Source organism: Streptomyces sp. NPDC098101, assembly GCF_044760185.1.
GTDB lineage: Bacteria > Actinomycetota > Actinomycetes > Streptomycetales > Streptomycetaceae > Streptomyces.
Map to the genome: position 1 here is coordinate 283,679 of NZ_JBIWAS010000007.1, position 85,334 is coordinate 369,012.

The 85,334-nt window shown below is 72.4% G+C and carries 89 protein-coding genes and 1 pseudogene (1 of these 90 cut by a window edge); 39 read left to right on the forward strand and 51 right to left on the reverse strand.

The features are described from left to right. Together ACIQVI_RS28795 and ACIQVI_RS28800 are read left to right on the forward strand one after the other, a co-directional pair. Positions 1 to 441: the end of an AfsR/SARP family transcriptional regulator gene (locus tag ACIQVI_RS28795; protein ID WP_403601046.1), read on the forward strand. It extends 2,559 nt beyond the left edge of the window; the window shows 441 of its 3,000 coding nt (coding positions 2,560-3,000); its start codon lies beyond the left edge, outside the window; its stop codon occupies positions 439 to 441. Positions 442 to 644: 203 nt separating this feature from the next. Further along, complete coding sequence (locus ACIQVI_RS28800; protein WP_403601049.1) at positions 645 to 863, forward strand: hypothetical protein; 219 nt, start codon at positions 645 to 647, stop codon at positions 861 to 863. A gap of 254 nt (positions 864 to 1,117) precedes the next feature. Here the strand turns inward: ACIQVI_RS28800 and ACIQVI_RS28805 are convergent, their stop codons facing one another. Next, on the reverse strand, positions 1,118 to 1,687 hold the full coding sequence (locus ACIQVI_RS28805; RefSeq protein WP_403601052.1) for a hypothetical protein: 570 nt from the start codon (positions 1,685 to 1,687) through the stop codon (positions 1,118 to 1,120). 124 nt (positions 1,688 to 1,811) lie between these two features. Between ACIQVI_RS28805 and ACIQVI_RS28810 the strand changes: the two genes are divergently transcribed. Next, complete coding sequence (locus tag ACIQVI_RS28810; RefSeq protein ID WP_403601055.1) at positions 1,812 to 2,546, forward strand: hypothetical protein; 735 nt, start codon at positions 1,812 to 1,814, stop codon at positions 2,544 to 2,546. A 13-nt stretch (positions 2,547 to 2,559) separates the two neighbouring features. Here ACIQVI_RS28810 and ACIQVI_RS28815 read toward each other — a convergent pair whose 3' ends face one another. Together ACIQVI_RS28815 and ACIQVI_RS28820 are read right to left on the reverse strand one after the other, a co-directional pair. After that, complete coding sequence (locus tag ACIQVI_RS28815; protein WP_351971955.1) at positions 2,560 to 4,998, reverse strand: PQQ-binding-like beta-propeller repeat protein; 2,439 nt, start codon at positions 4,996 to 4,998, stop codon at positions 2,560 to 2,562. 158 nt (positions 4,999 to 5,156) lie between these two features. Continuing rightward, positions 5,157 to 5,975: a VOC family protein gene (locus ACIQVI_RS28820; RefSeq protein WP_403601059.1), complete on the reverse strand. Its 819-nt coding sequence runs from the start codon at positions 5,973 to 5,975 to the stop codon at positions 5,157 to 5,159. 372 nt (positions 5,976 to 6,347) lie between these two features. Between ACIQVI_RS28820 and ACIQVI_RS28825 the strand changes: the two genes are divergently transcribed. Continuing rightward, positions 6,348 to 6,995 (forward strand): TetR family transcriptional regulator, encoded by a 648-nt coding sequence (locus ACIQVI_RS28825; RefSeq protein WP_403601062.1) that lies wholly within the window; start codon positions 6,348 to 6,350, stop codon positions 6,993 to 6,995. Positions 6,996 to 7,116: 121 nt separating this feature from the next. After that, positions 7,117 to 7,782, forward strand: a complete 666-nt coding sequence (locus ACIQVI_RS28830; protein WP_403601065.1) for a pyridoxal 5'-phosphate synthase — start codon at positions 7,117 to 7,119, stop codon at positions 7,780 to 7,782. A 17-nt stretch (positions 7,783 to 7,799) separates the two neighbouring features. Here ACIQVI_RS28830 and ACIQVI_RS28835 read toward each other — a convergent pair whose 3' ends face one another. From ACIQVI_RS28835 to ACIQVI_RS28845, 3 genes are all read right to left on the reverse strand, one after another. Beyond that, a complete protein-coding gene (locus tag ACIQVI_RS28835) occupies positions 7,800 to 9,680 on the reverse strand; it encodes an AMP-dependent synthetase/ligase (RefSeq protein WP_403601068.1) in 1,881 nt (626 codons plus the stop codon). Between the two features lie 210 nt (positions 9,681 to 9,890). Further along, the gene (locus tag ACIQVI_RS28840; RefSeq protein WP_351972548.1) at positions 9,891 to 10,535 is read right to left on the reverse strand and encodes a TetR/AcrR family transcriptional regulator; all 645 of its coding nucleotides are present in this window, start codon (positions 10,533 to 10,535) and stop codon (positions 9,891 to 9,893) included. 207 nt (positions 10,536 to 10,742) lie between these two features. Further along, complete coding sequence (locus ACIQVI_RS28845; RefSeq protein ID WP_403601071.1) at positions 10,743 to 11,993, reverse strand: helix-turn-helix domain-containing protein; 1,251 nt, start codon at positions 11,991 to 11,993, stop codon at positions 10,743 to 10,745. A 206-nt stretch (positions 11,994 to 12,199) separates the two neighbouring features. Between ACIQVI_RS28845 and ACIQVI_RS28850 the strand changes: the two genes are divergently transcribed. From ACIQVI_RS28850 to ACIQVI_RS28875, 6 genes are all read left to right on the forward strand, one after another. Next, the gene (locus tag ACIQVI_RS28850) at positions 12,200 to 12,370 is read left to right on the forward strand and encodes a hypothetical protein (protein ID WP_403601074.1); all 171 of its coding nucleotides are present in this window, start codon (positions 12,200 to 12,202) and stop codon (positions 12,368 to 12,370) included. Continuing rightward, entirely contained in the window at positions 12,370 to 13,521 is a 1,152-nt protein-coding gene (locus tag ACIQVI_RS28855) for a hypothetical protein (RefSeq protein ID WP_403601076.1), read from the forward strand. The genes ACIQVI_RS28850 and ACIQVI_RS28855 overlap by 1 nt, the downstream gene beginning before the upstream one ends. Continuing rightward, positions 13,518 to 14,396, forward strand: coding sequence for a 2-dehydropantoate 2-reductase N-terminal domain-containing protein (locus tag ACIQVI_RS28860; protein ID WP_403601079.1), 879 nt, complete (start codon positions 13,518 to 13,520; stop codon positions 14,394 to 14,396). Before ACIQVI_RS28855 ends, ACIQVI_RS28860 begins: the two co-directional genes overlap by 4 nt. 16 nt (positions 14,397 to 14,412) lie before the next feature. Then, positions 14,413 to 15,531 (forward strand): hypothetical protein, encoded by a 1,119-nt coding sequence (locus ACIQVI_RS28865; protein ID WP_403601081.1) that lies wholly within the window; start codon positions 14,413 to 14,415, stop codon positions 15,529 to 15,531. Between the two features lie 225 nt (positions 15,532 to 15,756). After that, positions 15,757 to 16,929 carry a methyltransferase domain-containing protein gene (locus ACIQVI_RS28870; protein ID WP_403601083.1) on the forward strand — a complete coding sequence of 391 codons (1,173 nt, stop codon included), beginning with the start codon at positions 15,757 to 15,759 and terminating at the stop codon, positions 16,927 to 16,929. 32 nt (positions 16,930 to 16,961) lie between these two features. Then, positions 16,962 to 17,180, forward strand: coding sequence for a DUF6087 family protein (locus ACIQVI_RS28875; protein WP_403601086.1), 219 nt, complete (start codon positions 16,962 to 16,964; stop codon positions 17,178 to 17,180). Between the two features lie 115 nt (positions 17,181 to 17,295). Here the strand turns inward: ACIQVI_RS28875 and ACIQVI_RS28880 are convergent, their stop codons facing one another. Then, complete coding sequence (locus ACIQVI_RS28880; RefSeq protein ID WP_403601090.1) at positions 17,296 to 18,642, reverse strand: dicarboxylate/amino acid:cation symporter; 1,347 nt, start codon at positions 18,640 to 18,642, stop codon at positions 17,296 to 17,298. 392 nt (positions 18,643 to 19,034) lie between these two features. Next, positions 19,035 to 19,301: a DUF4229 domain-containing protein gene (locus ACIQVI_RS28885; protein ID WP_121828976.1), complete on the reverse strand. Its 267-nt coding sequence runs from the start codon at positions 19,299 to 19,301 to the stop codon at positions 19,035 to 19,037. A gap of 129 nt (positions 19,302 to 19,430) precedes the next feature. On the opposite strand from ACIQVI_RS28885, the gene ACIQVI_RS28890 reads away from it, so the two are divergent. Together ACIQVI_RS28890 and ACIQVI_RS28895 are read left to right on the forward strand one after the other, a co-directional pair. Then, positions 19,431 to 19,964: a GNAT family N-acetyltransferase gene (locus tag ACIQVI_RS28890; protein ID WP_403601093.1), complete on the forward strand. Its 534-nt coding sequence runs from the start codon at positions 19,431 to 19,433 to the stop codon at positions 19,962 to 19,964. Positions 19,965 to 20,088: 124 nt separating this feature from the next. Continuing rightward, the gene (locus tag ACIQVI_RS28895; RefSeq protein ID WP_403601096.1) at positions 20,089 to 20,955 is read left to right on the forward strand and encodes a GyrI-like domain-containing protein; all 867 of its coding nucleotides are present in this window, start codon (positions 20,089 to 20,091) and stop codon (positions 20,953 to 20,955) included. Positions 20,956 to 21,015: 60 nt separating this feature from the next. Here the strand turns inward: ACIQVI_RS28895 and mqnE are convergent, their stop codons facing one another. Both mqnE and ACIQVI_RS28905 read right to left on the reverse strand, forming a co-directional pair. Next, positions 21,016 to 22,179 carry an aminofutalosine synthase MqnE gene (mqnE, locus tag ACIQVI_RS28900; RefSeq protein WP_125666111.1) on the reverse strand — a complete coding sequence of 388 codons (1,164 nt, stop codon included), beginning with the start codon at positions 22,177 to 22,179 and terminating at the stop codon, positions 21,016 to 21,018. A 64-nt stretch (positions 22,180 to 22,243) separates the two neighbouring features. Next, on the reverse strand, positions 22,244 to 22,699 hold the full coding sequence (locus tag ACIQVI_RS28905; protein WP_017241016.1) for an Lrp/AsnC family transcriptional regulator: 456 nt from the start codon (positions 22,697 to 22,699) through the stop codon (positions 22,244 to 22,246). Positions 22,700 to 22,836: 137 nt separating this feature from the next. Here ACIQVI_RS28905 and ACIQVI_RS28910 point away from each other — a divergent pair, with 137 nt between their 5' ends. Next, positions 22,837 to 22,974, forward strand: a complete 138-nt coding sequence (locus ACIQVI_RS28910) for a hypothetical protein (RefSeq protein ID WP_163013768.1) — start codon at positions 22,837 to 22,839, stop codon at positions 22,972 to 22,974. Here the strand turns inward: ACIQVI_RS28910 and ACIQVI_RS28915 are convergent. From ACIQVI_RS28915 to ACIQVI_RS28925, 3 genes are all read right to left on the reverse strand, one after another. Then, positions 22,971 to 23,639 (reverse strand): UbiX family flavin prenyltransferase, encoded by a 669-nt coding sequence (locus tag ACIQVI_RS28915; protein WP_403601100.1) that lies wholly within the window; start codon positions 23,637 to 23,639, stop codon positions 22,971 to 22,973. The genes ACIQVI_RS28910 and ACIQVI_RS28915 overlap by 4 nt on opposite strands. A 70-nt stretch (positions 23,640 to 23,709) precedes the next feature. Then, positions 23,710 to 24,612: a menaquinone biosynthesis prenyltransferase MqnP gene (mqnP, locus tag ACIQVI_RS28920; RefSeq protein WP_403601103.1), complete on the reverse strand. Its 903-nt coding sequence runs from the start codon at positions 24,610 to 24,612 to the stop codon at positions 23,710 to 23,712. Then, a complete protein-coding gene (locus ACIQVI_RS28925) occupies positions 24,609 to 26,066 on the reverse strand; it encodes a menaquinone biosynthesis decarboxylase (protein ID WP_403601106.1) in 1,458 nt (485 codons plus the stop codon). Before ACIQVI_RS28925 ends, mqnP begins: the two co-directional genes overlap by 4 nt. A 90-nt stretch (positions 26,067 to 26,156) precedes the next feature. On the opposite strand from ACIQVI_RS28925, the gene ACIQVI_RS28930 reads away from it, so the two are divergent. Next, a complete protein-coding gene (locus ACIQVI_RS28930; RefSeq protein ID WP_351972541.1) occupies positions 26,157 to 26,537 on the forward strand; it encodes a PLD nuclease N-terminal domain-containing protein in 381 nt (126 codons plus the stop codon). A 39-nt stretch (positions 26,538 to 26,576) separates the two neighbouring features. Here the strand turns inward: ACIQVI_RS28930 and ACIQVI_RS28935 are convergent, their stop codons facing one another. Next, a complete protein-coding gene (locus ACIQVI_RS28935; RefSeq protein WP_351972540.1) occupies positions 26,577 to 26,768 on the reverse strand; it encodes a hypothetical protein in 192 nt (63 codons plus the stop codon). A gap of 251 nt (positions 26,769 to 27,019) precedes the next feature. Between ACIQVI_RS28935 and ACIQVI_RS28940 the strand changes: the two genes are divergently transcribed. Continuing rightward, a complete protein-coding gene (locus ACIQVI_RS28940) occupies positions 27,020 to 27,655 on the forward strand; it encodes a flavodoxin family protein (protein WP_403601110.1) in 636 nt (211 codons plus the stop codon). Positions 27,656 to 27,689: 34 nt separating this feature from the next. Here the strand turns inward: ACIQVI_RS28940 and ACIQVI_RS28945 are convergent, their stop codons facing one another. Together ACIQVI_RS28945 and ACIQVI_RS28950 are read right to left on the reverse strand one after the other, a co-directional pair. Further along, a complete protein-coding gene (locus ACIQVI_RS28945) occupies positions 27,690 to 27,941 on the reverse strand; it encodes a type II toxin-antitoxin system RelE/ParE family toxin (protein ID WP_403601113.1) in 252 nt (83 codons plus the stop codon). Next, the gene (locus tag ACIQVI_RS28950) at positions 27,938 to 28,192 is read right to left on the reverse strand and encodes a type II toxin-antitoxin system Phd/YefM family antitoxin (protein ID WP_403601116.1); all 255 of its coding nucleotides are present in this window, start codon (positions 28,190 to 28,192) and stop codon (positions 27,938 to 27,940) included. The genes ACIQVI_RS28945 and ACIQVI_RS28950 overlap by 4 nt, the downstream gene beginning before the upstream one ends. 105 nt (positions 28,193 to 28,297) lie before the next feature. Between ACIQVI_RS28950 and ACIQVI_RS28955 the strand changes: the two genes are divergently transcribed. Together ACIQVI_RS28955 and ACIQVI_RS28960 are read left to right on the forward strand one after the other, a co-directional pair. Continuing rightward, a complete protein-coding gene (locus ACIQVI_RS28955) occupies positions 28,298 to 29,083 on the forward strand; it encodes a hypothetical protein (protein WP_403601119.1) in 786 nt (261 codons plus the stop codon). 176 nt (positions 29,084 to 29,259) lie between these two features. Next, the gene (locus ACIQVI_RS28960) at positions 29,260 to 29,841 is read left to right on the forward strand and encodes a hypothetical protein (RefSeq protein WP_403601122.1); all 582 of its coding nucleotides are present in this window, start codon (positions 29,260 to 29,262) and stop codon (positions 29,839 to 29,841) included. 49 nt (positions 29,842 to 29,890) lie between these two features. Here the strand turns inward: ACIQVI_RS28960 and ACIQVI_RS28965 are convergent, their stop codons facing one another. The 3 genes from ACIQVI_RS28965 to ACIQVI_RS28975 form a co-directional block, all read right to left on the reverse strand. After that, positions 29,891 to 30,358, reverse strand: a complete 468-nt coding sequence (locus ACIQVI_RS28965; RefSeq protein WP_403601125.1) for an NUDIX hydrolase — start codon at positions 30,356 to 30,358, stop codon at positions 29,891 to 29,893. Positions 30,359 to 30,770: 412 nt separating this feature from the next. Continuing rightward, the gene (locus ACIQVI_RS28970) at positions 30,771 to 31,124 is read right to left on the reverse strand and encodes a hypothetical protein (RefSeq protein ID WP_403601128.1); all 354 of its coding nucleotides are present in this window, start codon (positions 31,122 to 31,124) and stop codon (positions 30,771 to 30,773) included. Continuing rightward, complete coding sequence (locus tag ACIQVI_RS28975; protein WP_351974048.1) at positions 31,112 to 31,450, reverse strand: hypothetical protein; 339 nt, start codon at positions 31,448 to 31,450, stop codon at positions 31,112 to 31,114. Before ACIQVI_RS28975 ends, ACIQVI_RS28970 begins: the two co-directional genes overlap by 13 nt. Before the next feature lie 161 nt (positions 31,451 to 31,611). Between ACIQVI_RS28975 and ACIQVI_RS28980 the strand changes: the two genes are divergently transcribed. The 4 genes from ACIQVI_RS28980 (at position 31,612) to ACIQVI_RS28995 (ending at position 36,120) form a co-directional block, all read left to right on the forward strand. Continuing rightward, positions 31,612 to 31,863: a GntR family transcriptional regulator gene (locus ACIQVI_RS28980; RefSeq protein WP_403601131.1), complete on the forward strand. Its 252-nt coding sequence runs from the start codon at positions 31,612 to 31,614 to the stop codon at positions 31,861 to 31,863. A 30-nt stretch (positions 31,864 to 31,893) separates the two neighbouring features. Further along, positions 31,894 to 32,346, forward strand: coding sequence for a nucleoside deaminase (locus ACIQVI_RS28985; protein ID WP_403601134.1), 453 nt, complete (start codon positions 31,894 to 31,896; stop codon positions 32,344 to 32,346). A 107-nt stretch (positions 32,347 to 32,453) separates the two neighbouring features. Further along, positions 32,454 to 34,562, forward strand: coding sequence for a hypothetical protein (locus ACIQVI_RS28990; protein WP_403601137.1), 2,109 nt, complete (start codon positions 32,454 to 32,456; stop codon positions 34,560 to 34,562). Positions 34,563 to 34,566: 4 nt separating this feature from the next. Next, positions 34,567 to 36,120 carry a hypothetical protein gene (locus ACIQVI_RS28995; protein ID WP_351970855.1) on the forward strand — a complete coding sequence of 518 codons (1,554 nt, stop codon included), beginning with the start codon at positions 34,567 to 34,569 and terminating at the stop codon, positions 36,118 to 36,120. A 15-nt stretch (positions 36,121 to 36,135) separates the two neighbouring features. On the opposite strand, the gene ACIQVI_RS29000 is transcribed toward ACIQVI_RS28995, so the two are convergent. The 8 genes from ACIQVI_RS29000 to hemL all read right to left on the reverse strand — a co-directional run bounded on the left by ACIQVI_RS29000 (position 36,136) and on the right by hemL (position 44,576). Next, on the reverse strand, positions 36,136 to 36,675 hold the full coding sequence (locus tag ACIQVI_RS29000) for an SRPBCC domain-containing protein (RefSeq protein ID WP_161375142.1): 540 nt from the start codon (positions 36,673 to 36,675) through the stop codon (positions 36,136 to 36,138). A 46-nt stretch (positions 36,676 to 36,721) separates the two neighbouring features. Further along, on the reverse strand, positions 36,722 to 37,804 hold the full coding sequence (ccsB, locus tag ACIQVI_RS29005) for a c-type cytochrome biogenesis protein CcsB (RefSeq protein WP_403601141.1): 1,083 nt from the start codon (positions 37,802 to 37,804) through the stop codon (positions 36,722 to 36,724). Beyond that, positions 37,801 to 39,573 (reverse strand): cytochrome c biogenesis protein ResB, encoded by a 1,773-nt coding sequence (locus tag ACIQVI_RS29010; RefSeq protein WP_403601144.1) that lies wholly within the window; start codon positions 39,571 to 39,573, stop codon positions 37,801 to 37,803. The genes ccsB and ACIQVI_RS29010 overlap by 4 nt, the downstream gene beginning before the upstream one ends. 5 nt (positions 39,574 to 39,578) lie before the next feature. Then, a complete protein-coding gene (locus tag ACIQVI_RS29015; RefSeq protein ID WP_351970859.1) occupies positions 39,579 to 40,316 on the reverse strand; it encodes a cytochrome c biogenesis protein CcdA in 738 nt (245 codons plus the stop codon). A 4-nt stretch (positions 40,317 to 40,320) separates the two neighbouring features. Continuing rightward, entirely contained in the window at positions 40,321 to 40,920 is a 600-nt protein-coding gene (locus tag ACIQVI_RS29020; RefSeq protein ID WP_351970860.1) for a TlpA disulfide reductase family protein, read from the reverse strand. Between the two features lie 120 nt (positions 40,921 to 41,040). Further along, positions 41,041 to 42,309 carry a hypothetical protein gene (locus ACIQVI_RS29025; RefSeq protein WP_403601148.1) on the reverse strand — a complete coding sequence of 423 codons (1,269 nt, stop codon included), beginning with the start codon at positions 42,307 to 42,309 and terminating at the stop codon, positions 41,041 to 41,043. Positions 42,310 to 42,513: 204 nt separating this feature from the next. Beyond that, positions 42,514 to 43,161 (reverse strand): histidine phosphatase family protein, encoded by a 648-nt coding sequence (locus tag ACIQVI_RS29030; RefSeq protein ID WP_121828986.1) that lies wholly within the window; start codon positions 43,159 to 43,161, stop codon positions 42,514 to 42,516. A gap of 107 nt (positions 43,162 to 43,268) precedes the next feature. Then, on the reverse strand, positions 43,269 to 44,576 hold the full coding sequence (hemL, locus tag ACIQVI_RS29035) for a glutamate-1-semialdehyde 2,1-aminomutase (RefSeq protein WP_351970862.1): 1,308 nt from the start codon (positions 44,574 to 44,576) through the stop codon (positions 43,269 to 43,271). A 269-nt stretch (positions 44,577 to 44,845) separates the two neighbouring features. Here hemL and ACIQVI_RS29040 point away from each other — a divergent pair, with 269 nt between their 5' ends. Next, positions 44,846 to 45,454 carry a hypothetical protein gene (locus tag ACIQVI_RS29040; protein ID WP_121828955.1) on the forward strand — a complete coding sequence of 203 codons (609 nt, stop codon included), beginning with the start codon at positions 44,846 to 44,848 and terminating at the stop codon, positions 45,452 to 45,454. Positions 45,455 to 45,529: 75 nt separating this feature from the next. Here ACIQVI_RS29040 and ACIQVI_RS29045 read toward each other — a convergent pair whose 3' ends face one another. Beyond that, complete coding sequence (locus ACIQVI_RS29045) at positions 45,530 to 47,503, reverse strand: APC family permease (protein ID WP_403601152.1); 1,974 nt, start codon at positions 47,501 to 47,503, stop codon at positions 45,530 to 45,532. Positions 47,504 to 47,622: 119 nt separating this feature from the next. Between ACIQVI_RS29045 and ACIQVI_RS29050 the strand changes: the two genes are divergently transcribed. Next, entirely contained in the window at positions 47,623 to 48,039 is a 417-nt protein-coding gene (locus ACIQVI_RS29050) for a MerR family transcriptional regulator (RefSeq protein ID WP_351970877.1), read from the forward strand. A 13-nt stretch (positions 48,040 to 48,052) separates the two neighbouring features. Here the strand turns inward: ACIQVI_RS29050 and ACIQVI_RS29055 are convergent, their stop codons facing one another. Then, the gene (locus ACIQVI_RS29055; RefSeq protein ID WP_403601155.1) at positions 48,053 to 49,159 is read right to left on the reverse strand and encodes an ABC transporter substrate-binding protein; all 1,107 of its coding nucleotides are present in this window, start codon (positions 49,157 to 49,159) and stop codon (positions 48,053 to 48,055) included. A 248-nt stretch (positions 49,160 to 49,407) separates the two neighbouring features. Here ACIQVI_RS29055 and ACIQVI_RS29060 point away from each other — a divergent pair, with 248 nt between their 5' ends. Beyond that, positions 49,408 to 49,650: a hypothetical protein gene (locus tag ACIQVI_RS29060; protein WP_403601158.1), complete on the forward strand. Its 243-nt coding sequence runs from the start codon at positions 49,408 to 49,410 to the stop codon at positions 49,648 to 49,650. A 17-nt stretch (positions 49,651 to 49,667) separates the two neighbouring features. Here ACIQVI_RS29060 and ACIQVI_RS29065 read toward each other — a convergent pair whose 3' ends face one another. Beyond that, positions 49,668 to 50,318 carry a TIGR03086 family metal-binding protein gene (locus ACIQVI_RS29065; protein ID WP_403601160.1) on the reverse strand — a complete coding sequence of 217 codons (651 nt, stop codon included), beginning with the start codon at positions 50,316 to 50,318 and terminating at the stop codon, positions 49,668 to 49,670. An 84-nt stretch (positions 50,319 to 50,402) separates the two neighbouring features. Here ACIQVI_RS29065 and ACIQVI_RS29070 point away from each other — a divergent pair, with 84 nt between their 5' ends. Together ACIQVI_RS29070 and ACIQVI_RS29075 are read left to right on the forward strand one after the other, a co-directional pair. Then, positions 50,403 to 51,257, forward strand: a complete 855-nt coding sequence (locus ACIQVI_RS29070; RefSeq protein WP_403601163.1) for a DUF6597 domain-containing transcriptional factor — start codon at positions 50,403 to 50,405, stop codon at positions 51,255 to 51,257. Between the two features lie 14 nt (positions 51,258 to 51,271). Next, entirely contained in the window at positions 51,272 to 51,829 is a 558-nt protein-coding gene (locus tag ACIQVI_RS29075) for a GNAT family N-acetyltransferase (protein ID WP_351970878.1), read from the forward strand. Here the strand turns inward: ACIQVI_RS29075 and ACIQVI_RS29080 are convergent. Continuing rightward, positions 51,817 to 52,266: a GNAT family N-acetyltransferase gene (locus tag ACIQVI_RS29080; protein WP_121828950.1), complete on the reverse strand. Its 450-nt coding sequence runs from the start codon at positions 52,264 to 52,266 to the stop codon at positions 51,817 to 51,819. The genes ACIQVI_RS29075 and ACIQVI_RS29080 overlap by 13 nt on opposite strands. A 146-nt stretch (positions 52,267 to 52,412) precedes the next feature. Between ACIQVI_RS29080 and ACIQVI_RS29085 the strand changes: the two genes are divergently transcribed. After that, on the forward strand, positions 52,413 to 53,264 hold the full coding sequence (locus ACIQVI_RS29085) for an NAD(P)H-binding protein (RefSeq protein WP_403601166.1): 852 nt from the start codon (positions 52,413 to 52,415) through the stop codon (positions 53,262 to 53,264). Positions 53,265 to 53,356: 92 nt separating this feature from the next. After that, positions 53,357 to 54,094: a Mut7-C RNAse domain-containing protein gene (locus tag ACIQVI_RS29090; RefSeq protein WP_403601169.1), complete on the forward strand. Its 738-nt coding sequence runs from the start codon at positions 53,357 to 53,359 to the stop codon at positions 54,092 to 54,094. On the opposite strand, the gene ACIQVI_RS29095 is transcribed toward ACIQVI_RS29090, so the two are convergent. Then, complete coding sequence (locus ACIQVI_RS29095; protein WP_403601172.1) at positions 54,091 to 54,591, reverse strand: MarR family winged helix-turn-helix transcriptional regulator; 501 nt, start codon at positions 54,589 to 54,591, stop codon at positions 54,091 to 54,093. The genes ACIQVI_RS29090 and ACIQVI_RS29095 overlap by 4 nt on opposite strands. 111 nt (positions 54,592 to 54,702) lie before the next feature. Between ACIQVI_RS29095 and ACIQVI_RS29100 the strand changes: the two genes are divergently transcribed. Both ACIQVI_RS29100 and ACIQVI_RS29105 read left to right on the forward strand, forming a co-directional pair. Then, entirely contained in the window at positions 54,703 to 55,467 is a 765-nt protein-coding gene (locus ACIQVI_RS29100) for an SDR family NAD(P)-dependent oxidoreductase (protein WP_351970871.1), read from the forward strand. 155 nt (positions 55,468 to 55,622) lie between these two features. Further along, positions 55,623 to 56,510 (forward strand): hypothetical protein, encoded by an 888-nt coding sequence (locus tag ACIQVI_RS29105; protein WP_403601175.1) that lies wholly within the window; start codon positions 55,623 to 55,625, stop codon positions 56,508 to 56,510. A 48-nt stretch (positions 56,511 to 56,558) separates the two neighbouring features. Here ACIQVI_RS29105 and ACIQVI_RS29110 read toward each other — a convergent pair whose 3' ends face one another. Continuing rightward, entirely contained in the window at positions 56,559 to 57,752 is a 1,194-nt protein-coding gene (locus ACIQVI_RS29110) for an RtcB family protein (RefSeq protein WP_403601178.1), read from the reverse strand. Between the two features lie 174 nt (positions 57,753 to 57,926). On the opposite strand from ACIQVI_RS29110, the gene ACIQVI_RS29115 reads away from it, so the two are divergent. The 3 genes from ACIQVI_RS29115 to ACIQVI_RS29125 all read left to right on the forward strand — a co-directional run bounded on the left by ACIQVI_RS29115 (position 57,927) and on the right by ACIQVI_RS29125 (position 61,084). Then, positions 57,927 to 58,835 carry a DUF3558 domain-containing protein gene (locus ACIQVI_RS29115; RefSeq protein ID WP_403601181.1) on the forward strand — a complete coding sequence of 303 codons (909 nt, stop codon included), beginning with the start codon at positions 57,927 to 57,929 and terminating at the stop codon, positions 58,833 to 58,835. A 91-nt stretch (positions 58,836 to 58,926) separates the two neighbouring features. Next, the gene (locus ACIQVI_RS29120) at positions 58,927 to 59,652 is read left to right on the forward strand and encodes a DUF3558 domain-containing protein (protein WP_403601183.1); all 726 of its coding nucleotides are present in this window, start codon (positions 58,927 to 58,929) and stop codon (positions 59,650 to 59,652) included. Positions 59,653 to 59,830: 178 nt separating this feature from the next. Then, entirely contained in the window at positions 59,831 to 61,084 is a 1,254-nt protein-coding gene (locus ACIQVI_RS29125) for a DUF2637 domain-containing protein (protein WP_403601185.1), read from the forward strand. 102 nt (positions 61,085 to 61,186) lie between these two features. On the opposite strand, the gene lysS is transcribed toward ACIQVI_RS29125, so the two are convergent. Further along, a complete protein-coding gene (gene lysS / locus ACIQVI_RS29130) occupies positions 61,187 to 62,974 on the reverse strand; it encodes a lysine--tRNA ligase (protein ID WP_351972788.1) in 1,788 nt (595 codons plus the stop codon). Between the two features lie 174 nt (positions 62,975 to 63,148). Here lysS and argS point away from each other — a divergent pair, with 174 nt between their 5' ends. Next, positions 63,149 to 64,939 carry an arginine--tRNA ligase gene (gene argS / locus ACIQVI_RS29135; RefSeq protein ID WP_403601188.1) on the forward strand — a complete coding sequence of 597 codons (1,791 nt, stop codon included), beginning with the start codon at positions 63,149 to 63,151 and terminating at the stop codon, positions 64,937 to 64,939. Positions 64,940 to 64,967: 28 nt separating this feature from the next. On the opposite strand, the gene ACIQVI_RS29140 is transcribed toward argS, so the two are convergent. Further along, on the reverse strand, positions 64,968 to 66,044 hold the full coding sequence (locus ACIQVI_RS29140; RefSeq protein WP_403601241.1) for a transcriptional regulator: 1,077 nt from the start codon (positions 66,042 to 66,044) through the stop codon (positions 64,968 to 64,970). A 258-nt stretch (positions 66,045 to 66,302) separates the two neighbouring features. Next, a pseudogene (locus tag ACIQVI_RS29145) lies at positions 66,303 to 66,542 on the reverse strand (helix-turn-helix domain-containing protein); the annotation flags it as partial. Positions 66,543 to 66,733: 191 nt separating this feature from the next. Here ACIQVI_RS29145 and ACIQVI_RS29150 point away from each other — a divergent pair. Continuing rightward, a complete protein-coding gene (locus tag ACIQVI_RS29150) occupies positions 66,734 to 67,489 on the forward strand; it encodes a DUF4232 domain-containing protein (RefSeq protein WP_351972786.1) in 756 nt (251 codons plus the stop codon). Positions 67,490 to 67,522: 33 nt separating this feature from the next. On the opposite strand, the gene ACIQVI_RS29155 is transcribed toward ACIQVI_RS29150, so the two are convergent. The 7 genes from ACIQVI_RS29155 to ACIQVI_RS29185 all read right to left on the reverse strand — a co-directional run bounded on the left by ACIQVI_RS29155 (position 67,523) and on the right by ACIQVI_RS29185 (position 74,349). Beyond that, positions 67,523 to 67,792: a DUF1876 domain-containing protein gene (locus ACIQVI_RS29155; RefSeq protein ID WP_351972792.1), complete on the reverse strand. Its 270-nt coding sequence runs from the start codon at positions 67,790 to 67,792 to the stop codon at positions 67,523 to 67,525. An 83-nt stretch (positions 67,793 to 67,875) separates the two neighbouring features. Then, on the reverse strand, positions 67,876 to 68,877 hold the full coding sequence (gene hemB / locus ACIQVI_RS29160) for a porphobilinogen synthase (RefSeq protein WP_351972785.1): 1,002 nt from the start codon (positions 68,875 to 68,877) through the stop codon (positions 67,876 to 67,878). Positions 68,878 to 69,007: 130 nt separating this feature from the next. Continuing rightward, positions 69,008 to 70,678: a uroporphyrinogen-III synthase gene (locus ACIQVI_RS29165; RefSeq protein WP_403601193.1), complete on the reverse strand. Its 1,671-nt coding sequence runs from the start codon at positions 70,676 to 70,678 to the stop codon at positions 69,008 to 69,010. After that, complete coding sequence (gene hemC / locus ACIQVI_RS29170; protein WP_403601196.1) at positions 70,675 to 71,661, reverse strand: hydroxymethylbilane synthase; 987 nt, start codon at positions 71,659 to 71,661, stop codon at positions 70,675 to 70,677. Before hemC ends, ACIQVI_RS29165 begins: the two co-directional genes overlap by 4 nt. Next, the gene (locus ACIQVI_RS29175) at positions 71,658 to 73,013 is read right to left on the reverse strand and encodes a glutamyl-tRNA reductase (protein ID WP_403601199.1); all 1,356 of its coding nucleotides are present in this window, start codon (positions 73,011 to 73,013) and stop codon (positions 71,658 to 71,660) included. The genes hemC and ACIQVI_RS29175 overlap by 4 nt, the downstream gene beginning before the upstream one ends. Next, positions 73,010 to 73,798: a redox-sensing transcriptional repressor Rex gene (locus ACIQVI_RS29180; RefSeq protein ID WP_351972270.1), complete on the reverse strand. Its 789-nt coding sequence runs from the start codon at positions 73,796 to 73,798 to the stop codon at positions 73,010 to 73,012. The genes ACIQVI_RS29175 and ACIQVI_RS29180 overlap by 4 nt, the downstream gene beginning before the upstream one ends. A gap of 272 nt (positions 73,799 to 74,070) precedes the next feature. Continuing rightward, positions 74,071 to 74,349, reverse strand: coding sequence for a glutaredoxin family protein (locus ACIQVI_RS29185; protein ID WP_351972271.1), 279 nt, complete (start codon positions 74,347 to 74,349; stop codon positions 74,071 to 74,073). Positions 74,350 to 74,489: 140 nt separating this feature from the next. Here ACIQVI_RS29185 and ACIQVI_RS29190 point away from each other — a divergent pair, with 140 nt between their 5' ends. The 3 genes from ACIQVI_RS29190 (at position 74,490) to ACIQVI_RS29200 (ending at position 78,266) form a co-directional block, all read left to right on the forward strand. Then, positions 74,490 to 75,431 carry an HAD-IB family hydrolase gene (locus tag ACIQVI_RS29190; RefSeq protein ID WP_351972272.1) on the forward strand — a complete coding sequence of 314 codons (942 nt, stop codon included), beginning with the start codon at positions 74,490 to 74,492 and terminating at the stop codon, positions 75,429 to 75,431. Between the two features lie 437 nt (positions 75,432 to 75,868). Continuing rightward, on the forward strand, positions 75,869 to 76,654 hold the full coding sequence (locus tag ACIQVI_RS29195; RefSeq protein ID WP_062754486.1) for an ECF subfamily RNA polymerase sigma factor, BldN family: 786 nt from the start codon (positions 75,869 to 75,871) through the stop codon (positions 76,652 to 76,654). Positions 76,655 to 77,012: 358 nt separating this feature from the next. Further along, entirely contained in the window at positions 77,013 to 78,266 is a 1,254-nt protein-coding gene (locus ACIQVI_RS29200; protein WP_403601204.1) for a DUF5667 domain-containing protein, read from the forward strand. Between the two features lie 89 nt (positions 78,267 to 78,355). Here ACIQVI_RS29200 and ACIQVI_RS29205 read toward each other — a convergent pair whose 3' ends face one another. The 8 genes from ACIQVI_RS29205 to ACIQVI_RS29240 all read right to left on the reverse strand — a co-directional run bounded on the left by ACIQVI_RS29205 (position 78,356) and on the right by ACIQVI_RS29240 (position 85,196). Continuing rightward, positions 78,356 to 79,381 carry a lysophospholipid acyltransferase family protein gene (locus ACIQVI_RS29205; RefSeq protein ID WP_403601207.1) on the reverse strand — a complete coding sequence of 342 codons (1,026 nt, stop codon included), beginning with the start codon at positions 79,379 to 79,381 and terminating at the stop codon, positions 78,356 to 78,358. 15 nt (positions 79,382 to 79,396) lie between these two features. Next, on the reverse strand, positions 79,397 to 80,464 hold the full coding sequence (locus ACIQVI_RS29210) for an NAD-dependent epimerase/dehydratase family protein (protein ID WP_121828926.1): 1,068 nt from the start codon (positions 80,462 to 80,464) through the stop codon (positions 79,397 to 79,399). Positions 80,465 to 80,602: 138 nt separating this feature from the next. Further along, on the reverse strand, positions 80,603 to 80,701 hold the full coding sequence (locus tag ACIQVI_RS29215) for a 30S ribosomal protein bS22 (RefSeq protein ID WP_003948845.1): 99 nt from the start codon (positions 80,699 to 80,701) through the stop codon (positions 80,603 to 80,605). Between the two features lie 192 nt (positions 80,702 to 80,893). Further along, entirely contained in the window at positions 80,894 to 81,103 is a 210-nt protein-coding gene (locus ACIQVI_RS29220) for a helix-turn-helix domain-containing protein (RefSeq protein WP_030219271.1), read from the reverse strand. 127 nt (positions 81,104 to 81,230) lie between these two features. Further along, positions 81,231 to 82,046: a phosphatase gene (locus ACIQVI_RS29225; RefSeq protein ID WP_351972275.1), complete on the reverse strand. Its 816-nt coding sequence runs from the start codon at positions 82,044 to 82,046 to the stop codon at positions 81,231 to 81,233. 100 nt (positions 82,047 to 82,146) lie between these two features. Then, on the reverse strand, positions 82,147 to 83,322 hold the full coding sequence (locus ACIQVI_RS29230) for an acetoin utilization protein AcuC (RefSeq protein WP_351972276.1): 1,176 nt from the start codon (positions 83,320 to 83,322) through the stop codon (positions 82,147 to 82,149). Further along, a complete protein-coding gene (locus tag ACIQVI_RS29235) occupies positions 83,291 to 84,505 on the reverse strand; it encodes an MFS transporter (protein ID WP_351972277.1) in 1,215 nt (404 codons plus the stop codon). The genes ACIQVI_RS29230 and ACIQVI_RS29235 overlap by 32 nt, the downstream gene beginning before the upstream one ends. Positions 84,506 to 84,548: 43 nt before the next feature. Further along, entirely contained in the window at positions 84,549 to 85,196 is a 648-nt protein-coding gene (locus ACIQVI_RS29240) for an HAD family hydrolase (protein WP_403601213.1), read from the reverse strand. Between the last annotated feature and the right edge of the window lie 138 nt (positions 85,197 to 85,334).

Below are 85,334 nucleotides of genomic sequence, written 5' to 3' on the forward strand. Positions count from 1 at the left end.
GGCACCGCGATGTACGACACGATGGGGCACGCGCTCAAGGGCGCCAACGGCCGCTACGCGCTGGGGCTCGCGCTGACCGCGAGCGGACGGCTCGACGAGGCCGCGACCCGGCTCACCGAGGCCCTCGACGTCTTCCGGGACAGCCGGCAGCGCCTCTGGGAGGGCATGTCGCTCTTCCGGATCGCCGAGGTGGACATCGCGGCCCGCCGGTACGCCCAGGCCGCCTCCCGCTCCGAACTGGCGCTGGTCGTCCTCCGCGGGGTCGGCGGCGAATGGCGTCGCGGACAGGTCCTCGTCGTCCTCGGCCGCGCCCTGTCCGGGATAGGGCAGCACGGCCGGGCGCGGGTCTGCTGGCAGGAGGCGCTGGACATCTTCGTCGAACTCGGGTCGCCGGAGGAGTCGGACGTGCGGGCCCTGCTGCGGGAGACCGCCGTCGCGTAGCCGCTGAACTGCCCGTTCATCGTTCGTTTATGAGGGTCGGGCAATGTTCTCCCCACGATCCGTCGCGTCGGGGGGCAGACGGGTCGCCGGTAAGGCCGTCACACCGTCGCACTAGGGTGAACGGCTCCGGGTGGGACCGTCCAGCAGTCCACGGGGGAACCGCCGGACGGCCCCGCCCGCCCCATCCGAAGTAACAACGGGAGATGATCAGCATGGCCGACCTGGACCCCACCGCGCCGAACGCCGCCGGTGAAGAGATCGTCAACAAGAACATGCACGCGACCGACGCTCCGCTCGCCGACTCGGTGGCCGCGAAGATCGGCATCAAGGGCAACATGCACGCCACCACGGAGCCGATCGACGGCACCGCCGCCGCGACCACGAACGGCAACATGCACGCCACCTCGGAGCCGGCCAACTAGTCCACTCCCGACGGGGAAAGGGCCGCGGCGGCGACTTCGGGGGAGCCGCCGGGGCCCGAGAGGTCCGGTCGACGGGGGAGCACACGGGCTCGGGGGACATCCGGGCGGAACCAGGGGGGATCCGCCCGGACAGGGCCCGTGCGCGACGCGACCGGACCACCGCACAAGGAGGGGCCGGGCACTTGCCCGGCCCCTCCGGCGTACCCGGCTACCGGCGGGCGGGCGGCGCCGACGGGCCGGACCCGCCGCCGTGCCTACCGTTCGCGGACGTCGTCCACCCGGCAGTTCCTCACCCGGTCGACCGCCTTCGGGTTCTTCATGGCGACCTCGAAGGTCTTCCGCTCGTGGGCCCCGACGGTGACGACCGTCTCGGCCGAGTCCACCGCGTTCCCCGCCGCGCCCCTGAACTCCAGGACGACCCGGTACGTCTTCTCGACCGCGTCGTGCGAGGTGACCTCCAGGATCGCCGTGGTGTCCGCCGCGCGGGCCGTCCTGCCCTTGCCCTTCTTCCGAGCCGGCTTCACGCAGTCGGCCACCACGACCTCGACCCCGGAGCCGGTCGTGGTCGTGGTGGGGGACGGGGCCGTCGTGCCGCCGCCCGACCCGTAGTCGTCGTTGTCCTTCTCGGAGTTGGAGCAGCCGCCGCCGGAATCGTCGTCGTCGTCGGAGGAGTGGCCCCGGCTCTTGCCGCTCTTGCTCGTGCCGCTCTTGCTCTTCCCGCTGCCGCCGCCGCTGCCGTGGCCGCCCTTCCCCGTGTGGAAGCCGGTCAGCGCGAGCACCACCACCGTGAGCGTCGCCGCGAGCTTCAGGCGTGTCCGTATCATCAGCGCCCCGTCCTGGCTGTCGTGTTCGCGCCACCCTAACGGTCACTTCCGCGCCGCATGGCGGCCCCCTCCGACCCGGCGTAGCGTCGGGAGCGAGAGCCGGACCACTCAGGAGGCCGCTTCGATGATCCGTAACGTCGCCGGCGCCGTCCTGGCTCTCGCCGGAGCGACGGCCGCCGTTCTGAGCCCCTTCCGTGCCTGGTACGACGGCCGTCACGGGCGCGACTACGCGCTGGACGAGCTGTTCACCGGGATCACCGGGGCGAAGGCCGACCTCTGGTGGTCGCTCCTGCTGCCCTTCGCCTTCGCCGCCCTCCTCACCCTCGTCGGCGTGGTGCTCCGCTCCCGCCTCCTCGTCGGCCTCGCCGGGCTCGTCGTCCTCGGCTTCACCGTCTTCTGGATGGTGCGGGTCGGGCAGTACGAGGGCAGCCTCACGGTCGACGGCGGCGGCGCGGGCCTCGGCGACGGGGTCGCGAACGCCCTCGGCGGCGGAATCCTGCTGCTGCTCGGCGCGCTCGTCATGTCGGGGCGGAGTCGGAAGACCCGGAAGGGTCCGGAGGAGCGGACGGGGCGGACGACGGGGCGGACGTGGCCGGAGGAGCCGCGGGCGTACGCGCCGCCGCCCGGCGGTCCCGGACCCGATCCCGATCTCGACCCCGGGCGGCCTCGCGGAGCACCCGGCCCCGACCCCCGCGAGGCCCCCGTCGCCGACCCCTACGGGGCGCCCGCGGGCGATCCCCGGGAGTCCGCCGCCCCCGGCTCGTACGACCCCTACGGGTCCGAGCCGACCCGGACCTTCGAGGTCCCCGACCGGGAGCGGGAGCGGGACCCCGGCCAGGACGGCCCCGGGCCCCGCTGAGGCGCCGGGCCCGTCAGCGGGCCGCCGCCGAGCCCCGGCCGGTCGCCGTGCCCTTCACCGCGTCGAGCGCGTACACGCAGCGGTCCTTGCTGCACGCGTACACGACCCCGCCCTTCGCCACCGGCGAGCCGGTGATCTCGCCGCCGGTCGCGAGCTTCCAGCGCAGCTGTCCGCCGGTCGCGTCCAGGGTGTAGAGGACGTGGTCGGCCGAGCCGAAGTGGATCCGGCCGTCCGCGACCACCGGGGAGCCGACCAGCTCGCCGCCCGCCGCGAACCGCCACCGGGGCGTGCCGGTGACCGCGTCGAGCGTGTAGAGCGCGCTGCCGCTGCCGACGTGCACGTTGCCGTCGGCGACGAGCACCGGCTCGGTGGACTGGCGCTGCTCGGTCGCGATCCGCCAGCGGTCCTGGCCGGTGGTGGCGTCGAGCGCGTACACCGTGCCGAGGTGGTCGGCGAGGTACACCCCGCCGCCGGTGACGGCCGGGCCCGGCGCGAAGGCGGGCGGGGAGAGGAAGACGGCCGGGGCCTCGAAGTGCCAGCGGACGTGCCCGGCGGCGATGTCGATCGACAGGACCCGGGTCCCGGCCGACACGTACACGTAGCCGTCCTCGGCCGGGGCCACCCGTACGGGTACTCCCCCGCAGGAGGCGGCGTCCCCGATCGGGTACGACCAGCGCTCCGCGCCGGTCCGGGCGTCGAGGGCCTGGAGCCGGGCGTCCCGCCACACGTACACGGTGTCGCCGTGCAGGGCGGGCCCCGCCTCCGGGGTCTCGAAGTCGGTCTGCGCGCCGGTGACCTCCCACAGCTTGGCGCCGTTGGAGGCCTCCCGGCCCTGGACCCCGCCGCCGCGCGTGCCGGTGACGACCGTGCCCCGGTCGACCTTCAGCGCGTACACCCAGGCGTCGGTGTGCAGCCGCCAGCGCTCGCCGCCGTCACCGGCGTCGAGGGCGTACAGGGTGGGCCCGTCGGAGGCGTGGATGCGGCCCCCGGCGACGGCCATGGACCAGGCCACGTCCCGGGTCTTGAACTGGCGCCGGCCGCTGCCCGTGTCCAGGGCGTGCACCTCGAAGGAGGTGACGTACAGCAGGTCGCCGTCGACGACCGGGGTGCCCCAGACGTCGTTGGACATGCGGAAGCGCCAGGGCCGCCAGTGGCCGGGCTCCGGCGGGGGCGGGTTCGGTCCCGTGCCGCCCTGCGCGGGCACGTTCAGCGGCCGGGAGCCGGGCGGCGGGCCGGGCTCGGCGCCGTGCGGGCCGCCGCCGGGCGGCCGGATCCAGCCGGTCGCGGGGCCCGCGTCGGCGCCCCGGCCGACGGCGAGCGCCGCCCGGGTGTCGGCGACCCGGGGGCCGGGGCCGATGGGTACGGTCCCGCCGCCGAGGCGCACGGGACCGCCCGCGCCCTCGGCGGGGCCCGCGTGCCGGCCGCCGACGGGCTCGGGCCTGCGGCCGCCGCCCCCGGGCCCGCGCTCCGGGCCGTACGGGTCGGGGAACGGGCCCGGCGGGTCCGCCGGCGGCGGGGGCGGGGGCACGGGCGGGGCCGGCGGGGCGGCGGGGGTGCGGCCGCCGCCGCGCCGCCGCTCGATCATGGCGGTGGCGCTCAGCGGCAGCCAGGCCGAGGCCGTGCCGCTGTCGTCGCTGCCGGGGCCGAAGAGGTGCGGGGCGAGCTGCGCCTGGAGATCGGCCGGGCTGGGCCGGCGGGCGACGTCCATCTGCATACAGGACTCGATGAGGGGCCGCAGCTCCTCGGGCAGGCCCTCCAGGTCGGGGCCCTCCCGGAGCAGCATGAAGACGGTCTCGACCGGGTTGGCGCCGTGGTAGGGCGCGTGGCCCGTGGCGGCGAAGACCAGCATCGAGCCCAGCGAGAAGATGTCGCTGGCGCCGGTGACGCTGCGCGAGTCGCGGGCCTGCTCGGGCGACATGTAGGCGGGGGTGCCGACGGCGACGTTGGTCATGGTCAGCCGCGTGTTGGAGACGCCGGACGCGATGCCGAAGTCGATCACCCGGGGGCCGTCCTCGACGACGAGGACGTTGGAGGGCTTGAGGTCGCGGTGGACCAGGCCCGCCCCGTGGATGGACTGGAGGGCCTCGGCGACGCCGGCCGCCAGCCAGCGCACGGCCTGGGCCGGGAGCGGCCCGCACTCGTTCACTATCTCTTCGAGGGAGGGCGCCGGTACGTAGGCGGTGGCCAGCCAGGGCACGGCGGCACGCGGGTCGGCGTCGACGACGGCGGCCGTGTAGAAGCCCGAGACGGCCCGTGCGGCCTCCACCTCCCGGGTGAAGCGGACCCGGAACAGCTGGTCCTCCGCGAGCTCCGTGCGCACGGTCTTGATCGCCACGCGCCGGCCCGAGGCCGAGCGCGCGAGATAGACCAGGCCCATTCCGCCCGCGCCGAGCCGGCCCAGCACCTCGAAGGGCCCGATGCGTCTCGGGTCGTGCTGCGTCAGCTGCTCCACTTGCCTGCCACCTCCCCGTACGGGCCATGAGGGTACGGCCCCGTGGCCCTGATTCTTCCTGTCCGGGGGCCCGGTGGCGAACCCGGGGGCGGATCGGGGTGTCGCCTGCTAGGGGGGACGGCCCGGTGCGGGGCGAGGCGGGCGGGACGGTTACGGACCTATCGGGCCGTACCGTCCGTTTCCGGCCTGGTTTCCGGCCTGGTTTTCGGCTCGGCGAGGACCGCGAAGAGGGCGCCCTGGTTGTCGCGGAGGACGGCGATGCGGCCGTGCGGGGTGTCGCGGGCGGGGGTGACGACCCGGCCGCCGAGCCGGACGGTGGTGTCGCAGGCCGCGTCGCAGTCGTCCACGGCGAAGTAGGCGAGGACGTGGCCGGGCATCTCGGCGGGGAAGTCGTCGGTGATGACGGCCCGGCCGCCGAAGGCACTGTCGTCGCCGGGCCGGGAGCCGGGGGGCGACCAGACGCGGTAGTCGAGGTCGGGGCCCGCGCCCTCCTCCTCGGGGTCGGCCTGGCGGCCGAGGTAGCCGAAGACGGTGGCGTAGAAGGTGTCGACGGCGTCCGGCCGGCGCGTGTACACCTCCATCCAGCAGAAGGCGCCCGGCTCGTTCACCGCGGCGAAGCCGTCGTCCTCGCCCGCCTGGCGGAGGCCGAAGACGGCGCCGCCGGGGTCGGCGGCGAGCGCCAGGACCCCGAAGGGGCCGACGGGGTAGGGGTCCATGACCATCCGGCCGCCCGCGGCCCTGATCCGGGCGGCGAGGGTGCCGGCGTTCTCGGTGGCGAGGTAGACGGTCCAGGTGGTGGGCATCCGGCCGTCCCGCTTGGGGAAGAGCCCGGCGACCCGGCGTCCGCGCAGCAGGGCCTCGTCGCGGTCGGGGTCGAAGGTCCAGCCGAAGAGCTCGCCGTAGAAGCGCTTGCCCGCCTCCAGGTCGGGGAGCTGCGCGTCCACCCAGCACGGGGTGCCCTCAGTGCGTACGGCCATGGCTCCACGCTAGGGCGGCGGCACCGGCCGCGCGCGTCCCGGCGGGCGGGCGGAGGGGCGGTCCGGCGGGGTGGGACCCTTGCGGTGCCTGGGTTGTCCACCGAAGTTGTCCACAGACTGTTCATAACTCTATTCGGGTACGGGATCCCCCGTTCGGCCCCGGCTCCCCCGGCGCAGCCCGCTCCTCCCCGGCGCCGCCCGTTCCTCCCCACCCCCTCCCCGGCACCGACATTGGCTCAATACCGACCGTCCCCTTCCCCTCACCCTCCGCCCCGCACCCGCGCCCACCTCGGAGAACGCGGACGGACGGGGACGCACCCCATTTGCAGTCGGCCGAATCGCGCCCTGAGGCCCCGTCGGTAAGCTGACGGCATGACAGGACAAGTACGCACCGTCGACGGCCGCGTGGCCGGTCGACGCGGTCAGGCGACGCGGCAGAAGCTGCTCGACTGCCTCGGTGAGATGCTCAGCTCCTCGCCCTACCGGGACGTCAAGGTCATCGACGTGGCCCGGAAGGCGGGTACTTCACCCGCGACGTTCTATCAGTACTTCCCGGACGTCGAGGGAGCGGTTCTGGAGATCGCGGAGGAGATGGCGAAGGAGGGCGCCGCACTGGCCGACCTGGCCTCCGGCCGCTCCTGGGTCGGCAAGGCCGCCTGGCAGTCCTCCGAGGAACTGGTCGAAGGATTCCTGGACTTCTGGCGGAAGCACGACGCGATCCTCCGGGTCGTGGACCTCGGCGCCGCCGAGGGCGACAAGCGGTTCTACAAGATCCGCATGAAGATCCTGAACTCGGTCACCAACTCCCTGACGGACGCGGTGAAGGAGCTCCAGGCCAAGGGCAAGGTCGACAAGGAGGTCGGCTCCGCCGCGATGGCCGGCTCCCTGGTGACGATGCTGGCCGCGGTCGCGGGACACCAGAAGGGCTTCCAGACCTGGGGCGTGAAGCAGGCCGAACTGAAGCCGAACCTGGCCCTTCTGGTGCACCTGGGCATCACCGGCAAGAAGCCGACCAGATAGCCGCCGCCCCTCCTTCACCCGTCCTGTCGCCGGCGCCGGCGGCGGCCCGCACCCCCGGACCGCCGCCGGCGCCGCCGTCTCCGCCGCCGTCTCCGCCGCCCCCCGTGACTACCGTGGCCCCATGACGACCGACTTCGACCGCGCCCTGCGCTCCCTGCGGGTCTGGGACACCGCGCTGCCCGCCTTCGACCCGGCGGACGCCCCGCCCGCGCCGCTGGCCCTCTTCCACGACTGGTTCACGGCGGCCGTCGCGGCGGGCCAGACCGAGCCGCACACCCCCTCCCTGGCCACCGTGGACGAGGACGGCCGCCCCGACGTGCGGGTCGTGATGCTGCACGGCGCCGACGCCCGCGGCTGGCACTTCGCCTCGCACTCCACCAGCGCCAAGGGCCGCCAGCTCGCCGCCCGCCCGGAGGCCGCGCTCAACTTCTACTGGCCGGTCCAGGGCCGCCAGGTCCGGGTCAGGGGCCACGTCGCCACCGGCACCCCCGAGGAGGCGTACGCGGACCTCCGCGCCCGCACCACCGGCGCCCTCGCGGCGGCCCTGGTCGGCCGCCAGAGCGAAGTCCTGGACTCCCCGGAGACCCTCGCCGAGGCGAGCGCGGCGGCCTGGCACCGCGCACGCACGGAACCGGACGCCCCGGCCCCCACCTGGACCCCCTACACGGTCGAACCGGCCGAGGTCGAGTTCTTCCAGGGCGACGCACACCGCCGCCACGTACGCCTCCGCTACCGCCGCGACCCGTCGACGCCCGACGGCTGGATCCGCGAACTCCTCTGGCCGTAGCGCCCGTTCGCCGGCCCCTACTCGCTCCCCACCGGATACATCTCCTCGATCTCCCGCGTGAAGTCCCGCAGCACCGCGCCCCGGCGGAGCTTCAGGGACGGGGTCAGGTGGCCCGAGGTCTCGGAGAAGTCGGTGGTCAGGACGCGGAAGGCGCGGATGGACTCGGCGCGGGAGACGAGGCGGTTGGCGTCGTCCACGCCCCGCTGGAGGGCGGCGAGGAGTTCATCGTCGCGGGTGAGCTCCCAGAGCGCCAGGTGCTCCTTGCCCCGCATCCGCCGCCAGTGCGACAGGCCCTCGTGGTCCAGGGTGATCAGGGCCGTGACGTACGGGCGGTCGTCGCCGAGCACCATGCACTGGGCGACCAGGGGGTGGGCGCGCAGCCAGTCCTCCAGCGGGGCGGGGGCCACGTTCTTGCCGGCCGAGGTGACGATGAGGTCCTTCTTGCGACCGGTGATCCGCAGATAGCCGTCCTCGTCGAGCGAGCCCAGGTCGCCGGTGGGGAACCAGCCCTCGTCGGTGTACGGCACGGCCGCCCCGCGCTGCGCGTCCCAGTACCCGGCGAAGACGTGGCCGCCCCGGAGCCAGACCTCGCCGTCGTCGGCGATCCGGACGGCGGTGCCCGGCAGCGGCCAGCCGACGGTCCCGGTGCGCGGCCGGCGCGGCGGGGTGACCGTGGAGGCGGCCGTGGTCTCCGTCAGGCCGTACCCCTCGAAGACCTCGACGCCCGCGCCCGCGAAGAACTCCGCGAGCCGGGCGCCGAGCGGCGAGCCGCCGCAGATCACGTACTTCACGCGGCCGCCGAGCGCGTTCCGTATCCGCCGGTAGACCAGCGGGTCGTACAGCGCGCGGGCGGCCCGCAGCGGCAGCGAGGGCGAGGCCTCCTGGCCGTAGCGGCGGGCGACCCGGGCGGCCCGGTCGAAGGAGGCGGCCTTCCCGCCGCGTTCGGCGGTGGCGCGGGCGGCGTTGAAGACCTTCTCCAGGACGTACGGGATGGCGAGGAGGAAGGTGGGCCGGAAGGCGGCCAGGTCGGCGAGGAGTCCGTCGCCCTCGACGGAGGGGGCGTGCCCGACCCGCACCCGGGCGCGCACGCAGCCGACGGAGACCATCCGCCCGAAGACGTGGGAGAGCGGCAGGAAGAGCAGGGTGGCGGCGGGCTCCTTGCTCTCCGAGACGAAGACGGGGTGGAGCAGCCGGACGGCGTTGTCGACCTCGGCGAAGAAGTTGGCGTGGGTGAGGGCGCAGCCCTTGGGGCGGCCGGTGGTGCCGGAGGTGTAGACGAGGGTGGCGAGGGTCTCCGGGGTGAGCAGTCCCCGGCGGGCGGTGACGGCCTCGTCGGAGACCCGCTCCCCCGCCCGCCGGAGCAGGTCGACGGCCCCGGCGTCGATCGTCCAGAGGTGGGCCAGGCCCGGCAGTTGGGGCCGTTCGGCGGCGACCGTCCGGGCCTGGGCGGGGTCCTCGACGACGCAGGCGGCGGCGCCGGAGTCCTGGAGGATCCAGCGGGTCTGGAAGGCGGAGGAGGTGGGGTAGACGGGGACGGTGACGAGTCCGGCGGCCCAGGCGGCAAAGTCGAGCAGGGTCCACTCGTAGGTGGTGCGGGCCATCAGGGCGAGCCGGTCGCCCGGCTGCAGGCCGTGGGCGACGAGGCCCTTGGCGACGGCGTGCACCTCGGCGGCGAAGGCGGCGGCCGGGACGTCGTACCACTCGCCCTCCGGCCCCTTGCGGGAGAAGAGCGGGGCCTCGGGGTCCTGGCGGGCGTTGTCGTACGGCAGGTCGGCGAGGGAGCCCCGGGCGATCCGGGGGGCGAGGGCGGGGACGGAGACCTCCCGCACCCGCCCGTCGATCAGGAACTTGTGCGGTTCGACCGGCTCGGTCCCGGCTGCGGCGGTGGCGACGGACACGTGCGGCTCCTCGGTCTTCGCGACGAACTGAGACGTGCGGGGACGAGCGGGGCGTGCGGGCGTGCGGGCGTGCGGGCGTGCGGGCGTGCGGGCGTGCGGGCGTGCGGGCGTGCGGGCGTGCGGGCGTGCGGGGGCGAACTGGGTTGGATCACGGGCGCGTTGGGGCCCCCGAAGATTTAACCAGTCGGTAACCTTACTGCGCGGTAAGGCTCAACGGGGAGACCAGCGCTCGCTTTTCATGAGGTTCCCGAGCCCGGCCCAGGCGAAGTTCATCAGCGTCGCCGCCGCCTCCTTCGCCGTCACCCCCGGCGTCTCGTTCGCCCAGGTCGCCAGCGACTCCGCCGAGCCGACCAGGGCCTGCGCGAGCGCGGTCACGTCCCGCTCCGTGATGGTCCCGGCCCCGTGCGCCGCGCGCGCCGCCTCGCCGATCAGCCCCGCCACGTAGGCCGCGATCCCCTCCCGCATCCGGGACGCCTCGGTCGCGAACGGCTCGCCCTGCGTCCGGGCCTGCCGGCTCAGCACCACCCAGGAGTCGGGGTGCTCGGCGGCGTACGTGAAGAAGGCGAGCAGTCCCGCCCACAGCCGCTCGTCGGGCGGCAGCTCCCCGTCCCCGACCCCGGCGGCCACGGCGGCGAGCAGCGCCCCCGCCTCCCGCCGGATGCAGGCGGTGAAGAGCTCCTCCTTGGAGTTCAGGTACAGGTACACCAGCGGTTTGGAGACCCCCGCGAGCTCGGCGATCTCGTCCATGGAGGCCGTCTGGTACCCGTGCCGTGCGAAGCTCCGCACGGCCGCGTCGAGCATCTGCCGCTCCCGCACGGCACGCGGCAGCCGCCGCGCCTTCGCACCGTCGGCCATGGCTCCCACCCCTTCTTCCCGCTGCCCGCAAGATCGTCCGACCGCCCCCGGAGAAGCGTAGTGTCCCCGCTCGGCAGGACCCACTCGCGTGCAGGGCGTCGGGAAAGATCCACGCACATGAAGGCGGATTACCCCAAGAAGAAGGTTTTGCCCCTTTCGCGAATCAGTAGACCGTTCGAGGGAGGACAGTGAGTCCCCCTCGCGGACTCACGCGAGCACGTCGCCGAGATGGGCTCGGGCCTTGCCGTCGAGACGTTGGCGCAGGGCCTCGGCCCGGGACCGGACCAGCCCTTCGCGGTAGCTGGTGGGGAGCCGGTCGAACACGCCTGCCGCCATCTCGGCCGCTCCTGTCGGATCGCCGTCCGCCCAGAGGCACGCGGCGGTGTCCATCGCGAGCAGGGCCCTGGTCATCACCGACGGTGAGGCGGTGAGGACGAGGGCGTCATCCTGCGCGTCGTACGCGGCGGCCGTGTCTCCGAGCAGCGTGTACGCCTGGGACAGGTGCACGAAGTGCTTCTGTCCCGGGTAGCCGAACCACGTGTCGGCGGCTTCCTGGCCGCCGAGCCGGTCGGCGAGGTTCCGCGCGTCGCGGACCGCGCCGGTCGCGCCATCGGTGTCGCCGATCGCGGCGAGGGACCGGGCGGTCACCGCGGCTGCGAGGGCGGCGGCGGCCGTGGGGGTGTCGCCGGCCGCGTGGCGGGCCTTCGCGGCAAGGCGGGCGGCGACCTCGGGAGCCCCGTAGTTGAGCGGGACCATCGCGTGCCGGGCCAGAACCCAGGCGGTCATGCGCCGGTCGCCGGACTCCCGGGCGGCTTTCTCGGCGGTGGTGAACCATCGGAAGGCGTCGCGCTGGTCGCCCCGGTCGTGCTGGACGATGGCGACGAGCCCGGCGATTCCGGCGGTGGTGCGGGCCAGGTCCGCCCGGTCCTTGGCGGGGTGGGGCTGATTGAGGACCTGGCCGAGGAGGTCGAGGTCGCTTCGCATCTCGGCGAGCACGGCGTCGGGTGACCGGCCGTGGTAGCCACCCCGGTGCCGTTCGAACGCCGACTCCAAATAGGCCAGGTCGCCGCCGCTGACGCCCTTGAGGCCGCCGTCGATGCCTTCGCGGGCCTGTGCGATGCCGGGCAGGGCGGCGATCCCTGCCGCTGCTGCCGCTACTTCTATGAAACGCCGCCGGTTCACGTCCTCGTTCTCCTTGCCCTGGCTACGCCGGTACTGCCGCGAGGCGGCCACAGCCCGGCGTACGTCCTCGACCGTGAGCCCGTAGGCGTCGGCGATCGTCTCGTACGAGCCCTGGGTGGGGAGGCGTCGTTCCGTCTCCCAGCGTTTCAGGTTCTCCGGGTCGAACCACCGGCCGCCCTGCGCGGCCTCCATCTGTCGAGCCTGGTCTTCACGGGTCCGGCCGGCGTTCTGCCGAATCTGTCGGAGTAACGCGCCGATCCCGTCTGGGCACATCATGGGCCGCACCTCCCGAGCGAGTGGGTGAGGTTTCCATCCTGGCCCCCCAACCTGGCACCCCGCCAAGGAAATGGACCCCTTTCCGGCCCCTCTCTCCTTGTGTGCCCCGGCCGTTGAATGGGTGAACCCCGCCGGGGCCGGACGTTTTCGTTCCAGCCGTACGGCCCCGGCGGCAGCCATCAGTACGTTCTCGGAGAAGGAGAGCCATGCGCTTACACGTCCCCGGTCCGGCCGCCGTTCCGGGCTGGATCCGGGTCATGGGCACGGCGGCCACGCTCGGCACGGTCGGGACCCTGGTGACCGACGAGGTGCACGATCCGGCGGTGGCCCTGATCGTCCCGGACACCGAGATGCCCGACGGCGGGTGGTCGGTGTGATGCCGCCCGCGCCGCAGGAGGTGTTCGCCTACGCGGCCGATCAGGTCGAGCAGGCCGCTTGCGGACTGTGGCCGCAGGCCGAGGTGCGGATGGGGGCGGTAACGCCGAGTGTCACCAGCTATGTTCAGCAGCTCGACGTGGACGGGCGGCCTCTGTTCGCGAAGCTGTCGGTCCTCGGCGTGTCCCTGGTGTCTCTGCTGCGGGGGTCTTGCGGGGACTGGGCGGCTGTACGGAACACACAGGCCGCCTACGTCACCTCGCCCGGGTCTCTGCTGGAACGGGAGGCCGCCCAGCTCGCGGCCCTCGCCGGCCCGGCCGATCTCCATGTCCCACAGGTCGCCGGATACCGGGACGGGGTGCTGTTCACCGTGCCCGCCGCCGGGCCGACCCTGGCCGACCTGATCGGCAAGGAGCCGGGCCGCACCGCCGAGCTTCTGCAGCTCGTGACCGGCGAGGTCGCGGCCGGGCTCCGGCGCCGGGGAGTGGCCGCCCGGGTGAAGCGGAGCGAGATCCGGGAGAGGTCGATCACCACGACGTTCCTGCGAAAGTTCAACGGCCTGTCCGGCGAGGCGTATCTACGGCAGACCGAGCACGCCGAGACGCTGACGGCCGTGGTCACCAGGCTGCGGCGGGCCCAGCGGGTTCCGGCCCCGTCGACCCGGGCGGTGGTCTTCGGCGACCTGAAGCCCGAACACGCCGTGTTCCCCGACGCGGCAGACGGACGGCCGGTGTTCCTCGACCCCGGCCTGATGTGGGGCCGTCCGGCCGGAGACGCCGCCAAGCTCGTCTCCCGCGTGGTGCTGAATCTGATCGCCCGCCCGCCGGGCGACGTCCTGGACGCCCGCGCGGTCCTGGGCGGGATCGCGGCGTTCGCCGCGTCGATGACGGCCCGCAGCGACCGGGCCGAGCGGGACGCCTGGCTGCGTCAGCTCACGGTCATGTGGCTGATGGACACCACGAACATCCTGTCCACCTACCTGTCGGCTCCGTCCGGCCTGCCCCTGGGCGGGCACGCGGTTGCCGTGATGGCGAAGGCCGGGGCGGTGTGCGACATGCTCGACCGCTCGACCGCCGCGCTCGTCTCGTTCCGGGACGTCCGCAGCGTGTGGCTACTGTGCCTGGACAATGCGGCGAAGGCGGCCACCTCGTGACAGCCGTCGGACTGATCGGAGCCGGAGCGGTCGGGCAGACCGTCGGCACCCTGTTGGCATCCTCGGGTTGGTGCGACACGATCGCGGTCGCCTCCGGCCACGGTCGCAGTGCGGCCGCCCTGGCCACCGATCTGGAGGACATGGGGCAGGCCACCGGTTCCCACGTCCGGGCCGTTCACGCCGTCCCTGCCGTCATGGGTGACTGCGACGCGATCGTAGTGTGCCCGAGGACGGCGTTCGCCAACGCTGCCACCAGCGACGTCCGCATGGCCGGCTTGACGGCGAACGCGCCGCTGATCGCCGCCCTGGCCCGTCAGTTCACCGGCTACCGGGGCATCGTGATCGTCGTGACGAACCCGGTCGACGTGATGACCCGTCTGTTCGCCGAGGTGTCCGGCTGCGGCACGGTCCTTGGCGTCGGCTCCCACACCGACACCGTCCGCTACCAGCTCATCCTCGCCCGTCTCCTGGACGTCCCCGTCGCCGCTGTCCAGGGGCACGTGATCGGCGAGCACGGCGACCACGCCGTGATCTGCGCGTCTTCCACCACCGTCCACGGCCGGCCCGTGCCCGTGCCCTTGCAGCAGGTCCGCGACGAGCTTCGGCACCGGCCCCGCCGCATCAACGAAGGCATCGGCCGCACCCGGTCCGGGCCGGCCGGAGCCACCGTCGCCGCCCTCACCCACGCACTCGGCCTGACCGACGGGGTGATCGAACTGTCCACCTCGTGGCGGGGCGACTGGTACGGGCTGCCGCTGCGGTTCACCGCCGGCATCCCGACCGTGTGCCTTCCCCCGCTCAGCCCTGGAGAGGCCGTACAGCTCCAGGCCGCCGCCGCGAAACTCCGTACCGCGTACGACCAGATCGCCGTCTGAAGGAGACCCGACCCTCATGTCCGACCGCACCGCCACCCGCATCGCCACGGCCGACGGACAGGCCGTCACCGTCACCAGCCGCACCTCCGCCGTCACCGACTGGTCGGCCCGTTACTTCGGCTCCTGGTGGAACGCTGCCCCCGCCGAGCCGCCGATCACCGGTCCCGTCGTATCGGCCGATCTCGACTCCGGCGAGTACGAGGAGCTGGCCCGGGCCGTCTCCGGCCGCGAGCCGTCCGAGGCCGACTACGCCGGTTCCCTCATGCTGCACACCCGCGACGAGGCCGGCACCGTGACGGCCGTGCAGCCCGGCGACCGGCTCGCCTACCGGTGGGAACCGTCCGTCCGCCGCCTGCGGATCGCCGGGTGTGACGAGACCTCCGTCGCGACCGCCGCCGCCCGCCTGGCCCGCGAACTCGTACGCGGGATGCTCCTGGTCGAGGGCTGGCAGATCCTTCACGCCTCCGCCGTCACCCGCGAGGACGGGGCGACGCTGCTCACCCTCGGCGACAAGGGCGCGGGCAAGACCACCACGGCCGTCCTCCTGGCCCGCGCCGGGTGGCGGCTCCTCGCCAACGACCGCGTCTTCGCCCGGGTCGAGAGCGGTCGGGTACGGGTCCTGCCGTGGCCGTCGGCCGCCGCCTTCGGCTTCGGCCTCCTCGATGCCCTCGGCCTGTTCGAGCACATCGCCGACCGGCTGCGGGCCGGTGAACCGATGCACCCCACCCAGGACCAGCGGGTCACCGACGCGCTGCTGGCCGACCGCCGCGCGCCGCTGTGGAAGGCCGGCGGCAAGGAGATGAAGCCCCAGTTCTTCCCCGACCAGCTCGACACCTGGCTCAGGATGACACTGGCCACCGAAGGCGCCGCCGCCGGGCTGCTGTTCCCCCGGATCGTCCCCGGCACCGAACCGCGGCTCGTCGACGAGCCCCGTCGGCTCGGCGAGGCCGACTTCTTCACCGCCGGCACCGAGGACCGCTACCCCGACGTCTTCGGCCTGCTGCCCATGACCGGCGCCGCCCCCGGCCTGGCCGACCAGCTCACCGTTCTGCCCCGGCAGGTCCTCGTCCTCGGCCACGACACCGTCGCGAACACGGCGCTTCTGGAGAAGACGGCCGCCCGACTCCTGCACTGACAACAGACTTCTGCCCGGCGACCGCCCGGCAGATCCGGCACCACCGGCCAAGAGGAGGACACCGTGGCGAACGACAGCGGGAGCGGAGACAACAGCGAGGGCAACAGCGGAGGCGGAGGCGGCAGCCACAGCGGCGGGTCCGCGCCGATCTCCACCCCGCCCCCACCGCCCCCGTCCAACCCTGACACGAGCACGCCGTCCGGTGGCGGGAAGCACCGGTAACCCGTGACCCCGCAAGCTCACCAGGAGCGCCCCGGCCGAACCGAGCTGGGGCGCTGCCTCATCGCATCGGGCGCCCTGCAATCGGACTGGGCGCCCGCGTTCTCGGCCGTCGACCGGGTCTGGTTCCTGCCCGACCTGATGTGGCCGTTCCTCAACCGGCAGACCGGCGGCACAGCCGCCGCCCCTCCCGTCGCCGTCGACCGGCGCACCGACCCCACCACCTGGTACAAGTACGCCGACTCGGACGTCCCCCTCGTCACTCAGTGGGACGACGGGCGACACCGGGGGCCGGAGCCGGGGACGGTGCCCACCTCGTCCTCGTCCCAACCCAGTGCGGTGTACCGGATGCTCGCCGCACTCGACACCGACACGGGCATGACGGTCTTCGACGCCGGCACAGGCACCGGGGAGACGGCCGGTCTCCTCGCCCACCGCTGCGGTCCCGGCACCGTCATGACCTGCGACGTCGACCCGGCGGTCTCCACAGCTGCCCGCGAACGCCTCCGCCGCCACGGGCTCCACGTCCGGGCGGTCACCGCGGACGCCCTCGCCGGGCATCCGGCCGCCGGGCCGTACGACCGGCTGCTGTGCACCTTCGGCGTCCGTACTGTCCCGGCCGCCTGGCTCGGTCAGGTACGGGCGGGCGGCGTGATCGTCGTCCCGTACGGCACTCATTACAGCAACCACGACGCCGTCGTCCGCCTCACCGTCCACCCCGACGGGACCGCGTCCGGCCCGTTCGTGGCCCCCGTCGAGTTCATGAAGGCCCGCTCCCACCGGCTGACCTGGCCAGACGTCGAGGAATACGTGAAGGACTGGCCAAAGCCGACGGCCACGGACCTCCGGCCCGACCGGCTCGCCGACGCCGCGTTCGTGCTCAGTCACGCGGTGCCCGACCTCGCGCACACCGCCCACACCAACCGTGACAGAGCTCCGGCCGTCTGGCTGTACTCGTTGACCGACCGGTCCTGGGCGGCCGTCACCTGGCCAGACGAGCACCGCCCCGGCGAGGTCTACCAGCAGGGCCCGCGCCGCCTCTGGGAGGCGGTGGAGACCGCGTACGGCTGGTGGGAGACCCAGGGGCACCCGGAGCTCGAACGCTTCGGCCTCACCGTCACACCGGAGCGTACTGCACCATGGTTGGACAGCCCCGGCAACGTCCTGCCCGGGTGGTGACCGAGAGGGCGAGCGCCTTGTTCGAGGAACCATTGGAAGAGTGGGCCGCCCGCCGCGACCGGCGCAGGGCCTCCGACCGGCAGATCACCGGCATCCGGAGGGCCACGCCCCTCGCCCCCGGCGTCAACGCCGCCCATCTCGCACCCGACGAACCACGGCTCCTGCTCGAACGCGACGACGCCGGCCACTGGGTTCCGGTCGGCGTCGCCGAGAACGCGGCCGAGGCCGCCGCGTTCCTGCACCGGCCCTGATCGGCCCGGGGTCCGACAGCTCTGCACGCTGCCGAGCCCTGGACGCCCCAGGGGGCGAAACCGTAGTGCCCCCGCCCATCAGGGGGCGGGGGCACCGGGAGCCGTGACGTGTCGGTCAGGCCGCGACCAGGACCTTCTCGTCCTCGGTCCGCGTCCCGGTCGGGTCGTCGATCGGGGACGCCGAGGCGTTCTCGTACGCGGTGTGGTCGAGGATCTTCTCGCGGGCGGCGACGATCACCGGGACCAGCGCCTGGCCCGCGACGTTCGTGGCGGTGCGCATCATGTCGATGATCGGGTCGATCGCCATGAGCAGGCCGACGCCCTCCAGGGGCAGGCCCAGGGTGGAGAGGGTCAGGGTCAGCATGACGGTCGCGCCGGTCAGGCCGGCCGTGGCCGCCGAGCCGACCACCGAGACGAAGGCGATCAGGAGGTAGTCCTGGATGCCGAGCTGCACGTCGAAGATCTGCGCGATGAAGATCGCGGCGAGCGCCGGGTAGATCGCGGCGCAGCCGTCCATCTTGGTGGTGGCGCCGAACGGGACGGCGAAGGAGGCGTACTCCTTCGGGACGCCGAGGCGCTCGGTGACCTTCTGGGTGAGCGGCATGGTGCCGACCGAGGAGCGGGAGACGAAGGCCAGCTGGATGGCGGGCCAGGCGCCCTTGAAGAAGTGGAGCGGGCTGACCTTGGCGACCGTGGCGAGCAGCAGCGGGTAGACGCCGAAGAGGACGATCGCGCAGCCGACGTAGACGTCGGCGGTGAAGGTGGCGTACTTGCCGATCAGGTCCCAGCCGTAGTCCGCGATGGCGAAGCCGATGAGGCCGACGGTGCCGATCGGGGCGAGGCGGATGACCCACCACAGGGCCTTCTGGAGCAGTTCGAGGACCGACTCGGAGAGGGCGAGGATCGGCTTGGCGCGGTCGCCGAGCTTCAGGGCGGCGATGCCGGCGACGGCGGCCATGAAGACGATCTGGAGGACGTTCAGCTCGGTGAAGGGCGTGATGACGTCCGTCGGGACGATGCCGGTGAGGAAGTCGATCCAGGAGCCCTCGCGCTTCGGCAGCTTGCCGTCCTGCGGGGTGAGGCCGGTGCCGGAGCCCGGGTTGGTGATCAGGCCGATCGCGAGGCCGATGGCGACCGCGATCAGGGAGGTGATCATGAACCAGAGCAGGGTGCGGGAGGCGAGCCGGGCGGCGTTGTTCACCTTCCGCAGGTTGGTGATCGAGACCAGGATCGCGAAGAAGACGAGCGGGGCGACGGCCAGCTTGAGCAGCTGGACGAAGATGTCGCCGACCTGGCCGAGGGTCTCCTTCAGCCAGGAGACGTCCTGGCTGCGGGCGATCCAGCCGAGCAGGGCGCCGAGGACGAGACCGGCGATGATCTGGGCCCAGAAGGGGACCTTGGGTATCCGGGACGAGGGCTTGGCCTCGGGGGCCTCGGGGGCCTCGGAAACGGACGCGGACACAGACACACTCCACAGGGCGTATCGGGGGAATACGGGGGACGGGGGTGCGGCGCACACGCGCGCTCGTGCGCGGGGCCGCTGCATGATGCCGGGGAGGTCAGAGCTCGCGGCGACAACAGGCCGCGGACATACAGCGGCAGAGATCGACGTGCAGGCGCGCCACGAGCGGGTTGCTCGCGGCGTCGGTGAGGCGCGCTGCGGTCTTCATGTCGAACACGTTAACACTTGAACTTTGAGAACCTCAAAGCTCTTCTTTGGGGTACGGAGACGCCCCTCCGCCTCCGAAACGCAGAAACCCCCAGGCCGGAGCCTTGGAAGCTCCCGCCCGGGGGTAGATGTGTGATGAAACTTACGGAATCCTTACGCGGCCTCCACGGCCGGGGGACGACGCCCTACGACGCGTCCTCGCGGGACCGGTTCTCGGCGAGGCGGCCCTTCGCGCGGTCGACCTTCTCCACGATCTCGGCGCTCATGTCGTCGCGCTGTCCGCGCAGGAGGACGAAGCTGAGCGGGGCGGAGACGACGATGGAGAGGACGAGGACCCAGAGCAGGTTGGAGTCGCCGAGGCCGCGCGGCAGCACGCCGACGTAGACCAGCCCCCACAGGGCGAGGAAGGACCCGGCGAAGATGCCGAGCCGCAGCACCGTGTAACGGAGCATGTCAGTCCACTCTTCCGTTCCGAAAAGATCCCCTACGGGGCGAACGTCCTCCCCAGTGAAGCACGGGGCCGCGCCCCCCTGGGAACCAACCCCCTTGAGCACCTAATGGGTAATGGATACTCTCACCCAATGACCCTTACGTTCGAGATGGATCCGGCGGTCGGCCCCGCCCTGCGCGACGGCGTCCTCGCCCTCTGGGCCGACGTCTCCAACGCGGGCGGCGCCGTCGGCTTCGTCCCGCCCGTCACCCCCGACGAGATCCGCCCCGCCCTGCTCCGGCACCTCGTCGACATGGCCCGCGGCGACACCCGGCTGCTCGTCGGCCGCGACGAGGACGGCGAGGTCGCCGCCACCGCCTTCTTCACCTTCAACACCCACCCCCTGATGACGCACTGGGTGTGGCTCTACACCGTGATGGTCCACCCCCGGCACCAGGGCAGGGGGTACGGCCGCGACCTCATGGACGCGGTCGAGCGCACCGCCCGTACCGCCGGGGGCTTCGAGGCGATCGAGGCGATCCGGCTCACCTGCCGGGGCGGCACCGGCGTCGACGGCTTCTACGCCAAGTCCGGCTACAAGGAGGTCGGCCGCGTCCCCGGCGCGATCCGGGTCGCCCCCGGGGACGACCGCGACGACATCGTCATGCTGCTCCCGCTGACCTGACGAACCGCACCCGACGAACCGCACCCCGACCGGACCCCACCCGACCGGACCGGGCACAGGATGTCGGGTCCGGCACCGGGCCCCCTTCCTACGGTGAGGACACGGAAAAGGAAGGACGGACCACGTGCTGGAGCGGCTGAACCGGGCCCTCGACCACATCGAGGAACACCTCCGCGACGACCTCGACCCGGCCGGGCTCGCCCGGATCGCGACGACCTCGGAGTACCACTTCCGGCGCCTGTTCTCGGCGCTCGCGGGGATGCCGCTGTCGGAGTACGTACGGCGCAGGCGGCTCACCGTCGCGGGCGCCGAGGTGCTCGCCGGCGAGCGGACGCTCCTGGAGATCGCGGTGCGCTACGGCTACGGCTCCGGGGAGGCCTTCGCCCGCGCGTTCCGCGCGGTGCACGGCGTCGGCCCCGGCGAGGCCCGCCGCACCGGGGCCGCGCTGCGCTCCCAGCCGCGCATGTCCTTCCGCCTCGTCGTCGAAGGGAACAGCACCATGCGGTACAGGATCGTGGAGAAGGACGCCTTCCGGATCGTCGGGCGCGGGGCCCGGGTCCCCCTGGTCCACGAGGGGGAGAACCCGGCGATCGCCGCCCACATCCGGTCCATCGGCCGGGAGGGCCTGGCCCGGCTCGCCCGCCTCTCGGACGGGGAGTCCGGGGGCGTCCTGTCGGCGGTCACCCACCTCTCGGACAGCCGCGAGGAGGGCGCCGAGCTGGACTACTGGCACGGGGCGGTGAGCGGCGCCGACGTCCCGGAGGAGTTCGACGCGCTCGACGTGGCCGCCGGGACCTGGGCCGTCTTCGAGAACGAGGGCCCCTACCCGAAGGCCCTCCAGTACCTCTGGCGGGACGTCTTCACCCAGTGGTTCCCGTCCAACCCGTACGCGAGCAGGCCGGGCCCCGAGCTGCTCGCCGTCCGCCCCTCGGAGGACTGGACGACGGCGCGGGCGGAGCTGTGGATCCCGGTGGAGCGCACGGAGGCGTGAGGGCACGGGGAAGGGCCGGCGGGAAAACCCCACCGGCCCTTCCCCGAACCCCCGCGGGCGTCAGACCCGCATCGGCTGCGGCGACTCCCGCCGCTCCGCGTCCGGCCCCGGGTACTCGCGGATGATCTCGTACCGCGTGTTCCGCTCGACCGGCCGGAAGCCGGCGTCCCGGATGAGTTCGAGCAGGTCCTCGCGGCCCAGCTTGTTCGGGGTGCCGTAGTTGTCGGCGTCGTGCGTGATCTTGTACTCGACGACCGAGCCGTCCATGTCGTCGGCGCCGTGCTGGAGCGCGAGCTGCGCGGTCTGGACGCCGTGCATGACCCAGAAGACCTTGACGTGCGGCACGTTGTCGAAGAGCAGCCGGGAGACCGCGAAGGTCTTCAGGGCCTCGGCGCCGGTCGCCATCGTGGTGCGCGCCTGGAGCTTGTTGCGGACCTTGCCGTCCTTCATGTCCACGAAGTCGTGCTGGTAGCGCAGCGGGATGAAGACCTGGAAGCCGTTCGTCTCGTCCTGGAGCTCGCGCAGCCGCAGCACGTGGTCGACGCGGTGGCGCGGCTCCTCGATGTGCCCGTAGAGCATGGTCGAGGGGGTCTTGAGCCCCTTCTCGTGGGCGAGCCGGTGGATCCGGGACCAGTCCTCCCAGTGGGTGCGGTGGTCCACGATGTGCTGCCGGACCTCCCAGTCGAAGATCTCGGCGCCGCCGCCGGTCAGCGACTCCAGACCGGCCTCGATCAGCTCGTCGAGGATGTCGGAGGCGGAGAGCCCGGAGATCGTCTCGAAGTGGTGGATCTCGGTGGCCGTGAACGCCTTGAGGGAGACGTTCGGAAGGGCCTTCTTCAGCTCGGAGAGGGAGCGCGGGTAGTAGCGCCAGGGCAGGTTGGGGTGCAGCCCGTTGACGATGTGGAGCTCGGTGAGGTTCTCGTTCTCCATCGCCTTCGCGAGGCGCACGGCCTCCTCGATGCGCATGGTGTACGCGTCCTTCTCGCCCGGCTTGCGCTGGAAGGAGCAGTAGGCGCAGGAGGCGGTGCAGACGTTGGTCATGTTCAGATGCCGGTTGACATTGAAGTGGACCACGTCGCCGTTCTTGCGGGTCCGGACCTCGTGGGCCAGACCGCCGAGCCAGGCGAGGTCGTCGGACTCGTACAGGGCGATGCCGTCCTCACGGCTCAGCCGCTCACCGTCCCGGACCTTCTGCTCCAGCTCACGCTTGAGCCCCGCGTCCATGCGGCCGCCTCCCTTTTTCTCCGATATCCGTGCTTCGCCGTTCACCGTACTCTCAGGCCCGCCGTCAGCCCTCCTCGGGCAGCTCCCCGACGCGGTTCTCCCACTTGGTGGAGAGCACGATCGTCGTACGGGTGCGGGAGACGCCCTTCGTGCCGCTGAGGCGGCGGATCGTCTTCTCCAGGCCGTCGACGTCGTTCGCGCGCACCTTGAGCATGAAGGAGTCGTCGCCGGCGATGAACCAGCAGTCCTCGATCTCGGCGAGGTCCTTCAGCCGGCGGGCCACGTCCTCGTGGTCGGCGGCGTCGGAGAGCGAGATGCCGATGAGGGCGGTGACGCCGAGGCCGAGCGAGGCGGCGTCGACGGTGGCGCGGTAGCCCGTGATGACCCCGGCCGCCTCCAGACGGTTGATGCGGTCGGTGACGGAGGGGCCGGAGAGCCCGACGAGCCGGCCGAGTTCGGCGTACGAGGCACGCCCGTTCTCGCGCAGGGCCTGGATGAGCTGCCTGTCCACGGCGTCCATAGGTATGAGGCCTTCCATTGTCCAGCGATACCGCGAGTTTAGGTATAGAATCTAAGGTACACAGGGACGACACCCTGTGAATCTTTCAGCAGATCAGAGTCGATCTTTAAGAACCCTCGGGTTCGGAATCTTCAGGAGTGGTGTTCACCGTGTACACGATCGAGATGGCCTACGCCCGTATGCGCGAGCTGCAGGACCTGGCCAACCGCTCGCGTGCCCACCAGCCCGTCCCCGCCTCGAAGCGCGCTCCGCAGAAGCGCGCCAAGAAGCGCTAATCGGACCGGAGAGCCGCACCCAGCTCTCCCTCCCAGCGGCGGTACAACCGGTGCGGCACCTTCGCCGCGTCCAGTACCCGCCCGGCGACGAAGTCCACCAGGTCCTGGATGTGCGTCGCCCCCGCGTAGAACGCCGGAGAGGCGGGCAGCACCACGGCGCCCGCCTCGTCCAGCGCCACCATGTGCCGGAGGGTCTGCCCGTTCAGCGGGGTCTCCCGCACGGCGACCACCAGCGGCCGCCGCTCCTTCAGCGTCACGCTCGCGACCCGCTGGAGCAGGTCCTTCGAGAGCCCCAGTGCCACTCCCGCCACCGCGGCGGTCGAGGCGGGCACCACCAGCATCCCCTTCGCCGGGTACGACCCCGAGGACGGGCCCGCGCCCAGGTCGCCGGCCGGCCAGTACCGCACGTCGTCCAGGTCCGTCTCGAACGTGTCGGGCTTCCCGTCGGCGCCGCGCGCCAGCCAGGCCGCCAGGTCCTCGCGCCAGTGCGCGTCCCGGAAGGAGATCCCGGTCTCGTCGAGCAGGGTCAGCCGCGAGGCCCGCGACACGACCAGGTCGACGCTCTCCCCGGCGGCGAGCAGCCCCCTCAGGACGGCGGCGGCGTACGGCGTGCCCGACGCCCCGGAAACCCCCACGATCCAGGGGGTGCGCTTGCCGTCGTTCATGCCGTCGAGCCTATCCGTGAGGGGTCCGGGACGATCCGGGGCGGTGCGGGACGGGACCGGGACGCCGGGGCTACGGGGTGAGTCCGCGGACCAGCAGGTCGAGGAGCGCGCAGACGAACAGGCTGATCCCGATGAAGCCGTTCGTCGTGAAGAACGCGCGGTTCAGCCGGGACAGGTCGTGCGGCTTCACGATCGTGTGCTCGTAGCAGAAGGCCACCACGACGACCGCCAGGCCGATCCAGAAGAAGACCCCGGCGCCGGTGGCGAGCGCGTACCAGACGAGCAGTCCGGTGGTCACGACCGCCGAGCCCCGGGCGCCCCACAGGGCGGCCGGGATCCCGAAGCGGGCCGGGACCGACTTCACGCCGTGCGCCCGGTCCGCCCGCACGTCCTGGCAGGCGAAGATCAGGTCGAAGCCGCCGATCCAGACGCCCACCGCGAGCCCCAGGATCACCGCGTCCCAGGACCACTCCCCGGTCACCGCCAGCCAGGCCCCGATGGGCCCGATGGCCTGGGCCAGCCCCAGGATCGCGTGCGGGAAGTTCGTGAACCTCTTCCCGTACGGGTAGACCACCATCGGCACCACGGCGAGCGGCGCGAGCGCCAGGCAGAGCGGGTTGAGCAGGGCGGCGGCCCCCAGGAACACCACGACGGCGATCCCGGCCCCGATCCACGCGGACCGCACGGACACCGCCCCGGTCACCAGCTCCCGGTTGGCCGTCCGGGGATTACGCGCGTCGATCTCGCGGTCGATGATCCGGTTGCAGGCCATGGCGAAGGTCCGCAGGCCCACCATGCAGACGGTGACGAGCAGCAGCGTCCACCAGTGGATCCGCTGGTCCGTCCGGAACATCGCGGTGAGCGAGGCGATGTAGGCGAAGGGCAGCGCGAAGACCGAGTGCTCGATCATGACGAGCCGCAGGAACGCTTTCGTACGCCCCGGCTGGGCGCCCGGCACGGCGGCGGTGGTCACAGCCCGTACTCCTTCCAGCGCCGGTCCACCAAGGCGGCCGTCGCCGGGTCCGACTCGACCATGTCCGGCCAGCCGCCGTCCCGGGTGTAGCCCTCCTCGGGGAGCTTCTTCGTGGCGTCGATGCCCGCCTTGCCGCCCCAGAACTGCTGGTAGGAGGCGTGGTCGAGGTGGTCGACCGGGCCCTCCACCACGGTGAGGTCCCGGGCGTAGTCGGTGTTGCCGAGGGCCCGCCAGGCGACCTCGTGCAGGTCGTGGACGTCGCAGTCCTTGTCGACCACGACGATCAGCTTGGTCAGCGACATCATGTGTGCGCCCCAGACGGCGTGCATGACCTTCTGCGCGTGCTTCGGGTACTTCTTGTCGATCGAGACGATCGCGCAGTTGTGGAAGCCGCCCGACTCCGGCAGGTGGTAGTCCACGATGTCCGGCACGATGATCTTGAGCAGGGGCAGGAAGAAGCGCTCCGTCGCCCGCCCGAGCGGCCCGTCCTCGGTCGGCGGCCGGCCGACCACGATCGACTGGAGCAGCGGACGCTTCCGCATGGTGACGCAGTCGATCTTCAGCGCGGGGAAGGGCTCCTGCGGGGTGTAGAAGCCGGTGTGGTCGCCGAAGGGGCCCTCCGGGAGCATCTCGCCCGGCTCCAGCCAGCCCTCGACGACGACCTCGGCCTGCGCCGGGACCTGGAGCGGCACGGTCTTGCAGTCGACCATCTCGATCCGCTTGCCCTGCACGAAGCCGGCGAAGAGGTACTCGTCGATGTCGCCCGGCAGCGGGGCCGTCGAGGCGTACGTCACGGCCGGCGGACAGCCGAAGGCGATCGCGACCGGCAGCCGCTCGCCCCGCTCGGCCGCCACCGCGTAGTGGTTCCGGCTGTCCTTGTGGATCTGCCAGTGCATCCCGATGGTGCGCTTGTCGTGCCGCTGGAGCCGGTAGAGGCCGAGGTTCCGCACGCCGGTCTCGGGGTGCTTGGTGTGGGTGAGCCCCAGGTTGAAGAAGGAGCCGCCGTCCTTCGGCCAGGTGAAGAGCGCGGGCAGCTTCTCCAGGTCGACGTCGTCGCCGGTGAGGACGACCTCCTGCACGGGCGCGTCGCCGGACTTCACCTTCTTCGGCGGCACGTGGACCATCGAGCCCAGCTTGCCGAAGGCCTCGCGGACCCCGACGAAGCCCTGCGGCAGCTCCGGCTTGAGGAGCCCGCCGATCTTCTCGCTGATCTCGCCGTACGACTTCAGGCCGAGGGCCTTGAGCAGCCGGCGGTCCGTCCCGAAGACGTTCATCGCCAGCGGCATCGAGGAGCCCTTGACGTTCTCGAAGAGGAGCGCCGGGCCTCCCGCCTTGTTCACGCGGTCGACGATCTCCCCGACCTCCAGGTACGGGTCGACTTCGGCCTTGATGCGCTTGAGGTCGCCATCACGCTCGAGGGCCCTGAGCAGCGAGCGGAGATCGTCGTAAGCCATAGGGGCAAGTATCGGTCACCGGCTACCCTGGACCTGTCACCGGGGCCGCCGAAGCGCGCCCCCGCCACCGCTTCCAGGGGGCTGTCCCACATGCTCAGGGCGCTGCTGTTCATCCTGCCGCTGGCGCTGATGATCTACGCCTTCATCGACTGCCTCAACACACCGGAGGAGGAGGTCAAGCACCTCCCGAAGCCGGTGTGGGCGATCGTGATCCTGCTCTTCTCGATCGTCGGCGCGATCGGCTGGATCGTCGCGGGCAAGGAGCGCGGGACGGGGCGCCGGGCCGGCGGCGGCCGGGGTGCGGGCGGCTGGGTGGCCCCCGACGACAACCCGGAGTTCCTGAAGTCCCTCAAGGACGACGCCCCCGGAAAGCAGGACGACGACGACCTCCTCAAGGACTGGGAGGCGGACCTGCGGCGCCGCGAGGAGGAGCTGAAGCGGCGCGAGCGGGGCGAGGAGAACGAGGCCTGACGGACCCGGGGGCCTCTCGACGAGGCCCCCGCCCCGGTCTCAGTTGTCGGAGCCGACCGTGTTGTCGTGACCGGCGTTGAAGACGTCGCCGCCCGCGAACTGGAGCCAGTCGCCGAAGACGATCGTGTACGAGTCCTCCGGCTCGTAGTCGACGTACACGTCGGCGCTGGCGGCACCGGCGGCGCCCAGGAGGAGGGCGCCGGCGGCGAGGGCGGTCAGCAGGGAACGCATGGAGGAACTCTCGGTTCGGGGGCTCCGCGGAAGCGCGGCACTCCGCAAGCTAGGCCTTCCGCCCCCGGCCGCCCGGGCACCGGGCCGGTGCGGCCTCGGATCCTCAGCCGATCGGCGGCAGCGAAGAGGGCGGACGGGGTGACGGAGGGCGGACGGGGCCGGGCCGCGGGCGCCGGAATACCCGCGCGGAAGCCGGAGTTGGCACCGGACACCGGACACCGGAGACCTCACGACGAGACGGAGCCCCAGCCATGCCCCTGGACACCCCGCACGCCCCGGATTCCCCGGACTTCTCGAACCGCTCGTTCCTCTTCGTCCTGGGCAGCTCGCGCGCGGACGGCAACTCGGAGATCCTGGCCCGCGAGGCGGCCGCGCACCTGCCGGCGGGCGTCCCGCAGCGCTGGGTGGACCTGAACGAGCTGTCGCTGCCGGACTTCCAGGACGGGCGGCACGAGATCACGGGCCCGCCGGTGAACGAGACGGAGAAGATGCTCCTGGAGGCGACGGTCGCGGCGACCGACGTGGTCATCGTCTCGCCCCTGTACTGGTACACCTTCTCGGCCCAGACCAAGCGCTACCTGGACTACTGGTCGGGCTGGCTGAACTTCCCGGGCTCGGACTTCAAGGCCCGCATGGCGGACCGCACCCTGTGGGGCGTGACGGCCCTGTCCCACGACGAGCACGTCGTCGCCGAGGGCCTGGTCACCTCCCTCCACCACTCGGCCGCCTACCTCCGGATGCGCTTCGGCGGCGTCCTGACGGGCACGGGCTCCCGCCCGGGCCGCGTCCGCGCCGACGAGTCGGCCCTGATCCGCGCGAAGACCTTCTTCCAGGGGGAGACGCCGCTCGCGCTGTTCCCGTACGAGGAGGGGGCGGCGGTCGCGTAGGGACGGTCCCCTCATCGTGTACCGGCGCGGGATGTCAGCCGAGGCGGCCCACGTGGATGGCCACGATGGTGACGGTGTCCTCGGCTATCTCGTACATGACCCGGTAGAACCCGACGTGCATCCGGCGCAGGTCCGGGGAGCCGTAAGGAGCGCTGCCCTCGGGTCGGGGCCGGTCGGCGAGCAGGTCGACGGCGTCCATGAGCTGCCGCAGCCCGTCGGGATCGTCCTTGAGGAAGCGGGCGGCCGCGTCGACGGCGGGCTCGCTCCAGACGATCGCGTAGGTCACCCGCGCTCCAGGCCGAGCCGGGCACGGACGTCGTCGTGGGACACAGTGGCCGCGCCCCCGGCGGCCTGACGCTCGCGGTACCTGGCCAGGGCCAGGGCGTCTTCGAGGTCGGCCAGCTCCTGCGGGTTGATGAGCACGGCCGCCGGCTGGCCGTGATCGGTGATCGTGATGCGTTCCCGGGCGTGGGACGCACGGCGGACCAACGACCCGAACTTCGCCCGCGCCTCGGTGATCGGCAGAGTCTCACTCATGTGCAGAAATGTACATTTCACGCGCTTTGGTCACAGTCCCGTCGATACCGTTCGGACTTCGACACGGAAGGCCTCCGAAGGGCACGGACCGCATACCCTCCGCCCATGACCACCCCCGGCGGGCTTCCCCACCACCAAGAGCTGCTGGACAGCACGGACTGGGCATCGCTCGGCATCGCGTACGGCACCGGCGCGTCCTTGCCGGAGATGCTGACGCGCCTCCTCGACGTCGATCCGGACGTCCGGGAGGCCGCCGCCGACGCCGTGTTCCGGGCGGTGAACGATCAGAACACCGTCTACGAGGCCGCCGCGCCCGTGGCGCTGTACGTCGCGGCCGTCCTCGACCATCCCGTCGTCACAACGGATGGCGACGGCCACGGCCACGGTGACGGCACGCGGCCGCACCGCCCGACCCTCGTCCGACTGCTCGAAGGACTCGGCGACCTTGCCCACGACGCCGACGACGAGCGTGTAGCCCTCGGCGAACGCCGCTTCGGTAAGGGGTTCCTCGACGACCACCACGAGATGCGCGCGCTCCGAGATCTGCGTCCGGTGCTCTTCTCCGCGGTCCGCCCTCTCCTCGGCCACGAGAACGCGGACGTACGCGACACGGCCCTCGCTGCCGCGATATCTCTCTCGGAGCATCCCGCTCTCGGCACGCATCGCGGCGAGCTGATCGAGCACGCGCGCCACCTGCTGGCCACGAGCCCCGACAGCCGCTACCGGGACCTCTCCCTGGACGCGCTGAAAGCCTGGGGCCAGGACATCAGCGGCCTGGAGAACGCGAGCGACGTCACGGCCCGCGAACTTCGTGACCGCCGCCTGGCGGAGATCAACTCCTGGCGGACAACCGACGGGACGGGCGGCTGCGCCGAAGACCCGCCGTTCTGACCCGGCGGCCCGGCACCCGGTCGGGCAGGGTTCCGGGTGATGAACGACGAGGACGAGACGGCGTACGCCCGCTTCGACTCCGTCGAGAGCCCGCTGCAACGGGGGCGTGGCCTCGGTGCCCCGGCCGGTCCGCTCCCGCCCTGACCGATGTCGGACGCGCGCGGTAACTTCCCCGCATGGGCGTGTACCTGGTGAGCGTCGGCGCGGAAGACTGGTTCGAGGACGGGGAAGACGGATGGGGCGAGGTCGCCTCGGCCCTCGACGCCGAACTCAAGCGGCGGGGCCTGCCGCCCTACGAGGACGTGCCCCCGGAGACGGCCTTCGCACCCGGATCCGGGCAGGCCTTCGAGGAGAAGCTGGCCCCGCCCATGACCGGGTTCCTCACCCTGTGCGAGGCGCACCTGTCACGGGAGGAACTGGAGATCCTCTGCGGCTGGACCGTCCTCGTGCCCTTCCCGCTCGACGAGGAGATCTGGTTGCCCATCGACTCCGACGACCACGCGTCCATGGTCGCCGGAGCCCCCCAGGTGTTGCCGCTCGCGGAGAAACTGGCAGCGATCCTCGATCTGCCTCCCGAAATCCCCGCGACGTGCGACAACCTCGACCTGAGCACGTGGTTCAGGAACCAGGCAAAGACTCCGGCCGCCGCTCGAACGGGCCTGTGGAGCGAGGACCTGGACGCGGCCTTCTACGTCGCGCTGTTCCTGCGCGCCGCCCAGCACTCGATCCGACGCGGCTGCCCCCTCGTCTACACCTGACGGCCACCTCCAGCCCCTGAGCTCCGGGGGTACAGGCGTTGCCGGCGGCTCAGCCGAGGTGGGGGTAGGTGCCGGCGAGGTAGTCGCCGATCTGCAGGCTCATGCTGGGGTGGATGTCGTACCGGTCGAGGTCGGCCGGCTGGACGAAGCGGACGCCGTCGGCCTCGTCGTTGACGGTGGGCTCGCCGCCGACGGGGCGGCCGATGTAGGTGTTCTCGTACTGCTGGCGGATCTCGCCGTCGGTGTACGCCACGATGTGGTGCGGGTTGGTGTAGACGCCCAGGAAGCCGGTGATCTCGGCGACGATCCCCGTCTCCTCCAGGCACTCGCGCACCGCGCACTCGGCGGCGGTCTCGCCGATGTCCTGCGCGCCGCCGGGCAGCGCCCACTGGCCGGTGTCACGGCGGCGCTGGAGCAGGATGGCGCCGTCGTCGTCGACGACCAGGAGGTTGCTGGCGGGGATGAGGGTGTTGGCCTTGGGGGCGTTCGGGTCGTTGTAGTACTCGGTCCTGCCCATGGGCGGCGGTCCCTCCTGGTCAGTGGCGGTGACTCGTCCCGGTCGGAGCTGGCCGGCATGTGCTTGCTTCCCTGCAAGGGGGTGGCAGACACCGTCCCGTACAGGGCCACGGAAACGACCGTGTCCAGCGGGACCGACCACTCCCTGCCCCCACGCTCGGGCCTCAGGAACTCCATGGGTCGCTTCTGGCGCTCGCCGGGCAGTTCTGCCGGATCCTCGTAGTCGGCGGTGACGTCGCACAGGATGCCGGTCCTTCCCGTCTTCCGGCCGGATGTTCTCGAAAGTTCTCACGCGGAGTCCTTCACCCTGTGGCGACGCCGGAATCTGGGCGGTTGAGCGACAGCCGTCGGATCCTCCCGACCACAGCAGCAGCACCGGCCCGACCGTCATCAGTCGGACCGGTGTCTCGCGGTCAGTCGCCGGGGAGGGCCGGGGGCTCCCGATGGCAGGGGCACTCGCACACGAAGTGACGCACCCCCGGCACGCCGCTGTCGCGCGGGACGTGGTCCCGGCAGTGGGTGTGGCGGCCGACGACGCAGCGTGGCGAGCGGAACTCCGGCTCGGCCGCGAGGGCGCGGGGCGGGAGGGCGGCGCTCACCGCGTCCGCGATCTCGGGCGTCACCCACCAGCCGTCGCCCGCGCGGTCGCGGTGCGGGCCGTCGTGTCCGGGGCCGAGGACGCAGACCGAGCCGGCCCACACCGGGCGCACCGTCTCCGCGACGGCGAGCACGGAACGCCGTGCCCCGCAGCGGCTCACCCGGAGCATCCCGCGTGGATGTTCCGGTGGTCGACGTCCACCCCGACCGTCGCGAGCCACAACGCCCTCCGGCGCCTGCGTTGTGCCGCGCGCGAGGTGGCCGTCGCCAGGTAGGGGCGGGTGAGGGGCGAGCGGGCGCCGTCGAGGGGCATCGCCTGTTCCCGGGCGTACGGGGAGCGCGGGGCGGGCGCCCGGTGACGGGGTGGCGCGGCCGGGCGGCGGTGGGTGGTCCGGACGGGGCGGTGCCTGCCCGTGGGTGGCAGCGTCAGCATCAGCAGCCAGAGGAGGACCGGGATCCAGGCCCGGCCCAGTACGCGCGCGATAGGGTTCCGCACGTCATCAACTCCTTGAGCAGTTGGTGGCCATGCCCCGGGGCCGGTTGCAGCGGTCGCCGGGGTCTTGCGTAGAAAACCGTAAACCGTGATGCACTGTGATGCATCACGATGCAGCTAGAGCCACCCCAACGTGTATTTGTATGACTATCTACTGTTGGACCATGAGCCTTGATCCGAAGTCGGCACGCCCGCTGTACATGCAGCTGGCCGACGTGGTCGCAGCCAAGATCTCCAGCGGAGAGTTCGCTCCCGACCGGATGATCCCCACGCCGGGCCGCCTCTCCGAGGAGTACGGCGTCGCCGTCCTCACGGCCCGCCGGGCCATGCGTGAACTCCGCGAACGCGGACTGATCGTCACCGTGCCCGGAAAGGGCTCCTACGTCCTGCCGAGCAGCCCCCCGACCGACGCGTGATCCCCCCGCCCCACCGGGAATAAGCCCTCCATGGACAAAGACCAGGCCCGCGCATGGCTCGCCACCGCCCTCGACGAGGCCCGGGCCGGGCTCGGGGAAGGGGGGATTCCGATCGGGGCCGCGCTCTACGGGGGCGACGGCACGTTGCTCGGGCGGGGGCGGAATCGGCGGGTGCAGGACGGGGACCCGTCCGCGCACGCGGAGACCGACGCGTTCCGGGCGGCCGGGCGGCAGCGCTCGTACCGGGGGACGACCATGGTCACGACCCTGTCGCCGTGCTGGTACTGCTCCGGTCTCGTCCGGCAGTTCGGGATCTCCCGGGTGGTCGTCGGGGAGGCCGGGACCTTCCGCGGCGGGCACGAGTGGCTGGCCGCGCACGGCGTCGAGGTCGTCGTGCTCGACGATCCCGAATGCGCCGCGCTCATGCGGGAGTTCGTCCGGGAGAACCCCGAGCTGTGGGGCGAGGACATCGGGGAGGGGTGAGCCCCCGCCATAGGACCGCCACGAATCCACAACAGACTCGAAAAGCCGACCGCTTTCCCAACACACCGTCGATATCCTTGAGTTGACTGTTACGGGGGTGGCGGGGCTTGGACAGGGAGCTGTACGGCCGCGAAGCGGTCCTGGACGACGGCGGGCTGGTCGCGCGGCTCTGCGGGCTCACCCGGCACGGGGGCTCGCGGGTGGCGTACGAGCACGGGGACGATCCGCCGGTGACCGTGTTCACCGGGGGGCGCGGGACAGGGAAGACCGCGCTGCTGAAGGAGGTCAGGAACCGGTACCGGGGGTACACCCCGCTCGCGCTGCTCGACTGCGCCCACGTCGAGCCGCCCGCCGATCACGGCCCCGGCTGGACCCCGCTCACTGGGGCGCTGTCCGAGCTGGCCGTGCAGTTCTCGCCGAAGGTGCTCGGGGCGCGGCCCGTGCGGTTCCCCCGGCTCTCGCTCGGGCTGGTGGCCGTCGCCGCGATCGGCTGGTCCCGGGAGGACGACGAGCGGGCCCGGCGCGACCTCCAGCGGCTCGGGCCGCTCCTCGCGACCGTCGACGCGACCCGGGGCGCCGCCGCCCACTGGGTCGGCAAGGTCCTCGCCAAGCTCGCCGCCACCTTCGCGGAGACCGCCGCCCCGCTCGCCGGGCTGCTCGCCGAGGCGACCGTGGAGACCGTCATGGAGGAGGTCTTCGGGCGGCTCCAGCGGTCCGTCGAGGGGTGGTACGGGAACTACCGGAACGCCGGGGGCCGGGGAAAGGCCGGGCTCCAGCAGCTCGCCAACGACTTCGAGCAGGGCGGCCGGCGCCGGAGCGAGGCCGAGGCCTTCCTCGTCGGGGCGCTGACCGAGGACCTGTTCCACGCCTACACCGGGCTCCGGCGCGGCACCCGCGTCGGCCGGCCCCTGCTCCTCCTCGACAACGCCCACGAGCCGCTCGGCCGGCAGCTGGTCGAACCGGTCCTGCGCGCCCGCGCCGCCGAGGGGCGCCGGGACCGGCTCGTCGTCCTCGCCGCCTCCCGGGTCCGCGACCACGAGGCGCTGCGCCAGGCCACCCGGACCCGGCTGCCCGAGACCGCGCACCGGGCGCCCTGCCCGCGCGGGACGAGCGTCGGCTCCGGCATCCTCGCCGTCGAGCTGACCCCCCTCTCCCCCGCCCAGACCCGCAGCGCCTTCGACCGGTACGACCCGGCGGGCCGCGCCCCCGCCGCCCTCGCCCCCGCCGTCCACCGGCTGACCGGCGGCCGTCCCCTGGGCGTGGCGCTCCTCGGGCGGGCCGCCGGGGAGGCCCCCGCGCACCTGAAGCCCGGGCTCACCCCGGGCCGGCTGCTCGACCTGACGGTGGAGCTGCGCGAGGACTCCCCGCCGGTGCCGGTCGCCCCCGCCCTGCTCGCCGAGCTGTTGCCGGTGCCCCGGCCCGGCCCGTACGCCGTGCTCGCCGCCGCCCACGACGAGGAGTCCGCCCGGGTCCTCGCCCACGCCCGGCTCGCGTCCGAGTCCCTGGACGGGGACGTGGCGCTGCGCGTCCGCGACCGGCTGCGCGCCGAGGACTGGGCCGCGTCCGCGCCCGGTTCCCGGCACTTCGTGGCCGATCCGCTGCTGCGCGCCCTGCTCCTGCACCGGCTGCGCTTCGAGGACGGCGACCATCCGCGCTACGCCGCCTGGCACGCCGTCCACGAGACCCTGCGCCGGCACTACGGGCCGGGCCCGGGCCCGTACCGGCTCCATCACGACCTGGCGCTCGGCCGCACCGAGGACGCCGTGACACACCTGCGGACCACCTTCCCCGAGCCGGACGTCCTGGGCTGGCTCGGGCGGCTGCGGTTCGTCGCCTCCGCTCCGTACCCGCGCGAGCGGAACGCGGCCGGGCCCGATCCGCGCCGCGCGCTCGCCCTCGGACAGGACCCGTCAGGAGGGCAGGACCCGACCGGCGGCCAGGACCCGGCCGGCGGGCTTCCCGCCGGACTCGACGCCGACGGCGTCGAACTGCACCTCTCCCTGCGGCGGTTGCTGCACGCCGTATGGCTGCTCACCGATCCGCTCGCCCTGCCCGACGACGAGGTCGCCGACCGGCTCGCGCACGAGCTGCGCCGGCTCTCCGGCCGTCACCTGTCGGGCAGCGGCGCGCTCTGGGACGCTGCCACCCACTGGCCGCGCGACATCCGCGCCCGGCGGGAGCTGTCGCTGCCGCCGGGCCGCGAGGACGGAGTCTGACGCCATGCCCGACCGCCCGACCCTCCGCCCGCTCGACCGGCTCCGCCGCCGCGTCCGCACCCCCCGCCAGAAGCTCGTCGCCTCCCTCGTCACGGCCGCCGTCGTCCTCGGCCTCGGCGGGTACGGCGTCGTCCGCCTCACCACCCCGGAGGACCGTTCCTGCGCGGCGGGCGTCGAGCGCCCCGCCGGCAGCGCGGAGTGCGTCGGCGTCAACGGCGACGGCCACGACTTCGGGATCGGCGAACTGGGCGCGATCGCCCGGGACATCGGCGCCGAGAACGCCACGCTCGAACCGGACGACCACGTCACCGTCGCCCTGCTGCTGCCGCTGACCTCCACCGACGGCGGGATGCGGCTGAAGATGCTGAACGAGCTGCGCGGCGCCCACGCCTACCAGTACCGCGCCAACCACGAGTCCAACGAGGAGCTGCCCAAGATCCGGCTCGTCCTCGCCAACACCGGCAAGGGCAACGCCCACTGGCGTCCCGTCGTCGACCGGCTGATCGCCATGAAGGACTCCGCCGACCGGCTCCGGGCCGTCTCCGGCGTCGCCACCTCCTCCACCGAGGTCCGGGAGGCGGTGACCGCCCTGACCGGGGCCGGGATCGCCGTCGTCGGCACCACCATCACCGCCGACGACATCGCCAACGCCCCCGGGAACGACCGCTATCCCGGCCTCGCCCGCGTCTCGCCCACCAACGGCGACGAGGCCCGGGCGCTGGCCCACTTCGGGAAGGTGGACGCCGCCAAGGCGCTCCTCGTCCAGGACACCCGCAGCGGCGACCACTACACGGACACCCTGAAGGCCGCCTTCGCCGCCACCCTCAAGGGCGCCCCGCACGACCCCGAGCTGTTCACCTCGCCCGCCGACGCCAACGAGGAGGGCACCACCGCCAACACCTTCCGCCAGATCACCCATCTGATCTGCGACACCCGCGCCGAGACCGTCTTCTTCGCGGGCCGCCACACCCAGCTGCGCCAGTTCATCAACGCGCTGGGGGCGCGCGGCTGCGCCCACCGGGCCTTCACCGTCCTGACCGGCGACGAGGGCTCCTACCTGGGCGCGGACGCGAAGCTGGACCGGAAGGCGCTGAAGTCGAAGCTGACCGTGCGGTACGCGGCGCTCGCCCACCCGGACGCCTGGGTCCCGGCGGAGGGGCGGAAGGTCCCGGCCACGGGCGGTTCCCCCCGGGCGTACGCGACCTTCCTGGGCGACGTCACGCGGGGCGCGAAGGAGCCGCCGGCGCTCGCGGACGGGCAGGCGATCATCGCGTACGACGCGATGGCGACGGCCGTCCACGCGATCCGCCAGGCCACCCCGCAGGGGGCCCGGCACCCGGCGGCGGCGGACGTGGCCACCCAGTGGCCGCAGGTGAAGGGCTCGCTGCGGGTGGAGGGGGCGAGCGGCTGGATCTGTCTGGACAACTACGGCAACCCGTACAACAAGGCCGTCCCGATCGTGGAGCTGGCCCCGGACGGCTCGCAGCGCTTCGTACAGATCGCCTGGCCGGAGGGGCGCCCGCCGGCGGCGCCGTGCCTGCCCCCGAAGCGGGGGTGACCGTACGGGAGGGGTCTACGGCTCCCACTTCGGCCAGCGCGCCGCGTCCCGCTCGTACAGCTCCCGCAGGTGGAGCCAGCGCTCGGACGTCCGCCGCCGCCAGTCGGCGGGGTGGCCGTCCAGGGCGCGGGCGAGCCACTCGAAGTGGTCGTGCCAGGCGGCGAGCCGGTCGAGGCGGTGCTCCGGCGGGCCCCGCAGCTCGTTGGTGAAACGCAGCACGGTCGATCCGTCGCCACCGGGCCCCGGGCCCGGCTCCAGGTGGAACCGGATCCGGCCGTGCGTCGGATCGACCGTGTACTCGGCCACGCTCTCCGGGTCCCAGGCGGTCACCTGCCCGGGGTCCTCGGTGTCGCCGCTGGTCAGCCGGTGGAGGACGACCCGGCCGCCGAGCCGGGGCTCCAGCGGGTCCGCCGCGCACAGCCAGCGCGCCAGGCCCTCGGGGGTGGTGACGGCCGTCCAGACCTCGGACGGCGGGTGCGGCAGCTCGACGGTGAACCGCAGCAGGTGCGTGTCGCCGTCGTGGGTCTCGCTCCTGCCCCGGGGTATCTCGCTCATGGTTCCAGCGTCGCCCAGGGGCGGGAGCGGTGCCAGCGCGGCGGGGTCAGACGCCGGAGTACGAGTGCTTGCTGCTCACGAAGATGTTCACGCCGTAGTAGTTGAAGAGGAAACAGCCGAAGGCGACGAGCGCGATGTACGCGGCCTTGCGGCCCTTCCAGCCGGCCGTCGCGCGCGCGTGCAGGTACGCGGCGTAGCCGACCCAGGTGATGAAGGACCAGACCTCCTTGGCGTCCCAGCCCCAGTAGCGGCCCCACGCGTCGCCGGCCCAGATCGCGCCCGCGATGATCGTGAAGGTCCACAGCGGGAAGACCGCCGCGTTCACCCGGTAGGAGAACTTGTCGAGCGAGGCGGCGGCGGGCAGCCGCTCCAGGACCGAGCGGGCGAAGGCGCCGGGGTTCCCGCCGGTCGCGAGCTTGTTCTCGTACGAGTCGCGGAAGAGGTACAGCAGGGTGGCGACCGCGCCGAGGTAGAAGACCGCGCCGCAGAAGATCGCGGTGGAGACGTGGATCCACAGCCAGTACGAGTCGAGCGCGGGCACCAGCTGGTCGCTGGGGGTCTTCAGCCAGGTGGTGGCCACGCCCAGGTCGAGGAGGACGGTGGTGACCAGCGGCAGGCCGAGCCAGCGCACGTTCTTCTTGGCGAACAGGAAGCCGAGGTACGCGCCGACCGCCACCGTGGAGAAGGTGGTGGAGAACTCGTACATGTTGCCCCAGGGGGCCCGATGCACGGAGAGCGCCCGGGTGACCACGCCCGAGGCCTCGACCAGGAAGGCGAGGACGGTGAGCGAGACGGCGATCCGGCCGTACAGGTCGCCCTTGACCGTGCCGCCGGCCGCGCCGGGGCCGTCCGGCACGTCGCGGGTGCCGGCCGCGGCCCGGGTGACGACCTTCGGCTTGTCGAGCACGGCGGTGGAGCCGGCCTGCTTGACCTGGACGGTCACGGCGGCGGTGGCGCCCGCGGTCCGCGAGGTGAGCGCGGCGGCGGTGCGGCCGACCTTGCTGCGGCTGCCGAGGACCCACTCGGCGATGTGGGCGAAGAAGGCCAGGGTGTAGACGGCCATCGAGGAGTAGATGAGCATGTCGCTCATCCGCGCCAGGCTCTCGTTGGTCGTGGCGGCGAGGATCACTTGTCAGCCTCTCCAGAAGGGGCGGGGTCTTCCGCGGGTGCGTCCGCCGGTTCCGTGGTGTCCGGTACGGCGGTGTCCGGCACGGCGGTTTCCGGTACGGCCTCCGGATCGGCTCGCGGAGTCTCCGCGGTGGGCGGGGCCTGGGCCGTGAGCGCGACCGCGAGGTCGGCCAGCTCCTCGGGGAGCTTCGCGGACTCGCTGCGGCCGAGGCCGGCCATCTCGACGACGGTGACGCCGTCCTCGCCCCGGACGGCCCGGACCCAGATCCGGCGCCGCTGGATGAAGAGCGAACCGGTCAGACCGGCGATCGCGGCGATCGCGCCCGCGAGGGCGAGCCCGTTGCCCGGCTGCTGCGAGACCTGGAAGCTCGCCCACTCCTTGACGTCCTTCTCGAAGGTGATCGAGCCGGCGCCGTCGGGGAGCGTCATGGTCTCGCCGGGCAGCAGGCGCTGGGCGAGCTTGTTGCCGGACGCGTCCTTGAACTGGGTCATCTTGGACTTGTCGAGCTGGTACACGTTCTGCGGGAGGCCGGAGTTCACGCGCAGGTCGCCGTGGAAGCCGGTGAGCGCCATGACGGGGAAGTCCAGCGCCGGGAACTGCGAGAACATCGTGCCCTGGCCCGCGCCCGCGAAGGTCGGCACGAAGAAGGCCTGGAAGCCCAGCTGCTCCTTCTTGCCGTTCTTGTCGCGGTAGCCGTCCATGACCTTGATCGCGCCGGTCGACGTGACGTTGTTGTCGATCGGGAGCAGGGGCACGGCGCCGTGGAAGACGGTCTTGCCGCGCCCGTCCTTGACGGTGACGACGGGCGCGTAGCCGTGGGCGATCAGATAGACCTTGGAGTCGCCCACCTTCAGCGGCTCGTTGACCCGGATGACCGCCTTCCGGTCCGCCCCGCCCCGCGAGTAGGTGACGGCCGCCTCGAAGGTGCGGGGGGTGCCGCGCTGCGGGCCGCTCTTCTCGTACGTGCCGGTGAAGGAGTCCAGCCGGAAGCCGAACGGCTCCAGCTCGTCGGTGCCGAACTGGGAGCCGGACTTGAAGTCGTCGTACTGGGTGAGCGTGTTGGAGAAGCCGTCGCCCTCGACGATCAGCTTGCCGCCCTCGGACTTGAAGAGCTGGCCCCAGGCGAAGGCGACGAGCATGACGATCAGGGCGACGTGGAAGGCCAGGTTCCCGGCCTCGCGCAGGTAGCCCTTCTCGGCGGCGACCGCGTCCCCCGCCCGGTGGGCGCGGAAGCGGCGCTTCTTCAGGAGGGCGAGCGCGGCCTCCCGGGTCTCCTCGGGCCCGGCCGCGGTGCGCCAGGTGGTGTACGCGGGGAGCCGGTCGAGGCGGCGGGGGGCGCCCGGCGGGCGGCCGCGGAGCTGGCCGACGAACTGCCAGCTGCGCGGGACGATGCAGCCGATGAGGGAGACGAACAGCAGGATGTAGATCGCGGAGAACCACACCGAGCTGTAGACGTCGAAGAACTGGAGCTTCTCGTAGAGCGGCGTGAGGGTGGGGTGGGCGTCCTTGAAGGCCTGCACCTTCATCTCGTCCGCGCTGTTCTGCGGGACGAGGGAGCCGGGCACGGCGCCGAGGGAGAGCAGGAAGAGGAGGATCAGGGCGACCCGCATGGAGGTCAGCTGCCGCCAGAACCAGCGGATCCAGCCGACGACCCCGAGGACGGGACCGCCGGTGACGGTGTCCTCGCGGTCCTCCCTGGGGGCGGTCGACAGCGCGGCGCCGGACGCCTCGTCGGCGGCGGCGCTCTCCGTCGTATCGGTCTTGCTCATGGAACTCAGATCCCCACCGTGAAACCGTTGGACCAGCCCTGCATCGTGGCGACCATGCTGTCCCACGCCCCCGTGAGGAGCAGGACGCCGGTGACGATCATCATGCCGCCGCCGATCCGCATGACCCAGGTGTAGTGCCGCTTGACCCAGCCGAACGCGCCCAGCGCCTTGCGGAAGGCGATGGCGGCGAGCACGAACGGTACGCCGAGGCCGAGGCAGTACGCGAAGGCGAGTATCGCGCCGCGTCCGGCGCTGGCCTGCTCCAGGGCGAGCGCGTTGACGGAGGCGAGCGTCGGGCCGATGCAGGGGGTCCAGCCGATGCCGAAGAGGGCGCCGAGCAGCGGGGCGCCGACCAGGCCGGCGACGGGCTTCTTGTGGAAGCGGAACTCGCGCTGGGTGAACCAGGGCATCAGGCCGAGGAAGAACACGCCCATGAGGATCATGAGCACGCCGAGGACCGTGGTGAGCGTCTCGCGGTACTCCTGGAGGGTGGACCCGAAGTAGCCGAAGAGGGCGCCGCCGGAGACGAACACGGCGGTGAAGCCGAGGACGAAGAGGACGGCACCGGCGGTCATCCGGCCGCGCCTGCGGTCGGCGAGGTCGGTGCCGGTGACCCCGGTCACGTAGCTGAGGTAGCCGGGGACGAGCGGCAGGACGCACGGCGAGAAGAAGGAGACGAGCCCGCCGAGCACCGCGAGGGGCAGGGCGAGCAGCAGGGCTCCGCTGGTGACCGTCTCGTTCACCGGCTCACTTCTCCTTGAGGAGCGGGTCGATCATCGAGCGGAGCTTCTTCTCGTCGAGGGCCATGAGGGCGCGGGCGGCGATCTTGCCCTCCTTGTCGAGGACGACGGTGGAGGGGATGCCCTGGAGGCTGAGGGTGCCCTTGGGGAAGCCGAAGAGGATCAGCTTGCCGTCGCGGTCGTAGATGCTCGGGTAGGGGACCTCGTAGTCCTCTTCGAAGGTGAGCGCCTGCTGCTTGTTGTTGTCGCGGGTGTTGAGGCCGACGAACGCGACGTCCTGGTCCTTGAGGTCGTTGGCGACCTTCACGAAGTGGGGGGCCTCGGCGCGGCAGGGGCCGCACCAGGATCCCCAGGCGTTGAGGACGACGACCTTGCCCTTGAGGTCGGCGACGTCGAGCTGCTCGCCCTCCAGGGTCTCGCCCGCGAGTTTGCCCGGGGTCGCGCGCTCACCCTTGGCGGCGGTGGAGATGCCGCCCTTGGTGGTGACGAAGTTCGTGCCGCCGCCACCGGTCGTGCCGCCGTCGCCGCCGCAGGCCGAGAGCGCGAGGGCGGCGGTCAGCACTCCGACGGCGAACAGGGTGCGTCGAGGGGCACGGCTAAGGCTCATGTGAAAAGTTTCGCATGGGCGTTTGGGGGATCTTGGGCACCCCCCTACGTGCCCGTAAAGCACCTTGTCAAGGATGCCTAAGGGGGACGCCCGGGAATGACCGGGCGGCCCCGGGAATGATCAGGCGGCCTTGAGAAAGGCGTTCCAGCCGCCGGTGGGCTTCTGTCCGACGCCCAGGCCGCGCAGCTTCGCGAGAATCTTCGGGTCCTGGACGTCGAGCCAGTCCACGAACTGCCGGAAGGAGACGAGCCGGACGTCCTTCTTTCCGGCCATTCCCTTGAGCGCCTCTTCGACGGCGTCCATGTAGATGCCGCCGTTCCACTGCTCGAAGTGGTTGCCGATGAAGAAAGGCGCGCGATTCGTCTCGTACGCGCGCGTGAAGCCGGAGAGATACGCCTCGGCGGCCTGCTTGCGCCAGCCCGGATAGCGGGAGGGCATCCCCTTCGTGGTGTTCTTCGACTGGTTGGCGAGCATGTTGTAGTCCATGGAGAGGACTTCGAAGGAGTGCCCGGGGAAGGGCACGGCCTGGAGCGGGAGGTCCCAGATCCCCTGGCGCTTGTCGGGCCAGGTCTGGCGGCCGCCGGGCGAGCTGGCGTCGTAGCGCCAGCCGAGCCGCTTGGCGGTGGGCAGCAGGTTGTCCTGGCCGAGGAGACAGGGGGTGCGGCCGCCGACGAGCTCCTTGGAGTAGTCGAAGGGCAGCGGGTCGAGCTCGGTCCAGCCGCTGTGGGTCTTCCACTCGGTGACGAACTTCACGGCCTGGTCGATCTCGCTCTGCCACTGGGCGGGGGTCCAGTTGCCGACGGAGCCGGAGCCGCCGCAGAAGTGCCCGTTGAAGTGGGTGCCGATCTCGTGGCCTTCGAGCCAGGCCTGCCGGACGTACTTCAGGGTGTCCTTGACGTGGTCGTCGGTGAGGTAGCCGATGTCGGAGGCGCCGACGCGGTTGTTCGGCGGGCGGTAGAGGTTCTTCTTCGACTCGGGGAGGAGGTAGATCCCGGAGAGGAAGAAGGTCATCGCCGCGTCGTGGCTCTTGGCGAGTTCGAGGAAGCGGGGGAAGAGCCCGTTGCCGACCTCGCCTGCGCCGTCCCAGGAGAAGATCACGAACTGGGGCGGGGTCTGGCCGGGTTCGAGCGGGACGGGGGCGTCGGGCTGGCGGGGCTGCTTGCCGGTGTCGGCGGTGGAGCCGTCGCCGATGAGCCGGACGGGGTCCTTGGTCGGGGTGGGGGTGGCCTGGTCCCCCGTGGCGTCACCGCCCTTGCCGGGCTTGTTGGGCCCGGGATTGCCCGTCTTGTCCTGGTTCGAGGTACTGCACGCCGCGATGCTCATCGCCGCGGCGGCCCCAACGCCCGCCCCGAGCAGCCCCCTTCGAGTGATTCCGCTGATCTCGCGCATGTCGTCCCCAATTCGCGCTGACGTATGACCTGAATGTCATCCAAACCGACAAACAGTGAGATGCGGGGAGGAACACGGGGGTTCCCGTTAAATAGCACAAAAATTTAAGGGCGTTCGGATGACATGAACATCATCCGAACGCCCTGCACGGCGATCCGTCAAGGCCGGGCCCGTCCGGCGGACGGGCCCGGCCTCCCGGAGGGGCTACGCCCCGAAGGCCTTCGACTTCCCCTTGACCGGCTTCGCGCCCGCGAGCAGGTGCGCCGGGACCAGGTCCCGGGCCGGCTCGCTGTACCCCACCGAGACGATCTTGTCGCCCCGGTACGTGAACGAGGTCAGCGACGCCAGCGTGCACTGCCGCCGCCGCGGGTCGTGCCACAGCCGCCGCTTCTCCACGAAGCTGCGGACGATCCAGATCGGCAGCTGGTGGCTGACGCAGACCGCCTCGTGGCCCCGGGCCGCGTCCTTCGCCGCGTCGAGCGCGCCCATCATGCGGACGACCTGCTCGACGTACGGCTCGCCCCAAGACGGCTGGAACGGGTTGGTCAGGTGCTTCCAGTTCGCCGGCTTGCGCAGCGCCCCGTCGCCGACGCCGAAGGTCTTGCCCTCGAAGACGTTCGCCGCCTCGATGAGACGCGGGTCACTCGCCAGGTCCAGACCGTGCGATTTGGCGATCGGCGTCGCCGTCTCCTGCGCCCGCTCCAGCGGGGAGGCGACGACGTACGTGACGTCCCGGCCGGCCAGGTGCTCCGCGACCCGGTCCGCCATCTGCCGGCCGAGCTCGGAGAGGTGGTAGCCGGCGCGGCGCCCGTAGAGGACGCCGTCGGGGTTGTGCACCTCGCCGTGGCGCATCAGGTGGACGACGGTGATGTCGTCGTCGCCCACGGGCTTCTCCGCGTTCACGACGTCGTTCACGTCGTCCGCCTCCCCCACGTTCTTCGCCTCGCTCTTTGCCTCGCTCATGCCGTCGCCTCCGCGGCGGCGCGGGCGGCGGCCGGGAGCGCGGCGGCGATCCGCTCGACCGCCCGCTCGTCGTGGGCCGTCGACACGAACCAGGACTCGAACGCGGACGGCGGCAGGTAGACCCCGTCGGCCAGCATCGAGTGGAAGAAGGCGTTGAAGCGGAAGGCCTCCTGCTTCTTCGCGTCGTCGTAGTTCCGCACCTCGTCGGCGGTGAAGAACACCGAGAACATGTTGGAGGCGGTCTGCAGCCGGTGCGCCACGCCCTCCTTGGCCAGCGCGTCCGTGACCAGGCCCCGGATCTCCGCCGAGACCGCGTCCACCTTCGCGTACGCGGCGTCGTCGAGCAGCCGCAGCTGCGCGAGCCCGGCGGCGGTCGCGACCGGGTTCCCGGAGAGCGTGCCCGCCTGGTAGACCGGGCCCGCCGGGGCCAGGTGCCCCATGACGTCGGCGCGGCCGCCGAACGCGGCGGCCGGGAAGCCGCCGCCCATGACCTTGCCGAAGGTCAGCAGGTCGGGCCGCACGCCGTCGACGCCGTACCAGCCGGCCTTCGAGGTGCGGAAACCGGTCATCACCTCGTCCGAGATGTACAGCGCGCCGTTCTCCCGGCACAGGTCCGCCAGGCCCTGGTTGAAGCCCTCGGCCGGCGGGACGACGCCCATGTTGCCCGGCGAGGCCTCGGTGATGACGCAGGCGATCTCGCCCGGGTTCGCGGCGAACGCGGTCCGCACCGCCTCCAGGTCGTTGTACGGCAGCACGATCGTGTCGCCGGCCTGCGCGCCGGTCACCCCGGGCGTGTCCGGCAGCGCGAAGGTGGCGAGGCCGGAGCCGGCCGCGGCGAGCAGCGCGTCCACGTGCCCGTGGTAGCAGCCCGCGAACTTGACGACCTTCGCCCGTCCGGTGAACCCGCGGGCCAGCCGGATCGCGGACATCGTCGCCTCGGTGCCCGAGGAGACCAGCCGCACCTGCTCGACCGGCTCCACGCGCGCGACGATCTCCTCCGCGAGCGCCACCTCGCCCTCGCCGGGGGTGCCGAACGAGGTGCCCCGGGCCACGGCGGCCTGCACGGCGGCGGTGACCTCCGGGTGCGCGTGGCCGAGGATCATCGGTCCCCACGAGCAGACCAGGTCGACGTACTCCCGTCCGTCCGCGTCGGTGAGGTACGGACCGGAACCGGACACCATGAACCGGGGCGTTCCGCCCACGGCCCGGAAGGCACGCACCGGTGAGTTCACGCCGCCGGGCGTCACGAGGGAAGCGCGGTCGAAAAGCGTCTGTGAGACTGGGGCTTCGTATGAATACGGCACTGTGATCCTGACCTGCGAGAACGACTTAGGGCACGACAACGGGAACGGAGGGACGGCGTGGGCATCCCGTGTATTACGCCGGGGCGTACACCCTCCGCGTCTGCGAAACTGGGGCGTCATAGGGATGGCTCACGGAATCCATGGTGTCAGAGGCCACGGCGTTCTCGCGGACGGGTGTTTCACCGTACGAGCGCGGGGGAGGTCACTGTCACGATGATCGGGTTGCGCGGCGGGGTCGTGTTGCCGAGAAAAAGCAGTCGGGTGGAGATATGCATCGCGGTGGCGGACCGGGCGAGGGGACGGACGACCTGGGTCCGGAGTCTGCCCGGCGGGGAAGGCACCGGCGCCGGCGGACCGAAGACCCGATCCCGGAATCTCCGGGAAGGCAAGGCCCTCCGGACGCCCGGGACGAGCGGGACGCCGGGGGCGGGAGGGGCCGGTTGGGGGTGACGTACAAGTACTTCGGCGCGCCCGACGGCGCCACGGCGGCCCGCGTGCCGATCTCGATGCGTCCCGAGGAGCTCGGCGGCGACGAGCTCGGCATGGGCGGCATGTTCACCAAGATCAAGCCGGAGACCATAGCGGCCATGGTCCTCACCGGCATCCAGGGGATGCCCCTGCACAAGGTGCCCCCGCTGGAGCTGGTGGTCCTGCACCCCGACTACGCGGTGGTGAAGCTGCCGATGACCGTGGTCGACCCGCTGCGCGCGATCGGCGAGGAGTCGGTCGGCGCGGCCGCCTTCATCTGGTCCACGGTCCCGGACCGCGGCGGCCCGCGCGACGCCTTCGACGTCTACCAGCTGCTCCACGAGTGGCAGGACTTCTCGGTCCGCCTCCACGAGAACGGCCACCAGCCGTACTGCCTGGTGTGGCCGTGAGGACGGCCGTGGGGACGCGGTAGGCAGGGCTGATAGGGGTCAGGGCACGGTCCGGGTCAGGGGAACGGTCCCGGGTCAGGGACGGCGCCCGTCGCCTTCCGCGGCCTTCGCCGCCTCCGCGCGCGCGGACGCCAGTTCCCGCGCGGAGGCCAGCCGGTACGGCACGTCGATGACCACGACGTTCTTCATGAACAGCAGCCGGGTCTTGAGCCGCAGGGCGCTCTGGTTGTGCAGCGGCTGCTCCCACCAGTGCCCGACCACGTACTCGGGGATGACCACCGACACGACCGCGTCCCCCTTCCGCTCCGGCGCCTCCCTCACGTGCCGCAGGACCGGCTGGACGATCGAGCGGTACGGGGAGCTGAGCACCCGCAGCGGCACGTCGATGCCGTGGACCTCCCAGGTCGCGCGGAGCACCTCCGCCTCCGCCGGGTCCTCGGCGACGGTGACGGCCGTGAGCGAGGCGGGCCGCAGGGTCTTCGCGTACGACAGGGCGCGGAGGCTCGGCGCGTTGACCGAGGCCACCAGGACCAGGACGTGGTTCTCGGCGAGGGCGCGGGGGCGCTCGCCGGGGCCGACGGCGACCTCGGCGGCGACGGTGTCGTAGTGCCGCCGCACCCCCTTCATCCCGGCGTAGAGCACCGGCATCGCGAGGACGACCAGCCAGGCGCCGTGGGTGAACTTGGTGACGAGGACGATGACGAGGACGACCGCCGTCAGACAGGCCCCGAAGGCGTTGATCGCGAGGCGGCGGTGCAGCGCGTGCCGGGGGGCCGCCCCGGCGGGCTTGGCGAGTTCTCGCCGCCAGTGCTTGACCATCCCGGCCTGGGAAAGGGTGAAGGAGACGAAGACGCCGACGATGTACAGCTGGATGAGGCGGGTCAGCTGCGCGTCGAAGGCGACGATCAGGGCGATCGCGGCGAGCGCGAGGAGGACGACGCCGTTCGAGTAGACGAGCCGGTCGCCTCGGTGGAAGAGCTGGCGGGGCGCGTAGCGGTCCCGGCCGAGGACGGAGGCGAGCATCGGGAAGCCGTTGAAGGCGGTGTTGGCGGCCAGGACCAGGACGCCGGCGGTGACGGCCTGGAGCACGTAGAAGAGGACGTGCCAGTCGCCGAAGGTGGCCCGCCCGATCTGGGCGAGCGCGGTGGACGTCGGGGTGCCGGGGGCGAGCCCCAGCTCCGTGGGGTCCTCCGCGACGTGCACCTCGTACACCATGGCGAGCGTCGTGATCCCGAGGAACATGGTCACGGAGAGCCCGCCCATGATCGCCAGGGTGGTCGCGGCGTTGCGGCTCTTCGGCTTCGCGAAGGCGGGGACGCCGTTGCTGACGGCCTCGACGCCGGTCAGCGCGGTGCAGCCGGAGGCGAAGGCGCGCAGGCCGAGCAGAACGAGCGCGAGCCCCGAGTAGGCGGAGACCTCGATGACGGGCAGGTCGGCGGACTCGGCCCGGATCGTCGAGCCGGTCGCCATCCGCACGGCGGCCACCGCGAACATCAGGTGGATCACGGCGACGAAGGCGTACGTGGGCAGGGCGAACCAGCGCCCCGCCTCGCGGACCCCGCGCAGGTTCAGCCAGGCCAGGACCACGACGAAGAACACCGACAGGGCCACGGCGTGCCCGTCGAGCGCGGGGGCGGCGGAGGTGACGGCGGCGACCCCGGAGACGACCGAGACGGCGACGGTCATGACGTAGTCGATGAGCAGCGCGGAGGCGGCGGTGAGCGCGGCCCGCTGCCCCAGGTTCTCGGCGGAGACGACGTAGGCCCCGCCGCCGCCCGGATAGGCGTAGCAGGTCTGCCGGTAGGAGGCGACCACCACCAGGAGCAGCACGACGATGCCGGCCGCCGCGTACCAGGTCAGATGGAGCACGGCCAGGCCGCCGAGGGCGAGGATCAGCAGGATCTCCTCGGTGGCGTAGGCGACCGAGGAGAGCGGGTCGCTGCAGAAGACCGGCAGTGCGACCCGCTTGGGCAGCAGGGTCTCGCCGAGCCGCCCGCTCTCCAGCGGACGGCCTACCAGCAGGCGTTTCGCCGCACTTCCAGCTCTCATAAGTGCTGAAGTTAGGACGAATGGTATGTAATGCGCGGAAGCCGCGCCCTGTGGGGGTGCCCCGCACCCCCGTGGGAGCCCCCGTACGAGGAAGGACCCGACGCGTGAGCGGAGTACGCATGGCCGGAGAACCCCTGCAGATCGCCGAGGTCGCCGCACGGACCGAACTGTCCCTGCGCACCATCCGGCAGTACGAGGACAGCGGCCTGGTCGTCCCTTCGGCGGCCTCCCCCGGCGGCTTCCCCCTCTACACGGACGAGGACGTGTCCCGGCTCATGGTGGTCCGCCGGATGAAGCCGCTCGGCTTCACCCTGGACGAGACCCGCGAGCTGCTCACGGCCGTGGACCGGCTGGCCGCCGACCGTCCGGGCACGGACGCGGAGCTCGACCCGGACGAGCGGGCCGCGCTGGTGTCCCGCGTCCGCCGCTACGAGCAGGCCGCCGCCGAGCGGGTCGCCGAGCTGCGGGCGCAGCTCGCCCGCGCGGAGGAGTTCGCCCAGTCCCTCCGCACCCGTCTGACGGCGGCCCCGGCCTGAGCCGGGCCCCTTCTCAGGGCGCCAGCGCCTCCGCGAGGTCGCGGAAGAAGCGGGCGTACGCGGCGGGGCTGGGCGGGGTCTCCGGGTTCCAGGGGGCGAGCCGGACCCCGCCGGGAAGGGCGTACGGGGGCGTGGCGTGGTCCCGGTCGTCGAAGAGGACCAGGTCGGGACGGAGCCCGGCGGCCCGCTCCCAGCCGGCGGTGAGCCAGTTGGCGCCGGGCCCGGGGCCCGGGTCGAGCAGCCGGACGCCGAGCCCCGCGATCCACGCCAGCTCGGGCCAGGCCTGCGGTCGGGCCAGGTGCACCTGCTCGGGGCCGGCCCCGGAGAGGGCGAGGACCCGGAGCCCGGTCCGGGCCGCCGCCTCCCGGAGCGCGGCCTCGGCGGCCTCGAATTCCGCGAGGGCGGCCCCCTGACCGGGCCCGACGGCCGGGCTCACGGTCACCGGACGGACGATCTCCGGCCCGAGCGCCGACGCACCGACGACGACCGGGGTCAGGCCGTCCACGACTGCGGGCTGCGCTGCTGCGGGCTGCACGGCTGCGGCTACTGGGCCTGTGGTCACTGGACCTGCGGCCACTGGATCCACGGCTGCCGGATCCACGGCATCCGCGTCTGCGGCCCCCGGGCCCGCTGCTTCCGGGCCTGCGGCCTCCGGGCCCGCTGCTTCCGGGCCCGCTGCTTCCGCGCCCGCGACCCTGAGGCCGGCGGCCAGCGCGGCGAACCGGTCGAGGATGGACGGCAGATCCAGCTCGCCGCCGACGGAGAGGGCGACGAGCGGCACCCCGAGCCGCTTGACGAGCGCCTCGTCCAGCGCGTACGGGCTCTTCCCGTCGTACGTCACGTCGACGACGACATCCGGCCGCAACTCCCGGAGCACCGCCTCGTCCAGGGCCCGGCCCGGCCCCAGGTACGGCACGCCGACCGCCTCCAGGACGCCCGCCTTCGCCGGGTCGTACACCTCGCCGTCGTGCCCGGAGCCGTACACCGCGACCGGTGTCACCCCCAGGTCGTACAGGGCGGCCCCGACCCGTACGTACGCGACCACCCGCCTCGGCACCCGGGCCGCCCCCAGCTGCTCGCCCCTGTCGTCCGTGAATCCCCATGCCTGTGTTCCGGACATGCGGCTGCTCCCTCCCCGGCCGGAATCTCCCTGTTCCGCCACCTTGGAACGGTTGTCCGATCCGCACAAGAGGGCCTGCGTCCCGGGCCTGCCGGGACCCCGGCTCCGGCTCCCCCTGCCGAAAGACCGCCGGGAGGTGTTAACTGAACAGGTCGGGAGGAAGCCGTAGGAATCGCCGTGCCGTCGTGCGGGAGCGCCGCCTGCCGGGGCGCACGCGCACGGGCGGCCCTCACCGCCTGGAGTGAGCCATGCCCTTGCCCGGCCCGTTCTCGGACCCCCGTGTGATCACGCTCTTCGGCCTGCTCGCCGTCTCGACGGCGACCTGGCTCGCCCTGGGCCTCCTGCGCGCCCGCGCCCGGGACCGGGCCGGCATCCCGCTGGAGCGGGTCTGGCACCCCCAGGAGTCGGTCCCGCTGACCCCCGCCGAGGAGTACGCCTTCGGCCAGGTCGCCTCCCGCCTCTCCCCCGGCCCGACGGGCCGCCCGCGCTGATCACGCCGGGGCGCGCTTCACCAGGCGCGCGGGTCGCGGCCCGTCGTGGCGAGCAGCCGCTCGAAGGCGGTGGCGTCCCCGGGCAGCCCGACCGCGTCCCCGAAGACGCCCATCCGCCGGGCCATCGGCGCCATCCGGTCCACCTCCCCGGCGAGGCCCGCCACCACGACCGGGTCCGGCTCGAAGGACCGGCCGGTGGCACGGGCCAGGTCCCAGGCGTGCACGGTCAGGTCGAGCAGCACCATGCAGCCGACCGTCCGCGCGGGCAGCCCCATCGCCCCGGACGTGCCCTCCTCGGCGCCGGGCGCCGACCACGCCTCGACCAGCTTCCCGGCCTCCGCCCCGAACAGCTCGCGCCAGCCGGCGTCGGCGACCCGGTCCGGGGTCTCGGAGAAGTCGGGCGTCCCCTTGGCGGCGAGCACCTGGAAGTTCTCCACCACGGAGAAGAGGTGGCCGATCAGGGCGCGGACGTCGTACTCGGCGCAGGGCGTGGGCGCGCCGAGGGAGGCGTCGGCGATCCCACCGACCACGGGGACGGCGTCGGCGGCGGCGACGCGGAGCAGATCACCGATGGGGAGCGGGTCCCCGGCGGGAAGCGGGTCGTCGGTGGAGAGCAGGTCGGCGGCGGGAAGCGGGTCAGTGGTGGGGAGCGGGGCCTCGTTCGTCATGGTCCCGATGCTAGGAAGACATGCCCGGCCCCGTCTTGAAGAAACACGACAAGCCGCACCGAGGAGGCACCTACCATGCGGCCCATGTCCGCCTCCGCTCCCCGCAGGGACACCCGGGGCATCGTCGACCCCGCCGACCTGCTCTCCCGCGTCCGCTTCCGCCGGCACCTCCCGGCCCCGGACCTGCGGCCCTACCTGGAGCACTACTGGCTGATCGACTGGGACCTCCCGGAGCCGTACGCGAGCCACGTCGTCCCGCACCCGTCGGTGAACGTCGTCTTCCAGCGCCACGGCTCCCCGGACGGTCCGGCCGCCGGGGAGGGCACGTCGGCCGAGGTCGCGGGCGTCGGCCTCGGCCTCTTCACCCACGAGCTGGCGGGGACGGGCCGGGTCTGCGGCGTCCAGTTCCGCCCCGGCGGCTTCCGGCCCTTCGCGCCCGCGTGGCCGGTGTCGGCGTGGACGGGCCGCCGCGTCCCGCTGGCCGAGGTCTTCCCGGCCGCCCCGGACGCGGGCCCCGGCGTCCCGGCCGCCGTCCTCTCCCCCGACGGGGACCACGCGCGCGTGGCGGCGCTCGACGCCTTCCTCCTGGCGCACGGCCCGGCCCCCGACCCGGCGGCCGACCACGCCATGGAGCTGGTGGAGCTGGCCCGTTCGGACCGCACGGTCCGCAGGGCGTCCCAACTCGCCGCCGCGTCCGGCCTGTCGGCCCGCTCCCTCCAGCGCCTCTTCGCGAGCCGCGTCGGCGTCGGCCCGAAGTGGGTGATCCTGCGGTACCGCCTCCACGAGGCCCTGGAACGCGCCGAGACCCCGGGCACCCCCGACTGGGCCGCCCTCGCGGCCGAACTGGGCTACAGCGACCAGGCCCACCTCGTACGGGACTTCACGGCCACGATCGGGGTGCCGCCGACGGCATACGCCCACGGACCGTCAGTGCCGTGACCTACCGTACGAAGATGGAGAACGAGACCTCACGCGTACGCCTGGAGCCCTGGTCCGAGGAGGACGCCGGACTGCTGCGCGCCCTGAACGCACCGGAGCTGACCGCCCACCTCGGCGGCCCGGAGACCGAGGACCAACTCGTCATGCGCCACCTGCGGTACGTGACGATGAGCGCCGCGCACCCGGGCGCGGGCCGCATGTTCCGGATCGTGCTGCTCCCGGAGGAGACCGTGGTGGGCAGCATCGGCTTCTGGGGCCAGACCTGGGACGACGAGCAGGTGTACGAGACCGGGTGGACCGTCCTGCCGGGCTTCCAGGGCCGGGGCGTGGCGACGACCGCCACGCGCGCGGTGATCGCGAAGGCCCGGACGGCGGCCACGCAGGGCCTGGGCGCGGGCCTCCGCCGCCATCTGCACGCGTTCCCCTCGGCGGACAACGCCGCCTCGAACGCGGTGTGCCGCAAGGCGGGGTTCGAACTGCGCGGCGAAAGGGACTTCGAGTACCCGGTGGGGCGCCCGATGCGGTGCAACGACTGGCGGTTCGACCTGGGGGACCCGGCTCAGCGGTCCTGATCCGGCGCGGCGAGCGGCCGGGTGAAGTGGAAGGCCACGATGTCGAAGCGCTCCCGCAGGTAGAAGCGGTGGGCTCCGGTGCGGTGGGTGCCGGAGTCCAGGTTGAGCTCGTGGCAGCCGGCCGCGCGGGCGTGGCCCTCCAGGTGGGCGATCAGCGCGTGCCCGACCCCGGTGGAACGGTCGGCCGCCGCCGTCACCAGGTCGTCGACGTAGAGCTTGCGCAGCGAGCTGGTGTTGACGACGATCCGCCAGCCGGCCGCGCCGACGCAGCGCCCGTCGTCCGCGTAGGCGGCGCTGAACCGCAGCCCCTGGGCGTGCCCGGCCTCGTACACCTCGCGGAAGAGTTCCGGGGTGAGGTGGGGGCGGAGTTCGGAGAGGACCGGCAGGAGGTCGCTCTCCAGGCGGGGGTCGCCCGGTCCGAGGTCGATGATCTTCATGCCGGGACGGTACCCCAGGATTTTTCAGGGTTGACCGCCGAGGCACCCTCCCGGATATTTACCTGTGTCACGCAGATGATGTGTGGCACAGTCGAAACGACCGGGTCGGCCGGACCCGCCGGCCACCCGTCCCGGAAGGACACCCCATGACCGTTCTCGTCACCGGCGGCCGAGGCCGCGTCGCCTCCGCCCTGCTCGACCTCCTCGCCGCCGCGGGCATCGAGGCCAGGGCCGGATCACGGCACCCCGCGGACCTCTCCCCACCCCCCGGAGTCGGCACCGTGCACTGCGACCTCACCGACCCGGCCACCTTCGACACCGCCCTGCGAGGCGTCGACTCCGTCTTCCTCTACGCCGAGACGGCGCACGCCGGCACCTTCGCCGAACGGGCCCGCGCCGCCGGCGTCGAGCACGTCGTCCTGCTCTCCTCCAGCTCCGTCCTCGCCCCCGACGCCGACCGGAACGCCGTCGCCGCCCGCCACCTCGCGGCCGAGCGCGCCCTCGCGGCCGCCGCCGACTCCGGCGCCTTCGAGGCCACCCACCTCCAGCCCGGCGCCTTCGCCACCAACGCCCTCGCCTGGGCGCGACCGCTCAAGACGGGCCGGGGCCCGGCCCTGCCCCACCCGCACGCCCACAGCGACCCGATCCACGAGCGAGACCTCGCCGAAGCCGCCCTCGCCGTCCTCACCGAACCCCGGCTGCGCGGCTCCTCCTACTGGCTGACGGGCCCCGCGTCACTGGACTTCACCGAACAGCTGGCGATCCTCGCCCGGGTGACCGGACGCCCCGCACCGCACACCGCCGTCACCCCCGAGGAATGGAAGAAGTCGGTCGCCGCCTTCATGCCGGAACCGGTCGCGGACGGCCTCCTCGCCCACTGGGCCGCCCACGACGGCCGGCCCGCACCCCTGACCGGCACCATGGAGGAACTGACCGGCCACCCGCCCCGCACCTTCGCCACCTGGGCCACGGACCACGCGGAGGCCTTCCGCCCCTGACGAGCCCGCACTCCGCCCCAACCCCCGCCCACTTCCCCGCCCCGGGCCGAATTCCCTGGCAGCCCGTCCGCCCCCGGTGCCATCCTGTCCCCGTGAACGGACCGGAGATCCAGATCAGCTTCGCCCCCGGCCTGCACCTCTTCGTCTCGGCGGAGCGGCGCTCGGGCCCCACCCCCGTGACCACCGACGGCGCCTCCTCCCTCGGCCACGTCGTGGAATCACTGGGCGTGCCCCTCACCGAAGCAGGACGGCTCCTGGCCGACGGACGGCCCGTCGAGACCTCGCACGTCCCGAGCGCGGGCGAGACGATCGAGGTCCAGGACGTGGTCCGCCCGCAGCCGGTCCCCGGCGCACCCCTCCGGTTCCTGCTCGACGTGCACCTCGGCACCCTGGCCCGGCGACTGCGCCTGCTCGGCGTGGACGCGGCCTACGAGAGCGAGGACATCGGCGACCCCGCCCTGGCCGCGCTCTCCGCCCGGGAGCGCCGCGTCCTGCTCTCCCGGGACCGGGGCCTGCTGCGCCGCCGCGAGCTGTGGGCGGGCGCCTACGTCTACAGCGACCGCCCGGACGAGCAGCTCCGCGACGTCCTCGAACGGTTCGCACCGCCGCTCGCGCCCTGGACCCGCTGCACGGCCTGCAACGGCGAACTGAGCGGCGCCGACAAGGACGCGGTCCGCGAGCGGCTGGAGCAGGGCACCGAGAAGACCTACGACGTGTTCGCCCAGTGCGTGGAGTGCGACCGGGTCTACTGGCGCGGCGCCCACCACGCGCGCCTGGAGGCGATCGTCTCCGACGCGGTACGCGAATTCGGCGGAGCGGCGGCCGGCTAGGGCCTGTCCGGCCCGTCGAAGTCGCCCTCGCGCAGCCGCTCGACCTGCTGGGCGCTCACCTCGACGGTGCGCCGCATGTGGGCGATGAGCAGGGCGACCTCGGCGTCGCTGTAGACGTCGAACATCGTGCCCCAGGTGCCGTTGAGCCTCCGCCACAGGGCGCCGAGCTCCGCCGTCCGCCCGGGGGCGAGCGAGACCAGGACCCGGCGCCGGTCCTCGGTGTCGCGCGCCCGCGTCACGTACCCGGCCCGCTCCAGACGGTCGACGAGCCGGGTCGCGGAGCCGGTGGTGAGCCCGGTCAGCTCGGCGATCCGCCCGGTGGTCACCGGCCCGCCCTCCAGACTGAGCAGGTTCAGACACTGCACATCGGTCGGGTGGAGCCCCAGATGGTCCGCGACGGCCTGGTTGAACAGGGCGTAGGCGGCCATGTAACGGCGGGCCTCCCCGTACAGCTCGGTCATCAGCGCCTCGCGCCGGGCGGAACTCTTCTGCGTCATGCGGAGAGCGTACGGACGGGACCCGACCGGCCGCCCCGCCGCCCCTCCCACCGCCCCGCCTATCCTGACCGGACGATCACCACCGTCGATCACCTGCGCGAGGAGCACGCCATGACCGCCCCCGGTACCCCCATCGCCGTCGTCACCGGCGCGAGCAGCGGAATCGGCGCCGCCACGGCCAGGCAGCTGGCCGCCGCCGGCTACCGCGTGGTCCTCACCGCCCGCCGCAAGGACCGCATCGAGGCCCTCGCCGCCGAGATCAACGACGCCGGCCACCAGGCCACCGCCTACGCCCTCGACGTCACCGACCGCGCCGCCGTCGACGAGTTCGCCACCGCCTTCCGCACCCTCGCCGTCCTGGTCAACAACGCGGGCGGCGCCCTCGGCGCCGACCCCGTCGCCACCGGCGACCCCGAGGACTGGCGCCGCATGTACGAGGTCAACGTCCTCGGCACCCTCCACATGACCCAGGCCCTGCTCCCCGCCCTCACCGCGAGCGGCGACGGCACGGTCGTCGTCCTCTCCTCCACCGCCGGCCACGCCACCTACGAGGGCGGCGCCGGCTACGTCGCCGCCAAGAACGGCGCCCGCGTCCTCGCCGAAACCCTCCGCCTGGAGATCGTCGGCACCCCCGTCCGCGTCATCGAGATCGCCCCCGGCATGGTCAAGACCGACGAGTTCGCCACCACCCGCTTCCGCGGCGACACCGACAAGGCCTCCAAGGTCTACGCCGGCGTGGCCGCCCCCCTCACCGCCGACGACGTCGCCGAAACCATCACCTGGGCCTGCACCCGCCCCCCACACGTCAACATCGACCTCCTGGTCGTCCGCCCCCGCGCCCAGGCCTCCAACACCAAGGTCCACCGGGAACTCTGACCACGACCCGCCACACATACGGGTGAACCGATCCGCTCACCCGCACGGCGACCGAACCCCCGGCCTAGCGTCGGGAACAACTCCATACAGAACGGCCCCCGGGCGGGACGGCAATCCCACCCGAGGGCCTGACCATCAGGAAGGCAACACTTCCCATGGCCGAGCAGGACCCTAGCGCGCCCGCGCTCTTCGACCTGAGCACCCTCACGCCCACCGCCCCGTCCCCGCCGTCCTTCATGGACCTCGAAGACCCCCGCTACGCCTACATGTACGGCTTCCTCCAGGCGGACGGCCACATGTCGTCACAATCCCGACAAAAGGGACGGCTCACCGTCGAGATCAACGCGCGGGACATCCAGATCCTGCGCGAGTTCCAGCAGCTCACGCCGTACAACAGCAGCATCACGGAACGCACCCGGGCGACGAACTTCTCGAAGAGCCACCACTCGGCCATCTGGACCCTGAGCTCCCTGGAAGCGCGGAACACTCTCGACCGACTCGGCCTGCCCTACGGCAAGAAGTCGAAGAAGATCACCCCACCCCGCGTGCCCTTCTCACGCCGGGACTACCTCCGTGGCGTCATCGACGCGGACGGATCGGTCGGCTTCACCGGCCAGGGCTTCCCGTTCGTCTCGCTCACCACGTCCAGCACAGCCGTCGGCGCTTACCTGTGCCACTACGCGAAGAAGGTCACCGGAGCGGAACGCCGGATCAAGCGGAACACCCGTGACGGGATCTACAACGTCATGTACACGAAGGAAGCGGCCGTCCAGCTCGTCACGCACCTCTACTACCCCGACTGCCTCGCCCTGGAGCGCAAGAAGACCGCCGCCGCGTCGCTCACCTCCTGGGAACGCCCGCCCGGAATGAAGGTACGACCTCCGCGGAAGCCGTGGACCGCCGAAGCCGATCGCATCCTGCTCGTAGCGCCCACCTTGGCCCATGCGGCCGCAGAGCTGGGCCGCTCTCAAAGCAGTTGCCAGGTGCGTCGCTGGCGCCTGACCAACGGCATCGCGACCTCGGCGGTTCCGGATGTCCGGTAGACAGCAAAGGAGCGGCTCCGGCGCATCACGCCGGGGCCGCTCCGGGCCTCAGCCCTTCACACAGACGACCTGCTTCAGCTTCGCGACGACCTCCACCAGGTCCCGCTGCTGGTCGATCACCTTCTCGATCGGCTTGTACGCGCCCGGGATCTCGTCCACGACGCCGGAGTCCTTGCGGCACTCCACGCCCCGCGTCTGGTCCTCCAGGTCCCGCGTCGTGAAGCGCCGCTTGGCCGCGCTCCGGCTCATCTTCCGGCCCGCGCCGTGCGAGGCCGAGTTGAAGGACGCCACGTTCCCGAGGCCCTTCACGATGTACGAGCCCGTGCCCATCGAGCCCGGGATGATCCCGAACTCCCCGGAGCCGGCCCGGATCGCGCCCTTCCGCGTGACCAGCAGATCCATGCCCTCGTACCGCTCCTCCGCCACGTAGTTGTGGTGGCAGGAGATCACCGGCTCGAAGGTCACCCGGGCCTTGCGGAACTCCCGGCGGACGACCTCCTGGAAGAGCGCCATCATGATCGCGCGGTTGTACTTGGCGTACTCCTGCGCCCAGAAGAGGTCGTTCCGGTAAGCCGCCATCTGCGGAGTATCTGAGACGAACACTGCGAGATCGCGGTCTATGAGACCCTGATTATGCGGCAGCTTCTGCGCTTCACCGATGTGGTACTCGGCAAGCTCCTTGCCGATGTTGCGGGATCCGGAGTGCAACATGAGCCACACCGAGTCCTGCATATCTATGCAGACCTCCGCAAAATGATTCCCTCCGCCCAGCGTTCCCATCTGCTGCCCCGCCCGCTCCCGCCGGAACTTCACCGCGTCCGCGACCCCGTCGAACCGCGACCAGAAGTCGTCCCACCCCGCCGTCGGGAACTGGTACAGCCGCTTCGGGTCCACCGCCTCGCGGTGGAGGCCGCGGCCGACCGGGATGGCCTGTTCGATCTTGGAGCGGAGGCGGGAGAGGTCGCCCGGCAGGTCGTTGGCCGTCAGGGAGGTCTTGACCGCCGACATGCCGCAGCCGATGTCCACGCCGACCGCCGCCGGACACACCGCGCCCTGCATCGCGATCACCGAGCCGACCGTCGCGCCCTTGCCGTAGTGCACGTCCGGCATCACGGCCAGGCCCTTGATCCAGGGGAGCGTCGCCACGTTCCGCAGCTGCTGCATGGCGCCGCCCTCGACCGTGGAAGGGTCCGCCCACATCCGGATCGGCACCTGCGCCCCCGGCACCTCTACGTACGACATACTCCCTCGATTCCCCCGAAAAGACCGATAACGCAAAAACCGGAGCCAAAGCCCGTACAGGTGACAGGGGACCGGCATCAACGGCAGCGTGTGCGATAGACATTGTGTCCATCGGCCGGGTTCGCGCGGCAAACAGTTTTCGGGAAAGTCTTCGGGAGAAGGGAGCCTGGGACCGTGCAGCGAAAGTGGTACGCCCCCGGCCGCACCGGGTCCACGGCCCGTACCGCCGTCGTCCTCGCACTCGGCCTCGGCGCGGGTCTGGCGGGCTGCTCCTCCGGCGCCCCCGCCGACGACGTCAAGGTCGACGCCAAGGCCGGCATCGCCTCCGCCGCCGCGCCCCCCGGCCGCTACCGCACCCTCTTCGAGCCCTGCGGCTCCGTCCCGCAGACCGTGCTCAAGGAGATGCTCCCGGGCGCGGCCGCCCTGCCCGATCCCGAGCGCGACAGGACGTACCGGGGCACCGCCGCCGTCACGTACGACACCGACCGGCGCGTCGGCTGCTCGTGGCGGGCCGACACCCCGGAGACCTCGCACCGGCTCTCGCTCGACATCGAGCGGGTGGTCTCGTACGACACCGCCGTCAGCGACGACGACCGGGCGCAGGAGGTGTACGTCCGCAAGCAGCTCGCGGCGGGCGTTCCCCTGCCGCCCACCGCCCCGCCGGAGCCCACCGGCACCCCCGGCGGCACGACCGGTCCCAGCGGGACGACGACCACCCCTCCGGCGCACAAGCCGACGACGGCCGCCGACGCCGCCACCACCGCTCCCACCCCCACCGCCACCGCGTCCACCGCTCCGGTCTCCGGCGGGCCGACCCCGTCCGGCGCTCCGGCCTCCACCGGTCTGGAGTCCCGCGTCCTGGAGGGCCTCGGGGAGGTCGCGTACCTCGACGACGTCCTCGGCAACGCCGGCGCGAACAGCCGGCAGCGGTCCGTCAGCGTGGTGTTCCGCACATCCAATGTGATCGTCACGGTGTCCTACCGGGAGGAGACCACCGGTCTCTCCGAGGCTCCGGACAGCACGGAACTGCAGGAAAGGGCCCGGAAGGTGGCCCGGCTGCTCGCCGACCGGCTGGAGGAGTAGCCGTTCGGCGCCGCTCCGTGAGCGGACGGCGACCACGTAACGTGTCGCCGTAGCCCGTGGCCGGACCGTACGACAAGCGACTGAAGGAACCATGCAGCGATCAGCTCGGCGACTCACCCGCATACTCGCCTGCGCAGCCGTCCCGGTGATGCTCGTCGTCGCCGGCTGCTCCTCCGACTCCGGTGACTCGGGGAAGCCGAAGGCGCAGGAGAAGACGGGTGCGTCCGCGACCCCCTCGCCCGCGCAGACGACGAAGACGGTCGAGCCGGCGAAGTTCGCGAAGCTGCCCCAGGTCTGCCGGTCGGTCTCGGCGAAGACGACGGAGTCCCTGGTCCCGAAGGCGAAGACCAAGAACGGGACGCCGGGCGTCTCCAGCGACCTGGCCAGCCGTGGCGGCTGCTCGTGGAACGGTCTCGACGACAAGGGCGTGAAGGGTTCGCAGTACCGCTGGCTGGACGTGTCCGTCTACCGGTACGAGTCGGACGCCTCGCTCGGCAGCGGGCAGGAGCGGGCGCGGCAGAACCTCGCGAAGGAGGTCGCCAAGATCGAGGGGACCGCGGGGGCCAAGAAGCTGCGGACCACGGCGGCGACGGGCATCGGCGACGAGGCGAAGGCCATCACGTACCAGGAGAGCAAGACGGGCGAGGACTTCGTCTACACCTCGATCGTGGCGCGTACGGGCAACGTGCTGGTGCTGCTGTCGTACAACGGCGCCGGGTACGCGGGTGCGCCCACCCCGTCGGAGAAGACGATCACGGACGGTGCGGTCAAGGCCGCGAAGGAGGCCGTGGCGTCGGTCGCCGCGGCCAACAAGTAGACGTCCACGACGTCCACGAGCAGGACGTCCACAAGTAGACGCGCACACGTGACAAGTAGGCGCAAAGCGGCACGGAACGGCGCGGCGTCGCGGAGCCCGTCCCTCCCCCGGGGGCCGGGCTTCGTTCACATGTGCCACTCTGTGCGCGCGAGATGTCGATCGTTGGGAGGGTTCGCGGGTGGCCGCGATGCAGCTGACACGCACACACCGAATACTCATCGGCCTCGTCATCGCCGGTGCGCTGATCATCGCGGGAATCGGCTTCGCGGGTTCGTACGCCGCCGTGCGCGAGCTCGCGGTGCACAAGGGTTTCGGCACCTTCTCGTACTTCTTCCCGATCGGCATCGACGCGGGCATCTGTGTCCTGCTGGCGCTCGACCTGCTGCTGACGTGGCTGCGGATCCCGTTCCCGCTGCTGCGGCAGACCGCGTGGGTGCTGACGGCGGCGACCATCGCCTTCAACGGCGCGGCCGCGTGGCCGGACCCGCTGGGCGTGGGGATGCACGCGGTGATTCCGGTGCTGTTCGTGGTGTCCGTGGAGGCCGCGCGGCACGCGGTGGGCCGGATCGCGGACATCACGGCCGACAAGCACATGGAGGGCGTGCGGCTGACCCGGTGGCTGCTGTCGCCGGTGCCGACGTTCCGGCTGTGGCGGCGGATGAAGCTGTGGGAGCTGCGTTCGTACGAGCAGGTCATCAAGCTGGAGCAGGAGCGGATGATCTACCAGGCCCGGCTCCAGGCCCGGTTCGGCCGGAACTGGCGGCGGAAGGCCCCGGTGGAGGCCCTGATGCCGCTGCGTCTGGCGCGGTACGGGGTGCCGCTGGCGGAGACGGCGGCCGCGGGGCTCGCGGCGGCGGGCATCGAGCCGGCGGTGCTGCCTCCGCAGCCGGGCCAGGCGTTCGATCCGTCGCAGCCCGCTCCGCTGCCCCAGCAGTTCCAGCAGTCCCAGCCGGCGCTGGCGGCGCAGCCGCTTCCGCAGCAGGCGGGGCTTCCGGGGGCGGACGCGCCGGTCGCGCCCGCCGCGCCGGTGAACCACGAGAGCCCGTGGTTCGACGCGCAGGAGGTCTCCCCGACGGCGTACACGGGCACGTACAACCTGCGGGGCGCCGAGGGCCAGGAGCAGCAGCAGCCGGTCCCGGGTCCGCAGGGCCCCGAGGGCTCCGCCGAGTACCAGGAGCACGTCGAGGAGTACACCGGGGAGTACGCCGGGGAGCCGGACCCCCGGGACAGTCAGCTGTACAAGGTCGTCCAGGACCTGATGTGGGAGTACGCCCGGGAGAACGACCACCTCCTGGAGGAGGCGGAGTTCGCGCGTCTGGTGACCGAGGAGCACGGGGGCCAGGAGTACTACGACCCCGAGCTGCTCCCGCTGTTGATCGCGGAGACGCAGGAGGAGATCCGGCAGGCGATGGCCGCGCGCCACACCACCTGATCCGTACGTCTGATCCATACGTCTGATCCGTACGCCGTACGGAGAAGGGCTGCCGCCCGGAGGGTTCCGGGCGGCAGCCCTTTTTCGTGCGCTACGCGTCCGTCACGCGCCGAGGAGCTTCCTGACCCGCTCCGCGCCGACGGCGAGGAGGAGGGTGGGGAGGCGCGGGCCGGTCTCGCGGCTCACGAGGAGCTTGTAGAGCAGGGCGAAGAAGGCGCGCTGGGCGAGCTTGAGCTCGGGCGTCGGCTTGGCCTCGGGGTCGAGTCCGGCCATGACCTTCGGGACGCCGTAGACGAGGGTGGTGAGCCCGTCGAGCGACCAGTGGGTGTCGAGGCCGTCCAGGAGGAGGCGGAGCGACTCGCGGCCCTCGTCGTCCAGGGAGCCGAGGAGCTCGGTGTCGGGCTCGTCGCGGACGATGGTGCGCTGGTCGGCCGGGACCTGGTTGGTGATCCAGTTCTCGGCGCGGTCGAGGCGCGGCCGGACCTCGTCGAGGGAGGTGACGGGGTTGTCGGGGTCGAGTTCGGTGAGGATCCGCAGGGTCTGCTCGTCGTGTCCGGCGGTGATGTCCATGACCGAGGCCAGGGTCCGGTACGGGAGCGGGCGGGGGGTCCGGGGCAGTTCGCCGGCGGCGGTGCGGGCGGCGCGGGAGTGGGCGGCGGCGTCGGCGGGCAGGACGGTGCCGTCGGCGACCTTGGCCTCCAGCTTGTCCCACTCGTCGTAGAGCCGCTGGATCTCCTGGTCGAAGGCGATCTTGAAGGACTGGTTGGGCTTGCGGCGGGCGTAGAGCCAGCGCAGCAGGGGCGCTTCCATGATCTTCAGCGCGTCGGCGGCGGTGGGGACGCCGCCGCGCGAGGAGGACATCTTGGCCATGCCGCTGATGCCGACGAAGGCGTACATGGGGCCGATGGGCTGGACGCCGTCGAAGATCTCGCGGACGATCTGGCCGCCGACGACGAAGGAGGAGCCGGGCGAGGAGTGGTCGACGCCGGAGGGCTCGAAGATCACGCCCTCGTAGGCCCAGCGCATGGGCCAGTCGACCTTCCAGACCAGCTTGCCGCGGTTGAACTCGCTGAGCTCGACGGTCTCGGCGAAGCCGCAGGCCGTGCAGGTGTAGGCGAGTTCGGTGGTGTCGTCGTCGTAGGAGGTGACGGTGGTGAGGTCCTTCTCGCACCGGCCGCAGTAGGGCTTGTACGGGAAGTAGCCGGCGCCGCCGCCGGAGCCGTCGTCCTCGGCGGCCGCGCCGGAGCCCTCCTCGGCCTCCAGCTCGGCTTCGTCGAGGGGCTTCTGGGACTGCTTCTTGGGCGTCTTCTTGGTGCGGTACTGGTCGAGGATGGCGTCGATGTCGGCGCGGTGGCGCACGGCGTGCAGGATCTGCTCGCGGTAGGCGCCGGCGGTGTACTGCTCGGTCTGGCTGATCGGGTCGTACTCGACGCCGAGCTCGGCCAGGGACTCGACCATGGCGGCCTTGAAGTGCTCGGCCCAGTTGGGGTGGGGCGAGCCGGCGGGGGCCGGGACGGAGGTCAGCGGCTTGCCGATGTGCTCGGCCCAGGTCTCGTCGATGCCCTCGATGCCGTTCGGCACCTTGCGGTAGCGGTCGTAGTCGTCCCAGGAGACGAGGTGCCGGACGGTGTGGCCGCGGCGGCGGATCTCGTCGGCGACCAGGTGCGGGGTCATGACCTCGCGGAGGTTGCCGAGGTGGATCGGGCCGGAGGGGGAGAGGCCGGAGGCGACGACGACCGGTTTGCCAGGCGCACGTCGCTCCGACTCGGCGATGACCTCGTCCGCGAAACGGGAGACCCAGTCGGTCTCGGTGCTGCTCTGAGCCACGGTCGGTACGTCCTTCTTTCCGTAAATCCCTCGGTGCCCGGTGTCGGGCCTCACGCCTGTCATTGTCCCAGACGGAACGACGGGCCCCGGGGTTGTCCACAGGTCGGGGTTGTCCGCGTTCCGGGCGGGCCGGGTGGGGGCCCGGTTGTCCACAGGCGGAGAAAACACGTTGCTCTCCCATGGGACACTTGACAAGCGAAATAGACCACCGGACACCTCTCAACGGAACGGAAGCTCATGGCCTCGGTCCCTTCCCTCGCTTCGACCGTGCAGCAGCGCCTCGCGGACGGACTCTCGGCAGCCCTGCCGGAGGCCGCGTCCGCCGACCCGCTGCTGCGACGTAGCGACCGGGCCGACTTCCAGGCCAACGGCATCCTGGCGCTCGCCAAGCGGCTGAAGGGCAATCCGCGGGAGCTGGCGACGCGGGTCGTCGAGGCGATTCCGGCGAACGACGTGCTGAAGGAGGTCGAGGTCTCCGGGCCCGGCTTCCTGAACATCACAGTCACCGACGCGGCGATCGTGGAGACCCTCGCGGCCCGTGCCGCCGACGCGCGGCTCGGCGTGCCGTTCGCCGAGTCGGCCGGCACGACGGTGATCGACTACGCGCAGCCGAACGTGGCGAAGGAGATGCACGTCGGCCACCTGCGGTCCGCGGTGATCGGCGCGGCGATGGTCGAGATCCTGGAGTTCACCGGCGAGACGGTGGTCCGGCGCCACCACATCGGCGACTGGGGCACCCAGTTCGGGATGCTCATCCAGTACCTGATCGAGCACCCGCACGAGCTGGACCACTCCTCGGAGTCCGAGGTGTCCGGCGAAGAGGCGATGTCGAACCTCAACCGGCTGTACAAGGCGTCGCGCGCCCTGTTCGACTCCGACGAGGAGTTCAAGACGCGGGCCCGCGCGCGCGTGGTGGACCTCCAGGCCGGTGACGAGGAGACGCTCGCGCTCTGGCAGCGGTTCGTGGACGAGTCGAAGATCTACTTCTACTCGGTCTTCGACAAGCTGGACATGGACATCCGGGACACCGACGTGGTCGGCGAGTCCGGTTACAACGACATGCTGGCGGAGACCTGCCGGATCCTGGAGGAGTCGGGCGTCGCGGTCCGCTCCGAGGGTGCGCTGTGCGTGTTCTTCGACGACGTGAAGGGCCCGGACGGCAACCCGGTGCCGCTGATCGTGCAGAAGTCCGACGGCGGTTTCGGCTACGCGGCGACGGACCTGTCGGCGATCCGGGACCGGGTGCGGAACCTGAAGGCGACGTCCCTGCTGTACGTGGTGGACGCGCGGCAGTCGCTGCACTTCAAGATGGTCTTCGAGACGGCCCGCCGGGCGGGCTGGCTGAACGACGAGGTGAAGGCCGTCCAGCTGGCGTTCGGCACGGTCCTGGGCAAGGACGGCAAGCCGTTCAAGACCCGTGAGGGCGAGACGGTCCGGCTGGTGGACCTGCTGGACGAGGCCGTGGAGCGGGCGACGGAGGTCGTCCGCGAGAAGGAGGAGGACTACCGGAAGAAGACCGGGCAGTCCCTCCTGACCGAGGCGGAGGTCGTCGAGAACGGCCGGTACGTGGGCATCGGCGCGGTGAAGTACGCCGATCTGTCGACGTCGGCCGCGCGCGACTACAAGTTCGACCTGGACCAGATGGTGTCGCTGAACGGCGACACGTCGGTGTACATCCAGTACGCGTACGCGCGGGTCAGGTCGATCTTCGGCAAGGCGGGCGACCGCACCCCGGTCGCCCACCCGGAGCTGGAGCTGGCCCCGGCGGAGCGCGCGCTCGGTCTGCACCTGGACCAGTTCGGCGAGGTGATCGCGGAGGCCGCCGCGGAGTACGCCCCGCACAAGCTCGCCGCGTACCTCTACCAGCTGGCCTCGCTGTACACGACGTTCTACGACCAGTGCCCGGTCGTGAAGCCGGAGCCGGCGCGGGAGGTCGCGGAGAACCGTCTGTTCCTCTGCGACCTGACGGCCCGCACGCTCCACCAGGGCATGGCGCTCCTGGGCATCCGGACGCCCGAGCGCCTCTGATCCCACGGCGCCCCCGGGCGCCCCGCGTTCATCCGTCGGCCGGGCGCCATTCGCCCGGCTCGACCCACCAGACGTACGCGGGGCGCCCGGCGGTCGCGCTGGTGCGGAACGGGCGGCCCGCGTCGTCGACCCGGATCGTGCCCCTGCGGTCGCCGCTGCTCCAGTCGACCTCCAGGTACCAGCTGACGTCGTGGGCCTTCGTGGTCACGTCGAGGCGGAGCACCTGGGGGTCGTCGGACGCGACCTTGTAGGGGAAGTCCTCGGCGGGCACGACGACGTCGCCGTTCTGCCCGGCGACCGGCCGGAGGAGGGGCTGGGAGCGGTCGAGGTCCACGGCGAACGTCTGCGGGGTGACGCCGCTGCCGCAGCCGTCGCCCATCGAGAACGCCGACCAGGGCAGCGCGGCGGAGCGCCCCACCACCCGGACGTGGACGTCGTTGATGACCACGGAGTCGGACGTGCGGCCCGTGGCGGTGAGTTCGAGGCGCATCCCGCCGCCGTCCACCGCGCCGAGCGCCCGCGCCCAGCCGCGGTGGTCCTGCGGAGGGGGCGGCGGGGGGACCGTGCCGGGCGCGCGGTCGAGCAGGTAGTACTGGCCGCAGGGCAGCTCCCAGTTGTACGAGCTGACGCCGACGCGCAGCGGGACGCCGGTCGCGGGCGCGCCGGACCGCGAGGCGGTCGGCGACGGGTTCCGCGAGGGCGCCGGGGAGGAGGCCGAAGGGGACCCGGAGCCCTTGCCGTCCGGGAGCCCGGACGGGGAGCCGGACGTGGACGGCGTCGGCGTCGCGGTCGGGGACGGGGTGGGTCCGGGGCGTACGGGGGCGGTGCCGCCGGTCGCCGGGCCGGACGGGGCGGGTGTCCGCGCCGCCCGCTCCGGCCGTCCGTCGCCGTCGCCGCCTGCCGCGAACACGGCGACCGGCACGGCCGCCGCGACGACCGCGAGGGCGGCGAGCGCGACGAGCACCCGGCGCCGGCGCGGGCTCCCGTTCCGGGGGCCGGGCCCGCCCGGAGCGGCGCCTCCCGCGTCCGACCGCGCGTCCAGCTCCGTATCGGCGCCCACCACCGGTACCGGCGCGGGCTCCCGCGCGGGTACGGGTTCTGACACGACCTCAGGCACAGGCGCAGGCACAGCCTCAGGAACAGCTTCAGGCACAGGCACAGGCACAGGCACAGACGCCAACTCAGCCTCCGGCCCCGCCTCCGAATCAGGCCTCGGCACCGACTCCGACTCCGGTACCGAATCCGACTCCGAATCAGGCTCCGTCTCCGCCCCGTTCGGCCTCGCCCCCGCCCCCGCCCTCCCCCGCGTCCGCGCGTCGTCCGCGACGATCCACCGCCGGTGCAGCTCGATCAGTTCCTCGCGCTCGGCCCCGCACAGCCGCGCGAACCGCTCGACCGCCGCGAACTCGGCCGGTACGGCGTCCCCGTTGCAGTAGCGGTGCAGGGTCGAGGCGCTGACGTGCAGCCGCCCGGCGAGCACCCCGTAACTGCGCCCCGAACGTTCCTTCAGCCGCCGCAGCAGCGCGCCCAACTCCTGGGCCTCCGGTGTGGTCGCCACCGTGCCCCTCCCCGTGATCGGTGCCCTCGCGTCCCGGAACGGCATTCCAGGCAGGGGCCGTTCCCGCTGGTCACCGTACCCGTGAGCATTCCGGCGTCCCTCATGGGCCGTGCGGCGTTGCGGCCGGAATCCGCCGCCCCGCAACCTGGGACCACGCCGCACGGCACCGGTCGACGGAACGTGCGGCAGTCGCAGACCGACCGAAAAGCAACGACATCCACGGGGGTTCCACCACCATGCGCACACACCGCGTCCGCGTCGCCGCCGCTGCGGCCGTCACCGCCGCCGCCCTCTCCCTCACCGCCTGCCAGGGCTCGGCGGGCGGGACGCGGGACGAGGGCAGGGCCTCGTCCCCGACCACGACCGCGCCGACCACCACCGCGCCGACGACGGCACCGGAGCCCACGTCGACGTCCACGCCGGCACCCACCTCCACGACCGCGGACCCGGCCCCCTCAGGCAACGCCAGCACCTCCCCGCAGGGCTCCTCCGGCACCACCCCCGCCCCCGGCAAGAGCAAGGGCAACGGCAAGGGCGGGAGCGGGGGCGGCGGGAAGGACACGGCGGTGGACCGGCCGTGCGACGCGTCGGCCGTGCGGGTCGTCTACAGCCCGGTCAGCCGCCCGCTCAACCACGCGCTGCTCACCGTCACCAACACCGGCCGCACGGCGTGCAACGCCTACTACGCCCCGGTGCTGCGCCTCGACGACGGGCAGGCGGCGGTCGCGGTCGAGCAGAGCAGCAAGCCGCAGGCGGTCGTCACCCTGTTCCCGGGCGAGAGCGCGTACGCGGCGATGATCCTGTCGGCGGCCGACGGCAGCGGGAAGCACGGCCGGACGTCGAAGTCCCTGACCGTGTGGTTCGCCCCGCGCGACAACTCCGGTTCGGCCGGGGGCCCGGCGGTCCTGAAGCTGCCCGCCGGCACGTACACAGACAGCACCACCCGGGTCACGTACTGGCAGAGCTCGATGGAGAACGCCCTGTCCTTCTGACCGGCCTCCCGACCGGCCCCCTTCCGGACGGCCTCACCGAATGCCGTGCGAGGTCCGTCCGGACACCTCGTCGATCTCCGTGTGGGCCTTCTGGAGGAGCTGCGAGGCGAGGTCCATCAGGGCGCGCGCCCCGGCGATCTCCTCTCCGACCCGCAGCTGGTCCGGGTCGGAGGGGTGCCGGTTCGCGGTGCCGTGGGCCCGGAACTCGGTGCCGTCGCCGAGCCGGACCATGGCGGCGGCCCGCGTCCGGTCGCCCTCCTCCTGGAACTCCATCTCCACGTGCCATCCGACCAGCGTGTGCATCATGAGGACCACCTCCGGCGAGGGACCTGTCGGCTACTCCTCCAGGGTGCGCCGGTCGACGGTCCCCCACCAGCCAGGGACGGTCAGACGCCGTGGCGGAGCTTCCGCGCGACCTCGGTCGCCCAGTACGTGAGGATCATCTGCGCGCCGGCCCGCCGGATGCCGGTGAGGGACTCCAGGATCGCCTTGTCGCGGTCGATCCAGCCCCTCTGGGCGGCGGCCTCGACCATCGCGTACTCGCCGCTGATCTGGTACGCGGCGACCGGCACGTCCACGGCGTCGGCGACCTTGGCGAGGACGTCGAGGTACGGTCCCGCGGGCTTGACCATGACCATGTCCGCGCCCTCCTCCAGGTCGAGCGCCAGCTCGCGCATCGACTCGCGGAGGTTGGCCGGGTCCTGCTGGTAGGTCTTGCGGTCGCCCTTGAGGGAGGAGCCGACGGCCTCGCGGAAGGGGCCGTAGAAGGCGGAGGAGTACTTCACGGTGTACGCGAGGATCGCGACGTCCTCCTTGCCGATGGTGTCGAGGGCGTCGCGGATCACGCCGACCTGGCCGTCCATCATCCCGGAGGGGGCGACGACGTGGGCGCCGGCGTCGGCCTGGACCTGGGCCATCTCGGCGTACCGTTCCAGCGTGGCGTCGTTGTCGACGCGCCCCTCGGCGTCGAGGACGCCGCAGTGGCCGTGGTCGGTGAACTCGTCGAGGCACAGGTCGGACATGATCACGAGGTCGTCGCCGACCTCGGCCCGTACGTCCCGGAGGGCGAGCTGGAGGATCCCGTCGGGGTCGGTGCCGACGGTGCCGGCGGCGTCCTTCTTGGCGTCCTCGGGCACGCCGAAGAGCATGATCCCGGAGACCCCGGCCTCCAGCGCCTCCACGGCGGCCTTCCGCAGGGTGTCGCGCGTGTGCTGCACGACCCCGGGCATCGCCTCGATCGGCACGGGTTCGGTGATTCCCTCGCGCACGAACGCGGGCAGGATCAGGTCGGCCGGGTGCAGTCGCGTCTCGGCCACCATCCGGCGCATGACGGGCGTCGTCCGCAGCCGCCGCGGGCGCGCCCCGGGAAAGGATCCGTACGAGTTCATACGGTCGAGGCTACGCCCGCGCGGACGGTGCACTTGCCGACAGGGTGTTGCCGCGAAAACCCGCGGGGACCCGGGCAACGCGAAAGGTGCGGGCCCCGTGAGGGACCCGCACCCCGGCGAACGGGAACCGCTACGTCGTCCGGCGCCGTCTCGCGCCCGGCCGGCGCTCGCTCGGCCGCGTCACCGGGTCGCCCGCCTCCAGGGCGGACTCGCGGCGGCGCGTGCCGAAGTCCGCGAGGGCCTCGGCCAGCTTGTGGACGGACGGCTCGGGCGACAGGACGTCGACCCGCAGGCCGTGCTCCTCCGCCGTCTTGGCGGTGGCGGGGCCGATGCAGGCGATGACCGTGACGTTGTGCGGCTTGCCGGCGATCCCGACGAGGTTCCGCACGGTCGACGACGAGGTGAAGAGGACCGCGTCGAAGCCGCCGCCCTTGATCGCCTCGCGGGTGTCGGCCGGCGGCGGCGAGGCCCGTACGGTCCGGTAGGCGGTGACGTCGTCGACCTCCCACCCGAGCTCGATGAGGCCCGCGACCAGGGTCTCGGTCGCGATGTCGGCGCGCGGCAGGAAGACGCGGTCGATCGGGTCGAAGACCGGGTCGTACGGCGGCCAGTCCTCCAGGAGTCCGGCGGCGGACTGCTCGCCGCTGGGCACCAGGTCGGGCTTGACGCCGAAGTCGACGAGCGCGGCGGCGGTCTGCTCGCCCACCGCGGCGACCTTGATCCCGGCGAAGGCGCGGGCGTCGAGCCCGTACTCCTCGAACTTCTCGCGGACGGCCTTCACGGCGTTGACGGAGGTGAAGGCGATCCACTCGTAGCGGCCGGTGACCAGGCCCTTGACCGCGCGCTCCATCTGCTGCGGGGTGCGCGGCGGCTCGACGGCGATGGTCGGGACCTCGTGCGGGACGGCGCCGTACGAGCGCAGCTGGTCGGAGAGCGAGGCGGCCTGCTCCTTGGTGCGCGGCACGAGGACCCGCCAGCCGAAGAGCGGCTTGGACTCGAACCACGACAGCTGGTCCCGCTGCGCCGGGGCGCTGCGCTCGCCGACCACGGCTATGACCGGCCGGTGGCCCTCGGGCGAGGGGAGGACCTTGCCCTGCTTGAAGACCTGGGCGATGGTGCCGAGGGTGGCGTTCCAGGTCCGCTGGCGGGTGGTGGTGCCGGCGATGGTGACGGTGAGCGGGGTGTCAGGCTTGCGGCCGGCCGCGACCAGTTCGCCCGCGGCGGCGGCCACCGAGTCGAGGGTGGTGGAGACGACGACGGTGCCGTCGGAGGCGCCTACCTCGCTCCAGCACCGCTCGTCGGCGGTGCGGGCGTCGACGAAGCGCACGTCGGTGCCCTGGGCGTCGCGCAGCGGTACGCCGGCGTACGCGGGGACGCCGACGGCGGTGGCGACGCCGGGGACGACCTCGAAGGGGATGCCCTCGGCGGCGCAGGCGAGCATCTCGGCTCCGGCGTTGCCGTCGAGGCCGGGGTCGCCGGTCACCGCACGGACGACCCGCCTGCCGCCCCTCGCGGCCTCCATGACAAGATTGGCCGCGTCCCTCAACACGGGGACTCCGGCGGCTGTTGACGCCTCGTCGACAACCGCCAGTTCCGGCGTGCTCACCCCCGCGCGCGCATGGCCGCGGACGACGTCGAGGACCTCCGGCTCGGCGATCAGGACGTCCGCTCCCGCGAGGGCCTCGACGGCCCTGAGGGTCAGGAGTCCGGGGTCGCCCGGTCCCGCGCCGAGGAAGGTGACGTGTCCGTGGCCCGCGAAGGCCGGGGACAGGGGGCTGGTGGTCGGGCTGGTGGGGTTCAAAGTGCTCGCTCCCCCATAAGACCGGCCGCACCCTTGGCGAGCATCTCGTCCGCGAGTACGCGTCCGAGCGCCATGGCCTCGTCGTGCGAGGTGGGTACGGGTCCGGTGGTGGACAGCTGCACCAGCGTCGAGCCGTCGGTGGTGCCGACGACGCCGCGCAGGCGCATTTCGGTGACAGCCTGCCCGTGACCGGGGTCGTCGGCCAGCAGGTCGGCGAGCGCACCCACGGGTGCGGAACAGCCGGCCTCCAGGGCGGCGAGCAGGGAACGCTCGGCGGTCACGGCGGCCCGCGTGTGCGGGTCGTCGAGAGCGGCGAGCGCGGCGACGAGTCCGGCGTCGGACGCCGGACACTCGACGGCGAGGGCCCCCTGGCCGGGGGCGGGCAGCACGGCGTCGACCGGGAGGCGGTCGGCGCTCAGGGAGCCGGTGAGCTCCTCGGTGCCGCCGATCCGGTTGAGTCCGGCCGCGGCGAGGACCACCGCGTCGAGTTCTCCGCTGCGGACGTAGCCGACGCGGGTGTCGATGTTGCCCCGGATCGGGACGCAGGTGATCTCCAGGCCGTGGCTGCGCGCGTAGGCGTGGAGCTGGGCCATGCGGCGCGGCGAGCCGGTGCCGACCCGGGCGCCCTTGGGCAGCCGGTCGAGCGTGGTGCCGGCGGGGGCGATCAGGACGTCGCGGGGGTCCTCGCGGCGGGGGATCGCGGCCACGACGAGGTCGGGGTGCGGGGTGGTCGGCAGGTCCTTCAGCGAGTGGACGGCGAAGTCCACCTCGCCGGCGAGCAGCGCGTCGCGCAGGGCGGCGACGAAGACGCCGGTGCCGCCGATCTGCGCGAGGTGCTCGCGGGAGGTGTCCCCGTACGTCGTGATCTCCACGAGCTCGACGGGCCGGCCGGTCAGCTGCCGTACGGCGTCGGCCACGTGCCCGGACTGGGCCATGGCGAGCTTGCTGCGCCTGGTCCCGAGCCTCAGTGCCCTCTCGGTCATACTCGCCCTCGGTTCTTGACGTCGGCGTCATTCAGGTCGGCCCGGCTGACGGCGGCGACCGTCTCCGGGTCGAGGTCGAAGAGTGTCCGCAGCGCGTCCGCGTACCCGGCGCCGCCGGGCTCGCTGGCGAGCTGCTTGACCCGCACGGTCGGCGCGTGCAGGAGCTTGTCGACCACGCGGCGCACGGTCTGGGTGATCTCGGCGCGCTGCTTCTCGTCGAGGTCGGGGAGCCGGCCTTCGAGGCGCGTGACCTCGCTGGTCACCACGTCGGCGGCCATGGCGCGCAGGGCGACGACGGTGGGGGTGATGTGGGCGGCGCGCTGGGCGGCGCCGAAGGCGGCGACCTCGTCGGAGACGATGGCCCGGACCTGGTCGACGTCGGCGGCCATGGGGGCGTCGGCGGAGGCCTCGGCGAGCGACTCGATGTCGACGAGCCGGACGCCGGGGACGCGGTGGGCGGCGGCGTCGATGTCGCGGGGCATGGCGAGGTCGAGCAGGGCGAGGGGGGCGCGGCGGTCCCGTGCGGCGGCCGCGACGCCGTCGCCGGTGAGGACGAGTCCGGTGGCGCCGGTGCAGGAGACGACGACGTCGGCGCGGTCGAGTTCGTCGCCGACGGCAACCATCTCGGCCGCGCGTGCGGCGACTCCGGTGCCGCCGGGCTCGTTCAGGATCTGGGCGAGGCGCTCGGCGCGGGCGAGGGTGCGGTTGGCGATGACGATCTCGGCGACGCCGGAGCGGGCGAGGGTGGCGGCGGCCAGGGAGGACATGGAGCCGGCGCCGATGACGAGGGCCTTCTTGCCCTTGGCCCAGGTCCCGACGTCCTCGCCGTCGGCGAGCTGTTCCAGGCCGAAGGTGACGAGCGACTGTCCGGCCCGGTCGATGCCGGTCTCGCTGTGGGCGCGCTTGCCGACCCGCAGGGCCTGCTGGAAGAGGTCGTTGAGGAGGCGTCCGGCGGTGTGGAGTTCCTGGCCGAGGGCGAGGGCGTCCTTGATCTGGCCGAGGATCTGGCCCTCGCCGACGACCATGGAGTCCAGGCCGCAGGCCACCGAGAAGAGGTGGTGGACGGCCCGGTCCTCGTAGTGCACGTAGAGGTAGGGGGTGAGCTCGTCCAGGCCGACGCCGCTGTGCTGGGCGAGGAGCGTGGACAGCTCGGCGACGCCGGCGTGGAACTTGTCGACGTCGGCGTAGAGCTCGATGCGGTTGCAGGTGGCCAGGACGGTGCCCTCGGTGGCCGGTTCGGCGGCGAGGGTGTCCTGGAGGAGCTTGGTGCGGGTGTCGGCCGGCAGGGCGGCCCGCTCCAGGATGGAGACGGGGGCGCTGCGGTGGCTGAGTCCGACGACGAGGAGGCTCATGCCGGCATCACGGCGGGGACGTCCCCGTCGGGTCCCTTGCGGCCGCCGGTGCCCGTGGTGCCACGGGGGGCGGGCGGCACGGCGGCGGGGGCGTGCTCCGCGCCGTCGTCGGCCCCGGCGTCCTCGCCGGCCTTGCGCTGCTCGTGGAAGGCGAGGATCTGGAGCTCGATGGAGAGGTCGACCTTGCGCACGTCGACGCCGTCGGGCACGGAGAGCACGGTCGGGGCGAAGTTCAGGATGGAGGTGACGCCGGCGGCCACGAGGCGGTCGCAGACCTGCTGGGCGACGCCGGCCGGGGTGGCGATGACGCCGATGGAGACGCCGTCGTCCTCGACGATCCGCTCCAGGTCGTCGCTGTGCTGGACGGGGATGCCGGCGACGGGACGGCCGGTCATGGCGGGGTCGGCGTCGATCAGCGCGGCGACGCGGAAGCCGCGGGAGGCGAAGCCGCCGTAACCGGCCAGGGCGGCGCCGAGGTTGCCGATGCCGACGATGACGACGGGCCAGTCCTGCGTGAGGCCCAGCTCGCGGGAGATCTGGTAGACGAGGTACTCGACGTCGTAGCCGACCCCGCGGGTGCCGTAGGAGCCGAGGTAGCTGAAGTCCTTGCGCAGCTTCGCGGAGTTGACCCCCGCCGCGGCCGCGAGCTCCTCGGAGGAGACCGTGGGTACGGAGCGCTCCGAGAGCGCGGTCAGCGCGCGCAGATACAGCGGAAGCCGGGCGACGGTGGCCTCGGGAATTCCTCGGCTACGGGTCGCCGGTCGGTGAGTTCGGCCAGTTGCCACGGTGCTCCTGCGGGATGAGCGGGGCTGCAGGCGGCCGTATGTCCCAAGACCGCCCCGTCGAATGCAGGCTATGTCTTTGTGAACGCGTGCACAAAGATGGTGTCCGTTTTGTCCGGCCAAAGTGACCGGGGTCACGCGGCCGGTTCCCGTTGTCGCGGAACCGCGGAGAAGATCGGCGCGTCGAGAACCCGAAGGGGGCAAAACCGCACACTCTCCTCACGATGACGCCCCCGAAACCCAACAAAACGTCCATGATGGTAACCGGGTTTCGGTCACGCACCCAGTTCGCGCCGGAGCCGGTCGGCGTCCACGCGCCAGAAGGTGTGCTGCTCCCCGTCGACCAGGACGACGGGGATCTGCTCCCAGTGCGCCCGGTACAGCTCCTCGTCGCGGGTGATGTCCTTCTCCTCCCAGGACGCCCCCGTCTCCGCGCACACGGCCTCGACCACCGCCCGCGCGTCGTCGCAGAGATGACATCCCGGCCTGCCGATGAGGGTCACGGTCCGCGCCCCGGCGTCCGCCTTCTTCTTCCGTCCGAACATGGCGCCCATTCTGTCCCGCCGGCGCACCGGACCCCGCCCGCCGCAACCGGTTCCGGACGTGACCCGATTAACAGAGGAGCACCCCACTGTTCACGCCGCGGCATCGTCACAAGTCGGGAAGTACCGAACAGACTGGCTATGCTCACGGCATGGCCGCTCTGGGATGGCTCACCCCTCGTAGGCGCTCCGCCACCGCGCGCAGCGTCCTCGCAGGCGAGGCCGCTGCCGAGGCAGCGCGCAAGACCTCGCTCCAGCTGGAACGGGAGCGGGAGGAGGCCTCGGCCGAACCCCCCGCCGAGCCCGAGTTCCCGGTCGTCGGGGACGTGCGGGCGGCCGCCTTCTTCGACCTCGACAACACCGTCATGCAGGGCGCCGCGATCTTCCACTTCGGCCGCGGCCTGTACAAGCGGAAGTTCTTCCAGCGCCGCGAGCTCGCCCGCTTCGCCTGGCAGCAGGCCTGGTTCCGGCTCGCCGGCGTCGAGGACCCCGAGCACATGCAGGACGCCCGCGAGAGCGCCCTGTCCATCGTCAAGGGCCACCGCGTCTCCGAACTGATGAGCATCGGCGAGGAGATCTACGACGAGTACATGGCCGACCGGATCTGGCCCGGCACCCGCGGCCTCGCCCAGGCGCACCTGGACGCGGGCCAGAAGGTGTGGCTCGTCACGGCCGCCCCGGTCGAGACGGCCACGATCATCGCCCGCCGGCTCGGCCTGACCGGCGCGCTCGGCACGGTCGCCGAGTCCGTCGACGGCGTCTACACCGGCAGGCTGGTCGGCGAGCCCCTGCACGGACCGGCCAAGGCCGAGGCGGTACGGGCCCTCGCCACCGCCGAGGGGCTCGACCTGGGCCGCTGCGCCGCGTACAGCGACTCGCACAACGACATCCCGATGCTCTCGCTCGTCGGGCACCCGTACGCGATCAACCCGGACACCAAGCTCCGGAAGCACGCGAAGGACCGGGAGTGGCGGCTGCGCGACTACCGGACCGGGCGCAAGGCCGCCAAGGTCGGCATCCCCGCCGCCGCGGGCCTGGGCGCGCTGGCCGGCGGCACGGCCGCCGCGGTCGCCCTGCACCGCCGCCGCCACTGACCCCGGACGTCCCCGCGGCCCCCGCCCGCCGCCCCTGAGCTGCCGATACGTTTCGGCTGCGATCATCTGCGACAACCCCGGACCGGGCGCCCTCACCCGTCCGTGGTCGAACAGCACCGCACAGGTCGACTCCCGGGCATTCCCGGCCCCTTACCCCGCAGCGGCCCCGATCACGCGCGCAGCTCTCACTTGAGCACAACAGAACGTGCACGTGATCACATTCGAAAGCAGACCGATCAACAACCAGTCACGAACTGGACCTTGATCCGACTGTAAGCAGTAACAGATACGACGGAACCGGCGATTTCTGCAACTGGGTGTAGCGCTGCCTGTACGAAGCGTTATTCTCCTCAGACGCACAAAGGACCCCTCACGTCGCCACGACGGGTGAACGGTCCCGCACTGCACGTGATGGAAGCTCTGCCTCTGGGAGTCCCGTGTACCCACACGTCGGGGTTGACACCTCGGGCCTGGCTACGCTGCGCGCAACGGTCCTCGACCACTTGCGCGGCTTCGTCCCCACCGCGTACGCCGGCCCTGTCCCCGCCTTCGCCTTCGCCGCACCGGCACCCGTCGGACCTTGCTACGCCCTGGCCGACGGCGGCGCCGCCGTGGGCAGACGCGGCGCCCGTTCCGGCACCTCGACCGCCTCCCGCCGTCCCGCCGCGGACAGCGACAGCGCCCGCATGATGGACCTCGTCGAACGGGCCCAGGCGGGCGAGGCCGAGGCCTTCGGCCGCCTGTACGACCAGTACAGCGACACGGTCTACCGCTACATCTACTACCGCGTCGGCGGGAAGGCGACCGCGGAGGACCTCACCAGCGAGACCTTCCTGCGCGCCCTGCGCCGGATCTCCACCTTCACCTGGCAGGGCCGCGACTTCGGCGCCTGGCTCGTCACCATCGCCCGGAACCTGGTCGCCGACCACTTCAAGTCCAGCCGCTTCCGGCTCGAGGTCACCACCGGCGAGATGCTCGACGCCAACGAGGTGGAACGCAGCCCCGAGGACTCCGTCCTGGAGTCCCTCTCCAACGCCGCCCTCCTCGACGCGGTCCGCCGCCTCAACCCCCAGCAGCAGGAGTGCGTGACCCTGCGCTTCCTCCAGGGCCTCTCGGTCGCCGAGACCGCCCGCGTCATGGGGAAGAACGAGGGGGCGATCAAGACCCTCCAGTACCGGGCGGTCCGCACCCTGGCGCGCCTCCTCCCCGACGACGCCCGCTGAGCGGCCGCCGGTCACCGGTCGCCGACCCGTCGGTCACCGGCCCGCCGGTCCACTGATCACCGACAGCCGGTTCGCCGGTTGTCGATCGTCCGGCACCCCACGCGCCGGGCCCCGCCCCTCCCCCCACATGTCCCACGACCCCCGTCCAACTCACAGTCGGTGACGCCTCGATGACGCACTGGTCCGATCATCTCTCGCGCGTAACCCAAGTGCCGCGCCGCTCGTTGTGCGGGATGCAGGCTCCCTGTGGTCACGCCATGCCCGCAGCCACTCACTCTTTCGTGTGGTCGCGCTCAAGGTGTGCAACCCTCCGGACACCCCGGGGAGTCGACCGTCATGACGAGAGGAGGTGCCGCCAGTGATCGCGAACGTATCGGCGCACCGGCGGGCGAACGCCTTCGCCCAGGCCCTGGAGGACCGGGCGTCCGAGGGCGCTGCGGCCGAGCAGCCCGAGACCCCGGCCGAACCGGCCGAACCTGCGCAGCAGGGACGGCTCCTGGCCTTGGCGAACGGGCTCGGCGAGCTGCCCAAGCCACAGCTGGACCCCGAGGTCAAAGTGGTGCAGCGGGCCCAGTTGGTCGCCGCCATGGAAGCGATGCTCATGGAAGGGGGCGCGGCCGCCGGCCCCACGGTCCCGGAGCAACGGACGTCGACCGGCAAGGGAGCCCACCGGGCCTCCCCGCTCCGGAAGCTCCGTCCCCGGTCCCGCTGGACCAAGGGGCTCGCCGCCGGCGGCCTCACGGTCGGCGTGGCCGCGGGAGCCTTCGGCGGAGTGGCCGCCGCCAGCTCCGACGCGCTCCCCGGTGACTCGCTCTACGGGCTGAAGCGGGGGATGGAGGACATCAAGCTGGGCATGGCGGACGACGACGCGGACCGCGGCGGCATCTACCTCGACCAGGCCTCCACCCGCCTCAGCGAGGCCCGCCGCCTCATGGAGCGCGGCCGCGCGGGCGACCTCGACCACGAGTCGCTCGCCGAGATCCGCCGCGTCCTGGGCGGGATGAAGCACGACGCCACCGAGGGCCACCGGCTGCTCCGCCAGGCGTACGAGCGGGACGGCGTCATCGCCCCGATGGCCCGGCTCAACTCCTTCGCCCAGGCCCACCGGGACACCTGGGACGGCCTCCGCGACCGGCTCCCCGTGCAGCTCGCGGACGTCGGCAGCGAGGTCACGCACGTCTTCGACGCCATAGACGAAGAGGTCGAGCCGCTCCAGTCGGTGCTCCCCCGCACCCCCGAGAAGGGCGCGGTCGGCACCGAGGGCCCCCGCAGCACGCCCGGCGCGCCGCAGGAGTCCCGGGAGACGGACACCCAGCGTCCGCCGGCCGGCCGCGAGACCCCGTCCTCGGGCGACCCGACCACGGCGCCCCGCCCGTCGGCCCCCGGTACGGACGCGGGCCCGGGCACCGACAGCGGCACCGCCACCCCGCCGAAGGACGACGGTCTCATCGGCGGCGGCAGCGGCGGACTGCTCAAGCCCTCGCCGACCGGGACGACAACGTCCCCGCCGGCGGCGGACCAGCCGGTTCCCGACGTCCCCGACGTCACCATCCCGCCCATCCTGCCCGGCCTGCTTCCCGGCCTGGGCATCGACAGCGAGGACGCTCGCTGACAAGAGGAAGGGGCGCCCCCACGGACGGGGGGCGCCCCTTCTTCATGCCCGCGCCCGGACGGCCGGACCCGAGAAGAACTCAGAAGAACTCAGAAGAACACCGACCGCCGCTGCACCAGCAACTTGTAGAGCGTGTGCTGGATCTGCTCCCGCACCTGGTCCGTCAGGTTGAACATCAGCATCGGGTCCTCCGCCGCCTCCGGCGCGTAGGAGTCCGTCGGGATCGGCTCCCCGAACTGGATCGTCCACTTCGTCGGCAGCGGCAGCGCGCCCAGCGGCCCCAGCCACGGGAAGGTCGGGGTCAGCGGGAAGTACGGCAGGCCGAGGATCCGCGCCAGGGTCTTCGCGTTCCCGACCATCGGGTACATCTCCTCCGCGCCCACGATCGAGCACGGCACGATCGGCACCCCGGCCCGCAGCGCCGTCGAGACGAACCCGCCCCGCCCGAACCGCTGGAGCTTGTACCGCTCCCCGAAGGGCTTCCCGATCCCCTTGAAGCCCTCCGGCATCACCCCGACGACCTCGCCGGCCCGCAGCAGCCGCTCCGCGTCCTCCGCGCACGCCAGGGTGTGCCCCGCCTTGCGCGCCAGCTCGTTGACGACCGGCAGCACGAAGACCAGGTCCGCTGCGAGCAGCCGCAGGTGCCGCCCCGCCGGATGGTGGTCGTGGACGGCGACCTGCATCATCAGGCCGTCCAGCGGCAGCGTCCCCGAGTGGTTGGCGACGATCAGCGCCCCGCCCTCGGCCGGGATGTTCTCGACGCCCTTCACCTCCACCCGGAAGTACTTCTCGTACAGCGGGCGCAGCAGCGACATCAGGACCTGGTCGGTGAGCTCCTCGTCGTAGCCGAACTCGTCGACCTCGTACTCGCCGGTGATCCGCCGCCGCAGGAACGCGAGCCCGCCCGCGAGCCACCGCTCCCAGCCGCCCCCGGCGTCCGGCGGCTCCGGGGCGACGGGCGCGGCCGGCTCCTCCACCGCCCGGACGGCGGGGGGTTCCGGCTCCTGCGGCCCCGGCAGGGCCCGTACGGCCGCCGCCTCGCCGTCGGCCCGGGCGGGCCTGCGGCGGGCCCGTGAGCGGTCGTCGTCGAAGGGAATGACCTTGGCGTCCGCCATCGCAGTCGGGCCTCCTCAGGCGCCGTCGTGAACTGTGGGAACTCCGGGGGGAGAAGCGGGGGCCAGGCGCCCGGCCAGCCGGTCCACCGCCCCGGCCAGCGCCTCCGGCGGCAGCAGCCCCCGCCCCCGGCCGCGCGCGAAGTCCGCGAAGGCCTCCGCCGTGGTGTGCCGGGGCGAGAAGCCGAAGACCTCGCGCGTGTGGACCGTCGAGACGACCCGGCCGTGCGTGAGCAGCCGGATCTGCTCGGGCGCGAAGTCGGTGATCCCGACCGTGCGCAGCGCCGTCCCCACCCAGGTGACCGCCGGGAGCAGCACCGGCACCGTCGGCCGGCCGAGTCGCCGCGCGCACTGGGAGAGGAGCAGCACCCCGTCCCCGGCCACGTTGAAGGTGCCGCTGTTCTGGGTGGCCCTGCGGGGCTCGTGCGCCGCCAGGCGCAGGACGTCGATCACGTCGTCCTCGTGGACGAACTGGAGCCGCGGGTCGTAGCCGAGGACGGTCGGCAGGACCGGCAGCGCCAGGTACTCGGTCAGCGGGGAGTCGATCCGGGGCCCCAGGATGTTCGCGAACCTCAGCACGCACACGGCCACGTCGGGGCGGCGCCGGGCGAAGCCCCGCACGTACCCCTCGACCTCGACGGCGTCCTTCGCGAAGCCCCCGCTCGGCAGCGCCTTCGCGGGCGTCGTCTCGGTGAAGACGGCCGGGTCGCGCGGCGCGGAGCCGTACACGCTCGTACTGGACTTGACGACGAGGCGCGCGATCCGCGGCGACTTCTGGCAGGCGCCGAGCAGCTGCATGGTGCCGATGACGTTGGTCTCCTTGACCGACGTCCGGCCGCCCCCGCCGAGCGCCGTCCCGGTGACGTCCAGGTGGACCACCGTGTCGACGTCGTGCTCGACGAGGACCTTCGCGATCTCGGGGCGGCGGATGTCCACCCGTACGAAGTCGGCGGCGCCGAGCTGGTGCGCCGGGTCGACCGCGTCCACCGCGATCACCCGCTCCACCTCGGGGTCCCGCTGGATCCGCCGCACGAAGCGGCCGCCGAGGTGCCGGGCGGCACCGGTGACGAGCACGACCCTGCCCAAGATCAGCGCCTTCCGTCCGTCTTCCGTTGGTCGCCACCGTAGCGCTTTCAGATTTCGGCGCAATAAAAGCGTGGCCCTCCACCGCGAACGGTGAAGGGCCACGCCCGACGCACTGAATGCTGCGGTGCAGCGGTCGCCTTACTTCTTGTTGCGACGCTGAACGCGCGTGCGCTTGAGCAGCTTGCGGTGCTTCTTCTTCGCCATCCGCTTGCGCCGCTTCTTGATAACAGAGCCCACGACTACCCTCGCTCACTTCTCGGAACATTCCCGCTCGGCGGGAATCGGTGCGGGGCGTCTGGGCCCACACGACCTACGTCGGCCTAGCCTACCGTCCCGAGCACCTCGCTCGTAATCCGAGGGCAACATCCGGCTCTCCCCGGGGCCGCCCGGAGTCCTTCCGGGCTTTTCCGGGGCCGTGCCGCGCGCTCGCTACGCGGTTCCCACCCCCACGTAGGACTCCCGGAGGTACTCGTGCACCGCCTGTTCCGGCACCCGGAAGGACCTGCCCACCCGGATCGCCGGCAGATGACCGCTGTGCACCAAGCGGTACACGGTCATCTTCGAGACGCGCATCACCGAGGCGACTTCCGCCACGGTCAGAAACTTGACCTCGTTGAGAGGTCGATCGCCAGCAGCCATGACCCACCTGTACCTTCCGCCGCGACGCCCACCGGCTTCCCCTCCGGTGACTCTTCGTCGCCGAGCGCTCACGATCCAGAGTAGGGGCGGGTGGTACGAGTGGGGAAGAGGAGCCACCACCGGCCGTTTACCGTGACAGACGGGCCCGATTGAGTACATAGCGCGTCAGCGGGAGGTACGAGGCGGAGCGCACCCCGTCGTCGAGCGGCACCACCGCCGACACCTGCCCCTCCGCCTCCCCGACGAACAGCGCGGGATCGTCCGTATCGGCGAGCCCGATGGCCTCGATACCCAGCTGACCTGCCCCGCAGACCCATCCGTGGTCCCCGACCACCAGCTCCGGAAGCGGCCCGCCGGAGTCGGCCGCGCTCTCCAGGGCGGCCCTGACCGGGAGCGGCGAATGGGAGTGCGCCCCCGGTGCGCGCCCGCCTCCGGGCGGTCCGGGTTCCCGCACGAACGCCACCCCCCGCGCGTAGTCGAGGAGGTGCGTGCGTACGCCGAACCGGGTCGTCATGTCGACACATCTCCCCTGCGCCGGGGTGAGGACAAGACATCCCGCCGCCGACAAGGCGTCTGCGAGAGCGGCGTAGAAACCGAGCAACCGGTGCGGATGGCCCGTCCCCAGGAGCACCGGAACCCGCCGCGCCGCCGCCGCGCCGAGCCGCGCCGCGAAGGCGTCGAGCCCCCGCACCGTCCGCTCCGGATCGATGGCGTCCGGCCCGGACCGGTGCCCCGGGTCCCCCGACACCCCGCACCTGTCGGCCATGAGCCGCAGCAGCCCGGCCTCGTCCCAGGCCCGCACCGGGTCGAGCCCGAGCAGTACCCGGGGGTCGCGCGCGGCGAAGAGCCGGTAGCTCCGCAGGTTCTCCTCCCGCGGGGTCGCGACCGTGCCCGCCAACCCCGCCGCCAACAGATGCGCCCGCAGCGCCCCGGTACTCAACACCCTTCGATGCTGCCGGAACACGGCCGCCGGGGGACCCGAACCCCCCGGACGCCCCACCGTCGGCGTAACTTCCGGTAGGGCGTTCTCCGGACGGGTGGGCCTAGGCCAGCAGCCCCCGCAGTGGGAAGGCGGCCCTGCGGGTCGCGATCACCGCCTGGTCGAGCCGGTCGGCCGGGTCGTACCCCCCGGTCCAGTCCCGGAAGTCCACCGGCCACCGCCCGTCCGTCATCCGCGCGGGCCCCAACTGCCGCGTCCGCGCGTACACCTCGTCCCGCCAGGACGAGGGGATCACCGACGCCGGGTCCACGGGCGCGTGCGCCGCGATCCCCACCAGGTGCGTCCACGACCGGGGTACGACGTCGACCACCGCGTATCCGCCGCCGCCGAGCGCCAGCCACTTGCCCCCGGCGTGCTCGTGCGCCAGCTCGTGGCAGGCTTCCTGGACCGCCCGCTGGGCGTCGAGGGAGACCGCCAGGTGGGCGAGCGGGTCCTCGAAGTGCGTGTCCGCCCCGTGCTGCGTCACGAGGACCTGCGGCCGGAAGTCCGCGAGCAGCTCCGGCACGACCGCGTGGAAGGCCCGCAGCCACCCCGCGTCCCCGGTCCCGGCCGGCAGCGCCACGTTCACGGCCCCGCCCTCGCCGGCCCCGGGCGCACCGGTCTCCTCCGGCCATCCGGTCTGCGGGAACAGCGTCCTCGGGTGCTCGTGCAGCGAGACCGTCAGGACCCGCGGGTCCTCCCAGAACGCCGCCTGCACCCCGTCCCCGTGGTGCACGTCCACGTCCACGTACGCCACCCGCTCCGCGCCCAGTTCGAGCAGCCGGGCGATGGCGAGCGAGGCGTCGTTGTAGATGCAGAAGCCCGCGGCCGCCCCGGGCATCGCGTGGTGCAGCCCGCCGGAGAAGTTGACCGCGTGCGCGGCCTCCCCGCGCCACACGGCCTCCGCCGCCCCCACCGACTGCCCGGCGATCAGCGCCGACACCTCGTGCATCCCGGCGAACGCCGGGTCGTCGACCGTGCCGAGCCCGTACGCCTGGTCGGCCCGGCGCGGATCGGCCGAGGCCGCCCGCACGGCCGTCACGTAGTCCTCGCGGTGCACGAGCCGCAGCGTCGAGTCCCCGGCCGGCTTCGCCGCGACCACGTCGACCGCCCGGTCGAGCCCGTAGGCCCGCACCAGCGACATCGTCAGCGCGAGCCGTACCGGATCCATCGGATGCTCGGACCCGAAGTCGTACTGCGTGACAGCTTCATCCCACATCAACAGTGCGCGGCCGCTCATGCCCGCCACCGTATCGGGCCCCTCGCGAGCCGAACGACGTGGCGTACGCCACCGTCGCGAGGACGAGCACCATCGGCACCAGCATGGCGCCGCGGTAGCTCCACGCGTCCCCGAGCGCCCCCACGAGCGGCGAACCGATCAGGAAGCCGACGTAGTTGAAGACGTTGAGCCGGGCGACGGCCGCGTCGCTGTTCCCGGGGAAGAGCCGCCCGGCGGCGGCGAAGGTCTGCGGCACGATCACGCTGAGCCCGAGCCCGAGGAGCGTGAACGCCGCGATCCCCGCCCAGGCGCCCGGCGCCACCGCGACGAGCCCGAACCCGAGCGCGGCGAGCACGGCCCCGCCGCGCACGACCGCCGCGGCCCCGAGCCGGCGCACCCCGAAGTCCCCGACGGCCCGCCCGAGGAGCGTCGTCACCATGTACGCGTTGTACGGCACGGTCGCCAGCTCCTCGGAGCTGTGCAGCACGTCCTGGAGGTACTTGGCGCTCCAGTTGGCGACCGTGGAGTCCCCGATGTACGCGAAGGTCATGACGAGGCAGAGCGGCAGCAGCAGCTTGAACGCGACCCCGCCACCGCCCTTCTCCGGGTCCTTCTCCGCGCTCTCCTCGGGTGCGGGCCCGTCGCCGCCGGCCGCGTACCAGCGGCTGCCGACGAGCGCGAGGGGCAACAGGACGGCCACGACCGGCAGATAGGACGTGAACAGCGACAGGTGCCAGTGCGCCCCCGCCCAGGCGAGCGAGGCCCCCACGATCCCGCCGAGGCTGTACGCGGCGTGGAAGCCGAGCATGATGCTCCGCCCGTACGCCCGCTGGAGGCTCACGCCCAGCATGTTCATGGAGGCGTCCAGGGCGCCCACGGCGAGCCCGAAGAGCCCGAGGGCGACGGCCGCCTCCCACAGCTCCGTGCCGGCGCCCACGGCGAGCAGGGCCAGCAGGACGAAGGGCTGCGACCAGCGCAGTACCACGGCGGGCCCCACCCGGGCGACGACCTTCTCGGTCGTCACGCTCGCCACTCCGGCGAGGATCGGCACGGCCGCCAGGAAGGCGGGCAGCAGCGCGTCGGATATCCCGTACCGGTCCTGAATCGCGGGTATCCGGGTCACGAGCAGGGCGAACGTGACCCCCTGCACGAAGAAACCGACCGCCAGGGATCCCCGCCCACGCCGCAACCGCGCATCCGTCATGGCGGCACAGCGTACGGCCGGAACCTACTCCTGGGTAGATGGATCAGAGACCCAAAATCGCGGGGAGCTCGTCCATCCTCCGGAAGAACCCCCGGGCCCCGGCGAGCTTCTCCTCGGGCGTCATCGCGGTGAACCCGTACACGTCCATCCCGGCGGCCAGGGCGGCCCGCACGCCGAGCGGGCTGTCCTCGACGACGACGCACCGCCCGGGCTCGACGCCCATCCGCGCGGCGGCGTGCAGGAACAGGTCCGGCGCCGGCTTGCCCCGGCCGACGTCCTCGGAGCTGAAGACGTTCCCGTCCCGGAACCAGGCGTCGAGCCCGGTCTTCCGGTGCCCGACCCCGATCCGCTCGTGACTCCCCGAGGAGGCCACGCAGTACGGGATCCCGGCGTCGACGAGCCGCTTCAGCACGTTCTCGGCCCCGGGCACGGGCTCCAACTCGGCCTGGAACGCGGCGAAGACGCGCGCGTGGAAGACGTCGTCGAAGTCCACGGGCAACCGCTGCCCGGTCCGCTCCTCGACCAGGTCGTGCACGCGATGCATGGCGGACCCCATGTAGTCCCGCAGGGAGTCCTCGTACGAGGTGGGGTGCCCGAGCTCCGTCAGATAGCCGGCCAACAGGGTGTTGGAGATCGGCTCGCTGTCCACCAGCACACCGTCGTTGTCGAAGATGACCAAGTCGTATCGCATGGCACCAGCCTAGAACTCGTCCGGAACGTGCCCTGAACGCAGAAAAGCCCCGCACCAGAAGGTGCGGGGCTTTCCCACAATGATTGTTCGGCGGTGTCCTACTCTCCCACAGGGTCCCCCCTGCAGTACCATCGGCGC

What these genes read in the sequence shown, in the direction of transcription:
- ACIQVI_RS28980 (WP_403601131.1), top strand. Translation starts at nt 31,612, where the DNA reads ATGAGCCTTGATCCGAAGTCGGCACGCCCGCTGTACATGCAGCTGGCC.
- mqnE (WP_125666111.1), bottom strand. Translation starts at nt 22,179, where the DNA reads ATGGACGCGGGGCTCAAGCGTGAGCTGGAGCAGAAGGTCCGGGACGGT.
- ACIQVI_RS29100 (WP_351970871.1), top strand. Translation starts at nt 54,703, where the DNA reads ATGACCGCCCCCGGTACCCCCATCGCCGTCGTCACCGGCGCGAGCAGC.
- ACIQVI_RS29185 (WP_351972271.1), bottom strand. Translation starts at nt 74,349, where the DNA reads ATGGGCGCCATGTTCGGACGGAAGAAGAAGGCGGACGCCGGGGCGCGG.
- ACIQVI_RS28905 (WP_017241016.1), bottom strand. Translation starts at nt 22,699, where the DNA reads ATGGACGCCGTGGACAGGCAGCTCATCCAGGCCCTGCGCGAGAACGGG.
- ACIQVI_RS29080 (WP_121828950.1), bottom strand. Translation starts at nt 52,266, where the DNA reads ATGAAGATCATCGACCTCGGACCGGGCGACCCCCGCCTGGAGAGCGAC.
- ACIQVI_RS29230 (WP_351972276.1), bottom strand. Translation starts at nt 83,322, where the DNA reads ATGAGCGGCCGCGCACTGTTGATGTGGGATGAAGCTGTCACGCAGTAC.
- ACIQVI_RS28810 (WP_403601055.1), top strand. Translation starts at nt 1,812, where the DNA reads ATGATCCGTAACGTCGCCGGCGCCGTCCTGGCTCTCGCCGGAGCGACG.
- lysS (WP_351972788.1), bottom strand. Translation starts at nt 62,974, where the DNA reads ATGACAGGCGTGAGGCCCGACACCGGGCACCGAGGGATTTACGGAAAG.
- ACIQVI_RS29030 (WP_121828986.1), bottom strand. Translation starts at nt 43,161, where the DNA reads ATGCGCCACGGCGAGGTGCACAACCCCGACGGCGTCCTCTACGGGCGC.
- ACIQVI_RS29065 (WP_403601160.1), bottom strand. Translation starts at nt 50,318, where the DNA reads ATGACGAACGAGGCCCCGCTCCCCACCACTGACCCGCTTCCCGCCGCC.
- ACIQVI_RS29105 (WP_403601175.1), top strand. Translation starts at nt 55,623, where the DNA reads ATGGCCGAGCAGGACCCTAGCGCGCCCGCGCTCTTCGACCTGAGCACC.
- ACIQVI_RS28955 (WP_403601119.1), top strand. Translation starts at nt 28,298, where the DNA reads ATGACCACCCCCGGCGGGCTTCCCCACCACCAAGAGCTGCTGGACAGC.
- ACIQVI_RS28930 (WP_351972541.1), top strand. Translation starts at nt 26,157, where the DNA reads ATGCTCAGGGCGCTGCTGTTCATCCTGCCGCTGGCGCTGATGATCTAC.
- ACIQVI_RS28845 (WP_403601071.1), bottom strand. Translation starts at nt 11,993, where the DNA reads ATGATGTGCCCAGACGGGATCGGCGCGTTACTCCGACAGATTCGGCAG.
- ACIQVI_RS28820 (WP_403601059.1), bottom strand. Translation starts at nt 5,975, where the DNA reads ATGGCCGTACGCACTGAGGGCACCCCGTGCTGGGTGGACGCGCAGCTC.
- ACIQVI_RS29010 (WP_403601144.1), bottom strand. Translation starts at nt 39,573, where the DNA reads ATGAGCAAGACCGATACGACGGAGAGCGCCGCCGCCGACGAGGCGTCC.
- ACIQVI_RS28805 (WP_403601052.1), bottom strand. Translation starts at nt 1,687, where the DNA reads ATGATACGGACACGCCTGAAGCTCGCGGCGACGCTCACGGTGGTGGTG.
- ACIQVI_RS28830 (WP_403601065.1), top strand. Translation starts at nt 7,117, where the DNA reads ATGACGACCGACTTCGACCGCGCCCTGCGCTCCCTGCGGGTCTGGGAC.
- ACIQVI_RS29190 (WP_351972272.1), top strand. Translation starts at nt 74,490, where the DNA reads ATGGCCGCTCTGGGATGGCTCACCCCTCGTAGGCGCTCCGCCACCGCG.
- ACIQVI_RS28850 (WP_403601074.1), top strand. Translation starts at nt 12,200, where the DNA reads ATGCGCTTACACGTCCCCGGTCCGGCCGCCGTTCCGGGCTGGATCCGG.
- ACIQVI_RS29050 (WP_351970877.1), top strand. Translation starts at nt 47,623, where the DNA reads ATGGCCGGAGAACCCCTGCAGATCGCCGAGGTCGCCGCACGGACCGAA.
- argS (WP_403601188.1), top strand. Translation starts at nt 63,149, where the DNA reads ATGGCCTCGGTCCCTTCCCTCGCTTCGACCGTGCAGCAGCGCCTCGCG.
- ACIQVI_RS29120 (WP_403601183.1), top strand. Translation starts at nt 58,927, where the DNA reads ATGCAGCGATCAGCTCGGCGACTCACCCGCATACTCGCCTGCGCAGCC.
- ACIQVI_RS29085 (WP_403601166.1), top strand. Translation starts at nt 52,413, where the DNA reads ATGACCGTTCTCGTCACCGGCGGCCGAGGCCGCGTCGCCTCCGCCCTG.
- ACIQVI_RS28825 (WP_403601062.1), top strand. Translation starts at nt 6,348, where the DNA reads ATGACAGGACAAGTACGCACCGTCGACGGCCGCGTGGCCGGTCGACGC.
- ACIQVI_RS29150 (WP_351972786.1), top strand. Translation starts at nt 66,734, where the DNA reads ATGCGCACACACCGCGTCCGCGTCGCCGCCGCTGCGGCCGTCACCGCC.
- ACIQVI_RS29095 (WP_403601172.1), bottom strand. Translation starts at nt 54,591, where the DNA reads ATGACGCAGAAGAGTTCCGCCCGGCGCGAGGCGCTGATGACCGAGCTG.
- hemC (WP_403601196.1), bottom strand. Translation starts at nt 71,661, where the DNA reads ATGACCGAGAGGGCACTGAGGCTCGGGACCAGGCGCAGCAAGCTCGCC.
- ACIQVI_RS29070 (WP_403601163.1), top strand. Translation starts at nt 50,403, where the DNA reads ATGTCCGCCTCCGCTCCCCGCAGGGACACCCGGGGCATCGTCGACCCC.
- ACIQVI_RS28890 (WP_403601093.1), top strand. Translation starts at nt 19,431, where the DNA reads ATGACCCTTACGTTCGAGATGGATCCGGCGGTCGGCCCCGCCCTGCGC.
- ACIQVI_RS29020 (WP_351970860.1), bottom strand. Translation starts at nt 40,920, where the DNA reads ATGAGCCTTAGCCGTGCCCCTCGACGCACCCTGTTCGCCGTCGGAGTG.
- ACIQVI_RS29040 (WP_121828955.1), top strand. Translation starts at nt 44,846, where the DNA reads ATGCATCGCGGTGGCGGACCGGGCGAGGGGACGGACGACCTGGGTCCG.
- ACIQVI_RS28840 (WP_351972548.1), bottom strand. Translation starts at nt 10,535, where the DNA reads ATGGCCGACGGTGCGAAGGCGCGGCGGCTGCCGCGTGCCGTGCGGGAG.
- hemB (WP_351972785.1), bottom strand. Translation starts at nt 68,877, where the DNA reads ATGAACTCGTACGGATCCTTTCCCGGGGCGCGCCCGCGGCGGCTGCGG.
- ACIQVI_RS28865 (WP_403601081.1), top strand. Translation starts at nt 14,413, where the DNA reads ATGTCCGACCGCACCGCCACCCGCATCGCCACGGCCGACGGACAGGCC.
- ACIQVI_RS28940 (WP_403601110.1), top strand. Translation starts at nt 27,020, where the DNA reads ATGCCCCTGGACACCCCGCACGCCCCGGATTCCCCGGACTTCTCGAAC.
- ACIQVI_RS28965 (WP_403601125.1), bottom strand. Translation starts at nt 30,358, where the DNA reads ATGGGCAGGACCGAGTACTACAACGACCCGAACGCCCCCAAGGCCAAC.
- ACIQVI_RS29055 (WP_403601155.1), bottom strand. Translation starts at nt 49,159, where the DNA reads ATGTCCGGAACACAGGCATGGGGATTCACGGACGACAGGGGCGAGCAG.
- ACIQVI_RS28950 (WP_403601116.1), bottom strand. Translation starts at nt 28,192, where the DNA reads ATGAGTGAGACTCTGCCGATCACCGAGGCGCGGGCGAAGTTCGGGTCG.
- ACIQVI_RS28970 (WP_403601128.1), bottom strand. Translation starts at nt 31,124, where the DNA reads ATGCTCCGGGTGAGCCGCTGCGGGGCACGGCGTTCCGTGCTCGCCGTC.
- ACIQVI_RS28960 (WP_403601122.1), top strand. Translation starts at nt 29,260, where the DNA reads ATGGGCGTGTACCTGGTGAGCGTCGGCGCGGAAGACTGGTTCGAGGAC.
- ACIQVI_RS28935 (WP_351972540.1), bottom strand. Translation starts at nt 26,768, where the DNA reads ATGCGTTCCCTGCTGACCGCCCTCGCCGCCGGCGCCCTCCTCCTGGGC.
- ACIQVI_RS29000 (WP_161375142.1), bottom strand. Translation starts at nt 36,675, where the DNA reads ATGAGCGAGATACCCCGGGGCAGGAGCGAGACCCACGACGGCGACACG.
- ACIQVI_RS29175 (WP_403601199.1), bottom strand. Translation starts at nt 73,013, where the DNA reads ATGAGCCTCCTCGTCGTCGGACTCAGCCACCGCAGCGCCCCCGTCTCC.
- ACIQVI_RS29205 (WP_403601207.1), bottom strand. Translation starts at nt 79,381, where the DNA reads ATGGCGGACGCCAAGGTCATTCCCTTCGACGACGACCGCTCACGGGCC.
- ACIQVI_RS28925 (WP_403601106.1), bottom strand. Translation starts at nt 26,066, where the DNA reads ATGGCTTACGACGATCTCCGCTCGCTGCTCAGGGCCCTCGAGCGTGAT.
- ACIQVI_RS28915 (WP_403601100.1), bottom strand. Translation starts at nt 23,639, where the DNA reads ATGAACGACGGCAAGCGCACCCCCTGGATCGTGGGGGTTTCCGGGGCG.
- ACIQVI_RS29075 (WP_351970878.1), top strand. Translation starts at nt 51,272, where the DNA reads ATGGAGAACGAGACCTCACGCGTACGCCTGGAGCCCTGGTCCGAGGAG.
- ACIQVI_RS29155 (WP_351972792.1), bottom strand. Translation starts at nt 67,792, where the DNA reads ATGCACACGCTGGTCGGATGGCACGTGGAGATGGAGTTCCAGGAGGAG.
- ACIQVI_RS29220 (WP_030219271.1), bottom strand. Translation starts at nt 81,103, where the DNA reads ATGGCTGCTGGCGATCGACCTCTCAACGAGGTCAAGTTTCTGACCGTG.
- ACIQVI_RS28855 (WP_403601076.1), top strand. Translation starts at nt 12,370, where the DNA reads ATGCCGCCCGCGCCGCAGGAGGTGTTCGCCTACGCGGCCGATCAGGTC.
- ACIQVI_RS29110 (WP_403601178.1), bottom strand. Translation starts at nt 57,752, where the DNA reads ATGTCGTACGTAGAGGTGCCGGGGGCGCAGGTGCCGATCCGGATGTGG.
- ACIQVI_RS29060 (WP_403601158.1), top strand. Translation starts at nt 49,408, where the DNA reads ATGCCCTTGCCCGGCCCGTTCTCGGACCCCCGTGTGATCACGCTCTTC.
- ACIQVI_RS29025 (WP_403601148.1), bottom strand. Translation starts at nt 42,309, where the DNA reads ATGCGCGAGATCAGCGGAATCACTCGAAGGGGGCTGCTCGGGGCGGGC.
- ACIQVI_RS29045 (WP_403601152.1), bottom strand. Translation starts at nt 47,503, where the DNA reads ATGAGAGCTGGAAGTGCGGCGAAACGCCTGCTGGTAGGCCGTCCGCTG.
- ACIQVI_RS28995 (WP_351970855.1), top strand. Translation starts at nt 34,567, where the DNA reads ATGCCCGACCGCCCGACCCTCCGCCCGCTCGACCGGCTCCGCCGCCGC.
- ACIQVI_RS29240 (WP_403601213.1), bottom strand. Translation starts at nt 85,196, where the DNA reads ATGCGATACGACTTGGTCATCTTCGACAACGACGGTGTGCTGGTGGAC.
- ACIQVI_RS28985 (WP_403601134.1), top strand. Translation starts at nt 31,894, where the DNA reads ATGGACAAAGACCAGGCCCGCGCATGGCTCGCCACCGCCCTCGACGAG.
- ACIQVI_RS28885 (WP_121828976.1), bottom strand. Translation starts at nt 19,301, where the DNA reads ATGCTCCGTTACACGGTGCTGCGGCTCGGCATCTTCGCCGGGTCCTTC.
- ACIQVI_RS28800 (WP_403601049.1), top strand. Translation starts at nt 645, where the DNA reads ATGATCAGCATGGCCGACCTGGACCCCACCGCGCCGAACGCCGCCGGT.
- ACIQVI_RS29235 (WP_351972277.1), bottom strand. Translation starts at nt 84,505, where the DNA reads ATGACGGATGCGCGGTTGCGGCGTGGGCGGGGATCCCTGGCGGTCGGT.